The following is an 88,480-nucleotide window of genomic DNA, read 5'->3' as shown; positions in this document are numbered from 1 at the left end:
TGGTTATCTGGACAATTTCCATTTTACCAAACATGAAGGGTGTTTTTCTGTCAAGCTTGCTAATTTTTCAAAAGATTTTCAGTAGCAGCAGTATCTAAGCGTGTTTTTCAAGGTGCGAAACTTGAGTTCATAAGAAGCTGGTCGAACAGAGGGATAAAGGGAAGGCGGTGCTTCTCTATTCGCTCGAATTGGATGAAATCATGAATTTATCCGACCGGATCGTGGTGATGTATGAAGGAACGATCGTCGGGATCGTCGATCCCCGAACGACGGATGAACAGCAAATCGGGCTTATGATGTCCGGAAGCGCAGTGCGGCAAGGAGAGAAAAGCACATGAGCAAGCTTATTCACTGGTTGTTTAAAGAGTCCTCGTTAGTATCGCTGATCGCCATCGGCATCGGCTTGCTGCTTGGATCGCTGATTATGCTAGCGGGCGGATATAATCCGCTGCTGGCCTACGGCTCCTTGTTCGGTAAAGCATTCGGGGACGTATACAATACCGGGGAGACGATCCGCCAGATTACTCCGTTTATTTTTACCGGGTTATCCGTAGCCTTCGCTTTCCGGACGGGCTTGTTCAATATCGGGGCCGAAGGGCAGTTCATTATGGGGGCGCTGGCGGCCGATTTCGTCGGGATTTCCCTGCATATGCCGTGGTATATCCACGTTCCGCTGGCTGTCGTTGCAGGTGGTTTGCTCGGAGGATTGTGGGGCTCGATAGCGGGCTATTTGAAGGCGGTTCGCGGCGTCCACGAAGTCATTACGACAATCATGCTGAATTGGATCGCGTTGTACTTGTCCAACTACTTGATCAAGGCTTGGCTGCTCGAACCCGGCCAAATGAGGTCCAAGGTCGTCGATAAGAGCGCCTGGCTGTCCTCCGCGGGATTGTCTGAGCTGTTCGGAGGCTCGCGGATTCATTACGGGATCGTTCTGGCCCTGGCGCTGGCCGCCGTCTTCTACGTGGTGCTGTGGAAAACGAAGCAAGGGTTCGAGCTGCGCGCCGTCGGGCTCAATCCCGACGCTTCGGAATATGCCGGCATCCAGGTGAACCGCAACGTAATCAAGGCGATGTTCATCAGCGGCGTCTTCGCAGGCGTCGGAGGCGTGTGCGAGGTGCTCGGCGTGTTTCATTACCAGGCGGTCAATACCGCTTTTCCGGGATACGGCCTGATGGGGATTGCGGTTGCCCTGATCGGCAGAAACAGTCCTGTCGGAGCGATCCTCGGAGCCGTGCTGATCGGCGTCTTAACCTACGGCGCTTCGGGCATGAAATTCGGAGCGGGTGTTCCCGAGGAGCTTGTCAGCATTATGATCGCCTTAATTATTTTCTTCGTAGCGGCCAATCAGATCGTGAAGCAGCTGCTGAAGCTGACGGCCAAGAACAAGAAGGAGGTGCTGTAGAATGCAATTCCTCCAAATGACCGGCGAGCTGATGCATACGACGATCGTATTTGCGACCGCGCTCGTGTTCGCTTCGCTCGGAGCGTTGTATTCGGAGCGCGCGGGCGTGGCGAACATCGCCCTGGAAGGATTAATGACGGTAGGAGCCTTCACAGCGGCCATCGTCACGTATTTCGTGGAAACGCAGCTCGGCGGCGGCGCGGTTTCTCCGTGGATCGGCTTTGCGGCGGCCGTCGCGGCAGGGACGATCTTCGCCGTGCCGCATGCGGTGGCATCGGTAACCTATAAGGCGGATCAGATCGTAAGCGGTGTGGCGCTTAATTTCCTGGCGATAGGAATCACGATTTATTTGTGCAAGGTCATCCTTCACGGAGCGGCGCAGACGCCTACGCTGAAGGCGGTGTTCACCAAGTGGGATATTCCGTTCCTATCCGAAATACCGTTTCTGGGTCATGCCGTGTTCAGCGCCTATCCGACCAGCTATCTGGCGTTTATTCTGGTCGCCGTCTCGGTGTTCGTGCTGTATAAAACGCCGTTCGGCCTTCGCCTGCGCGCCGTCGGCGAGCATCCGAAAGCGGCCGATTCGATGGCGATCAGCGTCTCGAAGATGCGCTATATGGCCGTGATGATCAGCGGGGCGCTGGCGGCAATGGGCGGAGCGACGGTGACGCTGACGACGACAAGCAACTTCTCGCACAGCACGATCTCGGGCCAAGGATATATCGCTCTGGCGGCGTTAATTTTCGGCAAATGGAGGCCGGTTGCGGGGATGTGCGCCGCCTTGTTCTTCGGGATTGCTTCGGCGTTGAAGTCGGTCTTTCAGGTGCACGGCATTACCGATTATATCCCCGTCGATTTTATTTACATTTTCCCGTACGCGTTAACGATTCTCGTACTGGCCGGATTCGTCGGACGTGCGGTGGCGCCGGCGGCTTTGGGCAAGCCCTATGAAAAAGGACAAAGGTAAGCGAAGGAGAGAAGCGGCATGGACGAAATAGCCAAAAAAATCGATCATACGTTATTGAAAGCGGAATGCACGAGAGAGGACATTATCAGGCTGTGCGCCGAAGCGAAGGAATATGGTTTGGCTTCCGTGTGCGTGAACCCGTATTGGGTGCGGCTGGCAGCCAAGCTGCTTGAAGGCAGCGGGGTGAAGGTGTCCACCGTTGTCGGCTTTCCTCTGGGAGCGACCAGCACGTTCGTCAAAATCGCCGAGGCCAAGGACGCCATCGCCGGCGGAGCTGCGGAAATCGACATGGTGCTGAATATCGGGGCGCTGAAATCGGGCGACTTCGAGACGGTGAAGAAGGACATCGAGGGCGTTGTCATTGCCTGCGAAGGGCAGGCTGCGGTCAAGGTCATTCTGGAGACGGGTCTGCTCTCCTACGAGGAGAAGATTATCGCCTGCTCGATTTGCAAGATGGAGGGCGCCGACTTCGTCAAAACGTCCACCGGCTTCGGGCCGGGCGGGGCGACGACGGACGACATCGCGCTGATGCGCAAGACGATCGGGCCGAACATGGGCGTCATGGCCTCCGGGGGAATCCGGGATCTGGTCACCGCCAGGCAGATGATCGGCGCCGGCGCGACGCGGATCGGCACCAGCGCCGGCGTCGAAGTCGTCATCGGGGGCAAAGGCGAGTTCAACCGGAAGGACGGCGAATGACGAAACTTGAAGGAGCGGGAGGGAGAAGCTTGAGAACAGCGTATATCCACGGTCATTTTTTTACGATGGATTCCGAATACCGGACTATGGATCGGGGAATGATGGTGGTCGAGAGAGGGGCGATCGTTTATATCGGCGATCATGCGGAAGAGCTGCTGGCCGGAGCGGACGAGATCGTCGATCTGGCTGGCAAATGGGTGCTGCCCGGGCTTGTTAATACTCATTCCCATATCGTGATGACGATTCTCCGGGGCGTCGGTGACGATATGCTGCTGAAGCCTTGGCTGGAGACGCGAATTTGGCCGATGGAGTCCAGATTTACGACGGAGATCGCTGCTGCCAGCGCCAGGCTGGGCATTCTGGAAATGCTGAAGTCCGGAACGACGACATTCTCCGATATGTTTAATCCTGCAGGCATCGACGCCGATGCGGTGATGCAAGCCGTCGCCGAGACGGGAATCCGCGGTGCCTTCTCGTATACGATATTCAGTATGGGCACGCTGCGGGAGCAGCAGGCGAATCTTGCCGGAGCGGAGCGGTTTGCCCGGCGTTACAAGACGGCCGCGGACGGCCGGCTGACGACGATGGTCGCCCCCCACAGCCCGTATGCCTGCACTCCGCATGCGTTAGTCGAAAGCGTGCGGATAGCGCATGAGAACGATCTGATGCTGCACATTCACGTCTCCGAGACGGAGACCGAGGTAAGCGACATCGAGCGGCGCTACGGCGTGCGGCCGGTCGAGCATCTGCGCCGTCTGGGCCTCTTCGGCCGGCCGGCGGTGATGGCGCACGGCGTCGTGCTGAATGACGAAGAGCGGCAGATCATGAAGCGGCACGACGTGAGGGTCGCCCATAATCCGATCAGCAATCTGAAGCTGGGTTCGGGCATCGCAGACGTCGGCCGGCTTCTGGACGCCGGGATTAAGGTCGGCATTGCGACCGACGGCGTCGCTTCTAACAATAATTTCGATATGTTCGAAGAGATGCGGACCGCTGCGCTGCTGCAGAAGGGAACGGCCAAAGACGCCGGACGGCTGCCTGCCCCTACCGTATACGCTATGGCTACGCGGATGGGAGCCGAAGCGATCGGCATGAGCCATACGGGCTCTCTCGAGCGCGGGAAACGGGCCGATTTTATTACCATCGATCCGTATGACAAGCCGCATTTGCAGCCGGTGAGCAGGGCGTCTTCGCATCTGCTGTACTCCGTCTGCGGCCGGGATGTTTGCGATGTGTATATCGACGGAAACGTCGTCGTGAAGAACGGACAATGCTTGACGATGGACGAAGAGAAAGTAATGGCCGAGGCGAATCGGCTGCTGAGCCGTATCGGCGAACCCCGGCACGGGGCGCCAGCGGCCGGCCGGTGAACCGGCGGTCGGCCTTACGGCCGACGACTGGACGACAGCGTACCGTGAATCTTACTTGCAGATGGGTGTGACATCATGAATTTGATATTTCTACTGACAGGTTTATTGTTTGTGCTCGGGATCGCCTATCTTTTCAGCAACGGCCGGAAGAAGATCCGGATCAGACCTGCCGCTACGATGATTGCCATTCAGCTCATTCTGGCCTTCGTGCTGCTGAATACGGAAGCGGGGATCGGGATCGTAAGTTATTTGTCTCTGATGTTCAATAAGCTGCTGGAGATGGCGGATACGGGAATCGACTTCGTGTTCGGCGGTCTGGAGAACGAAGGCGCGTTTACGTTTTATTTGCATGTGCTGCTTCCGATTATTTTTATTTCCATTCTGATCGGAATTTTTAATTATTTCAAAATTCTTCCTTTTGTCATTAAACATGTGGGAAGAGCGTTGAGCAAAATCAACGGCATGGGCAGGCTCGAAAATTATATTGCGGTTTCGACCGCGGTATTAGGCCAGCCGGAAGTTTATTTAACGGTTAAAAAGCAGCTGAGACTCGTATCGGAGAAACGTCTGTATACGTTCTGTACATCCGGTATGAGCGCTGTAAGCATGGCGATCGTCGGTTCTTATATGAAAATGCTCGAGCCCAAGTATGTCGTCATCGGCGTCGTTCTGAACATTTTGTCGGCTCTGATCGTTGCCAGCATCATCAACCCTTACGAAGTCAAAGACGAAGAGGATCTTCTGCTGCTGGAGGACGGGGAGGCCAAGCCTGCCTTCTTCGAAATGGTCGGCGACAGCATTATGGACGGCTTCAAGATCGCCTGCGTCGTCGCCGCCATGCTGGTCGGTTATGTCGCATTAATGAGCTTGCTTAACTATGCTTTCACCGGAGCTTTCCATATCTCATTCCAGACGGCTCTCGGCTACGTGTTCGCTCCCATCGCCTTTCTTATGGGGGTGCCGATGCACGAAACCGTACATGCGGGGAGTATTATGGCGACCAAAATCGTGACCAATGAATTTGTCGCGATGCAGGGATTTCAATCGCTGGCGGCCAGTCTGTCTCCGAAGACGATCGGCATCTTATCCGTCTACCTGGTGAGCTTCGCCAATTTCGGCACGATCGGCACGCTTATCGGCGGCATTAAAGCTTTGGATGAGAAGCAGGGGAATCAGGCGGCGCGTTTCGGGCTCAAGCTGCTTCTGGGCTCGACGCTGGCTTCGGTCATCTCGGCTACGGTTGCCGGAACTTTCTTATAACAACAAGATTCATTTCATAGAAGTTATGCATGCAAAGCATAATGGGGCGGGTTAGGGGTTGAAATGGGGGAAGAATGATGATTCAACGTTTTAACCGGCATTTTGCGCTCGAAGCGCATGGAACGACATGGAGAAGGGAGCTCATGGCCGGGCTCACTTCCTTTTTTACTTGCGCCTATATCGTATTGGTCAATCCATTGATTTTGCAGGATTCGGGAATACCGTTAAGCGCCGGCGTCATGGCCACGCTGGTCGCTTCGATCGTCGGCTGCCTGTTGATGGCTCTTTGGGCGAATGCGCCCATTATTGTCATTCCGGGCATGGGGCTGAACGCTTTTTTCAGTTATACGATCGTTCAGTCGCTGGGGCTTTCCTGGCAGCAGGGGCTGGCGGCCGTTACGGTCAGCGGCATTCTCTTTCTAATCGTGAGCGTCACTTCGTTCGGGGGCCGAATCGTCGGCGCCGTCCCGCCTTCCTTGAAGCACGGCATTACGGCGGGCATCGGCCTGCTGCTGACCTTTATCGGATTGCAAAAAGGAGAAATCATCAGGTCCGGCTCGGCGACGCTGGTTACTGTGGGCAGCTTCCACAATCCGGTGATGCTGTCGACGCTGGCGGGTTTGGCCGTTACGTTTATGCTGTTCGTACGAAACGTGAAGGGCAGCTTGCTCATCGGGATTTTCGTCACCAGCCTTATTACTTTTGCCGGTACCGGAAAAGCGAACATGACGACGGAGGCGCTGGATGTCCGGGCTTACGGGCGGATCATGACTTCCATTGATTTTCATCTATGGCAGGTCCCGTTCTGGATCGCCGTCTTCTCCATGACCATGATCGTGCTGTTCGAAAATATGGGACTGCTGAGCGGGATGCTCCCGGATGCGCGAAAGTTCCCCAAGGCTTATCAGACGGTAGCCTTCTCCGCCGTGCTCTCCGGCCTGCTCGGTACAAGTCCGACCATCGCTTCCGCGGAAAGCGCGTCGGGGATATCGGAGGGAGGAAGGACGGGCATCCCCGCCTTGATCACCGCTGTCCTGCTCGGGGTATCGGCTCTGGCGCTGCCGTTCATCGGAATGATTCCCGGCAATGCGGTCGCTCCGGTACTGATCGTCATCGGGGCGCTGATGATGAAGAGCGTGCAGGAAATTCCTTTTCACGATCTGTCGGAGGTGTTTCCGGCCTTCCTGATCATCGTCTGTATCCCTTTAACTTCAAGCATCGCCGACGGGCTTGCTTTCGGCTTCATCGCTTACCCGCTGATGAAGCTGGCGACCGGTCAATTCAAGCAGGTGCCTGCGATGCTCTACGTCATTGCAGCGCTGTTCATGCTCAATTTCATCGCATCCTCGGTCTATGTGCATTAGAGCGGGAGCGGCGGCCCGCCTCGGTAGGAAGCGCTTATGCAGCTTCCGTTCGTAAGAGCGAACCGTAAATTCACCGGCCCGCGACTGCCGTGACAGCACGACATGGCAGACACGCGGGCTGCTTCTGTGCGTACGGGGCGATCCCATGAAAATAATTTCATAACATAAAGCTATTGCATTATGAATCAATCCAATGTAGTATTTAATTAAGCGCTTACAAACCATATTCAACCAACATCCCCTGATTAAACCGGTTTAATCATGGCGCGACAGATCATCGTACCGACACCCGCATCTCTGCATACCACACACCGCACGATTTCATAACCCATGCCTACAACATCCCATGTCCTGCTGTATAGATTGGAATTGGAGCCCGCCGTTAACTGCTGCCATGAACCGCTGAATGCAGTCATTCATCCCGATACGGCGCTTTTTGCTGCGGACGCTCCCCCTTCGTAAGGATTTGATAAAGGTTTATCCGACTCTGTTATTAAACCGGTTTAATTCTCCTTTAAACCGATTTAATGATTCAAGGAGGTGAGAACGCACCAAGGGCAGCGCCGCATCCCGACATTTGGCCGGCCGCATGCCGCGCATCGGCGTAAGTACGCCGCAGTACAGGTTGATTCCTCAGGTAGTCGTTGTCAGATATGATCATGGAGGGGATTATGTTGAGAAGCAGATGGTATCTTGTTTGTATGATTTTCCTTATGGTCTTCGCTTTGGCGGCATGCGAAAGCGATCCGGGCTCACCGGCCACAGCACAGGTTACTCCGGCGCCGCCTCCTGTCGCTCCGGAGAAAATAGACGCCTTCAAAGAAGCGCCTATGCTCAACAAGCTGGTCGGGGCAGGAACCTTGAAGCCCGTCGCCGAACGGATGCCGGCGAAAGAAGACACTATGGTGGAGAAGGTCGTCGAGGAGACGGGAACCTACGGAGGCGATTGGAAGCTGCCGTGGGGCGGACCGAACGACCGCTGGACGGTTGGCCAGCCGACGGAAGAAGCGCTCTTTCGCTTCAACAAGGACGGAAGCACGGTAGAGCCTAATGTCGCCAAAGGCTACGACGTCAATAAAGACTCCACCGAATTTACCATTTATTTGCGAAAAGGCATGAAGTGGTCGGACGGCGAGCCGTTTACGGCCGACGACGTTCTCTTTTATTGGGAGCATATGCTGACCAAAGAAACCTTCGGCAAAAAAATATACGACGCTTACTATTCGGTCGATCCGGTCACCGGCGACAAAGCGTTGGCCCAGGTCGTGAAAGTGGACGACTATACGTTCAAGGTCATACATAAATATCCGAGCGTGCAGTTTCTGGAGCGCGTTGCGATCGACAACAAATGGTTTTTTGCGCCGGCCCATTTCCAGAAGACGATTTTGCCCGAGTTTATCGGCGACGACAAGGCGCTGGAGACGGCCAAGAAGTGGGGCTTCGAGGATGTCAAGTCGTTCCTTGTAGCGACCGGCTATTACTATTGGATTTACCCGCAAATCCCGACGCTGAGGGCATGGGTGGCGAAGAACGATCCGAACAGCGATCAGTTCATTATGGAACGCAATCCGTATTATTGGAAAGTGGACGCGGCAGGCAATCAGCTGCCTTATATGGACCGGATCGTAGCGACGAAGGTGCAGGACCCTGCGCAGCGCGTGCTCGGCACGCTGGCGGGTGATTATAACCTGCTCGAATTCGATTTCAAGGATTTCACGGTGCTGAAGGAAAACGAGAAGAAAGCGAACTTCCGGGTCATTCCATGGAACACGCCGTCCTGGTCCAGCGCAGGTATTCAGCTGAATCAGACGATCGACGATCCTAATTTGCGCAAGCTGTTCCAGGACAGCAAGTTCAGGGAAGCGCTGTCCGTCGCCGTAGACCGCAAGGAGATTTCGGAGATTGTAACGAACGGACTCGGAGCCCCGCAGCAGGCTTCGGTGCCGGAAGGGCTGGTCGGTTACCAGAAGGGCTGGGCCGATCAGTGGAGCGCATACGATCCGAAGCGGGCCGACCAGCTGCTCGACGAGCTCGGACTCACGAAGCGCGACAAAAATAATTTCCGTCTCAACGCGGACGGCTCGGATTTAACGATTACGATCATTGAACCGAGCACGAGCACGGCTTCGTTCCTGGAGCTGGTCAAGAAGTATTACGAAGCGGTCGGCATCAAGGTCGATTTGAAGGTCGTCGATCAGGGGACGCATCAGGAGCTGAAATATTCGAATAAAATTCCGGCGACCGCCGAAAATATTTCGGTCGTCAACGTATCGTTCAGACCGGATACGCTCGTTCCGCTAAGGGTGCTGACTCCATGGTACGGACATTACGGCTTATATACTTCTTCCAACGGCAAAGAAGGGGTGAAGCCGGAAGGCGACGTAGCTCTAATTATGGATTACTGGAATAAGGTGAAGGCTTCGACGACGAAGGAGGAGATTACCAAGTGGAGCAATGAGATCATTAAGCTTCATCAGAAGAACCAGTGGATTATCGGCTATGCGGGCCCGACGCCCAAGCTGATCGTCGCCTCCAATAAAATGCATAACGTGCCGAAGGATCTCATTCACTGCGACGAATTCCGCAGTCTCGGTCACGGCCATCCGGCGCAGTTTTTCATCAAATAACTACCGAAACCGGCGGGTAAGAGTCTGTCCGACGGAGTTACGTTTGTGCATATTGAACGAATAATGACTGTATATTTCTCCGCTGACGCTGCTTAATTACTGTCATTTTGCCTATATACCTTCTACGTCGTTCATCGGACAGACTCGTAACGGAAGGGAATCGTTATTCCCCTCCGTTACCCCGTCGTCTCAGCCGTATCGGAGCTTAAGGAGAGAGAGGATAGGATCAGATGCTCCCTTATATCGCAAGAAGAATCGTTATGGTCATCCCCGTCGTTATCGTCATTTCGATTATCGTGTTTTATATTATCCAGCTGCCTCCCGGCGACTACGTCTCCAGCTATGCGGCCAAAATGTCCGTAGCCGGCGACGTGATGTCGCAGCAGGACATGGATGAGATGAGGGCGAGCCTGAAGCTCGACAAGCCGTGGTTCGTCCAATATTTGCTGTGGATGAAGAACATTATACTTCACTTTGACTTCGGGTATTCCTTTAACTACAACAAGCCGGTGATGGCGGTGATCGAGCAGTATATGGCGCTCACGCTGATCGTGTCGCTCGTCACGATGGCCTTCACGTATTTGGTCGCCGTGCCCATCGGCATTTACTGTGCGGTGCGGCAGTATTCGGCGGGAGACTATATTTTCTCCGCCATCGGTTTTCTCGGGATGGCGACGCCGCATTTTTTGCTGGCGATCATCTTAATGTATCTTTCGTATGAATATTTCGGCGACCCGCTGCTCGGACTATTTTCCAGCGATTACGTGAATGCGGCCTGGTCGGTGGGCAAGGTGCTCGATTTGCTGAAGCATATGATCATTCCCGTCATCGTCATCGGATTGGCCAATACGGCGGAGCTGATCCGCGTCATGCGGGGGCAAATGCTGGACGAACTGAACAAGCCGAACGTCATCACCGCAAGAGCCAAAGGCTTGTCGGAGACGAAAATTTTGCTGAAATATCCGACGCGCGCCGCCTTGAATCCGATCGTCAGCACGCTGGGCTGGTCGTTAACTTCGATTTTTACGGGATCGACGATTACGGCGATCGTGCTCAATCTGCCGATTCAGGGGCCTGTTATGTATAACGCCCTGCTAGGCCAGGATATGTATCTGGCGGGCACGTGGCTCTTGTTTATGGCCGTATTGACGGTCATCGGGACGTTAATCTCGGACATATTGCTGGCATGGCTCGACCCCAAAATTCGCACAGAGTTCAGGGGGATGTAATCGATGAAAACGATAACGATATTCCGCAAGCCGGATATAGTCGGCAGGAAGCCCGCCAAGCAGGAAGACGCCTATTACAGCTCGCAATGGCGCCTGATGTACCAACGGCTGAAGAAGCATAAGCTGGCCCGCATCAGTCTGGTCATCTTGTCGCTGTTCTACGCGGCCGCTTTGTTCGCCCAGTTCCTCGCGCCTTACGGCCTGCAAAGCTATGACAGCAAATATGTCAACGCGCCGCCGATGGGCCTGCATTTTGTCAATGCGGACGGCAAGTTTCACCTCCGCCCCTTTGTCTATGAACTGAAGTCCGGCCGTGATCCGGTCACCTTCCGCAAAATATTCGTCGATGACGAGACGATTCAGTATTCGCTCCGCTTCTTTGTCGAAGGGGAGAGCTACAAATTTCTCGGTCTGATCCCGACGAGCACGCATCTGTTCGGGGTCGAGCAGCCGGGCAGGCTGTTTCTGTTCGGCACGGACGGCATGGGGCGGGACCTGTTCTCGAGAATTGTGCTGGGCAGCCAAATCTCGCTGAGCATTCCTTTGATCGGCGTCGCGATCAGCTTCGTTCTCGGCCTAATGATCGGGGGCGTCTCCGGCTATTTCGGCGGCTGGATCGACTCGGTCATTCAACGGCTGATCGAGATCATCCGCTCCTTCCCGACGCTTCCGCTGTGGATGGCGCTCTCGGCGGCCATTCCGCCCCGGATTCCGGTCGTCACGATGTATATTTATATCGTCATTATTTTCGCTTTTATCGGCTGGACCGATCTGGCTCGCGTGGCTCGGGGGAAATTCATTTCGCTGAAAAACGAGGAATATGTCATGGCGGCGAAAATAGCCGGCGTCAGCGATGCGAAAATTATCGTCAAGCATCTGCTTCCCGGCTTCATCAGTTATCTGGTGGTAGCGACGACGCTGGCTATCCCCGGGATGATTCTCGGCGAGACGGCGATGAGCTTCCTCGGCCTCGGCATTCGTTCGCCCGCGACCAGCTGGGGCGTGCTGCTGCAGGAAGCGCAGCAGATCGACAACGTGGCGCTCTATCCTTGGAAGTTAATTCCTCTGGGATTCGTTATTATCGCCGTGCTGACCTTTAACTTTTTGGGCGACGGCCTGCGCGACGCCGCCGATCCGTACAAGAGATAGCGGCGAGCTGTCGGTCCGGCAAGACGGACTTTATTTAACCTACAAAGCGAGGGGATCGTATTGGCTTCTCAAGCTTCGGCAACGGAAATTGCGGCAAGGACGGAAGAAGATCCGCTTTTGTCCGTGCAAAATTTGAAAATCCGCATCCAAATGGACAACGGGGAAATGAAAGCGGTAGACGGGGTCGATTTCGAAATCAAGCGAGGGAAGACGCTGGGCCTCGTCGGCGAGTCGGGCTGCGGCAAGAGCTTGACCAGCCGGGCTATTATCGGGATTAATCCGAAGGAATGCGAGACGACCGGCCGCATTATGTATCATTCGGCGGAGGAGAAGGCGCTGCAGCAGCTCGACCTGCTGTCGCTGGGACCGCGCAGCAAACAAATCCGTTCGATTCGCGGCCGCAAAATCGCGATGATCTTCCAGGAGCCGATGACCGCCTTCTCGCCGATGTATACGATCGGCAATCAGATTATGGAGGCGATTCGGATACACCGCACGAAGGATAAGCGGGAAGCGAAGCGAATTGCGCTGGAGATGCTCGGCAAGGTCGGCATCTCCGACCAGGAGAAGCGGTTCGATCAATATCCGCATGAATTTTCCGGCGGCATGCGTCAGCGGGCGATGATCTCGATGGCTCTGTCGTGCAACCCCGAGCTCCTGATTGCCGACGAGCCGACGACCGCGCTTGACGTTACGATCCAGGCGCAGGTGCTGGAGCTGATGAAGCAGCTGCAGCAGGAATTCGGCATGGCGATCCTGCTCGTCACGCATGATCTGGGCATCATTGCCGAAATGTGCGACGAGGTGGCCGTCATGTATTTGGGGAGGATCGTGGAGCAGTCGACGGTCGACGACATTTTCTACAACCCGAAGCATCCGTATACGAAGGGCCTGCTCCGCTCGATGCCGAAGCTCGGGGCCGACAAGCAGAAGCGGCTCGATTCCATCGAGGGCACCGTGCCGATGCCGATCAATATGCCGCCGATGTGCGGCTTCTACGACCGCTGCAAGGAGCGGATCGAGGGCGTATGCAATACGCAGGCTCCTCCGGCGACCCGGATATCCGGCAATCATACGGTGCGGTGTTTCTTGTACAAGGATGGAGGCGAAGGCAACTAATATGGCTAAGCAGCTACTGAACGTCGTAAACTTAAATAAGGATTTTCAGGTCAAGTCGGATAAAACGTGGTTTCGCAAGCCGACCTCGGTCCGCGTGCTGAGCGGCGTATCCTTCGAGCTGTTCGAAGGCGAAACGCTCAGCATCGTCGGCGAGTCGGGCTGCGGGAAGACGACGCTGGGGCGCTGTATCGTGCGGGGGATGAACGCGACGTCGGGCCAGGTGCTGTACCAAACCGAGGCCGGGGAAGAGGTCGATTTTTTAACCTTAAAGGGCAAGGAATTCAAACGGCTGCGAAAAGACGTTCAGATGATTTTCCAGGACCCGTACTCGTCCTTAAGTCCGAGAATGAGCGTCTATGACATTATCTCCGAGCCGCTGCTCGCCAATTTCAAGCTGTCCAAGGAGGAAGTGGACGAGAAGGTAACCGACATTGCGCAGAAGACCGGCCTTAATGTCAGCTACCTGAAGCGGTATCCGCACGCCTTCTCCGGTGGACAGAGACAGCGCATTGCGATCGCCCGGTCCTTGATCTCGCGCCCCCGCCTGATCGTCTGCGACGAAGCGGTATCGGCGCTGGACGTTTCGATTAAGGCGCAGATCATTAATTTGCTGAAGGATTTGCAGCAGCAGCTGCAAATTACGTATATTTTTATTTCCCACGATTTATCGATCGTGCAAAATATTTCGGACCGGGTGGCGGTCATGCACCTGGGCAAAATCGTGGAGCTGGCTCCGGCCGAGCCGCTGTTCTCGCTGCCTAAGCACCCGTATACGGAAGCGCTTCTGTCGGCCGTGCCCGAGCCGGACCCTCGCCTCCGGAAGGAGCGGATCATTCTGGAGGGAGAGGTTCCGAATCCGGCGAATCCGCCGAGCGGCTGCCACTTCCATCCGCGATGCGCTTACAAGACGGATTTATGTACCCGGCAGGAGCCGCAGCTGCAGCAGATCGGCGAGCAGCATTACGCAGCCTGCCATTACGCCGGCGAATTGAATCTGAAAGGGGTTGCCCGTTTATGAACACGAAGGATGAAGCTCAACCGAGCGCGAAGAAGCTGATTATTTTTCTCGACTGCGGGGATACGATTATCGATGAAGGTACGGAAATCCGCGACGAGCACGATATCGTCGTGCAGGCCGACGTCATTCCCGGGGCGGACCGGATGGTGAAGACACTGGCCGAGCGGGGATACCGGCTTGCGCTGGTGGCCGACGGCTACGCCCAATCGTTCAAAAATATACTTACGCAAAACGGACTGTACGATGATTTTGAAACGATGGTGTATTCCGAAACGGTGAAGGCATTCAAGCCGAGCCCGCGCATGTTTAAGGCGGCTGTCGGGGCGATGGATTTAAGCGAGCGGGATCTCCCTCGCATTGTGATGGTGGGGAACAATTTGGGCCGGGATATTAAAGGGGCCAATCAAATGGGGATCACCAGCATATTCCTGAGCTGGACGCCGAGGTACCCGAAGCAGCCAACCGACGAGAGCGAAATTCCCGATTATACGATCAAGGAGCCGATGGATTTGGTCGATTTGGCGGAACGGCTGAATGAACGGCTTGAAGAAGCGGACTTAGGGAGGATGTCGGGGTAGTCATGGCCAAAATCGACGACGTAGCAAGGCTGGCCAAGGTGTCCAAGGGCACGGTATCCAATGTGTTCAGCCAGAAGCGGCGAACGAGTAAGGAAGTGACGGAGAGGGTGCTGAGCGTATCGAGGCAGCTGAATTATGTGCCCAACCATATTGCCCGCAGCCTGGTAACGAAGAAGACGATGGCGATCGGCCTGACGATCCCGCACGGCAATTTCTTTTTCAGCGCCTTCCATAATCAGTTCATTAACGGGGTTGTGCTGGAAGCTTCCTATCACGGATACCGGGTGCTGCTGGATATGATTCCGACCCAGCAGGTGAAGACGCCGTTTCTGTCGAGCTACCCGATCGACGGCGCCGTCGTGATGAGCCCGACGACCGACGACGAACGCATTCGGCTGCTGCATGTGGACGACATTCCGTTCGTCACGGTCGGGAGAGTAATGAACGCCGATATCGAGAACGCCCCCAGCGTAGATAACGACAACGAGCGGATGATGCATAAGATCGTGCGGTATTTGGCGGACAAAGGCCACCGCAGCATGATGTTTCTGAATGCCAACGAGCTGATGACCGTGTCGATCGACCGCAACGAGGGCTTTATCCGGGCGATGGAAGAGCGCCGGCTTCCGGTGGAAGCGTATATGATTCATCATAAGCCGGCAATATTGTCCAACGAGTATATGGATTACGGCTATGCGGAGACGCTGGAGGTTCTTAACGGGCAAGGCCGAGGCGTGACGGCGATCATCGCGGATGACGACAGAACGGCGTTCAGCTCCCTGAACGCGCTTAAGGAGCTGGGGCTGCGGGTGCCGGAGGACGTGGCGCTGTTTGTCATCTGCGGCGATTTGTCGATGATGGTGCAGTCGAATCCGTCCTTAACCAGCATGGATCTCAGGCCTTCCGAGCTGGGGGCCCAATCCGTACGGCTGTTGATGCATAAGCTCGGCGTGCTGACCGATCATTTCCCGGAAAATATTGTCGTGGAGAGCACCGTCGTGGAAAGAAATTCCTGCTAAAAGCTTACCCGAAGGTTACTAAATTTACCTGAGCTTCCTATCTCACCTATTATTGCGTACTGGAATAAATAGACAAGTGGAGGTATGATGAGAATGTCTGTACCGTAGCATGTTCAAAATAAGGAGGTATTTGTGATGGAGTACACTTATTTAGGTCGTTCCGGGTTAAAGGTCAGCAGGCTTTGTTTGGGAACTATGAACTTCGGCGTCGATACGGATGAAAAGGAAGCATACCGGATTATGGATGCGGCAGTCGATGCGGGAGTCAACTTCTTCGATACGGCCAACGTGTACGGCGGAGTAGGCGCGCGCGGCAAAACCGAGGAAATTATCGGCCGCTGGTTCGCTCAAGGCGGAGGCCGGCGCGAGAAGGTGGTCCTTGCCACCAAAGTATTTGGAGATATGGAAGACCCGAATGACGGGCCTAATGCGGCTCGGGGATTATCCTCTTATAAAATCAGGCGTCATTTGGAGGCGTCGCTGCAGCGGTTGCAAACCGATCATATCGAGCTGTACCAAATGCATCACGTGGACCGCGACGTCTCTTGGGACGAGCTGTGGGAAGCGTTTCGCGTACATATTTATCAAGGAAAGATCGGTTACGTCGGGTCGAGCAACTTTGCCGGGCGCGATCTGGTGAAGGCGCAGTACGAAGCGCGCAGCCGCCATTTCTTAGGGCTTGTGTCGGAGCAGCATAAATACAGCCTGCTGTGCCGGTTGCCCGAGCTGGAAGTGCTCCCGGCGGCCGAGGAATTCGGCATCGGCGTCATCGCCTGGAGCCCGCTGGACGGCGGTCTGCTCGGCGGCAACGCTTTGAACCCTGCGCAAGGATCGCGCAGCGTCCGCAACCAGGCGCGCGCCGAACAGCGCCGCGGGCAGCTGGAAGCCTTCGGCAAGCTGTGCAGGGAGCTCGGGGAGAGCGAGGCCAATGTAGCGCTGGCCTGGACGCTGGTGCATCCGGCGATGACCGCGCCGATTATCGGTCCGCGCACCTTGGAGCAGTTCCAGAGCACGCTGCGCGTCGTAGACATTCAGCTCAGCGAGGACGTGCTGCGGCGGCTGGACGAGATATTCCCCGGCCCCGGAGGCGACGCGCCGAAAGCTTACGCATGGTAAATGGTCGAAAAGCCCCTGGAAAACGGCCTGATGGGCCGATTCCGGGGGCTTTCCCGCGCGGTGGAAGCAACTGAGGTCAACCGGCTTCCTTGCGGTGCTTTTCAATCGGCAGCAGCACCTTGAAGCGGATGACAGCCGCCTCGGATTGCGCGTCGCAATGAATATGACCTTTGTATTTTTTGACGAGCTCGCGGATGATGGCAAGACCTAGGCCGGAATGCCCGGTCTTTTGCTTCGTGCTGTGGCCTTCCTTGAAGAGCAGCGGAACTTCGTGCTCTGCAATAGATTGGCTTAAAGGGTTTGCGACTTCGATGCTCATCATGCCGTTATCGATCAGATTGCCGATAATTTTGACGATATCGACCGATTTGACGCCGAGCGCAAGCTCCTGCATGCCTTCGATTTCATATTGGAAGTGAATATGAAGCGGCATCGATTTGGCGATTTTTGACTGGATCAAAGCGCCGATCGCCGGGTTGCCGATATTGATAATATCGTTGATCTCAATTATTTCTCCCAAATATTCCTCGGAGTACGTTTTGATCTCGTTATATTTTTTCATTTGAACCAGGGCATGCAGTGTGGACAGATGATTCAAGAAATCATGGCGCTGCCCTTTAATCGTAATGAACATCGAATTGATCTGGTCGATGAACGATTCCTGCGCCGACCGGGTCGCATCGTCTTTGGCCTTATGAATCCAGCGCGCCACTAAGTAGACGAGAGCCAGAATAATCAGCGTCGTAACCAATAGCACGTACAGCAGGTTTACCAATTGCTTGTTCAACTGCTGATGAATCGAATCGTAGTCGCTGACAATCGAGACGACATACGGAATTTTGGCGTCCTTCATAGGAACGAACGTTTTCAAAACATGCTTCCCGTTAATTTGGGCCGTCGTGCTGACCGGCGTATCGGATTGCGCTGATCCGACGACATTGGCGAAATCGTGATCGGAATCGATGTAGCTATAATCTCCGTACATAATTTGGCGGTCGACCAGCTTGACCCATTGCTCGTTATTGGCGTTAAGCCCGCGGGCGACTTCCCTGCCGACCTTGTCCGGGTTGAAAATTGTAATCTCCAGCACCTGCTTGTTGCTTTCCATCGTATGCTTGAGCAAGGCGGAAGGCCCGGTAATGTTCTCGTATTCCTGGATCGAGCTGTTCTGCAGCCACGGATCGATCAGGTAATTGGTGCTTCCGTCGTAATAATAGCCCCAGGCGCCGATTCGCGTCGGATCGCTGGTCGCGATTTCAAGCGGGCCTGACCAATAATTTGGCAGCTTGATGCCGTCGTATTTATCGCCGGTTACCTTTTTTTCATCGAACAGCTGATTGAACGCCTTAAACCATGAACCCCAAGAGCGGGTACTGATGCCGCGTTCCTTAGGGTCGGTAGAGCGGGCTCCGACGATATCTCCGTCCGGTTTGCGTTCGAACAGCGTAATGCCGGAGATAAGGCCGATCTCGTCCCGCAGCTGCAGCAGCTGTTCATCCGTGACATCGGCAATGTCGGGACTGAGCCGATCCTTGATGACCAGTGCCGCGGTGCGCAGCTGGGAGGTCATCGTATCCATCAAATATTGACTGCCGGATTGCGCCTGCTCGATCGACATGCTGATTTGCTTGGCGATGGCTTCGTTTTGCAGCATTTGGTTTTCGGTCAGCAGCTTCTTGGTAGAGAAATAATAGGTAACGTGGTTCAATAATAAAATCAGGATTACCGATAAAATAAATATCGATAGAAACCTTTTTTTGGTTAACATCAAGTGGAACCTACTTTCGGTATGTTATCATGTACAGAATTGTATATGCTGCGGAAGCGTTTTTCGTCAAAAGGATTCAATATGTATCATGCCGAGAACAGCTTATGGAGCCGAACCCGATGGAGGGAATCAGATCCCATTATACCACAGTATGAAAGAGAAGCGTTCACCTTTTCATAGAAAACGTTTATGGGAGAAGAGCCGGCCGAAGCCGGCTTTTTCGTTGTTTAGGAAATGATGCGCAGCCATTTCCTGTGGATATCCGGGGGCTCCCCCGAAAGTAATGTCTAACCATAGAACGATCCCGGCGGATTGGTTAGACGCCGATCCAGCCGAAGCTGGATGCGGACGGAATAAGCTTCAGAGCATCACGTCACCTTTGGGGGAGTGGTTCCCTATTCCGCAGCCGTATGCAATGTTCACATAATGTTCACTTATGAGGGGGTTTCCCCTATCGCTATAATAACAGGGATAAAAAGAAAGGATGATGAACGTTGCCTAAAACGAAGAAGGAAGAAGTTTATTTCGGGTTGATGATGTGCTCGGGGATGGTCGTATTCATGACGCTGTACAATTTGTTTACGCATGGTTTGATCGGCAAGCTGTCTTTGGGGGAAGTGCTTATTCAACTGCTTGCCGCGTTTATCGTTGCGTTCTTAGTGGAGCTGTTCATTGTGGGGCCCGCAGCCAAAAAAATTGCATTTTCGCTGCCTTACGATAAATCGAAAAAGGTTACGGTCATTCTTGTACTGGCCTTTTGTATGGTGAGCGGAATGGTTCTCTGCATGTCCCTGTACGGCTTATTGAACAGTTACTTCTCCGGTGCTCCGATCGGCGAGTCGTGGCTTGAGAGCTATGTTACATTAGTGGGTCAAAACTTCATCTTCGCTCTTCCGCTCCAGCTCGTCGTTGTGGGGCCGCTGGCTCGGTACGTATTCGCTAAGCTCCAATACGTTCAGGGAAGCTGACGCCGCCTTTGGGGTCCGGCCGAAGCAGCCGGCTCCGCCTGACGGGAGAAGGGAGGGGCGGAGCCCGTTCCCTCCTTGTACGCTAACGTATGCGTTACGCCAAGCCCAAGTCCCACCCGGGGCGTTCGTTCTATTCCGTTACGGTACGCCGCTATTGATCGATTCGGGCAACTGCTCCTGCGGGTATCCGAAATACCGGGCGTATGATTTGCAGAGCGTAACGCATAACGTCGTGCCGTTTAACGTACAAGCGCAATCCGCCGAGGATTTGGCCCGCGGCGCCAAAGAGCCCGGCCCAGTATACCGGTCGATCACGCCGGACTGCGCTATGTTTATGCGGATGCGGCAGGCCCGATGTCGCGGTGTTCTCGCGCAACTTCCGCAGAGAGTGCCGTTGTATCCGGCGGTGAATGCGGTGCGGATATTTATGCCGGAAGGAGCGCGCGGTTTGCAGCGAGTGTGAAGGAGGCGAGCACCTTAGGAACCGCGGGAGCGTGGACTAGGGATGAAGCCTTCGGCATCACTCGTTTTTTTGTTATCGCGCCCATCCGGCGTTACCGCAAAGTACTGTTATTTTTGCACAAAGAAGCGTTACATGAGCGAACGAAATCTTGCTATGCTAGAAACCGGAGGATGCGGGGACAAACGCGCTCATCGCCGATGTTGCTCCGCGGACGTTTATGACGGCAGGACGTATCGATAGAGAGGGGAACATATAATATGCAAAAAAACGACGGAATGAACTACGCGCCGCAGGGAAGCTTCCAGGCGGTTTGCCAACCCGGAGAATTTATTTTTGCGGCCGCGGCCTTGGATCACGGACATATTTACGGCATGTGCAACGGGCTGAGGGAAGCGGGCGGCCAATTAAAGTGGGTATATGACCCGGACCCCGCGAAAGTGGAGAAATTCGTGCAGACGTACCCGGAAGTGCGGGCGGCCAGCTCGCTGGAGCAAATTTTGCAAGACGACGAGATCAAGCTGGTAGCGGCGGCGGCCATTCCTTCGGACCGCGGGCCTCTGGGGCTTCGCGTCATGGATCACGGCAAAGATTACTTCACGGATAAAGCGCCGTTCACGACATTGGAGCAGCTGGAGGCGGCCCGGCGGAAAACGGCCGAGACGGGGCGTAAATATGCTGTGTATTACAGCGAACGCCTGCATGTGGAAAGCGCGATTTATGCCGGGCAGCTTATCGAACAGGGAGCGATCGGGCGCGTCGTTCAAGTCATCGGAATGGGACCGCACCGGATCAACGCGGGCAGCAGGCCGGGCTGGTTTTTCGAGAAGGAGAAATTCGGCGGCATTCTGTGCGATATCGGGAGCCATCAGATCGAGCAGTTCCTTTATTTCACCGGCGCGAAGGATGCCAAGGTGGTCCACAGCAAAGTCGCCAATTATAACTATCCCGAGCATCCGGGCTTCGAGGATTTCGGCGATGCGACGCTGATCGGAGATAACGGGGCAACCGGCTATTTCCGCGTAGACTGGATGACGCCCGACGGATTAAGCACTTGGGGAGACGGTCGCTTGACGATACTCGGTACGGACGGGTATATCGAGCTTCGCAAATATGTGGACATCGCCCGCGACCGGACGAGCGGCCATGTGTATCTGGTCAATCATGAGGGAGAGCATCACTTCGCCGTGAACGGGAAAGTCGGCTTCCCTTACTTCGGGCAGCTGATTCTCGATTGCCTGAACCGGACGGAGACGGCGATGACGCAGGAGCATGCTTTCAAAGCGGCCGAGCTGTGCCTTATCGCTCAGCGCGACGCCCTCCAAATCAAAAGTCGGGAGTAGTGGTGAAGCCCGATTGAGTCTGCCACTGCTTCCGGTATTGATGAGGCGTAACGCCCATTTTTTTCTTAAAGGTTTTGCAAAAAAAAGAGCAGTTGGGCATCCCGACGGCTTCTCCGATATACGCAACGGATTGATCCGTGGAGATCAGCAGCTTGACGGCTTGCTGCATCCGCCTGGCGATCACATAGTCGGAAATGCTGGAGCCTGTACACTCTTTGAACAAATGGGACAAATGATGCGGTGACAGATGCAGCTCGCCCGCCATTCGCTCCAATCGCAGCGCTTCGGTATAATGCCCCTCCAGCCAGGCGAGAATTCGCTCGGCCTGGTGGGGCTTGCGCGTTATGCTGATGCCGCTCTGACCCATGCTTTTTTGCTCCCATACCGATTTGAAATCGCGGAAGAAAGCGATCAGAAACAAGGAGTATTCTTCGAGCGCGTCCTTTTGATTGAGCGCGGGTATTCTATGATCCATGCTTTGCAGCAGCGAATGAAACTGCATCGGCGGCTTCAGGTCATAGAGGCAAGGACTGGACAGCTTGCTTGTATGAATATGTCGTAGCAGAGCCAGCAGGCTCGGCCATTTCTCGAAATAAGATTCGTAAAGCGAAGGCTCGAACTGTATGATCGAACGGACGAAAGGAGTCTCTCGGCTGAGGTCCATCTGGATATGGTGCAGCTGATACGGCTGGAAGATGCAGAGCATCCCCGAGGTCACTTCGTAGCTTTTTTGATCGACGATCAGCGTGCCTTTCCCTTCGTGGACAATCAATATTTCGATGCCTTGATGAGCGTGAAATGTGCCTTGAAACTGCTCGATCTCCGTGCTTTTTCTTTGGTATGCAAAATAGAGCTTCAGTTCGTTTAAATCGAGATGCGCGATATAAGACATGACTTCACTTCCTTTATCATCAGCTTACCCAATTAGGTTCCGGCAGGCAAGACGATTTTCGGGGAGCTGCAGGAGCCGATCGCTGACGGCGGCTTGCGGCCTCGGCCTCGGAGGGAGATTGGTTCCCCCTGCGGAAGCTGTGTTCGATACATCGGACGGATGGCGCTAGCTGCGGCGGCTTGTAATAGCAACGGACGCCACAGCCGTTAATGGGACGAAATCAGCGGTTTTTATATTGTAACGGACAGCACGGCTCTTACTGGGCTCTCATCCGCTCCCAAACGAGATGTTTTCGGTAAATAGGTGCGGCTATGTCCGTTACACTTTTTAACTCCTCCGTGCTTGATGAAGTACCTCTTATCGAACAACTAAGTAACCTATGAGGACTATAATATGGTAAAATGATTGTGAATTAGGGACTTGAACCAAAAAAAGGGAGGTGCTTTGGGAACAAAGCTTTCAAATATTCACGTTAAAACAAGCGATATGGAGCAATTGCTCCTATACTCAAAGAAATAGCACAAACAAGAATGAAGAGCAATCATGATTGGAATGTGCTTTTTGGTGCAGAAATCGCCCCCGAATCACTTCTTATGGCTGCGAAAAGATCGAATCACGATTACTATATAGGCCGGCTAAGAGACGGTTGGATTAGTGTTATGAGTGTACCGACAAAGATCCTGGAAACCCTTGATCTAATGGATTGTGGTGAGGCTCTGAGCACATTTGAATCTATCCTGAATATTCCTTTACAAATAAAAGCCGATTGGTTTATGTACGATCATATGATCGAGGCCCAGATATGACTCTGTCTGAGTTATTCCATCCTGACGAAGCCAGAAACGAGCCTGCGGCTTTCCCAAAAAACAAATACTAAGGAGCTTGATAAGGATGGTCAATTGGCCAATCGTAATTTTATTCCTGCTCTTTCCAATTTACATCGTCCTCAGACTGGAAACCATAGCAAGGAAATTGGCGAAGATCGAACAGAGGCAGATTGATAGAGAGAGGGAAAATATAAAGATACATAATGCTAGGATAGCCGGTCAACAGGGGCATGTCGACGAGGAGAACGGATAAAATGGATTACACTGATCTCGTTCCACAACATAAATTTGATTTTGAACGGATCGCGCTTTTGAAGACGCAGAGCTTGGATGCAATCCGATCGTTAATTCCCGAGCTGCTGAAGTGGCTCCAAGACGGTAATTGGCCTATTTTTACAGAGATTCAATCCGTATTATTGCCTTTCGACAGAGAGCTTGTCCCTCATCTTAGAACGATATTGAAGTTAAATGATGGGGACTGGAAATACTTCCTTCTGATGGGACTGGTAAGAAGATTGTCTGAAGAGGCATTGCTGGACCTCAAGCAAGATATAATGGATATAGCACATACTCCCACAACCTCCGATCGGGATAGCGGAGCGGACGAAATTGCCAAAGAACTGCTGGATGCCATTTACTGTATGGAGGGGAAACGGGAAACTTAACTCATCAAAGTGCGGATGATGCAGAGTTATCCTTTTTTATGGTAAAATGGAAAATATTCATTCATGAAAAGGAGGACAATAACTTATGAAAACGGTGCTCGATACTTTATAACGTGATCTCCGTCGAAGCTGGGCTAGGTTCATTCGAATCCGCGGGCCGCCTTCCTTGATCGGCATAACGACCAACAAAATAAGGGAGGGCTTACCCACGATGAGAAGCGAACAAGAAATGATGGATATGATTTTGAACTACGCCAGAAATGACGAGCGGGTCCGAGCGGTCGGGATGGAAGGGTCACGAACGAACCGGAATGTGCCGCGGGATCTGTTTCAGGATTTCGATATTGTGTTTATTGTAACGGAGATGAATTCTTTTATCGCGGACCCGCATTGGGTAGACCGCTTTGGAAGCCGGATCATCATGCAAACGCCGGAAGACATGGATTTGTTCCCGCCCGATCTGGACGGCAATTTCTCGTATCTGATGTTGTTTGCCGACGGCAACCGGATTGATCTTACCCTTTGTCCGATTGAAAAAAAGGAGAACTGGAATAACGGCGACAAGCTGTCCGTCGTGCTGCTCGACAAAGATCATGCTCTGCCGAAGCTTCCAGCGCCGACCGACCGGGATTATTGGGTGAGGCGTCCGTCGGCCGCATTTTACGCGGATTGCTGCAACGAGTTCTGGTGGGTGTCCACCTATGTGGCCAAAGGCTTATGGCGGCAAGAAATGACTTATGCCATGGACCATTTGAACAACAATGTAAGGCCGATGCTGATCAAGATGCTGGAGTGGAAGGTCGGCGTCGATACCGATTTTTCTCTCAGTGTGGGGAAGAACGGCAAGTTTCTGGAAAAGCATCTGCCGAAGCTGACCTGGCAGGCCCTGATGTCCACGTACCCGCAGGGTACTTACGACGATGTATGGCGGGCTTTGTTCGCCGCAGCGGATTTATTCCGCAGTACGGCGGCGGAGGTTGCGGACCGTCTGCAATTCGATTATCCGCTTGACGATGACCGCAATGTCACTGCGTACTTGATGCGGGTGAAGCATTTGAGCCCCGATGCGAAAGAGATGTAATCGTTCTCATGATGTAACGGGCAAAACCAGTCAAACCTTTTGTTGCGTTTGGCTGGTTTTTTTTAGAGGGTGGTGAAAAGAGCAGCTCTTTATCGGCTATCCGTCCACTTATTCACCACGTTTTTATCTGAAGGGGGCTAATTATGATACCGCAAGTAGTTGAAAAAGCTATGAGTATGCTATGTAACTATTTGGACATAAAGCATTCGAATATCGATTCTATGTATTTATACGGTTCGGTTGCATTGGGAGATTATATTGAAGGCTCCAGCGATATCGATTTCATTGCGACTCTTCGAAATCCGCCCGCTATGTCCGATATAGAGACAATCTCGGCAGCCCATAAAAAGCTTGAAGACGAGTTTCCCCAGATTGATATTATGGGGGCTTATCTGCTCGCCAGCGATATTGGAAAACCGCAGGATGAAATCAGTTCGTTAATAACCTACTATAATAAACAAGTGCATACCGACGGTTTTGGTTCCGATATCAACCCAATCACATGGTGGATTCTCAAAAATCACGGCATTAAAGTATACGGCTCTACTCAATCTTTACATTATGAGACAGGAATTAAACCATTGGCCAAATACGTCATTGAAAATTTAAATACCTACTGGGTTAGCTGGATCAATAGATTAGATAAGCATTTGACTGTAAATAACTTATCCGACCAAGAGGTTACCAGACAGTCGGATGAAGCCGTCGAATGGTGTGCGCTTGGCATGCTGCGGCAGCTATACACATTAAAAGAGCATGATATCAAGAGCAAGGTTGAAGCCGGTTATTATGGGATTACAATTATTCCGCAGCAGTGGCATGAACTCATCTATGAAGCTATTAATATAAAACGACGTCTTCCTGAGCGATACTATCTTTCAAATGAAAAGCGTTTGACTGATCTTGTGGCATTGCTTCGTTATATTCACTTGGAGGCTAATCGTGCTTTTGACGAATCGATTGCGGGTTGGGAAAAGTGATATTGGGCGTGTGGACTTTTTCCCCAATTACTCGATCTGTGATGACGTCCTGCCGTACACGCTTTGTTTAACCGTTTCCGTCAGTTCCGCTTTTAGCGCCTCGTATTGATCCTGCCGCAAACTTCCGCCGGCCAGGCGAGCGTCCAGCTGAGCCGTCAGTTCAGTCACCTGAAGATGAATAATGCGGTTAACGTCGGTTTGGCGGCTGCCGGCAATGTCGGCGAGCGATTGGCCTTCCAGCAGCGCGTCGTACACTTCTTCATTCGTGGCAGCGCCGAGCGCCTGCAAAAAACGGTCTTCCCGCGCAGCGGATGCGTCCTGATGATCTGCCGTCGCGAGCGGAATCGAACGGCCGTTTGCCGCGGCTGCCTTGTCCCACGTTCCGATCCCGACCGTGATGGTAAGCACCATCGTACCGACGATCAGAATGCGTTTTGGACTAATAATAATATACATTGAAATAACCTCGTTTCCTTATTCCCTTATGACGATGATAGGAGACCCTCGTCAACAGTGTATCATGAACCTTCTTGATCGGGCGTTAGACCGCCGTACCGTTTATGTCCCCGACTTAAGTCCAGTATTATATGCGCGTGCCGGAGCATATATGTCTTTACATTCAAGTCAGGCACGGATGGAGACGTATCGCAATAACCGCGATGCCGCTCTCTGCCTCATTCAAGTCAGCTTCCGCAAACATTATCTCATGCACCGGAGCTTACATTCATGGTAAAATCCGGGTATAATAAGATTCTACATCGATGGAGAGCCATCCATACATTTGGCAAGGAGGACGACGACTTGAATTTAACTCCAGAGCAACGATTGATATTAATGGCCCTAACGGCTGAATGGCAGGCTCCGGTACAGATTGCGAAGAGGCTTCCGCAGACATCAGGGAATGTAGACGTACAACAAGTGCTCAAGGACCTTTTGCGCGAAGGATGGGTGCAGATGAATCCGGCGGTTCCCGGCTTGTATCGATTAACTTCACAAGGTATAACCGTGAAAACGGCGGAATTGGAGTAGGCAAGGAAAAGGAAGAGCGGACTCGCCGACGCTGTCCTTAATAGGAAACCGCATAGCAGCAGACTTCTGGATTATTATTCCGGCAAAAAAACATATGCCAATAAGCTGCGTCAATATGCCAGATGGTACCCGGGAGCCGGCTACGGTGAACAGTTTGAAGAGTGGGCGAGGAAGCCTAAGGCCGGACCGTATCGAAGCTACGGCAACGGGTCGGCCATGAGAGTCGAACAATAAGTCCAAAGCGGATATTAAGGATTTTATTGAGCGTACGTTTGGAAGCCCGGTGAAAAAGCAGATGGAGCAAGCGAAAGCAATCTGTAGAAGCGAAGCGTTCGCCTTTGTTTAAGGATTTCATCCGTTTCACGGGCTTAACCATTCAAGAAATCCGGGGACAACAGCGATCGGAAGATGCTTTCGCATGCGCAGTCAGCGTTTTTCACCTTATACTAGATGAAATAAGACTCACTATACTTTTGATCAGAGCTGCCAGGGATCGGTACCGCAAGCGATTATTGCTTTTCTTGAGTCGACCGATTTCGAAGACGCCCTCAGCCGCATTTAACAAAAAATACAATATACGTTATTAAATGTTAATAAACAGATGGCCGGAGCTGTCTGTTTTTTTGTATCCAAATGAAGAAAGCAATTGTTGTAAAAAGGATTACGGGAAACTGCAGGGAATTTATGTGTTAGCGACTTTGGGGGTATTGGTAAAAAACGTTGATGGAGGCGATCCAATCTGAAATTTCTAATTATCCAACCTAAGCTGGAGAAGGGCGTTGCTCAGCTCGAAAATGAACTCCGAAATCATCCGTCCGCGGACGCTGTCATTTTTCCGGAAGGGTATTTGAACGAGAATGTGGCGCAAGCATGCCGCTTGGCCAAGACCTATAACAAGATCCTCATCGGAGGATACAGAAGGCTAAGCGAGAGCCCTAAGGACCGGGCGATCATCATTAGCCGTACCGGCGAGATCGTTCTGGATCGGGTTAAGTACAACGATACGGCTTTTGTAACGGTAGAGAATTTCAAGATAGGGCATATCCTCTGCGACGAATTGGTCCGGCAAGGGATGAGGAGCGCCGATACTAGCGGTATGGATCTGATTGTCCATCCGATAGGGGTAGGAATGTTCAGCGACGAGCAGTTTGAAGAATGGATTCATGCAGCCCGAGAGATCGCTATAACCTATCAAACCAAGGTCATCGGCACAAGTCACGCGGACGGCTCGTTCAGAGGCGGCAGCGTGTCCATTCCTATCGCCTACGGCATCGATGAACATGGCGACAGTCTGTTCATTTCCAAGAACGATGTGCGAACGAGGATATTGGAGTTAGAGAAACAGGAGGAGTTCAATACGAAATGACGCTGTTTTATTTGGTGCGGCACGGTGAGCCGCAGTGGGAGCTTAACGAACGGTATAAGCTAAAAGGGCATGGCCGCGATCTGGTGCCGCTGACGGCAAATGGAGTCAATCAAGTTTATATGACGGCCAAGGATAAGCGGCTGCAGGAAGCGGAGCTGATTGTTTCCTCTCCGTACCCGAGAGCTTTGCAGACGGCGGCTATTTTATCTAAGGAGCTGCAGTTGGAAGTGATCGTCGAGTTTGATTTGAGAGAATGGCAGCCGGACTTGACGTTTGAATATGATTCGCTGGATCGGTTAAAAGAACTTGGCGATGATTTTGACCAAAATAACGGCATATATCCTCCCGGCGAGACTAGACTCTGGGAGTCGAAGGAATCGCTAAAGCATCGAGTAGGTCAAGTTATAGGAAAATATTCAAATTATTCGAAGGTGATCATTACCGGACACGGCATGGCTTTCCGCACGCTGATAGGTGAAATCGGAGAGATTCCCCATGCTTCCGTTATCGAGTTTCGGAGCCGGTAAAATGATATAACTATGCGCCGATATGTTTGTATTTGTGCAAGAGTATGCATAAAACAAGCATAGATGAGCGTATTTTTTTATCCGTTTGTCTGGAATACGCAGAATGAACTAAGAAAAATGTTTAATAATGTTTTGAAATATGAAAAATCCGTATTTTTGTATTGACAAATGGCGCTCATATCCATTAATCTAAATGTACATTATCAAGCAATAACGAGCAGTAATGAACAAAACGATGCTTGATTGCAGGAACACCGTGAGGAGTGGGCGCATTTGTTAGCTGCGGAGAGAAAGTTGAGAATTATCGAATACGTCAGACAGCACCAGGCGGCCTCCGTCGGGGCGCTCGCCCAGGAGTTCGGCGTTCATGAGGCGACCATCCGCAGAGACTTGGCGGAGGTAGAGCAGGAGGGCTTGCTCAAGCGCACGCACGGAGGCGTCATCGTGGAGAGGACGACGAATAACGAGCCTTCCTTCAATGAGCGCACGAACGTCCAGCTGGAACAGAAGATGCGCATCGGGAAAATGGCGGCCAGCCTGGTTGAAGATGGAGATCATATCATTATCGATTCCGGTACGACGACGCTGCATATCGCCAGAAATTTGGTGCATCATTCGAATATTACCGTCGTGACGAACGATATGAACGTCGCTTCGGAGCTGCGCGACGCGCCCGGGGTGAAGGTGACGGTAACCGGAGGCGAGCTGTATCCGTCCAGTTATATGCTGAACGGGATGTTTACCGATCATGTGCTGCGCTCGCTGCATGTAACCAAAGCCTTCCTCGGCATTCCGGCGATCCATCCCAAGCACGGGCTTATGCATCCCGAAGCTCAGCTGGTGCTGGCCAAGCAAGGGATGATTGCGGCTGCCCAGGAGGTCATCGTCGTCGCCGACGACACGAAGGTGGGCAAGGTTTCGCTGTACTCCGTCGCTCCCAACAGCTCCATCCATACGCTGATCACGGGCAAGGAAGTGCCCGAGTACGATCTTCAGCCATTCCGCGATTCGGGTATTCATGTGATCACGGTATAAGCTGCGGTTCATACAACCAAACGCATAAACTCAGGTGAAGCTTTTCGCGCTCTTTTCGAAGGGCCGAAAATTCATAATACATTCTAGCTTTTATACGTTCATGGAGGTGTTACATTCAGGTGGCAGCAGCATCAGTGAGTTCACGCACATTACGATTGACCGAGCCTCATATCGTCCAGGAATTGTTCGTCGAACGGGGGTTAAGAGAAGGCATGGTGATCGTCGAGCCGACGATTGCCAGCATCTGTCACGCGGATTTGCGCTATTTCGGAGGGCTTAGGAAGCCGGAAATATTGGCCAGAAAGCTGCCGATGGCGCTGCTCCACGAAGGAATAGGCCGGGTGGTCGGCGGAAGCTCCGAGTTGCTGCGCATAGGGCAGCGGGTCGTGATCGTTCCTTATGTGCCCGGCTATCTTTTGCACGGCATTCGGCCCGAGGAGTGCTGCCCGGCATGCCGGGGAGAAATCGAGGATAACTATTGCTCGCGAGGCGTATTTCTCGGCAGCGGGACCGACGGGATCGCCCAGAGCCGATTGGTGCTCCCCGAGCCCTGCGTCATTCCGGTTCCCGATGCGGTTTCCGACGAAATCGCCGTATTGGCGGAGCTGTGCAGCGTATCGTACCGCGCGCTGCGAGGCGTGAAGCCATTGCTGGACAGAGCCAAGGTTGCCGTGTTCGGAGACGGTCCGGTCGGTTACTTGACCGCAGCCATGCTGCATCATGCTTTTCATGTAGGCACAGACCGGCTGACGGTATTCGGAGCCATCCGGGAGAAGCTGGACGAGTTCGATTTCGCCAAGACCGAAATGGTGCAAACGTATCCTTTTTCCGCCGGTGACAAGGTGGATATTGTGGTCGAATGCACGGGAGGGCGTTTCAGTGAAAGCGCCATCAATCAGGGGATCGACTTATTAAAGCCCGGCGGCCATCTGATCGCGATGGGGGTCAGCGAAGATCTTGTTCCTATCAATACGCGGGATATATTGGAGAAGGGCATTACGATGCACGGAAGCAGCCGAAGCTCGGATAAGGATTTTCGCGAGGTGCTGAAGGTGATGGAGCGGGAGGATTGTCAGGCGACGCTGCGCAAGCTGGTGCCGAATCAATTCACCGTAGTGAGCAAAGCAGACGACCTAGCTGGCGCAATGGAATCTGCCTTGGCTCACCGCGATTGGAAAAAAACGTATCTTGACTTTCACTGGTGACACAGTGAAAGTCACAAGCCAAATTATACTACAGAAGCGTATCGAAGTAAACGAGAGGACTGCTGGAAGCGCGATGGATTGTAAGCGCAAACATTCGGTTCACCAAGCGAAAGGAGGGTAATATGAGCAGAAGAAAAGTTTGGGAGGCTGCGCGTCCTTACGTCATGATCGGCCCGGCGATGATCGGTATTTTCTTATTTGTGATCTATCCGGTGCTGTATTTGGTGAAGCTGAGCTTCTACAAGTACAATTTGCTGAACAAAGACAAAAGCAAGTTCGTCGGGCTGGGCAATTTCAAGGAAATATTTTCCCGGGACGATTTCTATCATTCCTTGTTGACTACCGTGGCGTATACGGTCGGCGTCGTCTTCTTCACCTTGGCGCTGTCGCTGCTGATCGCCGTATGGCTGAAAAACAAGACGCGGTTTAACGCCATCATTCAAGCCGGCATCTTTACGCCCCACATTATTTCCATCGTATCCGTATCGCTTGTCTGGATGTGGATCATGGAGCCGAATCACGGCATCCTCAATTTTATATTTCATGCCGTAGGCCTGCCGAGCCTGCCTTGGCTGCAAAGCTCCAGCACCTCGCTGCTTTCCGTAATTATCGTATCCGTGTGGCAAAATATCGGCTATTACACGCTCATTATCGTGGCGGCGCTGCACGGAGTGAACCCGCAAATATACGAGGCGGCCGAAATCGACAGCGCGAACAAGGTCCAAATGTTTTTCCGCATTACGCTGCCGCTCATTTCACCGCAATTGTTTTTCATTCTGATCATTATGACGATCGGTTCGTTCAAGGTGTTCGATACCGTCAAAATTATGACGGGCGGCGGGCCGAACGGCTCGACGACGACGCTGGTGTACTACATTTACGAGTTCAGAACGAACAGCATCGGATACGCGTCGGCGACCGGCGTCGTATTAATGGCGATCATTGCCGTGCTCACCTTTATTTACTTCCGGGTGCTGGCGAAGAGGGTTCATTATCAATAAGAGATGCGTATGACTTGAGTTTAAGGAGGTGCTTATCCGGTGATTGCACAACAAGAAACCGTTGCCGGCGTGGAGCGGACGGCCAGCGGCGCGGCGAGCAGGACGATCCGGCGAAGTCTGGGTTTTGTGTTCAAAGCGGCCGTTCTGATGATCTTCGTCATTCCGTTTCTGTGGATGATATCGACTGCCCTGCAGACGCTGGAGGAAACGCTGGCTTTTCCGCCGACGTGGGTTCCTTCGGTTCCCCAATGGAGCAACTTTGTCAGTGCGATGAGCGCAGGGCCGTTTTTGACGTATACCCGCAACTCGATTGCGATCACGCTGTCGATCATCGTCCTGCAGTCGCTGGTCATGATTCCTGCGGCTTATGCTTTCGCCAAATACCGGTTTAAAGGAAACGCGCTGTTCTTCGGTCTGGTGCTGCTCGCCTTCATGATTCCGGGTCAGGTCACCTTTATTCCGGTGTACTTGATGCTCGCCGACGCAGGCCTGATCAAGTCGCTCTGGCCGCAAATCATTCCGTTTATGTCCAATGCGTTCGGGATCTTTTTGCTGCGGCAATATTTTATGCAAATTACGCATGAGCTGATCGAAGCGGCCCGGCTGGATAACGCCAGCGAGCTGAGAATTATGACGCATATTATGGTGCCGATGTCGATGCCGGCGCTGGCTACGATCGCGCTGTTCAGCTTCGTCAGCCATTGGAACGACTACTTCTGGCCGCTGGTGATGACGGATTCGGCCGCTGTACGTCCCTTGACCATGGGAATCGCAATGCTGAGGGAGACGGAGGGGATCAGCAATTGGCACATCATTATGGCCGGCAACGTCGTCTTGGTCGTACCTATTCTCATTGTTTATTTGCTGGCATCCAAGCAAATTGTGAAAGCGTTTGTACATTCAGGTATCAAATAGAGCGCAGACCGCTCGCGGCGATCCATTTCTCGTAACGACCATTTTCTCATAAAAAAGGGGAGATTTCGGTGAAAACAAAAATGAGCATGAATAAGAAAGTACCGAGCATCGTATTGGCGGCGGCGGTGACCGCAGGATTGGTCGCAGGCTGCTCGGGAGGGCAGAGCGAACCGGCGGCCGACGCGCCTCCCGCTGCGTCCCAAACAGGCAAGACGACCGTTCAGTTCTGGCATTCCCTCGGTGGGAAGAACGGCGATTACTTGAATGAAATGATCAAGCGGTTCAACGATTCTCAGGATAAGGTGGAAGTCGTGGGCACGTTCCAAGGCTCCTATGACGAGACCGTGACGAAGCTGCAGCAGGCGATCGCCGCCAAGACGGGGCCGGATATTTCGATGCTGGAGCGCGCGTATGTGCAGATGTTTGCGGATTCCGACGTGCTGGAGGATATGACGCCTTACATGAAAAAATCCAATCTCTCTGCGGACGATTTCCCGCAAGGGCTGATGGGACATTCCGTCTTCGATAAAAAGCTGGTTTCTCTACCGTTCAACCGCTCGACGCCGATTTTGCATATTAACAAGACGATGCTCGACGAGAAAGGGCTGGCCGTCCCGAAAACATGGGAGGAATTGAAGCAGGTAGCCAATGCGCTTGTGATCAAGGAGAACGGGGAATATACGCGGTACGGCTTCAGTATGCCTTACGATACGTGGTATCCTATTGCGATGATTTATCAGGCGAAGGGCAAGTTTTTTAACGATAACGGCACTTCGGTCGGCTTCTCGAATGAAGGCGTCAAAGCTTTTCAATTTTTGAAGGATCTGCAAAGCACCGGAGCCTTGTACTATCCGCCTGCGCAAGATTCGGGCAATATCGTCAATCAGATGTTTACAAGCGGCAAAATCGGCATGATGTACCAATCGACCGGGGTTATCGGCAGCTTGAAGGACAATGCCAAGTTCGAATATGTGACGGCCTATCTGCCGATGGACCAAGTGTATGCTACGCCGACCGGCGGAGCGAATATCTCCATGCTGTCCGATTCCAAGAACAAGGAAGCGGCCTGGCAGTTTATCAACTGGGCGATGACCGATCCGAAAGGCGGCTTGCAGTTTATTCTCGATTCCGGCTACCTGCCGTTTACGAAAAAAATGGCCGAATCCCAGCCGATGAAAGATTTGTGGGCCAAGGAGCCGAACCGCAAAGTAGCTTACGATCAGCTGCAGTATGCGATGGACTCGAACAAACATGTAGCCTGGACGCAGGTGAATCAGGAGTTTCTGAAGGCGATCCAAGCCATCATGTACGACAACAAGGATGTGGCGGGCACGCTGGACACGTTCAAGAAGGAAACGGAACGGATTATGAAGCAGTAGGAAGAAGGCAACCGGCCGACCCGAAATAAATCAATCGGAGAAAGGGAAGAGGCGCATGATAACTCGGCTTGAGCATCAAAAGGAAATCATCGTAGCGGGGCATAGGGGCTGGAAGTCCGCTTACCCGGAAAATACGCTGCTCTCGTTCCGGCGGGCGCTGGAGATCGGGGTCGATATGCTCGAATTCGATCTGCGATTGTCCAAAGACAAAGCCGTCGTGATCATTCACGACGAAACGGTGGACCGCACTACCGACGGTACGGGCAAGGTGAGCGATTATACGCTGGCCGAGCTGAAGCGGCTCGATGCGGGAGGATGGTTCGGCAAGCCCTTCGAAGGGCTTAAGATTCCGACGCTGGAGGAGCTGTGCGAGCTGTTGTCGTCCTACCCGGACGTGCTGCTGAATGTGGAGGTGAAGCCGAGTCCGGATGCAACGGACGTTGTCGATGCGGCGGTGGCGGCGCTGGATCGCTGCGGCTTCCTGCCGAGATGCTCGTTCACCTGCTTCGACGCTGCGGTTCTGGCTTATATGTACGACAAGCACGGACTGAAGACGCAGGGGTTCCCGGGGGAGCTGATGTCCAATTATATCGAGGGCGAGGAGGGCACCTTGTCCAAAATGTGGGCGGTCGGCATCAGCATGAAGCTGCTGACCCCGCAGCGGGTTCGGGAATACGAGGAGCGCGGCATACTGCCGTGGTGCTACTGCCCGGATACGGAGCGGCAGGTGCATTATGCTTTAGGCTGCGGCTCCCTGCTGATGACGGTCAACGACCCGCTGCCTGCGCTGCAGCTGCGGGAGCGGCTCGGACCGCAGGAATAGCACGTATTGTATAAAGCGTCGGCAGTCCCATTCCGTTGTAATAACGGCGTGGGGCTGCCGGTGTTATAGGGCAATCCGAAAAACATTGGAAAAAACGTAACGAGTATGATTACTTCCGGTTAGATCCTGAGCGAGGGCGGCGAATATTACGCTGCTTTCGCTTTTTTTTGCGCCGAAACACACAACTAGGCACTCCACACCCTTCCGCTATGCAAGATTCGATTCTCAAACGACTCGGAATATGTTAATATACATAAAGTTATAAAAAGTTTGCAAATTGAATCGGGAGCGGGTTCGCTTCTGAAAGGATGGTTGGATTGCAAGTGAAACAAACGAATACGAGAGTCGTAACGCTGGCTCTTTTGGTCGGCACGTTTCTGACGGCGATCGAAGGGACGGTCGTCAGCACGGCGATGCCCAAAATTGTCAGCGAGCTGCAGGGCATCGAGCTGATGAACTGGGTGTTTGCCGTCTATTTGCTGCTTTCGGCCGTAACGGTGCCGGTATTCGGCAAGCTGTCCGATTTGTTCGGGCGCAAGGGCGTGTTCATGTTCGGTACAGTCGTTTTTCTGGTAGGCTCCTCGCTATGCGGCATGGCGCATACGATGGGGCAGCTGATCTTATTCCGGGCGATTCAAGGGATCGGCGCCGGAGCGATTATGCCGGTTACTTCTACGATCATGGCCGATATTTATCCTGTCGAGAAGAGAGCCAAAATGATCGGCCTCGTCAGCACGATGTGGGCGATTGCCGGTGTGGCGGGACCGCTCGTCGGCGGATTTTTCGTTGATCAAATGACCTGGAACTGGATATTTTTCATGAATATTCCTTTCGGTATTATTTCGATGGTCATGATCGGGCTCGGGCTGCATGAGAGGGTTGAGAAGAAAAAGCACAGCATCGACTACGCGGGAGCGGTGACCTTCATCTGCGGGATGCTCGGCCTGCTGTTCGCCCTGCAAAAAGGCGGGGAGGACGGAGCGTGGACGTCGCCGCTTGTGGTATCTTTGTTCGTCATATCGGCTGTGCTCATAGCCGTCTTCATTTGGATCGAAACGAAGGCGAAGGAGCCGATGATCCCGCTTAAGCTGTTTAAGACGGAAGGGATACTTGCGGCCAATACGGTCAGTCTGCTGATCAGCGCGTTATTAATCGGCGTTATGGTCTATATCCCGATGTGGGTGCAGGGAGTGCTCGGCTTCGGGGCCACCGTATCCGGCTTTATTATTACGCCGATGTCGATTACATGGATGATCGGCTCGTTCATCTGCGGCCGGCTGATGATGAAGGCGGGCGTGCGGATGGCGACTTTTCTCGGGATGATCTTGCTGGTGCTCAGCATGCTGTGGCTGTTGTTTTTGGGGCAAGCATCGTCTACGCTGCATTTTTACGCGGTGACGGCGCTGCTCGGTATCGGCTTCGGCGTCGCTTTTACTATTTGTACGGTCACTGTACAGTCCGCTGTAGGCTGGGAGCTGCGCGGAGCGGCTACCGCCTCGAATATGTTTTTCCGTACGCTCGGTCAAACGGTCGGCGTAGCCTTGTTCGGCACCTGGTTTAACGCCAAGCTGTCGAGTGTGCTGACCGGCGGCGAAGGGGCCTCGCTCGGACTTACCCTCGATCAGATGAACGAGCTGATCAACCCGGCTACGGCCGACCGGTTATCGGATCAGGTGCAAAGCGTGCTGCGAGGGACGCTTGTCGCCGGGCTGCATCATCTGTTTATTTTGCTGTTCGCGATCTCGCTAGTCGGATTTATCTTGACCTGGCTTCTGCCGCGGGCTGCCTTGGAAGGTTCGGGTTCAAACCCCAACAAAAAAGCCCAGGCGGGCTAAGCGGCGCACAATCATAACAATCATAGACAACAAGAACAACAAAAGCCTGTGAACGGCGATATGCCGATTCATAGGCTTTGTTTGTGTTCACGGCTTCTGTTATATGTGCAGTTCAAGGCGGGTGGTCAGGCGGTGCACGGATGAGGCTTTCCGCAGCATGAATGATGAGGCTTGCATATGCCTACCGGGTATAGATTCGAATGGATGTAACGAAAGCCCGACTTGAAAATAAGTTCTTGTTTTTCATAATGAAGCCTATGAAGTTTTTCGCAATGCAGGCAGAAATACAACGCATCCACACCTTTCGACAAATAATGACATTGTTATTATAGGGTATTTGATGTGTGTTTGGTGTGAAGAAATGCAGACAACAATAATAGTCACATAATGACAACAGTTTTCGAGCGCATTTTTACTAGCAAGTTGGTAATCTATTGAAAAGAAGAACTCATAGGAGGATCAATCCATATGGCGCAACAATTCGGGTTATACATGCTGGTGGCTGTTTTCATATGTCTTATGCTGGTATTGTTGGTCGATGTCGTAAGAAAAAGCAAGCATATAGTCGGCGGCGAACAAGGCGGTCAAGCCAAGGAATCAGCCGTACGGGATGAGCAGCCGCCGGTTTATCCTCTGTACGTCGACTGCAGCCGCGATTTTTTGCAGCCATCGGCCGCGGCCGGCGCAGAGGAGCTGCACCGCCCGGCGCCGTGGAGCGAAAGCGCCGCTGCGAGCCGGACGTAGACGCCCGAGCGGCGAGGCAAATCCGAGACTATATTATGTAAAGGTGAGTGACTATGCAGATTAAGAAGAAAAGCGATATCGAGACGTTGCTGAATCATTTTAGTTCCTTCGCCCAATGGGATGTGGCGGGAAAGAAGCATTATTTCGTGTTTTCCGACCGGAAACGCGGGGGGCAATGGACCTTAATGGGTTACCCGAACGATCGTTTCAGCGTTCATGGGCGCGGGGAAGATTATTTGGATGAACAGGAATCGTTTTTCGAGGAGCGGGAAAGTATTATTTCTTTTTTGTGGGAGCACCGGTCCGCATTTAACTCCGCCGTCAAGCAAACTCAGCTTCAAGCTGTAAGATGACGTTCCGAAGAAAGGGGAAAATCGTATAACAAGCCTTGAACAGGCCCTCGCAACAACCAAAAAGAGCAGCTGCCGCGGCAGACTGCTCTTTTTCTTACGCTTCCGTTCGGACAGACGCAAGGGTCACCCGCCCATCGCGGAAAGGGCTCCGGATAGGAGCTTTTCTCAAGGTCCGTTTATTGGCTGTCTCTTGTCATCGGATGCGGCAGGTCCATATGGCCCATTAACGATTCCTCCGCTTTGCCGTCAACCAGAATATCGATAGATTCCACTTCAGGGAATTGAAACAGCGTCTTCTTAATGGCATCCAACAGCATAAGCTCGCCCGGAGCGCCGAGCCGACCTTCGCTGGAGACGGTTAAGTCGACCGTCAGTTTCTTGTCCTTCAGCACGGCGGACTTAAAGCCGAGCGCTGCGGCCAGAGGAACGAGGCTGCTGTTCTGAGGCGCCTTCTTCAGCGTCCACAGCGCGGCCGTATACTTGTCCTTATCCTCTTGATAGTTAATGGAGACCTGCTGCTCCACCACCTTTGTTTGCTGTTCGTCGCCATAGTAAGCCTTGATCGTGCTATGAATGGCTTCCTTCGCCTTGCCGGTCTGATCGGCGGTTTGGCTATTCGTTTGATTGTTCGTCTGAAGCGGAGGCGGAGTCGTCTGGCTGCTGCCGGTTGCCGGAGTCTCGGCGCCTTGCGCGGGTCCGCCGGCCATCGGTTTTTGTCCGCATCCGCTTAACGCAAGCGCGAGAGCGCTTGCGATCAATATACCGCGTACGTTATGTTGTTGCATCGAATCCACCACCTTTATTCTCGCCTTACGAAATGTGAAGCTGCTCTTTGATGCCGGCTACGATCGCCGCAGCTACCTTGTCCTGGAACGCTTCGTCAAACATCAGCGCCGTATCCGCGGGATTGGACAGGAAGCCCACTTCGAGCAGCACGGCCGGCATATTCGTTATTTTCACTACGCGGAACGCTTCCTGTTGGACGCCGCGGTCCGTCAAGCCCGTAGCGGCAATCAGATGCTTGTGCATAATATTAGCGAAATCTACGCTGTCCGATTTATAATAATACGTTTCGGTTCCGGTGGAAGTGGCAAGATAGCTGTTGCCGTGGATCGATACGAATAAATCCGCTCCCAGATCATTTGCGAACTTCCCGCGGCCGTCCAACGGTACGAACGTATCGTCATTCCGCGTCAAGTACGGCTGAATCTGTTCTTCCTGCTGGAGCAGCTTGTACACCTTAAGCCCCATCGTCAGATTGAATTCCTTCTCCGTTCTGCCGTTAACCGCTTTGGCTCCGGGATCTTGATCGCCGTGTCCGGGGTCGATCACGACTTTGAACTTGCCGCTGTTTTTCTGGAACAGCCCGGTCAGCGCTGCGGTGTTCAGCCCGGATTCCCAGCTCATATCGACCGGTTGTTTCATATCGAGCACCACGCGTACGGAGTAAGGATTCACATTATACTGCGAGTAGCGCACATTCGCTACATATACGTTATTGGAAACGGTGCTGCCGCTCTTGGAAGCGGCTTCCTTGTACAAGGACGGATCGAGAACGGCATCCGGAATGTCGATGACAAGCCGCTCCGGATCGTGCAGCGGGAACACCGTAGGATTCAATTGTCCCGAACTCGCTTTCAGGTAGAGGCGGGTGGCGTCCGTATCGATGCCGGTAATGACCGGCAGGACGTTGCCTTTGCCGTCCGTAGCAGGCTTGCCCGTCGTATCCGGCTGCTCCGCCGGAGGCAGAACGGTCTCGTCCGCGGGCTTCTCCGTCAAATAAACGGCACGCGTCACGTCGCTCCAGTCGACGTCGATGCCCATGTGCTCGGCAACGAAGCGAACCGGCAGCAGCGTGTTTCCGGCAATCAGCACGGGAGCTACGTCGAGCGAAGTTTTGACTCCGTCTACGGTGGCGGCCGGCTGATCGATGATCATTTCAATTTTTGTTTTCGCTTTGGATATCGTCACCTTTTGGGCGGCCTGGTTCCATTCCACCTTAGAGCCCAATTCCTCGGCAATGATTCGGACGGGAACCATGGCGACATCCTTAATAATTCGCGGAGCAACCTCCGGCTTCAATTGTTTCCCGTTAAAAAACAAAGGCACTCCAACGTCCGAGCCCTGGGGATTCGCGAACGCCAAGGCTGGGAGCAGAAGGGCGATCAGCAGCAATGATAATAATGTCGTAACAAGCCTCAACTTCATCTTTCACCTCGAAAAAAATAATCGTCAGAACCGCCAAGGATTCTCTGAATCGCAGTCTATCGATGGCCACATTCAACAGCACGCCGTATCGCTATTTTCTCTCTATATGTACCGTAGTAGAAATGAAATTTTGACAGCATGACCCCCTTTTCGACAGTGTACAAACCATTAGACTCCGCAACCCGGCAAATGTTGCATTTTTCCAAGGTACTTTTTACAAATTGGGACTTATGGCGCAGGCAGACGCAAATTGTTCAAATTCGGCTTCAAGTGATAAAACCCGCGCATTGTGGGCTATACTTGAATAGGAGCGGACAAATTGTTCAAATGCCATTCATTGTTTTTTGTCGTATTCTTAGGTATGATGGATACCACTGGGCAAAAGGCGTATTACGGGCCCTCGTTTGAAGAGATCAGGAGGATTATTTCGTGCTTAAGGATATGATTGCATTAACGAAACCGGGGCTTCTTAGATTAAATGTGTTCGCCGCGCTGGTCGGCTTCTGGGTGGCGTCGAAGTGGAGCATCGACTGGCTTCATTTAATATGGATGCTGATAGGCTCTACGCTGACGATAGCGTCGGCCTGTGTTATTAATAATTATTGGGACCGCGAGCTGGACCGGAGAATGGAGCGCACGAAGAACCGTCCGCTTCCGACAGGGCGTCTGCAGCCGGGCTTTGTGCTTGGATACGGGATCGCGCTGGGCGTGATCGGAGTGGGGCTGCTGTTTTGGCTGGTCAATGCCCTTACGGGCTGGCTTGCTCTGCTCGGATGGTTCGTGTATATCGTGATTTATACGATCTGGCTTAAACGCAGCTCGACATGGAGCACTTCGGTAGGAGGAATCTCCGGAGCGATGCCGCCTGTGATCGGATATTGCGCGGTAACGGGCCGGGTCGATGCGGGAGCCTGGCTGCTTTTCGCGCTGCTGTTTCTGTGGCAGCCCCCGCATTTCTGGTCGCTTGGCATCCGCCGGGTGGAGGAATACCGCGCGGCAGGCTTTCCGCTGCTGCCCGTCGTCAAAGGCATCAAGCGGACCAAGCTGCAGATGATTCCGTACGTCGTGCTGCTGATTCCTTCGGTTATTTTATTGTTTACTTACCATTATGTCGGGTACGTCTTTTTGGCGGTATCGCTGCTCGGGGGCGTCATATGGCTGGTTCATACGCTGCTCGGTCTGTCCGCTAAGGACGACGAGAAGTGGGCCAAGACGAATTTTCTTATTTCCGTCAATTACTTAATGCTTGTCTTCATTGTTATGTTCCTCAATACGCCGTGGGCGTAAGCGGGCTTGCGTTCCGCGCAGCGGCGCTTTATCATGCGGATCGGCTAGTTCCGCCGGAGACTCGGCTTCTTTTAGGAGGCGGAGTCTCTTTTTTTCGCCGGAGAAGCAACGGCTCTGTAAAATATGGAAATGGCCCTGCCATTTGTTCTATAATTTGTGTGAGGGCTTTACAAACTGGTGATAGGAGAATGGCTATGGAACCTAATACAATTCGGCATCAGGTTTTATTTTGTCTTCAAGAGCATGCAACCGATCAAGACAAGGAGAAGTTTCTGCAAGAAAGCGAATCCGTGTTATCGGCGATTCCTTACGTGAACAAGTTTGAGGTGCTGCGCCAAGTCAGCCGCAAAAACGATTACGATTATGCATTTTCCATGGAGTTTGCCGATCAGACGGCGTATGACGCTTATAATGTTCATCCCGAACATGTACGCTACGTCGAGCAAGTATGGAACATACAGGTGTTACGATTTCTCGAAATAGATCTCATATCTTTATAAGACATGCCGTCATAAGATCATGGACTTTAGCTGCCGGTAAGGCAAGCGGGGCCATGGTCTTTTTTTTGTTGCTTAGGAAATGATGCGCAGCCATATCCTGTGGAAATCCGGGTTCTCCCCCGAAAGGAATGTCTACCCATAGAACGATCCCATAGGAAGGGTTAGACGCCGATCCAGCTTAGGCTGGATGCGGACGGAATAAGCTTCAGAGCATCACGTCACTTTTGGGGGATTGGTTCTTGATGGCACACGGGGAGAGATATTTAGCGAAGTTTTGGGTTTTGATAGATTTATAGGAATTAATAGCTGAAAAGTTTAGTTTGTTTATCTGAAATAATAGTTGTTGATTCGATTTGGAGAAGATATTATGCCTTTTATGGCTATATTTAGTTAGTTTTATATAAAAACTACTAAATTAAATGGTTGACGACTAAATTTTTCGGTGATACATTTAAATGGAAATGAGCGGTTTAAGTAAAAAGGTTAAAAGTGTTTAGTTGTTTTGAGAAGTTGCATATAAATGAAACGGAGGCATGATAGACGAATGAACAAGTTGAAACTGGGGTATGCGCCGACCCGGCGTTTTGTGTTCAGCGCGGAGGACGCTTTTAAGTACAAGGTGATGATCCGCAATAAAATCGAGAGCTTCGGCCTCGACCTCGACATTGTCGATTTGGAAGGCATCAACTCGGAGGGCTTGCTGTATGACGACAACATCAATGCCGATTTGATCATCGAACGCTTCAAGCAGGAGAAGGTGGATGCCGTCTTTTTTCCGCACTGTAATTTCGGTACGGAGGATACGGTAGCCCGGGTAGGCAAGGCGCTCGGCAAGCCGGTTCTGCTATGGGGGCCGCGCGATGAAGCGCCGCTGGAAGACGGCATGAGGCTGCGCGATACGCAGTGCGGGCTGTTCGCTACCGGCAAGGTGCTCCGCCGCTTCAACGTGCCGTTCACGTACATTACAAACACCCGGGTGGATGATCCGGTATTCGAGAGAGGCTTCGTCAATTTTGCCGCCGCGGCCAATGTCGTCCGTCAATTCCGGAGCTTGCGCATTTTGCAGATCGGTCCGCGTCCGGCCTCGTTCTGGACTATGATGTGCAACGAAGGAGAACTGCTGGAGCGGTTCGGCATCGAGATTCATCCGATTACCCTCGTCGATATTCAATTGGCCTCGAAGAAGCTGGAGAAGAGCGGCGGGACGGAGGTGGAAGAGGCGATCCACTATATTAAGGAGAAGCTCGATTATTCCGAAGTGACCGAGGACGACGTCAGACGCATCGCCGCGCTTAAGGTCGCGATGAAGCAGTACGCCCGGCAGACCGGAAGCACGGCTATCGCCATTCAATGCTGGTCTTCGCTGCAGGACGCGATGGGGATTATGCCTTGTCTGGCCAATGCGATTTTGACCGACGAGCAAATTCCCGTTACTTGTGAAACCGACATTCACGGTGCGATTACTTCCGTTATGGTGCAGGCGGCCGCGATGAACCAGGCTCCGACGTTTTTTGCCGATTTGACGGTGCGCCATCCGGACAATCCGAACGGCGAGCTGCTCTTCCACTGCGGCAACTTCCCGGTATCGCTGACGGTCGAGCAGAAGCCGAAGCTGCGCAAGCATTTTCTGTTCGACGATCACTCGCCGGGCACGCACGAAGGCGAAATTCGCGGCGGCGAGATGACGCTGGCGCGGTTCGACGGGGATCATGGAGAGTATCAGCTGCTTCTCGGCAAAGCCAAAGGCATTCAAGGACCGTATACGCGAGGCTCCTATGTGTGGGTCGAGGTCAACGACTGGCCGTTATGGGAAGAGAAGCTGGTTAAAGGGCCGTACGTTCATCATTCCGTAGGCATCCACGCCAATGCCATCCCTGCGTTGTATGAAGCCTGTACATATATTCCGGGACTGACGCCCGATCCTGTCGATCCTACGGAGAAGGAAATTCAGGCTTGGCTGCGCGGCTCGGATTTATAGGTGCTATGAACCCCTGGATGATAGGAAGACATATTTCCGGCCGCAAGCCGGGGCACAAGGAGGACATATGGACATAAGCGCATTGAAGGCCAAAGCCGCGGAAATCCGCACGCAGCTGCTGACGATGATTCATGCGGCCAAGACGGGGCATACCGGCGGCTCGCTCAGCAATACCGATATTTTAACGGCATTATATTATCATGTGATGAAAGTAGACCCGCAGCGGCCGAAATGGGAGGAGCGCGACCGCTTCGTCGCCAGCAAGGGGCATTCCGTGGAATCGCTCTGGTGCATATTGGCCGATCTCGGATTTTTTCCGAAGGAGGAGCTGGCCACGTTCAGCGGCTTCGGCACCCGGCTGATCGGACACCCCAACAATAAAGTGCCCGGCATCGAAATGAATACCGGAGCGCTCGGCCACGGTCTTGCGGTTTCCGTCGGGATGGCGCTGGCGGCGAAGCGGGACGGCAGTCCGTACCGCGTGTTTTGCCTGATGGGCGACGGCGAGCAGGCCGAAGGCTCCGTATGGGAAGCGGCGATGGCCGGGGCGCATTACAAGCTGGATCAATTGGTCGGAATTATCGACCGCAATCGGCTGCAGATCAGCGGTTCGACGGAAGAAGTGATGGGTCTGGAGCCGTTGGAAGAGAAATGGAGAGCTTTCGGGTGGCATGTCGTCTCGATCGACGGCAACGATATGGAAGCGCTTGTAAGAACGTTCGAGGCGGCGCCGGAGCAGAGCGGCAAGCCGACGCTGGTGATGGCCAACACGGTCAAAGGCAAAGGCGTTTCTTTCGCCGAAAATGTGCCGCATTGGCATCATCATGTGCCGAATGACGATGAGCTGGCTCTGGCGCTGAAGGAGCTGGAGGCAGAGCGGGAATGCCGGATACGGGAAGGGCAGGTGCTTTGAGATGATAAAATCGGCCAAAGCGGCAAATACGATTCCGAACCGCCAAGTCATTTGCGAAACGCTGATGGAGCTGGCGCAGACGGACAAGGACATTATGGTGCTTGCCAGCGATTCGCGCGGCTCGGCGGCGATGGCACCGTTCGCCAAACAATTTCCCGGGCAATTTGTCGAGGTCGGCATCGCCGAGCAAAATATCGTGGGGATATCGGCAGGGCTCGCCCACAGCGGCAAGAAGCCGTTCGTCGCTTCGCCGGCTTGCTTCCTCAGCATGAGGAGCATCGAGCAGATTAAGGTCGACGTAGCTTATTCGGGCATGAACGTCAAGCTCGTAGGCATTAGCGGCGGAGTCAGCTACGAGGCGCTCGGCATGTCGCATCATTCGGTGCAAGATATAGCGGTTGCCCGGGCGATTCCCGGTCTCGCCGTCATCCTTCCCGCCGACCGCCATGAGACGAAAAAGATGACGGAGGCGCTTGTCGGCTACGAAGGCGGCGTCTATGTCCGCATCGGGCGCAATCCGGTGGAGGATGTGTACGATTCCGACGGATACGAGTTTGTCATCGGCAAGGCGGTAACGATGCGCGAAGGAAAGGACCTGACGATCATCGCCGCCGGAGAGACGGTGCGGATCGCTATGGATGCGCAGGAGCTGCTTCAGGAGGCCGGCGTATCCTGCCGCGTCGTCAATATGCATACGATCAAGCCGCTCGACGAAGAGGCGATTGTTAGGGCGGCCGAGGAGACCGGCCATATTATGACGGTTGAAGAGCACAGCATTCACGGAGGGCTCGGCGCCGCCGTAGCGGAGGTCGTCGTCCAGCATCGGCCGGTGCCGATGCGGATTATCGGCATACCGGATGAGCCCGCCATCGCCGGCAAGTCGGCCGAAGTGTTCCGGCACTACGGAATCAGCGCGGACAATCTGAAGCGGGTGGCGCTGGAACTGATCGGCCGCAAGGAGAAGCTGGGATGAGCAAGGACTTTCTCCTCGCCGTCGATCAAAGCACGTCAGGGACCAAGGCGCTCGTCGTCAACCGATCGGGACAAATTGCGGCCAGGAGCGCCGTCGGCCATACGACGGCCTATCCTCAGCCGGGCTGGGTCGAGCAGGACCCGGAGCAAATCTATGCCAACGTCAAAGCTGCGATCAAGCAGGCGCTCGCCGATGCGGGAATCACTCCGCAGCAGCTCGCCGCGCTGACGATCACGAACCAGCGGGAGACGGCCGTTCTGTGGGACCGCACGACCGGGCGGCCGGTCTATCCGGCTATCGTCTGGCAGTGCCAGCGGACGGCGGATGCCTGCGGGGCCTACAAGGCGGCCGGGCACGAAGCGAAGGTGCGGGCGGCTACCGGCCTGCAGCTCGACCCGTATTTTTCCGCCGCCAAATGGCGCTGGATGCTCGATCATGCGGCAGGCGCGGCCGCCAAGCTGGCGGAAGGAAAGCTGCTGGCGGGCACCGTCGACAGCTGGCTGCTGTGGAAGCTGACGGGCGGCCGGGTGCATGCGACCGACTATACGAATGCGAGCCGCACTTCATTGTTTAACATCCGCACGCTGCGATGGGATGAGGAGATGTGCAGCCTGTTCGGCGTTCCCGCGGAGCTGCTTCCCGAGGCGAAGCCGTCCGACGCCGTCTTCGGATATACCGAAGATCCGGATTTGTTCCCGGAGCGTATTCCGATCTCCGGCATCATCGGCGATTCGCAGGCGGCGCTGTACGGGAACCGCTGCTGGCTGCCGGGCATGGCCAAGGCGACCTACGGCACCGGCACCTCGGTGCTGATGAATGTGGGAGGGCAGCTGGCTGACGCCGGAGAAGGACTCGTCAGCGCCGTCGCCTGGGGCGCGGGCGGCAAGGTGGCGTATGCGCTGGAGGCGGTAATCCGCACTTCCGGCGACAGCATCAAGTGGGTGCGGGATAATCTGGGCCTGTTCTCCAGCTTCTCCGAGATGGAGGAGCTGCTGGCCGGCGCCCCGGACAACGAGGGCGTCTATCTCGTGCCGGCCTTCGTCGGCCTCGGCGCCCCTTATTGGGACGCTTACGCCAGAGCGTCGATTACCGGGATGAACCGCGGCACGGGCAAGGCGCACATCGTGCGGGCTGCGCTGGAGAGCATCGCTTATCAAGTATGCGACGCGGTGAAGCTGCTGGAGTCGGCCTCCGGCCTGCGCTTGGCGGAGCTGCGCGCCGACGGCGGCGCATCGGATAACGCCGCGCTGATGCAGTTCCAGGCGGATATGCTGGGACAGCCGGTTGCGAAGCCGGAAGTGGCGGAGCTGTCGGCGATCGGCTCCGTATACTTGGGCGGCCTCGGGGTCGGCTTCTGGCGCTCGCAGGACGAGATCGCCGCGCTTCCGGCCGTATACCGCGAGTATCGGCCCGCCATGGACGCAGTCCGGCGGGAAAGCTATTACGCCGGGTGGCGGCAGGCGGTCGCTACGGTGCTGACCGGCCGCTGATCCGCGCGGCGAATACTATATAATGAAAAGGCCGCTCTTGTTCAAGGAGCGGCCTTTTCGTTGTTTAGGAAATGATGCGCAGCCATATCCTGTGGAAATCCGTGGGCTCCCCCGAAAGGAATGTCTACCCATAGAACGATCCCGGCGGATTGGTTAGACGCCGATCCAGCTTAGGCTGGATGCGGACGGAATAAGCTTCAGAGCATCACGTCACTTTTGGGGGATTTGTTCCGTTTGCCCGTGAAGCTTGCGAAGTGGAAACTCCATACCCAATCTTGAACAGGGCGGCGCTGGACGGAGCCATGGAGCCGCTCGATCCGCCGATCGACGAGTACGCGCCTCATATCAAGCAGTTTTTGCAGGATAATACGTACGCCAAAGCAGGATCTGTCGCAAGGGGCGGCAAATTGTATTATATCCCCTATATAATGGAAGCAGAGGCTTCGGAAGGGAGGGATATTCGCCGGGATTGGCTCGATAAGCTCGGGCTGCACCGGTGCCGAAGACGGCGGAGGAATATTGCCGGACATCTGAAGGCGTTCCGGGCACAAGACCCGACCGGCAGCGGCAAGAAGGATGAAGGCCGGTCGAGCCGATTTACGATAAATACGTGAAGCGTCCGGAAAGAAATGGGGATGGACGCAGTCATTAAAATTTTATGAGGACGCCTATGACCGGTATCGAAAAAAACAGTTAATACGGCGGGGACGACCCGAATACGTCAGAATGAAACGGTTCGAGGGAGAAGGGGCTGGGCTGGGCGCTCCGCGACGAGGCGGCATTATCTATTCATTGATTTTAACTTGCGGGAGGATGAAGGTTATATGAAACTATCTTTTACCACGCTAGGCTGTCCGGATTGGGAGCTTGACCGTATTATTCACAGTGCCGCCGAGTACGGCTTCGACGCCGTCGATTTTCGCGGACTCGCCGGGGAGATGAATCTGTACAAGCTGCCGGCGTTCTCAGGAGGCGTCTCCCGGACGAGGGAGCAAATTCGCGGCGCAGGGCTCGCCGTATCGTGCTTCTCCAGCTCCGTTCATATCGTTTCGAAGGACAACTTCGAGCGCAATCTCGCCGAGATTCGCGAATACGCCAAGCTGTGCTCCTTCTTCGACACGCGCTATATCCGCGTCTTCGGCGGCTCGATCGGCGATTTGAGCCGGGACGAAGCGGTGCGGACGGCAGTCCGTCATCTGGAAGAGATGGCGGCGGTCGCCAAGGAATACGGCGTCAAGCTGCTGCTGGAAACCCATGACGATTGGACCGCTTGCGCCGATGTCTTGACGGTAATGAAGCAGGTCGACCCCGAGGCGGTCGGCGTGCTGTGGGATCTGCATCATCCGTACCGGATGCTGGGCGAGCGGCCGGAGGAAACGTGGGCGGCGCTCGGCCCGTGGATTCACTATACGCATGTGAAGGATTCCTATAAGAAGCCGGAAGGCGGGTTCCAATACTGTCTGCTGGGCGAAGGGGACGTGCCGCTGAAATCGATGCATACGCTGCTGCAGGAGCGGGGCTATGACGGTTACTACACGCTGGAATGGGAGAAGAAATGGCATCCCGAACTGGCGGAACCCGATATCGCCTTCCCTCAGTACGTTCAGTTTATGCGAAGCTTGAACTGACATTCGCCGTACCGGAACGGCTATAAACGCGAACAGGCGGTAAGCGGCGTCTGCCGCAGAAGTTTTTTATATCATTGTCAGTCGACGAGGACGACAAGTCATGAGCGGCTGCGGGCCGCGATTATCGGTCTAGGACGAAGCGGCCAAGCGATTCAACGAGATACGCTGAACCGGTTGAAGGACGGATTCGAGATTGCGGCGGGCGCCAATCCGCCTCTACCGCTTTGCGCTGCGGGACTACGCGGTGCTGGCGTCGTCGGTATTTCTGCTGGCGCTGATAGTTTGGCTGTAAGCTGTATTCAGGCTGCTTTTTTAAGCGGGTAATCGCCCGCTTGAGAAGCAGCTTTTTGTCGTGGACTCAGAAGCCCGGTGAGTAACGAGCGGAGGGGCTGCCAGCTTTTCAGGTTAGCCGGTATGAAAATATGGGTAAGTAGTCATAATTTGGGCAAAGTAAAGGGTGAAGCTTGGGGGCCCGGAACGCGCCGCTGCGATGTTATTCATAAATGGTTATCGAAGGGTAAGGGTACCGACATGCGCAACGAGTTCGGCGGCCATGAGGGGATTACCTCATGAAGGGGTGCAGATCAGGCTTAAGGAGGGTGAAATCATGAGCGGCAACTTTGTAATCGGCGTGGACATCGGAACGACGAGCACCAAGTCCGTATTGTTTCATACGTCGGGCAAGCTCGTCGCCAGCTGCGGCATGGAATACCCGCTGTTCTCGCCGAAGCCGGGGGTCGCCGAGCAGGACCCGGAACAGATCTTCGCCGCCGTCGTCGGCACGATCAAGCAGGTTGTCTCAGATAGCGGCATCGATCCGAGCGATGTGGTGTGCGTGTCGTTCAGCTCGGCGATGCATAGTCTGATTGCGGTCGACGCGCAAGGACAGCCGCTGACGGCTTGCATGACATGGGCCGACAACCGCAGCGCCCGCTGGACGGAACGAATTCGCGAGGAGATGAACGGCCACCGGCTGTACTTGCGTACGGGCACGCCGCTGCACCCGATGTCGCCGCTCAGCAAGCTGACTTGGCTGCGCCACGAGGAGCAGGAGCTGTTCGCCAAGGCGCATAAGTTCATTTCGATCAAGGAGTACGTCTTCTATAAGCTGTTCAAGCGGTATGTGATCGATTATTCCATCGCCTCGGCCACCGGCCTGTTCCATCTGGAGCGGCTGACCTGGGACGAGGAGGCGCTGCAAGTAGCCGGCGTCACCGCGGACAAACTATCCGAGCCTGTGCCGACCACGCGCGCGATGACCGGCTTGGACCCGGCATGGGCCAAGCAGATGAACCTGCCGGAGTCGGTTCCCTTCGTCGTAGGTGCAAGCGACGGCGTACTGTCCAATCTCGGCGTCAACGCGATCGATCCGGGAACGGTAGCCGTCACCATCGGGACGAGCGGAGCGATCCGCACAGTAACGGACCGCCCGGTGACCGATCCCAAGGGGCGCATCTTCTGCTACGCGCTGACGGAGCGGCATTGGGTGATCGGCGGACCCGTCAATAACGGCGGGATGATTTTCCGCTGGGTGCGGGATCAGCTGTGCGCCGCGGAGATGGAGACGGCGGTCCGCCTGGGGCGGGACCCGTACGATATTTTGACCGAGATCGCCTCCCGGGTAAAGCCCGGAGCAGGCGGCCTGATCTTTCATCCTTACTTGACCGGCGAGAGGGCTCCGCTATGGGATGCCAATGCCCGCGGCTCGTTTTTCGGACTCGGCCTGCATCATAAGAAGGAGCATATGATCCGCGCCGTGCTCGAAGGGGTTATTTTCAACCTGTATACCGTGTTCATGGCTTTGCAGGAGCTGATCGGCCAGCCGGGCAAAATTCAAGCGACAGGCGGCTTCGCTCGCTCGGAGCTGTGGCGCCAGATGATGGCGGACATATTCGACCGGGAGGTCTACGTTCCCGAGAGCGTGGAGAGCTCTTGTCTCGGCGCCGCGATCCTCGGCTTGTACGCGCTCGGCGAAGTCGATTCGCTGCATGTCGTCTCCCGGATGGTCGGGGCGTCGCATCATCATGCTCCGAATCAGGACTATGTCCCGATCTATCGCGATTTGAGCCGCATCTACGTGCGAATTTCCCGGCTGATGAAAGAGGAGTACGGGGAAATCGCCGCTTTCCAGCGGAAGTATCTATAATTTGTTTTGGCCCCCGGCTGCTGCGGCCGAAGAAACGAAACCTTCGATTCTTCGCTGCTGCGGCTTTTTTTGCCATAAAAAAGAATGGCGGCAGGTGCGCTTCCTAGTGTAGGATGGTAGAATATAAATATCGATTACAGCACATAGAAGAAGGAAGCCGAATGAGAAAATTTAAAAAGTTTTATGTTGAAATTACGAGTGTGTGCAATTTGGCCTGCACCTTCTGCCCGCCGACCAAGCGTCAGGCGAATTTTATCAAGATCGACGCGTTTACGCATATTCTCGATCAGGTGAAGCCGTTCACCGATTACATTTATTTCCATGTGAAGGGCGAGCCGCTGCTTCATCCCAAAATCGACGAGCTGCTCGACTTAAGCCATGAGCGGGGGTTCAAAGTGAACCTGACGACGAACGGAACGCTGCTGCCGAAGGTGCGGCACAAAATTATGATGAAGCCGGCGCTGCGTCAGGTCAACATCTCGCTGCACAGCTTCGACGGCCATGTCGGTTCAAAGGACCGGGAAGGTTATGTCGCCAACGTGCTGTCTTTTGCCAAAGAGGCTTCGGAAAAAAATAATGTGACCATCTCGCTGCGGCTGTGGAATCTCGATCCGGATAATACGACGAATGCGGAAAGACAGCGGAACAGGGAAATGCTATCGATGATCGAACGGGAATTCGGCCTTGATTACCGGATCGAAGAGAAAGTCGTGCGGGGCAGCGGCACCAAAATTGCCGATCGTATTTACATTAACCAGGATCATGAGTTTCAATGGCCCGATCTGAAGGAAGAGGAAGATGAGGGCAAGGGCTTTTGCCACGGCCTGCGCAACCAGGCGGCGATTTTATCGAACGGTACGGTCGTGCCGTGCTGTCTGGACGGAGAGGGCGTCATTAATTTGGGCAACGTTCACGACAAGCCGTTCGCGGAAATTATTGCGGGCGAGCGGGCGACCAAGCTGTATGACGGGTTTTCCCGAAGAGAAGTTGTCGAAGAGCTGTGCAGAAAATGCGGTTACCGCAGAAGATTCGGTTAAGAGGCGCGGTGGATGAGTGGAGAACATGTCAACTGAGAAGATACAGCCGATAACCGCCGCCAAGAAGCGGTTTTACTTGGGGCTATGGACGAGGAATAGTTGGAGAAGGAAACGGCCGTCTTGCGCGCTTTATACGGCGGGGACGGACGTTTCCTCGTTTTCTGCATCTTATAGTGAATGCGCTTCCATTGAGCGGCGAGACCCGAGCTCGGATTGTTCGGTCGAGACGAACGAACCTTCCGGCGGGTTGTGCACGCCTCTGTGGGCTACCAGACAATCCATATGACGACCAATACGGCCAAGGCGACAGAGGATAGGACCGATACGGCCAAGAAGAGAATTCGGAACAAGTTCTCGTTGTTGTTGGAGCTGTCATTGCGACGGGCATCACGATTCATTCAAACTAATCTCCAGTATTAGAAGTTCTGTACACGACCAGAATCGTGCTGCGTTGGTATTCGCTTTTATCGGGCTTGCTTTTGATTAACGTGCCGTAGCTGATGCTGACGAACTGCTCTTCCTTTAAGGTAGCCAGAAAATCGTTGGCTTTTCTTTCGGCATAGCTGCTGTCCGAATCGATAAATTCCTTGACTTGAATCATACTATCACCCTTCTCGATCATATTTTGCTGCACAGGAAGGATTAACCAATTAATGTAAAATGTCCCTGTATGCAGTAAGGCATTCCACCCTTGCATAAGGGGGAATGCCTATTAGTAGTAACATAACATAATGCCCGTCAAGAGTCAAACGAGATTTGTTCGAACCGGCGGTTCCGTTTTGTAAATAAGCCGCTTTCGAAAAAAGAGGAGAAAGTTGTAAAAATCATTGACAAAACGATGGACTGCTCATAAAATAAATACAACTAATCACATAGGAATTATCGGTATCCACCGGAACGACTGGAGATACATAGGCCTCGATAGAGAAGGGGTAGATGTGTCTTTTTTGTTTTGCCAAAAAAAGATCAGGTCATAGAAAACGATAGGGGGCCCGCAGCAATGAATCTGGATCATATCGAGGCTTTCGTGTATGTCATTCATTTTAACAGCTTCAATAAGGCGGCCGACGCGTTATTCCTGTCCCAGCCTTCCGTATCGGCGCGAATTCAGGCGCTGGAGAGGGAACTGGACGCGAAGCTGTTCGAACGGGAAGGAAGACATTTTACGCTGACGGAAAAAGGCAAGCAGTTTCTCCCTTATGCCCAGCAAATACTGCAGGCGATGAAGAAGGGAAAGCAGCAACTGCAGCAGATGAGAGCGGAGCTGCATGAGCTGAGAATAGGCTGCATGGTGTCCGTATCCAATTATATCGTACCGGAAATATTGCCGCTGCTGAAACTCCGGTATCCGAATGTTCAGATCAAGCTGATTACCGCTTCCAGCGAGGCGATCATGGAGAAGCTGGTCAATAAAGAGATCGAGCTGGGGCTTGTGCGAAATCTCACGCATCCCCACGCGGACTCGGTCAAATTCTATGAAGATCCGATCCGGCTGTTTGTTCATGAGGGGCATCCGTTTATCGGCATGAAGGAGGTGACGATGGAGGATGTCGGCAGCCAGCCGTTAGTGTTTTTTGAATGCGGCTCGCTCGATTGGATGAAGATTCACCGCCTGTTCGACGCGCTAGACCAGCCGCCGAATATCGAATTCCATGTCGATAATCTGGAAACCGCGAAGAAGCTGGTTCTGAAACAAGTCGGCATCAGCTTCCTGCCGTCGCTCTCCGTCGCCAAGGAACGGGAGGAAGGGCGGCTGGTTCCGATCGACGCTCCGTCTCTGGCCAGCCTTTCTTTGCGGACGAATCTGATTGCGCTAAAAGGGGAATGCACGGAGTTCTATTCAGCCGTTCTAGATATCGGAAGGACGATTCAGGCGGAGTCGGCGCTTCGATAAAATGTTTCGATTTAACAATAGAAAAGCCTTATTATCCGGGCCGTTGACGCTCTATAAGGACGATGCTAAGCTTTAGGCATGACATTAAAACTGATAAAACCAATAGGATATATGGTTATTTATTCTTAAGGAGGTGCAAGCCGTGGGACTTAAGCTAAGCATCCTGGATCAGAGCCCGATCGGCGAACGGGAAACGGCGGAAGAGGCGTTCCGCCATACGGTGGAGCTGGCGAAGAAAGCCGAACAGCTCGGCTATTACCGGTTTTGGGTTTCGGAGCATCACGATTCCGAAGCGTTGGCAGGCTCGTCTCCGGAAGTGCTGATAGCCTACCTGCTGGCCCATACCGAGCGCATTCGCATCGGCTCCGGCGGGGTGATGCTGCAGCATTACAGCCCTTATAAAGTGGCTGAAAATTTCAACGTGCTATCGTCCCTGGCCCCGGGACGCGTCGATCTGGGCATCGGGCGTGCGCCCGGAGGGCTTCCGCGCTCGACCAAAGCGCTGCAGCAGGGAAGCGGGCAGTACGCCCAGCCGCTGGAGGCGAAGCTGGCGGAGCTGGAGCAGTACTTGCATCACCGGCTGCCTGAAGAACATCCGCTGCACGGGGTTAAGGCCGCACCGCTGCCGCAAAAGCCGCCCGAGCTGTACTTGCTCGGCACGAGCATCTCCAGCGCGCAGCTGGCGGCAAGATCGGGCGTTCCTTATGTGTTCGCCCGATTCATTAACGGCGACGAGCACATCGCAGAGCAGGCGCTGCTCGAATACCGCTCGCAGTTTACGTCCCGCGGAAGCGAACAGCCGCAGGCGCTTATGGCGGTGTCCGCGATCGTGACCGAGTCGGATGCGGAAGCCGAGGCGCTGGCGGCCGGTTCGAAGCATGTCAAGATCCACCTGGAGAGCGGCCGAACGATCAATGTCAAAAGCCTGGAGGCCGCCGAAGAATACGGACGGCAAACCGATGAGAAATTCACGGTCGAGGTGAAGGACGCCCCGATCATTTACGGCTCCAAGCATACCGTCCGCCGCCAGTTGCAGGAATTGCAGCAGCGGCACGGCATTGATGAGCTGATCGTGGTTGTCTCGATGAAAGGCTTTGCCGCACGGCTTCGCGCTTACGAGCTGCTGCAGGAGGCGTTCGCCGAACAGCCTGTATAAAAGTATAGGGCCGAGAGCCTAACCAAGAAAGATCCGTTCAGACGAACCGGCGAACCGTTCAAAACCACATTTTACGAGGAGGCATTACGATGACAGCACAAAGAAAGATCAAATTCGGAGCGATTATTCACGGGGTAGGCGGCAATATGGGAGCTTGGAGACATCCCGATGCGATTGCCGACGCCAGCGTCAACTTTGACTTCTATAAACAGCAGGCGCAAAAAGCGGAAGCCGGCAAGTTCGATCTCGTCTTTATCGCCGACGGCTTATATATTAACGAGAAATCGCTCCCGCATTTTTTGAACCGGTTCGAGCCGATCACGATCTTGTCGGCGCTCGCCGCCGTGACGTCCCGGATCGGGCTGGTCGGCACCTTGTCGACTTCGTACAGCGAGCCGTTCACCGTGGCCAGACAGTTCGCGTCGCTGGATCATATCAGTCACGGGCGCGCGGGCTGGAACGTGGTGACTTCCCCGCTCGAAGGCTCGGCGCTGAACTTCAGCAAGACGATCGAGCAGCATCCGAACCATCCGACACGGTACCGGATTGCCTCGGAATATTTGCAAGTGACCAAGGGGCTGTGGGATTCCTGGGAGGACGATGCATTTATCCGGGATAAAGAGTCCGGCGTATTTTTCGATCCGAACAAACTGCACCGGCTTGACCATCAAGGCGAGTTTTTCTCCGTGCAGGGTCCGTTGAACATCGCCAGATCGAAGCAAGGCCAGCCGGTCGTCTTCCAGGCGGGCTCGTCGGAGGACGGGAAAAATTTGGCGGCGCGGGAAGCCGATGCGATCTTCACCGGGCATCCTGCGCTTGCCGACGCGCAGCGGTTTTATCAGGATGTGAAGGGCCGGGCCGCTGCGCTGGGGCGGAACCCGGACGACATCGTCATTTTGCCCGGCATCAGTCCGATCATCGGGCAAACCGCGGAGGAAGCCGAGCGCAAATATGAGGAAATCGCTAACCTGGTAACGATTGAGAAGGCGCTGGATTACTTGGGCCGTTATTACGATCATCACGATTTTACGCAGTATCCGCTCGACGAGCCGTTCCCGGAACTGGGCGAGCTCGGCCAAAACAGCTTCCGCAGCACGACCGACCGCATCAAAAGACAGGCCAAGGAGCAGGGCTTGACGCTTCGTCAGGTGGCGATCCGGGAGGCGACGCCGAAGACGCAGTTCATCGGTACTCCCGAGCAGGTCGCCGATCTCGTGCAGGAATGGTTCGAAGGACGGGGAGCGGACGGGTTTATCGTCGGGTCGAGCGTGCCGAACGGCTTGAATGATTTCGTCGATTACGTCGTGCCGATTTTGCAGGAACGCGGCATTTACCGTACGGAATACGAAGCGGATACGCTGCGCGGGAATTTGGGGCTGCCTTTCCCGGTGAACCGCTATGCGAAGGAAGCCGTCGCCAAATAAGCAGCGGGTCCTTCTTGGGCCGGAAACGGGTTGAAACGAGCATATGTTATGGATGATAAAGGAGGAAGCGTATATGGCAGGCGGAAGAAAGCTGAAATTCGGCGCGGGGCTGAGAGGGCCCGGAGGCAATATGGCGGGATGGAGACATCCCGATGCGGTGGCCGACGCAAGCACCAATTTTGCATACTACACGAAACTGATCCAAAAAGCCGAGGAGGGCAAGCTGGACTTCGCCTTTATCCCCGACGGACTGTACATTAACGAGAAGTCGATTCCGTTCTTCTTGAACCGGTTTGAGCCGGTGACGATTTTATCGGCGCTGGCCGCCGTCACGTCGCGGATCGGGCTGGTCGCTACGCTGTCCACCTCGTACAGCCAGCCGTTCACCGTCGCCAGGCAGTTCGCCTCGCTCGATCAGATCAGCGGGGGCCGGGCCGGCTGGAACGTGGTGACTTCTCCGCTGGAAGGCTCGGCGGCGAACTACAGCAAAGCGGAGCATCCGGCGCATGAGAAGCGGTACCGGATCGCTTCCGAGTTCATTCAAGTCGCCAAAGGGCTGTGGGATTCCTGGGAAGACGACGCTTTTGTCCGGGACAAAGAGACGGGGGTGTTCTTTGATCCGGATAAAATGCACCGGCTTGATCATCAGGGCGAGTTTTTCTCCGTGCAAGGCCCGCTTAATATCGGCCGGTCCAGGCAAGGACGCCCGATCGTGTTCCAGGCCGGTTCGTCGGACGACGGGCGCGATCTGGCGGCGCAGGAAGCGGACGCCGTGTACACGAATCCCGAGTCGCTGGAAGCGGCGCAAGCTTTTTACCGCGACGTGAAAAACAGGGCGGCCGCCTACGGCAAAGCGCCGGAGGACATCGTCATTCTGCCCGGTCTGAACCCGATCATCGGGGAGACGGAAGAGGACGCCGAGCGCAAATACCGGGAGGTCGCAGGCCTCGTCACAGTACCGGATGCGCTCAACTTCCTGGGCCGCTTCTTCGACCATCACGATTTTGCGCAGTATCCGCTCGACGAGCCGTTCCCGGATTTAGGCGGGCTGGGCGACAATCAATTCCGGGCGACGACGGAGCAGATCAAGCGGCTGGCCAGAGAGAACGGTCTGACGCTTCGCGAAACGGCGCTGAGGGTGACGACGAAGAAGAGCGAGTTCAGCGGCACGGCCGAGCAGGTGGCGGACCGGATTCAAGCCTGGTTCGAAGCGGAGGCCGCCGACGGATTTATTCTCGGAGAAGCCTATCCGGGGGCGCTGCATGAATTTGTCGATCAAGTCATTCCTATTTTGCAAGAGCGGGGCTTGTTCCGAACCGAGTACGAGGCGGATACGCTGCGCGGGAATTTAGGGCTTAAATACCCAGTGAGTCGATATGTAAAAGGGGTATTACAATGACAGAGCGGAGTGGACTTATCATGAAAACAATCCATTGGTTGAAATACGTCGCTTTAGCGTCCGTCCTTATGATGGTGCTATCCGGCTGCGCGGGCGGGGCGAACCCGAACCCGTCGGCAAACTCGGCGGGCGCTGCGCAGGGAAGCGGCGCGGCGGCTGCTCCGGGAGGCGAGCTCAGCTTCGCGCTGGCGACTTCGCCGGATACGCTGGACCCTCACCGAAGCGGTCTGGCCGTAGCGGTGCGGGTAATCCGGACGATCTACGACAGCTTGGTCGTCCAGCTGCCGGACGGCACGATCAAGCCGTGGCTTGCCACCGAATGGACGGTCTCGCCGGACGGCAAGAGCTACACGTTCAAGCTGCGCCAAGACGTGAAATTCCACGACGGCACGCCGTTTAACGCCGAGGCGGTGAAGTTCAATTACGACCGCATTATCGATCCGCAGACGAAGGCGAGCAACGCCTTGGCGCTGATCAGACCGTACCAATCCTCGGAGGTTATCGACGAATATACGATCAAGCTGAATCTGGAGACGCCGTCCGCCGCCTTTCTCGGCAATCTGAGCCAGGCGCTGCTCGGCATCGTGTCGCCGACGGCGGCGAAGAAGTACGGCGACGAATTCGGCAAGCATCCGGTCGGAAGCGGCCCGTTCACGTTCGTGAAATGGAACGAGAATGCCGACATTCAAGTGGCGAAGAACCCCGAGTACCGTTGGGCGCCAGAAATCGTCGAGAATAAAGGGCAGGCGTCTTTGGATGCCATTGCGTTCAAGATCGTGCCGGAGGAAGCGACGAGAATCGGCAGCGTGCAGAGCGGGCAGGTGCTGGCCGCCGAGACGGTTCCGCCGCAAAACGTGCTTGCGTTGAAGAGCGATCCGAAAACCCAGCTCATCCAGGTAAATACGGTGGGATTGCCGTACACGCTCTTCTTTAACCAGAGACGGGCTCCGTGGAATGAAGTGAAGGCAAGGCAGGCCGTTCAGTACGCCGTCGACGTCGATGCGATTGTCAAAACGTTGTACCTCGGCACGTACCCCCGCGCCTGGTCCGCGTTGACGCCGGGAATATTCGGCTATGACGCTTCGCTGGAAAATACGCTGAAGCCGGATTTGGCCAAGGCCAATAAGCTGCTCGACGAGCTGGGCTGGGCGAAGGGGGCGGACGGCATCCGCGAGAAGGACGGCAAGAAGCTGACGCTGCATTACGTGGACGGATCGCCGAACCGGGAGAAGCGCAACGATATCGCGGTGATGATCCAGCAGCAATTGAAGCAGGTCGGCATCGCCGTTGAGGTGGAGATTACGAAGGATACCGCGACCGTCGTCTACAAGAACGGCGCTCACGATCTGTACGGCAACAGTCAGGTGAACTCCGATCCCGACGCGCTTCGCAACTTTTACCATACGCAGGACCCGAAAGCGACCAAATTGACGATTGCCGGCGTATCCGATCCGCAGCTGGACGAATGGCTGGAGCAGGGCACCGTAGAGCTGGATGCGAGCAAGCGGAAGGATATTTACAAGAAGGTTCAGCATTACCTGATCGATAACGCGGTCATCCTGCCGATCTATGTGTTTCCGTATACGGTCGCCGCGTCCAAAAACGTCAAAGGCTTAAAGTTCGATTCGCTCGGATATCCGCTGTTTAACGACGTTACCGTAGTGAAATAACGAATAGAAGGAGTCCGTGGATATGGCCAAGACGATGATAGAACGGTTCATTACCTCTTTGCTGGTCGTAGCGGGATCGATGGTGCTCGTATTTTGCATCATCTACGTGCTCCCGGGCGATCCGGTTCTTTCGATGCTTGATCCGGCTTCGGCGACTCCGGAAATGATCGCGAATCTGCGCCATCAGCTTGGTCTGGATCAGCCCTTCTACGTGCAGTTCGGCCGTTATTTCGCCGGGGTGCTTCACGGCGATTTCGGCAGGTCGATGATCAACAGCGATCCCGTGCTGCCGAAAATTGTGACTCATTTCCCGGCTACGCTCGGGCTAACGCTGGCGAGCACGCTCATCTCCGTCGTGCTCGGCGTGCTGCTCGGCGTGTTGTCGGCCATCCACCGCAACAAGTGGATCGATATCGTCGCCCGCTTGGTGGGACTGTTCGGCATCTCGATGCCGACATTCTGGTCCGGCATTCTGCTGATTCTGATCTTCTCCGTTTCACTCGGCTGGTTTCCTGCCATGGGCTCGGAGGGGCTGGCGACGCTGGTCCTCCCGTCCCTGACTTTGGGCATTGTCGGTGCGGGCTTTATCGTGCGCATGGTGCGCAACAGCATGCTCGAGGTGATCGGCGAGCCGTTCATCGTGACGCTCCGTTCCAAGGGCTTGCCGGAGCGGGCGGTGATGTACCGTCATGCGCTGCGCAACGCGCTCATTCCGGCCATTACGATCATCGGCATTCATATCGGCGATTTGATGGCGGGCACCGTTGTCGTAGAGACGGTATTTTCGAGACAGGGGATCGGCAGAATCATCGCGGACGCCATTATGGCCAAAGATTTGCCGGTCGTGCAGGGGGTCGTCTTTTTCTCGGCGCTGGTGTATGTAGCGGTCAATTTTCTGGTCGATCTCTCGTATTCGCTTATCGATCCGCGGGTGCGGCGTTCGCATTAATGCAGCGTTCCCCTTGGAGCACCGTTTGCATTAGAAAATCGTTCGCATTAGAACACCGTTCGTATTAGAAAACCGTTCAACGGAAGGCGATACTTTACCACCAAGCTTGTTTAGGAGGGACACGGTTATGAAGGAAGTGATATCCGCCAAGACCGTATGGAAGGAGAAGAGGCTGCGGACCTCCTTATCCAGGCCTGCAAGGAAGGCTGCTGCCTCCGAGCTGTTCGTATACGGCGCGGGCCTCGTCATCTTGTTTATTCTCGCCTGCGCCCTGTTCCCGAAAGGGATCGCGCCTTATGCGCCGACGCAGATGTTTGCCGATAGCATCCTGCAGCCGCCGAGCCGGACGCATCTGCTCGGAACGGATTATTTCGGAAGAGACGTATTCAGTCTCGTCGTGTACGGCAGCCGGGATTCGCTGTTCATCGGCGTCGCCTCGGTGCTGGTCGGCGGTCTGCTCGGAGGAACGATAGGAGCCGTATCCGGTTATATCGGCGGCGTCCTAGATATGATCCTGATGCGGTTTATCGAGGTGCTGATGACGATTCCCGGCATTTTGCTCGCGCTGGCTATAGCCGCCGCTTTGGGCCCGCACCTGTTCAACATCGTCTTCGCGGTCGCCGTCTCGGCGGTGCCTGGCTATGCCAGGGTGATGCGCGGGCAAATCCTCAGTATGAAGCATCGCCCGTTCGTGACGGCCTCGCGCTCTATCGGAGCTTCCCCGCTGCGCATGTTCTGGTGGCATGTGCTGCCGAACGCCTGGTCCCCGCTGCTCGTCATGGCGACGATCGGACTCGGCTCGGCGATTCTCGTCGGCTCCGGGCTGAGCTTCCTCGGGCTCGGCGTGCTGAAGGAAATTCCCGATTGGGGAGCGCTTCTCTCCCAGGGCAGAGGATATTTGACCGTCGCCTGGTGGATCGCCACCTTTCCCGGTCTGGCGATTACGTTATTCGTGCTATCCGTCAATCTCATCGGCGACAGGCTGAGGGACGCCTTGGACCCGAAGAAAAGCAGAGCATAATACAGGAGGTGGCTCACCATGAATCAACTGCTCGACATTCAGCATTTGTCCGTCGACTTTAGGACGCCCAAGGGCGTGCTCACCGCCATAACGGATGTGACTTTGCACATGCAGCCCGGCGAAACGGTATGCCTTGTCGGGGAGTCGGGAAGCGGCAAGACGATCACCTCCAAATCGGTGATGCGGCTGGTGGACTTCGAGAACGGAAGCATCGGCGGCGGCAGCATCCTGCTGGACGGCGTCGATCTGACCGCGCTGCCGGAGCGGGAGCTTAGAGCCTTAAGGGGCAAAAAGATGGCGATGGTGTTTCAGGAGCCGATGGCCGCGTTCGATCCGGTGTTCACGATCGGCAGCCAGATCGTCGAATCGATTCTCGAGCATGAGCAGGTCGGCAAAGCGGAGGCATGGCGGCGCGCCGTTTATCTGCTCGGCAGAGTCGGCATACCGGAGCCGGAGCTGCGCATGAAGCAGTACCCGAATGAACTGTCGGGAGGCATGCTGCAGCGGGCGATGATCGCCATGGCGCTGGCCTGCGGGCCGGAGCTATTGATCGCCGACGAGCCGACGACGGCGCTCGATGTGACGATTCAGGCGCAAATTTTGCACTTGCTGCAGGAGCTGAAGCAGGAATTTCGCATGTCGATCCTGCTGATCACGCATGATATGGGCATCGCCGCCGAAATGGCGGACCGCATCATCGTGATGTACGCCGGAACGGTCGTCGAGCAGGCGACCGTCTACCAGCTGTTCGAGCAGCCGCATCATCCGTATACGCGGGGGCTGCTGCAATCGATTACGACGATGGACAGCGACCGCAGCGGCAAGCTGTTCTCGATTGAGGGCTCGATTCCGAATTTGGCGGAGATGCCGACAGGCTGCCGGTTTCATCCGCGCTGCCCTTATGCGACGGACCGGTGCGCCAAGGACAGCCCGCCGTTATTCCATGTGAACGGGCGGCAATCCGCCTGCTGGTATGCCGAGGAGCTTGTCCGGTCCGAAGCTTGGCAAGCCTCGGGCGCTGCGGCCGGAGCTGCAGGGTCTGCACGGGAAGACGGGACGGCGGCAGGCCGCTCTTTGCAAGAGACCGCTTGGCTTGATGGCGCGCCCGAGACCGCAGCATCGTCCCGATCCGGGGCTGTGCCCGATCCGGACGCCGAAAAGATAAATCTAATTTTTACCAATCGATCAAAACTCGCGCCGCCGTTATCCGCCGCCGAAGCTTTTACATCCGACGGGGCAGCGAAGGAGCGCGGCAATCTTTTCGAAGTGCAGGGACTGCATAAATATTATCCGCTGAAAAAAAGTTTGCTGAGTCGTCCGGCCGCATACATCCGCGCCGTCGACGACGTTTCCTTCACGATCCGCAAAGGCGAAACCTTCGGCCTCGTCGGCGAATCCGGCAGCGGCAAATCGACGCTGGGACGCCTCCTGCTGCAGCTGGAGAAGGCGACCCAAGGAAGCGTGCTGTTTCAGGGAACGGATTTGTCGGCGCTGCGTGCCGCAGGCTTGCAGGAAGCCCGCAGAAACATGCAGATGATCTTTCAGGACCCGTACGGCTCAGTCAATCCGCGCTGGAAGGTCGGAGACATTATCACGGAGCCGTTCAGGGTGCACGAGGCGTCCTTAAGCGGCGCCGAGAAGCGCCGCAGGGCGGAGGAGCTGCTGCAGGCGGTGGGGCTCAATCCGGCCTGGCATGACCGCTACCCGCATGAGTTCTCCGGCGGACAGCGGCAGCGGATCGGGATCGCCCGGGCGATTGCGCTCCGGCCGCAATTTATTCTCGCCGACGAGGCGGTTTCGGCGCTCGACGTGTCGGTGCAAGCGCAGATCGTCAATCTGATGCAGGACTTGCAGAGACGGCTCGATCTGACCTATTTGTTCATCGCGCACGGACTCAATATCGTCAGGCATATTTCCGACCGGATCGGCGTGATGTATTTGGGCAAGCTGGTCGAGATCGGGCCGAGCGAGGAGCTGTTCCGGCATCCGGCCCATCACTACACCCGGGGGCTGATTTCTTCCATTCCTGCGGCCGATCCGACCCGCAAGCGCGAATGGATTTCGATACAAGGGGAGATTCCGTCCCCTGCGAGTCCTCCTGCCGGCTGCCGCTTCCACACGAGATGCCCGGCGGCAACGGCCGGCTGCCGGGAGGCGCAGCCGGAGCTGACCCAAGTGGCGCCGGACCATTGGGCGGCCTGCCATTATCCGGTCTGAGCGCCGGCAGCTAACGATACCGAATTACGGGAGGAATTTACGATGAGTTACAATCAACAAGTCATTGATTTGGCAGCTTATACCGATACGTACCGCCAGTTGAAGGAAGCGATCGCAGGACTGAGCGAGGAGCAGCTGAAATATAAACCGGCTCCCGACAAGTGGAGCGTGACCGAGGTGCTGTCGCATTTGGCCGATCACAGCATCGTGTTTTCGTTTCGCGTCCGCAAGATCATTTCCGAAGACAACGCGCAGCTGGCGGCGTTTCAGCAGGACCCTTGGGTCAGCCGGTCCAGGGCGAACGAGGGCTCCGCTTCCGATATTCTGGACGCGTTCGGGGCGCTGCTTGCCTATAACAAGCTGCTGTTCCAGCGATTGTCCGCCGAAGATTGGGCCAGATCGGGCGTGAATTTCAAGGGAGAGACGGTTACGCTGGAAAGCTCATTGCTCGCCTTTATCCGCCATGTGCAGACCCATCTGGGGCAGATCGAGCGCATTAAGAGCGCGCTGGCATGAGCGGCGAAGCGATCTTAGCGTATGCCGACACGCTGGAGGAGGAGCTCGTCGCCATTCGGCGGGATTTGCACCGGCATCCGGAGCTGCTCTACGATGTGCATCGGACCGCGGCCAAGGTCGCCGGTCTGCTCGAGGAATGGGGGCTGGAGGTCCGGCGCGGTGTCGGACGGCATTTCGGCATGGGCGTCGTCGGCATTCTTCGCGGGCGGGCGGAAGGACGAACCGTCCTGCTGCGGGCAGATATGGACGCGCTGCCCATTCAGGAGGAGAATGACGCGGCGTACAAGTCCCGCCATGAAGGGGTCATGCATGCGTGCGGCCATGACGCTCATACGGCGATGCTGCTCGGGGCCGCCAAGGCGCTCAGCCGGTTTCGGGAGGAGCTGCGCGGCACCGTGAAGTTCGTGTTCCAGCCTGCGGAGGAAGGGGCCAGACCGGTTCCCGAGGACGGACGGCTGCTCAGCGGAGGCCGGGATATGATCGAGGACGGCATCCTCGAAGGCGTGGACGCAGGCTACGCGTTCCACGTTTGGCCGGAGCTGCCTATAGGCACCGTCGGCGTTCACCGCCAATACGCGATGGCGGCTTCCTATCATTTCACCGTCCAATTCCACGGCGTCACCGGCCATCACAGCACCCCGCACCAAGCGGTGGACGCCATCGTCATGGCGGCCCAATTCATCGGCGAGATCAAGGTGGCGATGTCCACCGAGCTGGACCCGATGGAGCCGGCCGTGCTGTCCTACGGCACGCTGCGCGCCGGCAGCGCGCATAATGCGATAGCGGATCACGCCGTGCTCACCGGCACGTTCCGCGCCTTCGACAAGGAGACGATCCTCCGGATTGTGCATGCGCTGGAGCATCGCGCCGGGGCGGTCGCCGCCTCGTTCGGCGGCCGCAGCGATGTCCGCCTGCGGGAGGGGACGCCGCTGCGCAACGATCCGCGGGCGGTCCGGCAGGTGCAGGCCGCCGGCGCGAAGGTGTTCGGCGAAGCGAACACGCTGCTGCTCGATGCGCCGAGCCTGGCCGGCGAAGATTTCGCCTGGTATTTGGAGCGCATACCGGGGGCCTTCGTCTTTATCGGCGCCGGGAACGCGGAGCGGGGAATCGTTCATCCCGTTCATCATCCGCGGTTCGACGTAGATGAACGGGTGCTGGCGTACGGAGCCAAGCTGCATATTCAGCTGGCGAGACAAGCCCTGGAGGAAGATTGGACGAATTGAAAGGACGCCCGAAAATTAGAAGGAGGAAGCCCCGGCAGCGGGACTTCCTCCTTCTTTGCATTGCTATTTGCTCGGGCGGGTTGGCCATCCGCAGCTTGTCCGGCGGCGACGGTCAGACCAGCGTCCAGCCGATCTCGCCCGAGGCGCTTTAGGACCGCTCGTACCACTGGCCGGACGTCCAGCCGCTCGCTTTCCAGCGCAGCACGTCCGGGTTGGCGAGATGCATGATTTGCTTGAAAAACTCCAGCCGTTCCGTATCGCCGAAAGGCGTGAAGCTTCTGGCTGCGGCCAAATTCCGCTCAAGCTGCTCCATCGATTCCATTCCGACGATAGTCGTCGATACGGGCAGCGACAGCGTATAGCGCAGCGCCTGCTCGTACCAGGGAGCCAGCTTGCCGAGCGCGAACACTTTCATCCCGATGACCGCCACCCCGCGTTCGACCGCCTTGGGCACAAACTCATGAGCGAAGCTGTAAATGAAGTGATCGGCGGCGGAGAGAGCGACCAAGGCGCTGTCGAATGGGAAGCGGTCGATTGCCTCCAGCTGCACCTGCGGGTTCGTATGCCCGCTGATGCTTATTTTACGGACGATGCCTTGTTCCTTGGCCTCGAGCAGCGCTTCCATCGCTCCGCCTTTGGCAAAGCATTGATCGAGCTCTTCCCGCGTCATAATATTGTGCAGCCGCCATTCGTCGACATGGTCGGTCTGCAGCCGGTTCAGGCTCGCTTCGAGCAGCCTCCGCGACCCGTCCCGGGTCCGGTCATGCGTTTTCGTCGCAATCCATACCTCATGCCGCCGGGAGCGGAGCGCCTTGCCCAGCCGTTCCTCCGACTGCCCGTTCGAATAACTAGGAGCCGTGTCAAAGTAAGTTATTCCTTCATCCACGGCCCGGTTTACGATCCGGATCGCTTCCTCTTCAGTGCAATGATGCTCGTCCACAATTCTTTGCGCGCCGAAGCTGAGCAGCGGGAAGGACCGGCCGGTTGCGCCGAAAGGTCTTATTTCCAAAACGTATCACTCCTTGATAATCGGGGATGGTAGTTCGTTCTTATTCCTCTTCGTCCCATTTGCGCGAGTAAGCTTTTTTCGTTACCCAGAACGTTAATCCGCATACGATGGCGATAACTATGACGCCTAATACTATCGTCGAGCCAATTCCCATGAGCTTGAGCTCCTCCGTTCGCCGGCCTGCTTGCCTTAAGATTTGAATTTCACATGATTTGAATATATGGGTATTATAAAGCATACGCCTGCAATACTCAATGAAGCCGAAGGCGCTGCCGCCCGCGAGGATTCTTCTTCAGTTGAACGGCGATCATTTTATGATATGATATTATTTATACTTGGAATGGATGAGGAGAATCAATCCGTATGAATTATGAACTGCAGCAATTTAAGGCCGATTTTTTCAAGGCGTTGGCCCATCCGATGCGCATCCGTATTCTGGAGCTGCTGTCCGAAGGAGACAAAAGCGTGAATGAAATTCAAGCGCTGATCGGCAGCGAAGGCTCGGCCGTCTCCCAGCAGCTAGCCATCTTAAGAAGCAAAAATGTCGTCTACGGAAGCAAAGAAGGGACGACCGTCATATACAGCTTGCGCGATCCCCTGGTCAAGGATTTGCTGCAGGTGGCCAAGCGTATTTTCGACAATCATCTGGTCGGGGCGATCTCTCTGCTTGAGAGTATGCGCACTTCGGACCCTACATAATACGTAAAACGGATCTTATCGCTAAGAATCAATGTCAATCAGGCATTGTTTTTTTTTGCTCATAATCCTATTATATTCATATATTCAAATAATCAAATATAATAAAAGAAGGGCTGTTATGAAGTGGTCGGGAAGATTCGAGGGATATCGTCTGCACATGCTGCGCAAAGATTTGGTGTCGGGGCTTATTGTCGGTATCGTGGCCATTCCGCTCGGAATGGCCTTCGCCATTGCATCCGGTGTGAAGCCGCAGTTCGGGATTTATACGACGATCGTTGCCGGAATACTGATTTCTTTGCTTGGCGGATCGAAGTTTCAAATCGGGGGACCGACGGGGGCGTTTATTCCGATTCTGTTCGCCATCGTGCTTCAATACGGTTATGAGAAGCTGCTGATCGCCGGCTTTATGGCCGGGATATTTCTTGTGCTGATGGGGCTGCTTAGGCTCGGGGCGCTCATCCGCTATATACCGCGGCCGGTTACCGTAGGCTTTACTTCCGGGATCGCGGTCATTATTTTCTCCGGCCAGATCGGCAGCTTTCTAGGGTTAACCGGCATGGAACGGCATGAGGATTTCGCTTCGAACATGAAGGAAATCGCCACTCACCTGCACACAATCAATCCGTGGAGCGTCTTGACGGCGCTGCTCAGCCTGGCGGTGCTGCTGATCGTGCCCCGAATCCATTCGAAAATTCCCGGCTCTCTAGTGGGATTGATCCTTTCGGGCATTGTCGCGGCCGTCTTCTTCAGCGGCAAGGTGGCGACCATCAGCTCGGCGTATGGGGACATTCCGAGCGTTCTTCCCGCGCTGCAGCTTCCGCAGCTGACCTGGGGTACGGTCAAGGAGCTGATCGCTCCGGCCTTGGTCATCGCGCTGCTCGGCGGCATCGAATCGCTGCTTTCGGCGGTCGTTGCCGACGGGATGACGGGAAGCCGGCATAACAGCAACCGCGAGCTGATAGGGCAGGGGATCGCCAATATGGTGACGCCGCTGTTCGGGGGCATTCCGGCGACCGGAGCGATAGCCCGTACCGCCACGAATATTAAGAACGGAGCGGCATCTCCGCTGTCCGGGGTCATTCACGGCGTCGTCGTGCTGTGCATACTGCTTGCCTTCGCCCCTTACGCCTCGCTCATTCCGCTGGCCAGCATGGCACCCATCCTGATGGTCGTCGCCTGGAATATGAGCGAGCGCAAAGAATTCATTCATGTGCTGAAGACGAAAACCGGCGATTCATTGGTGCTGCTGGTGACATTTCTGCTTACGGTATTTACGGAGCTGACGACGGCGGTGGAGGCGGGGCTGGTGCTGGCCGTCATTTTGTTCGTCAAACGGATGAGCGACGTCCACAAGGTCGCCAAGGTGCTTCCCGATCCGGCGATGAAGCATGAGAAAATGCGGGATTATATGGTGAGCGACAAGCACGATTGCCCGCAAATCAGCATTTATACGATTGAAGGGCCGCTGTTTTTCGGGGCCGCCGCTATATTCGAGAAGACGATGACGGATGCGGTTCCCGAGCATACCAAGCTGCTGGTGCTGCGGCTGGGCAAGGTGCCGTTCCTCGACTCGACGGGAGAATATAACCTGAGCAGGCTGGTGAAACGGTTCGCGGATTTGGGAGGGACCGTGCTGCTCACGGGCGTTCAGCCCCAGCCGCGGGCGTATTTGCGCAGAACCGGCCTGGAGGCGGTTGTCGGGGCCGATCATTTCTTCGAGCATACCGGCGAGGCGATCGATTATGCGCTCGGGAAGCTTGATCGCGATCGCTGCCTGGGCTGCCCGTATCGGGCATTTCGCGAGTGCGAGGCCTTGTCCGCTGTGCCGCCGGTCCAAGCACGGGAAGAAATAGCGGCTTCGGGACGCAGCCTGAAGCGGGCGGCGGGCAAGCTGCCGGACGGTCCGGGAGTTACTTACTGAGCGGCCGGGAGCGAAGCCATGCCCAAATGCAATAGGGATGCGGAGGACGCAGCCCGAGCGATTCTGCCGGGGCGTCCTTTTTCTCATTTGTAACAGGCTCCACGAAAGATTGGGATTTGCATACTGCGGAGTTATAAAAAGAGCAGGATTACAAATTTGAGCGATGGCTGGAGCTTGCTGTTTATCAGTTGGATTTGCAGGGTCCGGCGCAACGTTCAAAATAAACCGGCAGCACAATTTTCCAAATCTGTATAGCAAAATGGCATCGGATGAATTAAGATGAGTACAGAAGAGCCGAGAAAGGAAGAGCTGAGATGAGCATAAAAGTTGAAAGAGCATCCGTATCGGATGCAGAGGAAATCCTGCCGCTGCAAAAGCTGGCTTACAGAAGCGAAGCGGAAATTTACAACGATTTTACTATTGAGCCGCTTGCTCAGACCTTGGAAGAGCTGCGCCAACAGTTTGATAATCACGTTATACTTAAAGCTTCGATGGATGGGACCATCATCGGCTCCGTACGAGCCTACGATCAAGACGGAACATGCTATATAGGCAAGCTGATGGTTCATCCGAATCACCAAAATAAAGGAATAGGCAAATTGTTAATGAACGCTATTGAAGAACTTTTTCCGGCATCCCGTTATGAATTGTTCACCGGAAGCAAAAGCGAGAGGAACATTGCCTTGTACGAAAAGTTAGGATATGGGGTCTTTAAAGAACGCTTGATCACCTCTGATTTTAGCTTGGTCTATTTTGAAAAGAAAAGCTCTTGAGATATACTGTTCAACTAAGAGAAACGATAGCATGGAGTTGCCCTTGCGGCAGCTCCTGTTTGGTATTCCTTGAAGCAGCTGGCAGTTTAATTCAATATTGAACGTATTGCCGTATATAAGCAATGATAAGCAATGGTAAGGTGTCGTGTTTTTACAATACAGGTTTTCGAGATTTTGTTAGGATAACACGGGTCAAGAATTACGTTCGTTTGAATGATTAGGAGGCGATTCATGTGGTAAAAAAATCGAGCTTGCCGATTATTTCTTTTGCCGATCCGTTATCTTTTGAGAGCTGGCTCGACGATCATTGCGATACCTCACCCGGCATCCGATTACAGATTGCGAAGAAGAATTCCGGCGTCGTAACGATTTCCTATAACGAAGCGCTCGAGGTTGCCTTATGCTACGGATGGGTCGACAGTCAGAAAGAAGCATACGATGAGAAAACATGGCTGCAGCGGTTTACTCCGCGCGGCGCCAAGAGCATCTGGTCGAAAGTCAATAAGGACAAGGCGGAACAGCTGATCGCAAACGGGCGAATGAAGACTTCCGGATATAAGGCAATTGAAGAAGCCCGGAAGAACGGGAACTGGGATAAGGCCTACGAATCGCAAAGCATCGCCTCGCTGCCTGAGGACTTCGCAATCGAGTTGGAGCGCAATGCAGAGGCTAAGGCGTTCTACGATACGCTCGACAGACAAAATAAATACGCGATCCTGTTTCGAATTCACAATGCCAAAAAACAAGAAACTCGAGATAAGCGAATCCGGCAGTTCATCCAAATGCTGGAGAAGGGCCAAAAAATTCATCCTTCATCCGGGACACGATAGCAGCATATCTCCGATAAAACTTCGCCCCTTTCCGGCAGACGAGTTGCTTTTAGGCCGGTTTTCAGTATATGCTACCTGAGGAATCGATCTTGCCGTCGCGGCAAGGAGATAGGGGGAGGAACCGTACTATGAAAGCATTGCAGGATAAAATCAGACAGGAAGGCACGGTGCTCAGCGACAGGGTGCTGAAAGTGGACTCGTTCTTGAATCATCAGGTCGATCCCGAGCTGATGGCGGCGATCGGTCAAGAGTTCGCGGCGCGGTATGCGGAAGCCGGCGTCGGCAAGGTGCTTACGCTCGAATCGTCGGGCATCGCTCCGGCCGTAATGACCGCGCTGGCGCTGAAGGTGCCGATGATTTTTGCGCGCAAGCAAAAATCGCTCACCTTGAACGAAGACCTGATCGTCAAGACCGTCTATTCGTTTACCAAGGAGCAGAAGAACGAAGTGGCGGTATCGAAGAAATTCCTGTCTCCGGGCGAGAAAGTGCTGATTATCGACGATTTCCTCGCTTACGGGGAAGCGGCCCTCGGCATGGCGCAAATCGTGGAAGCGAGCGGCGCGGTCGTCGCCGGCATCGGCATTGTCATCGAGAAGTCGTTCCAGAACGGAGCGGACAAGCTGAGAGAAGCGGGGTACCGCGTCGATTCGCTGGCCCGTATCGCTTCGTTGGCGGACAAGCAAGTGACGTTTCTGGAAGAGTAGGCGGCATCCGTCGATCATGGGATAGCCGAAGCGCCGGCCAGGGAGCTGCGCACGGGCTTTCGCATGGTTAGTAAAATATAGGCAGCAGGTCGGATGGAACGAATCCGGCCTGCTGTTTTTTTGTACAATCACAGGGAAAAAGTCATGCTCAAGGGTATGGACGAAGAGGTTTGCGGCGTTTGGCCGAAGCGTCATGATTTTGCTAAAAATGTTCAAAATCTGCCTCGGACTTTGTGATATTAATCACATGTAAGGCGGCCGCTTCCATCTATACTAACAACGTAGAGAAGGGAGGAATTCAATTTGGATACGTTGGATTTAAGCAGGTGGCAGTTCGGCATAACGACGGTTTATCATTTCTTGCTCGTACCTTTGTCGATCGGGCTGGCCTATCTCATCGCGGTAATGCAGACGATGTATGTAGTGAAGAAAGATGAATCGTACAAAATAATGGCGCAATTTTGGGGGAAATTGTTTTTACTGAACTTCGCCGTAGGCGTCGTTACGGGGATTATGCAGGAATTTCAGTTCGGCATGAACTGGTCGGATTATTCCCGGTTTGTCGGTGCCGTATTCGGAGGGCCGCTCGCTATCGAAGCGCTGGTGTCCTTTTTCCTCGAATCGACGTTTCTCGGTATCTGGATTTTCGGCTGGGACCGTCTGCCGAAGAAGGTGCATCTGGCCTCGATTTGGCTCGTGGCGATCGGTACGACGCTGTCGGCCTTATGGATTTTGAGCGCGAACTCCTTTATGCAGGAGCCGGTCGGCTATGCGATTCGCGGCGGCCGCGCCGAGATGACGAGCATCTTCGCCATCCTGGGAAACAAGCAGCTGTGGGTGGAATTCCCGCATGTCGTCTACGGAGCGCTGTCGACGGGCGCCTTGTTCGTAACGGGGATCAGCGCTTATAAAATACTTCGCAAGCAGCAGCCGCAGCTGTTCAAAGCTTCCTTCGCGATCGGCGTTACGATTGCGCTGGCGGCGAGTTTTATGACGGCCGTCGCCGGCCATGAGCAGGCCCAGCACTTGATGAAGTCGCAGCCGATGAAAATGGCGGCTTCCGAAGCGCTGTGGGACACGACGGGAGATAGCGCTCCGTGGACGGTGTTCGCCCTGATTGACGTGGAGAAGAAGCAAAACCGGGGACAGGTCGAAATCCCTTACGCATTAAGCATTTTATCCTATAACAAGCTGCACGGCAGCGTGCCGGGAATGAATGAACTGCAAGCGGAGTACGAGGCGAAGTACGGTCCGGGCAACTATATTCCTCCGGTCAAAACGACGTTCTGGAGCTTCCGCATCATGGTGCTCGCCGGGGTGCTGATGATTTTGCTGAGTCTGTTCGGCACTTACGCGGTCTGGCGCAATCGGCTGGAGCAGTTTCCGCGTTATTTGAAATGGATGATCCCTGCGATCAGTCTGCCCTACATAGCCAATTCGGCGGGCTGGATTATGACGGAGGTCGGCCGCCAGCCTTGGCTCGTTTTCGGCTTGCAGAAGACGGAAGCGGGCGTATCGCCTACGGTGACGCCGGCGATGGTGGCGACGTCGCTGATCGGCTTTACCGTCATTTACGGACTGCTGGCCGCCGTGTTAGTTTATCTCATCGTCGTCTTCGTGAAAAAAGGGGCAACCGACGATGATCATCATAAGCAGGACGATCACGGGATCGAATCGAGCGCGGCGACTCCTCTGTGAGGCCCGCCGGGGCAATGAAATAGAAAGCGAGGCGAAGGAATATGCTCGAAACCTTATGGTTTATTCTTATTACGGTGCTGTTCGTCGGATTTTTCTTCCTGGAAGGCTTCGACTTCGGCGTCGGCATGCTGACTCCGTTTCTCGGACGGACGGATACGGAGCGCCGCGTGCTTATCAATACGATAGGGCCCGTCTGGGACGGCAACGAGGTTTGGCTGATTACGGCGGGCGGCGCGATGTTCGCGGCGTTTCCGGAATGGTACGCGACCTTGTTCAGCGGCTTCTACATGGCGCTTTTCCTCATGCTACTGGCTCTTATCGGCCGCGGCGTGGCTTTCGAATTTCGCAGCAAGCTGCCGAATCCCCGGTGGCGCAAGCTGTGGGACGGCGTCATCTTCGGAGGCAGCCTGCTGCCGCCGCTCTTGTGGGGCGTGGCGCTGGCGAATCTGATGAGAGGCGTGCCGATCGACGCCAACAAAAATTATGCGGGCTCGTTCTGGGATTTGATCTCCGTCTATTCGGTGACGGCGGGTGTCAGCATCGTGCTGCTGTTCGTGCTCCACGGGGCGCTCTATCTCTCGCTGAAAACCGAAGGGGAGCTGCGGGAGCGGGCGAGACGGGCGGCGAACCGCTTCGGCGCGTGGGCCAGCATCGTGCTGCTGCTGTTCGTCTTCCTCAGCTATTTCGAGACGGATATGTTTACCCGCGACGGCATTATCCCGGGCATGGTTCCGCTCACGGCGGGCTTTGCGCTGCTCTCCGTCCATTTCTTCCTGAAAGCCGGGCGCGACGGCTGGGCGTTCATTATGACCGGGCTTACGATCGTGCTCTCTACGATTACGGTGTTTATGTCCCTGTTCCCGCGGTTGATGATCTCCTCGCTGAACCCGGACTGGACGCTGACGATCTACAATACGGCTTCGAACGAATATACGCTGAAGGTTATGACCGTGATCGCTCTTACTACGGTGCCCGTCGTCGTCGCTTACCAGGCGTGGACGTATTGGGTGTTCCGCAAACGGGTGAGCGTCAAGGATCATTTGGACTACTGATATGATGAAAAAACTGCTTGACCGCGTGCAAGGAACCCGGAAGCTGCTGCTGGCCGGCATCGGGTTCAGCGTCATCGGCGGGGTGCTGATGATCCTTGAATCCGTCAGCTTGGCCCGTCTCGTTCACGGAGCCTTTCTGAATGGGCTCGGCCTCTCGGCCTTGGCGCCGGTCTTCGCTGTGCTGCTCGGGTGGATACTGCTGAGAGCGCTCGTCCAGACGGCGAGCGAGTACGTCTCCTCCCAGATGGCGATGCGCATCAAGAGCGATCTGCGCCGCCAATTGCTCGCCAAGCTGGTCGAGCTGGGGCCGGGTTACGCCAAAGGCGAGCGCAGCGGGGAGCTGCTCGGAACCGTCTACGAGGGAGTGGAGCAGCTGGAGGCTTATTTGGCGCGCTATGTGCCGCAGATGGCTCTGTCCATGCTGATTCCGGCCGCGATCTTCTGCGCCGTCGCCGGATTGGACTGGATTTCGTCCGTCGTGCTGGCGGTGACGCTGCCGCTGCTCGTCGTGTTCATGATTTTGGTGGGACTCGCCGCCAAATCCAAAGCGCAGCGGCAGTTCGAGCGGTTAGGACAGCTCGGCGGGCATTTCATGGACGTGCTGCGGGGACTGCCGACCTTGAAGATGTTCGGCCGCAGCCGGGCGCAGATTGAGATCATCTCGCGCATCAGCGAGGAGTACCGGAAGACGACGATGGGCACGCTGCGGCTCGCGTTTTTATCATCCTTCGTCATGGAGCTGTTCGCAACGCTGAGCACCGCGATCGTAGCGGTGTTTCTCGGGCTGCGGCTGATTAACGGAGAGATCGGCTTCGAGCATGCGTTTCTCGTGCTGCTGCTGACTCCGGAGTTCTACGCTCCGGTCAGAGCGCTCGGCACGCAGTTTCACGCCAGCACGAACGGGATGGCCGCGGCGTCCCGGATCATCGGCATTCTGGAGGCGGAGACATCCGTCGGCTCCAAGCGGGAACAGCCGCTGCCCGCCGGCAAGCCGAGCGGCTGCCGCATCGAGTTTCGGGATGTCAGCTTGACGTATCCCGGCAGCTCGGTGCCGGCGCTGTCGAACGTGTCCTTCACGCTGGAGCCGGGAGAGCGCATTGCCGTTATCGGCCCGACCGGTTCGGGGAAGAGTTCCCTGCTCGACGTGCTGCAAGGCTTCGCGGTTCCGACCGGCGGCAGCGTGCGGATGGACGGCGCCGACTTGGCGGAGCTGCCGCTGGACGCATGGCGGAGCCGGCTGTCGAGCGTGAACCAGAATCCGAAGCTGTATTACGGCACGCTGCGGGATAACTTGACGCTCGGCTGCGACGGTCCCGTCGACGAGGAGCGGCTGGCTCGCGCGCTGGAAGCGGCGGGCGTCGATTTCATCGGGCAGCTCCCGGACGGGCTGGACACGCTGCTGGGCGAAGCCGCTTCCTTGTCGGGCGGGCAGATTCAGCGCGTCGCCATTGCCCGGGCGCTGCTGAAGGACGCGCCGCTGCTGCTGCTCGACGAGCCGACCTCCGGCCTGGATCTGCGGCATGAGGCGATCGTCCGGCAAGGCTTGGAACGGCATCTGCGGACCCGCATGTCCGTGACGGTAGCGCACCGGCTGGAGACGGTGCGGGATGCGGACCGCATCATCGTCATGAACCGCGGACGTATCGCCGAAATCGGCTCGCCGGCCGAGCTATTGGCCGCGGGAGGCATGTACGCGCGTATGATGCGGACGCTGGAGCGGGAGACGAGCGGCCGCAAAGCTGCGCCGCCGCAGATGGAAGCGGGAAGCGATATGCGCGAGGGGCCGGACCTGAAGCGGGAAGGCGGGCGGACCGATGTCGGCGAAGAGCGGCAGGCCCCTTGGCGGGACCGGCAGGACGCTTGGCGCGGCGCGCTTTCTTTCCTGCGCCCGTACCGGGGCAGGCTGCTGACGGCGGTGCTGCTCGGCTGCCTGACGATAGCGGCGAGCATCGGTCTTATGGGCACGTCAGGCTACCTGATCGCCAGAGCCGCCTTGCGGCCGGAGTCGGTGCTGCTGCTGTGGGTGCCCATCGTGGGCGTGCGGTTTTTCGGCTTGTCCCGGGGCGCCTTCCGCTATCTGGAACGGCTGGTGTCGCATGATCTGACCTTCCGCGTCCTGCACCGGGTACGCGTCTGGCTGTACGAGAGCTTGGAGCCTGCGGGAGTCAGGCTGCTGGAGCGGCGGCGCAGCGGCGAGCTGCTGCAAACGCTCGTCGGCGACGTGGAGCAGCTGCAGCATATGTATTTGCGCGTTCTGGCTCCGCCGCTCGTCGCGCTCATAACCGGCGCGCTGGGCTGTTTCCTGCTCGCCGCGCAAGAGTGGCGGCTCGGGCTCGTTCTGCTGGCGATGCTGGCGCTCTCCGGCATCGGCCTGCCATGGCTCAGCGCCAGGCTGGGCAGAGAGCCGGGACGGGCGATCGCCGGCCGCCAAGCGATGATGTACGCTCAGACGAGCGATCTGCTCCTCGGCATGAAGGATCTGCTCGTGTTCGGGCGCGCTCAGGAGCGGCTGGAGGACATTATGCGGCTGCAGTCGCAGGTGAACGGGCAGCAGATGCGCTTGAACCGGGCCGGCGCAGCTGTGAACGGAGCGATGCTCGGCGCGGCGCATGTAAGCATGTGGCTCGTGCTGACGGCTTCCGTCTATTTCACCGGGATGGGACGGCTGGAGCCGGTGTACATCCCGGCGCTGATATTGATGACGCTGGCCTGCTTCGAAGCCGTTGTACCGCTTCCAGCGGCATTTCAGCAATTGGGCCATACGCTGTCCGCGGCTTCGCGGCTGTTCCGCGTCGTGGAGGAGAACCGGGCTTTTGCGGCGGCGAACCCTCCGGAGCGGCAGGCGCCGGCCGCCGCTGCCGCTTCCGTCGCTTCTGCTGCGCCCGACATGCGCGGAGACCAAGGCGAGTGGGAGGTCGAGATGCGCGGCGTATCGTTCCGGTACGAACTGGGGCGGGATTATGCGGTCCGCGATGTTACCTTGAGCTTGAAGCCGGGGAGACGGATCGCCGTCGTCGGGGAGAGCGGAGCGGGCAAGAGCACGCTGCTGCAGCTGCTGCTCGGCTTGCGGGAGTATGCCGAAGGCTCGATTCGCATGAACGGGCGAGAGCTTCGCGAGCTGCCGGAAGCGTTCATTCGTTCCCAATATGCGGTCGTTTCCCAGGAGGTACAGCTGTTCAAGGCGTCGGTTGCGGCCAATTTGCGGCTCGGGCGACCGGAAGCGACGGATGACGAGCTGCGGGAGGCGGCGCGGCTTGCGCTGATCGACGATACGATCATGAGCTTGCCCCAAGGCTACGATACGCTGATAGGAGAGCGCGGCGGCCTGCTGTCCGGAGGCGAACGCCAGCGTTTGGGTCTGGCCCGGGCTCTGCTGCGCCGGACCCCGGCGCTGCTCTTGGATGAGCCGGCGACGGGACTGGATGTGCTGACCGAGGAAGCGTTCATGAACAACTTGCAGTCGGTCTGGAAGCGGCAAGCCGTCGTCTGGATTACGCATAAGCTGTCAGGGCTCGAACGGATGGATGAAATTATCGTGATGCATCAGGGAGAAGTCAAGGAACGCGGGACGCATGAGCAGCTGCTGCGGCTTGAAGGCTATTATTACCGTTTGTGGCGGCTGGAGAGAGAGAAGGAATGCCTGCTTGCAAGCTTTCAGGAAGCCGGAACGCCCGTGCCGCTGGAGCCATAGCGAGAATCGGGACGCAGCGGGGAATGAAGTTGCCTAAATCAGGAAACCTTATGAATGGAGCGGCAACCATTTCCTGAAGCGAGGTGATCGATCCCATGGGAGAGCGGCAGCCGTCATCCGGCGCGAAGCTCGTCAGCCTGATCAGCGCAGTGTTTATCGTCCTCGCCGTCGCGGGGTATATTTATTTGCTGCGCATCGGAGAAGCCCAGCGGCTGCTCGGGAGCATCAGGCATATGGGGGCGCTGGGCATCGCTATCGGAGTGGGCGTCCAGATTATCGTCAATATTTTGCCGGTGCCCGGAGAGTTTACTTCCATCGTGCTTATGGAAATTTACGGACCGGTCTGGGGCGGAGTGTATTCCTGGACCGGAGGCGTGCTAGGCGCAGTCGGAGCGATGTTTTTGACCAAATGGGTGACGAAGCCTTTTTTCGGTCCGATGGCCCGTCCTTTTCTCGACAAGGTGCAGCGGATGATCCGGCGGCGCGAGTCGTTCGGCCTGCTTCTGCTCCGCTTCGTACCTTTGGTGCCTTATCATGTCGTCAATTACACCGCTGGCTTGTTGAGCGTCAGACTTTGGGCGTTTATTTGGACGACGGCCGTAGGCATTTTGCCGTATACGATCGCCGTGAGCGGCATTTACGCCGGAGTGCGGAAGGGCTCGCTGCGCTAGGGAATCGCCGGCGCTGCCGTGTTCGTGCTCCTTTTCGGCATCGGTCTGTATGCGAAAAAAAGAAGCCGCTCCACGCCGTAATGAGTCGGGGCATGCCTGCCGCTTTATACGGAAGGCGCGAGCGGCCTTGGCGAAGACCCAAGCGTCAAACGTCCGGGAATGCCGCGGAATGCGTCCGCGGCTATCTCGTCGGCCGGTACACCCTTTCTGGCCGGCCGACGACGCCGTAAGAGAGATCGGCGTACACATCGCCCAGATGAACCAGATGCTCCAGATAACGCCGCCCGGTCGAGCGGCTGACTCCGATCATTTTGGCGATTTGCTCCGCCGTTAATCCGTCGGGCGCTTGAGAGATCGTCTGCGTCACCTTGACGAGCGTCAGCTTGTCGATGCCTTTGGGCAGAAAGCCGGCATCTGATCCCGCTTCCTTCTTCATGCTGCCGGAGAGCAGCCGGTCGACATCGCTCTGGCTAATGCTGCCGGTCTCGTTCAGCCGATTCAGCTCGCGGTGAAATTCCCGGTAACGCAGCAGCGTCTCCTGCAGGCGGCCGAAAATAAGCGGTTTCATAATATAGTCGAACGCGCCGCCGCGCACGGCTTCCCGAATCGCGTCGACCTCCTTGGCCGCGGTGATCATCACCACATCGGTGTCCCGGAAATGCTGGCGGATATACTGCAGCAAGTCGAGGCCGCTTGTTCCCGGCAAATAAATATCCAGCAGCACCAGGGAAGGGCGCAGAATGTCCAATTGCTCCTTCGCCTGAGCCTCGTCGGGCGCAATGCCGACCACAGTAAAGCCCTCGACCTTCTCGATAAATCTGCGGTTGATTTCGGCGATTCGCAGATCATCCTCGATAACCAGCACTTCCACGGCCGTTATGTTCGCTGGAGCCGTCATCGTTACATCCCCCCTGCCGAAGGCTGATGTCGCTTCGGAATGGCAACGGTAAACAGCGTGCCTCCCGAAGGATTTCTATGGAACGTAATATATCCGTTCAGCTTGCCGACCGCGTGCGAAACAAGCGCCAGACCGATGCCGCGGTGCTCTCCCCGTTTGGTGGAAAATCCTTTATCGTAGATGGAGCCGGCAGCCTCTTCGGGAATGCCTGCGCCGTTATCCTCGCATTCGATAATGAGATCGTCGCCGAGATCGGTCAAAAACAATTTGACCTGCTTATCCGGCTTGCCCTCGCAGGCCAGTACGGCCTCCATGGCGTTGTCGATCAGATTTCCGATAATCGTGACCAGCAAGTTGCGGTCCGCCTGCTCGGGAATATCGCGGAAGGAGCTCTCGCGATCGATTTCAAAGCTCAGCTTCAGCTCCTGCGCATGGTTGTACTTGCCGATCAATAGCCCGCCGATCATCGGATCGGGTATTTCCCGCATAATGAACTGCACGAAATTTTGATGCACATCGACCTCGCGAGAGATAAGCTCGACCGCTTCCTGGTACGACTCCAGCTGAATCAGTCCGGAGATCACGTACAATTTATTGGAAAACTCATGGGTTTGCGCCCTTAACGACTCGGCGAACCGCTTCACTTGAGACAGCTCCTCGGCCAGCCGGTACAGCTCGGACTTGCTGCGGAAGCTGGATACGGCGCCGGTCACCTGGCCGCTGCGGTCGACGATGGGCACGCGGTTGACGACAACTTCGCGGTCGCCGATCAGCATCTCTCTGTCCGTTTCGGATTGCCCCGTACGAACGACCTCAAGCAGCCGGGTGTTCGGGATCACTTCTTCAATATGCCTGCCGGATATCGTCTCGTGCTCAGGCAGCTGCAGGAGCTGCAGCGCGTACCGGTTGGCAAGGGTGACGACGCCTTTGCCGTTGACGGCAATGATGCCTTCGCGGATCGATTCCAGAATCGCCTGCTTCTCGGTGTACAGCGCGCCGATTTCTTCCGGCTCCAGACCGTGAATGGAGCGCCGCACGCTGCGCGCGATCAGAATCGAGCCGGCGATGCCGACGGCGAGCAGGAGGAGCGTAATCCATTCGACCCGTTCCTGGTAAATGTCGTCGATGCGGTCGATATTTTCGGTCAGAAAGCCGACCGAGATGATGCCGATGACGCCGCCGTTATCGTCGAAGACGGGAGCCTTGCCCCGCAGAGCGGGTCCCAAGGAGCCGATAGCCTCGGAAATAATCGAATGCCCCGCAAGCACCGGCCCGTTATCCCCGCCGACCATTTCTTTACCGATCCGATCGGCTACGGGATGCGCATAGCGAATGCCTTCCCGGTTGCCGACGACGATATATTCGGCGCCGATTTTCTCGCGGATGCTTTCCGCGATCGGCTGGATGATCTCCGAAGGATTCGGTTCGCCGAACGCTTTGCGGATTTCCGGCATAAGCGCTATCGTCTCCGCCACCTGGAGCGCCCTGGTGCCGATCTGGTCCTCGAATACCGAGGTCGTTATATAGTAGAAAATACCGCCGAGGCTTACGATCACCAGAGAAAGCAGAGAACAGATGATGAGAATAAGCTTGGTTTGCAACCGCATGGAATCGAATCCTCCCGCATGATATTTCAGGATGTGTAACGGGCAATTGCAGATGATGACCTGGCAGCGAAGTCTATTGTAACATAAAGCGCTGTCATTTTGACGAAATGAAGCCTGGAAACGCCGTGAACAATATGAACAAAATCGACACAATGGAGTTATTATCATTAATTTCGTTAAACTGTTCGAACGAAGAACCCGGTGGTATTCTGAAAGCGTTATCTCAAAAGAAAGCGCATTCAAAAATTAAAAATTATCGGAGGGGTTCATTTCATGAAAAACGTTTGGGCAGCTTCCCTGAAAGTTACCGCCGTCAGCCTGCTTGCCGTCAGTCTTGCCGCCTGTGGCGGAGGAGCCAAGCCGGCCGCCTCGGGCGCGGAGAACGGCAAGAGTACGGCGCAGCCTGCCGCATCCAAATACCCGGAGAAGGCCGTCAGTCTGATCGCGCCTTCCGGCGCGGGCGGCGGCTGGGATATGACCGCCCGCACGATCGCCAAGGTGCTGGCGGAAACCAAAGCGCTGGATAAGCCGGTCACCGTAGAGAACAAGCCGGGAGGAGGCGGCACCGTATTCATGGCGGAGTACGCAACCAAGGACGTCAAAGACAACTATAAGCTGTTCGTCAGCTCGCCGCCGATTTTGATCAACAATTTGAAGAAGGAGGGCAACACGCCGTTCGGGTACAAGGATACGACGCCGCTCGCTCAGTTGACCAAAGATTACGGAGCGATCGCCGTCGCCGCCGGTTCCAAGTACAACGATCTGAAGTCGCTGCTCGACGACATGAAAGCGGACCCGTCCAAGCTGACCGTCGCCGGAGGCTCCGCTCCGGGTTCGATGGATCATCTCGTCTCCATTCTCCCGGCGTTCAAGTACGGCATCGATCCGAAGAAGGTGAAGTACGTATCCTACGACGGCGGAGGAGAAGCCATCACCGCGCTGCTCGGCGGCAATGCCGATGTCCTCGGCACAGACGCTTCCTCGCTCGATCAATATTTGAAGGCGGGCAAAATCAAGGTGCTGGCCGTAGCGGCGCCGCAGCGTCTCGGGGGCGGCATGAAGGACGTGCCTACGATGAAGGAGCAGGGCGTCGACGCCGAATTTCTGATCTGGCGCGGCATCTTCGGACCGAAAGAAATGAGCGCGGACGCCAGGAAGTTTTGGGACGAGGCGATTAACAAGATGGTCGAGTCCGAGCAGTGGAAGAAAGAAATGCAGGCGAACAACTGGGAGACCGAATATAAGAAGGCGGACGACTTCAAGACTTATTTAACGGCGCAAGAGGCGCAGGTCAAAGATATTTTGACCGCTTTGGGCATGCAAAAGTAAGGAGTGGATGGGAATGAACCATACGTTCGACCGTTATGCGGGCATCGTCTTTCTCGCTGTCGGCGCCGTCTTCGCGATCGGAAGCCGCAGCATATCGACGAGCGCCTACGGCAGCAATGTCGGAGCGAACATTTTTCCAATGGTGCTCGGGATTGCTTTATCGCTGCTGAGCCTGCGGCTGATCTACGAAAGCTTCCGCAAGCAGCGGGCGCAGAAGAAGCGGGACAATCTGGACTACAAGCGGTTCGCCGTTATTTTCGCGGCGGCCGTGCTGTACGCCTGCTTCCTCGAAGACATCGGCTTCGTCATCTCGACGTTCCTGTTTTTGCTGATCGGGTTTCAAACGATGCAAAGAGGACGAATCTGGGTTTCGCTGCTGATTGCGGCGGCGTTCTCCTACGGGGTGTACTTTTTGTACGTCAATGTGCTGGACGGTTCGCTTCCCGGGTTTCCGGCATGGCTCGGCTTATCGTAATCGCATGCAAAAGGATGAAGCGTATGCTTGAAGCATAGGCTGGCAGGAGGGAGAAACATGAGCACGATCGAGTATTTGCTGCACGGTCTCGGCACGGCGATGCAGTGGCATAATCTGGTATTTGTTTTCATAGGAGTATTGATCGGGACGGTCGTCGGCGTGCTGCCGGGGATCGGCCCGATGAGCGGGGTCGCGCTGCTGATTCCGATTACGGCGACGATAACGAGCGGCTTGGCGCCGGAGGAAGCGGCCACAAGCTCGATCATTTTGCTGGCGGGGGTTTATTACGGAGCGATGTACGGAGGCTCGACGACGTCCATACTGCTGAATACCCCGGGCGAGTCCTCGTCGGTCGTCACGACGCTCGACGGCTACCAGATGGCCAAGCAGGGCCGGGCGGGCGCGGCGCTCGCCATCTCGGCGATCGGTTCCTTTGCGGCCGGCATCATCTCGCTGATCGGGCTGATCTTCCTGGCCCGCCCGCTGTCGGCGGCAGCCGTCAAGTTCGGGCCGGCGGAATATTTCTCGCTGATGGTGCTGGGGCTGCTCGCGATCAGCGGATTGGCGGGCAAATCGATGGTCAAAGCGCTGATAATGACGGCGTTCGGTCTCTTGCTGGCTACGATCGGCATCGACAGCGTCTCGGGAGTGGAGCGATTTACGTTTAATATCCCCGAACTGTATCAAGGGCTGGAATTTCTGACGATCGCGGTCGGCACGTTTGCCGTCGGCGAAGTGTTCAAAACGATCTTGGAGCGCGAAGCCGGCGACGGGGAGCTTGCCAGAATCAACCGGATTTTGCCGACAAGGAAAGATCTGAAAGACAGCGCGGCGCCGATCGCCCGAGGCTCGATTCTGGGCTTCTTTATCGGACTGCTGCCCGGCGCCGGCGCCATTCTCGCTTCCTTCTTCGCCTATATCGTGGAAAAGAAAATCAGCAAGCACCCGGAGAAGTTCGGCAAAGGCGCCATCGAGGGAGTCGCTTCCCCCGAATCGGCGAACAACGCCGCATCGGGCGGCGCGATGATCCCGCTGCTTAGCCTAGGGATTCCGTCGTCCGGCACGACGGCGATTCTGATGGGCGCTTTCATCATGTATAACGTACAGCCGGGCCCGCTGCTGTTCCAGGATCATCCGCAGCTGGCTTGGGGCGTCATCGCGAGCATGTTCGTCGGCAATTTGATGCTGCTCGTGCTCAATATGCCGCTGGTCAAAGTATTCGCCAAAGTCATCGAGACGCCGGCCCGGTATTTGCTTCCGCTTATCATTGTGTTCTCGGTGTTCGGCGTGTATGCCGTGCAGTATTCGACGTTCGATTTGCTGCTCATTATGGGGTGCGGCCTTGCCGGTTACTTCTTGTCCAAGAACGACTACCCGCTGGCGCCGTTAGTGCTGGGGCTGATTCTCGGTCCGATGATGGAAAACAATATGCGCCGGGCGCTGACGATCTCGAACGGCGACTTTATGATTTTTCTGCAAAAGCCGGTTTCGCTCGTCTTTTTATTGATCGGACTGCTCTGGATCGCGATTCCGCTTGTTCTCAAGCTGCGCGGCCGGAACGTGCTCGTTAACGAGGAAGGATAGCCGGACATCGTTATCGGACGGTTTTCTCTTGAAAGGGTATTCTTTTTTACCGGGAAAATCCATATGAATATAATATTTTCGGCGCACGGATAAGCCGGTAACCGAATCGGCGAAAGATGAAATAGGAAAGGATATGCTGCCGTTATGGATGTAGGGTGGATGCTGCTTGGTCTGGCGCAAATTATGTTGATCAACATCGTCTTGAGCGGCGATAACGCGGTCGTAATCGCGCTCGCTTGCAGAAACTTGCCGGCGGAGCAGCAGAGGAAGGCTATATTTCTTGGAAGCGGAGGGGCGATCGCGCTCCGGGTCGTACTCACTTTCGCAGCCGCATGGCTGCTGCAAATTCCGTATGTCCAACCGGCCGGAGGATTGCTGCTGCTCTGGATTGCGTTCAAGCTGTTGATGAACGACGAGCGCGAAGAGCAAACGGCGTCCAGCCGCCATCTGGGCGCGGCGGTCAGAACGATCATCACGGCCGACTTGGTCATGAGTCTGGACAATGTACTTGCCGTTGCCGGAGCCGCATCCGGCAATTTGCTGCTGATCGGACTCGGGCTTGCCTCCAGCATCCCGCTTGTTATTTGGGGCAGCCAGTTTCTGATGAAGCTGATGAACCGCTTCCCGGTCATTGTGCTGCTTGGAGTAGGGCTGCTTGGGTACACGGCGGGGAAGATGATTCTAAGCGACGATACGGTCGCGCAATGGGTCCATTCGCTAAGCCCGGCGGTTCATACGGCCATTCCGCTGCTGCTGGGGGCTTCGGTGGTTGCCGCAGGCAGGGCGCTGGAGAGGCGCCGCCGGCATAAGCGGCGGCAGATGCAGGCGGACTGTTCTTGACGTTATGCGCAGCGTCATTCATTTGATCATGCCCTTGCGTTGAATATTGGTCTTAACATGAACCTCAACCCGTTGATCCGGAAAGAGGCTGCTCAGCCATTCTTTTTTATCCAGCTTGCCTCCGTGAGCTACCCGGTATACTTCGCCGAAACCGGCGGGATCGGAGCGCATGTCCTGCAGCTTCGCGACGAGCGAGGACAGCTCTTTCTCAACCTGGCGGCTGAGCTTGCTCTCAATCTCTAACAGCTCGGCCTTGGAATCGATGGACAGCCGGGCGGTTTGATCCAAATCGAGCTTGAGCAGCAGCTCGACGTTCATCCGGTCCCGCTTCCATTGGACCTGGCTCTTATAGTTCAGCAGCGTAAACGAAAGCTTTTCTTTCTCCAGCGTGAAGGTGGTGGAAGCGAGCTTTCTTTTTTGCAGCAGAGACACGTATTTCACATCGTTCGACGGAATATAGCCGACGAGCCGGTCGCTGCCGAACAGAGCCATTTCCGAGGTTTGCAGCGCGGTTTCTTCTCCCGAACGGCTTAATACCATGGAATACGGCGAGGAACCCGGATTGAGAGTCCCGCTGTAAAATTGATACAAATAGATCGGCAGCACCTCGAAAGTGTCCGATCCGGCTCCGGAGAACACATCGACCATCCAGTCGCCCACAGATTCCGGGACGGAAGCTTTGGCGCGGATAATATGTTCCGGGCTTCCTTTGGTAATCGCCACCCAGGCGATCTTTTGGATTTCGTCGCGGCGCATCAGGAAGTCGAGCTGCTCGGACAATCCTTTTTTGGCCAGCTCGCCGGAGAAAAGGATCACTTTGGTGTGGCCGTATTGAATGTCGCGGGCCGATTTGCGTTTAAGCTGATACAGCGCGTCGGAGATCGTATATCCTTCCGCCGTCATGATGAAATTGGGAGACCCTTTGCCCGTCAATGTTCCTCCGGAAGGGGCCAGGGAGGCATAGCGGCTCGGTATGGCCGACAGGGCGTGCACGCGCACGCCTTTTTCCGCGGATTCGATGCCAAGCACGGTAACGAAGGTGATGCGATTAATTTGTTTGACATCCCCGCAGCCGCCGGTGACAACTACAGCGAGAAGGAGCAGCAGAAGCAGCGACCGGCGCTTCATCCCCGTTTCCCCCTCATCGCCATCCATACGTACAAGCACAGCGGAAACAGCACGATGATCCCAAAAGCATAGCACCCGAGCCAATACGAATATTTGAAAAAGAAAAACGGCATATTGGCTTTCATCAGCAGCAAGGGGAGCGCTGCGGCGACGGCAATAATGAAATAGGGCGATAGCCGGAGGCCGAGCATTTGAGCGAAGCAGAAGGCCGTCGAGCGAACAAAGAATACGGCCCCGAGCACAATTAAACCTGAATTTCGAAAGCGCATAAGAATGCGGCGGAAAATTTCGATGAGCGGTTCACTGAAAGTAAAAAAATGGAGATAGTGCCAGCGGGATTTGAACGACTTAGCCACATGAGGATAAGTGCCCCCTCCCCAGTGAAGAGGCACTTTCGTTTTCCATGTGAAATGTTGGGAAGTGTCATTCTAATTGAACCACTTTAGCTTCGATACGCTTCCAAGCGTGTTGGTTGCCAAAATCCTTGATCAGCTTGAGCACAACTGATCGACTGTGCCGAACGAGCGTTGCTGCGCAATGAAAAAACTCCAAGCGGAATCTGGCAATCGTATAGCGCTGATGTACCGGTTCGCAGCAATCGCTTTTGAAGCGTTCGAACAAGTTGTAGGACAGCAGCTTAATCAGGAGGTCGAGCGTGTTGGCTTCAAATTCGCTGGTGGCGATGCGGTCCATGGAAAAGCCGTTCTTCGCTTCCTTAATGTAGTTTTCCATACAGCAGCGCTGGTTGTAGAAGCGCCACAAATCAATCGGTGCCCATTCCAGATTGGTTACAAGGGCTTCATACTGCCAGTCCTCATCGAACACAATGCGCCCTTGGCCGTGTTCGAACACCTGGGTTTTGCGAATAATCGCTATACACCGAGACTTTGTCCAAGACGTCGCTTTGTAGATTAGGGTAATGCCTTCGATGATCCACTCTTCGTCGACATAGCGAGTCCAATAGCGGCAGGCCCGAACTTCTTTAGCCAGACGCTTTGTCCACTTGAGTTTGCCGACATAGCCAATGTTGTTGCTTTCCCAAAGTCGGTAGAAGTCTTCGCCGCCGAAGCCCTTGTCAAATCGGGCATACTTCACTTTGCGTTCGCCGAGCAGATCGAAAGTTTGTTTTAGAAAGTCAGCGGCGTTCGTAGAAGAGTGCGTGTTACCTGGCCGCAGGACGGCATTCAGATTCAAGCGGGATTTTCCTTCAAAGGCCAGCAGTGGATGGTAACTTTTTCGTCCGGGCTTGTGCGGATTCGTGCCCTTGGCCGCGCCGGCTTGATCGCCGTAGACCGTTTCCACCGTGGAATCCAGATCGAGAATAAGGCCATGGGGCAAGCAAGGTGCGATGATCCCCTGATTCAGCTTCCGCAGTTCATCCGGCAGTGACGGACACGACCGGCCAAGTCTCCCAAGCTCCTTATACAGCAAGCTATGATGCGGTAGGCGACCGCCAAGAAAGCGACACATCGTGCTGTAACTTGCGGAAATGAAAAATACGCCCGCAGCCCAGCATCCAGCCAACCATTAGATAGAGCAGGATGCGATGAACAGGAAAAATGGCGTTGTGCGCTTTGCCGCCGGAAAGGCGCTGCATGGCCTCGGCGAGCTTGATTTTTTCGAGATAGGCCAAAAAGATTTTGACGCCGCCGAAACTCGTGGCGTTCTGCAGCGAAAATTCGCTCTTGATTTTGCTGACCGGTGTGGTAGACTTCACCTAAAAGGTGCTCCTCTCTTTGGGTGATGTTGTCCTGGACAAACACCATTCTACCAAAGATTTGGAGCCCTTTTTATGTTTTTAATGCGCAGTACTTTCGAAATTCAGG

The 88,480-nt window shown here is 55.3% G+C and carries 76 protein-coding genes and 2 pseudogenes; 65 read left to right on the top strand and 13 right to left on the bottom strand.

Annotated elements, in window-relative coordinates:
• Positions 1-125: 125 nt before the first annotated feature.
• The 15 genes and pseudogenes from N0M98_RS21595 to N0M98_RS21525 all read left to right on the top strand — a co-directional run.
• Positions 126-338 (top strand): annotated as a pseudogene (locus N0M98_RS21595) (heme ABC transporter ATP-binding protein); the annotation flags it as partial.
• On the top strand, positions 335-1,405 hold the full coding sequence (locus tag N0M98_RS21590; RefSeq protein WP_259619104.1) for an ABC transporter permease: 1,071 nt from the start codon (positions 335-337) through the stop codon (positions 1,403-1,405). The pseudogene N0M98_RS21595 and the gene N0M98_RS21590, both read left to right, overlap by 4 nt.
• A 1-nt stretch (position 1,406) precedes the next feature.
• Positions 1,407-2,372: an ABC transporter permease gene (locus tag N0M98_RS21585; protein WP_259619103.1), complete on the top strand. Its 966-nt coding sequence runs from the start codon at positions 1,407-1,409 to the stop codon at positions 2,370-2,372.
• An 18-nt stretch (positions 2,373-2,390) separates the two neighbouring features.
• Positions 2,391-3,071 (top strand): deoxyribose-phosphate aldolase, encoded by a 681-nt coding sequence (gene deoC, locus N0M98_RS21580; RefSeq protein ID WP_259619102.1) that lies wholly within the window; start codon positions 2,391-2,393, stop codon positions 3,069-3,071.
• 65 nt (positions 3,072-3,136) lie between these two features.
• Positions 3,137-4,441 (top strand): amidohydrolase family protein, encoded by a 1,305-nt coding sequence (locus tag N0M98_RS21575; protein ID WP_249866218.1) that lies wholly within the window; start codon positions 3,137-3,139, stop codon positions 4,439-4,441.
• A gap of 75 nt (positions 4,442-4,516) precedes the next feature.
• Positions 4,517-5,701, top strand: a complete 1,185-nt coding sequence (locus N0M98_RS21570) for a NupC/NupG family nucleoside CNT transporter (protein WP_249864511.1) — start codon at positions 4,517-4,519, stop codon at positions 5,699-5,701.
• Positions 5,702-5,778: 77 nt separating this feature from the next.
• Positions 5,779-7,065: an NCS2 family permease gene (locus N0M98_RS21565; RefSeq protein ID WP_259619107.1), complete on the top strand. Its 1,287-nt coding sequence runs from the start codon at positions 5,779-5,781 to the stop codon at positions 7,063-7,065.
• A gap of 671 nt (positions 7,066-7,736) precedes the next feature.
• The gene (locus N0M98_RS21560; RefSeq protein WP_259619101.1) at positions 7,737-9,692 is read left to right on the top strand and encodes an ABC transporter substrate-binding protein; all 1,956 of its coding nucleotides are present in this window, start codon (positions 7,737-7,739) and stop codon (positions 9,690-9,692) included.
• Positions 9,693-9,922: 230 nt separating this feature from the next.
• Complete coding sequence (locus N0M98_RS21555) at positions 9,923-10,921, top strand: ABC transporter permease (RefSeq protein WP_259619100.1); 999 nt, start codon at positions 9,923-9,925, stop codon at positions 10,919-10,921.
• Between the two features lie 3 nt (positions 10,922-10,924).
• Positions 10,925-12,070, top strand: coding sequence for an ABC transporter permease (locus N0M98_RS21550; protein ID WP_259619099.1), 1,146 nt, complete (start codon positions 10,925-10,927; stop codon positions 12,068-12,070).
• A 60-nt stretch (positions 12,071-12,130) separates the two neighbouring features.
• On the top strand, positions 12,131-13,189 hold the full coding sequence (locus N0M98_RS21545; RefSeq protein WP_310944170.1) for an ABC transporter ATP-binding protein: 1,059 nt from the start codon (positions 12,131-12,133) through the stop codon (positions 13,187-13,189).
• Position 13,190: 1 nt separating this feature from the next.
• A complete protein-coding gene (locus tag N0M98_RS21540; RefSeq protein ID WP_249864507.1) occupies positions 13,191-14,207 on the top strand; it encodes an ABC transporter ATP-binding protein in 1,017 nt (338 codons plus the stop codon).
• Positions 14,204-14,785: an HAD family hydrolase gene (locus N0M98_RS21535; RefSeq protein WP_249864506.1), complete on the top strand. Its 582-nt coding sequence runs from the start codon at positions 14,204-14,206 to the stop codon at positions 14,783-14,785. Before N0M98_RS21540 ends, N0M98_RS21535 begins: the two co-directional genes overlap by 4 nt.
• A 2-nt stretch (positions 14,786-14,787) precedes the next feature.
• Positions 14,788-15,804: a LacI family DNA-binding transcriptional regulator gene (locus N0M98_RS21530; RefSeq protein ID WP_259619098.1), complete on the top strand. Its 1,017-nt coding sequence runs from the start codon at positions 14,788-14,790 to the stop codon at positions 15,802-15,804.
• A 135-nt stretch (positions 15,805-15,939) separates the two neighbouring features.
• Positions 15,940-16,920 (top strand): aldo/keto reductase, encoded by a 981-nt coding sequence (locus N0M98_RS21525; protein ID WP_249864504.1) that lies wholly within the window; start codon positions 15,940-15,942, stop codon positions 16,918-16,920.
• A gap of 76 nt (positions 16,921-16,996) precedes the next feature.
• Here the strand turns inward: N0M98_RS21525 and N0M98_RS21520 are convergent, their stop codons facing one another.
• On the bottom strand, positions 16,997-18,688 hold the full coding sequence (locus N0M98_RS21520; protein WP_249864503.1) for a sensor histidine kinase: 1,692 nt from the start codon (positions 18,686-18,688) through the stop codon (positions 16,997-16,999).
• Positions 18,689-19,182: 494 nt separating this feature from the next.
• Between N0M98_RS21520 and N0M98_RS21515 the strand changes: the two genes are divergently transcribed.
• Positions 19,183-19,656: a DUF2798 domain-containing protein gene (locus N0M98_RS21515; RefSeq protein WP_249864502.1), complete on the top strand. Its 474-nt coding sequence runs from the start codon at positions 19,183-19,185 to the stop codon at positions 19,654-19,656.
• A gap of 720 nt (positions 19,657-20,376) precedes the next feature.
• Positions 20,377-21,459: a Gfo/Idh/MocA family protein gene (locus tag N0M98_RS21510; protein WP_249864500.1), complete on the top strand. Its 1,083-nt coding sequence runs from the start codon at positions 20,377-20,379 to the stop codon at positions 21,457-21,459.
• Here the strand turns inward: N0M98_RS21510 and N0M98_RS21505 are convergent.
• Positions 21,443-22,351, bottom strand: coding sequence for an AraC family transcriptional regulator (locus tag N0M98_RS21505; RefSeq protein WP_259619097.1), 909 nt, complete (start codon positions 22,349-22,351; stop codon positions 21,443-21,445). The two genes, N0M98_RS21510 and N0M98_RS21505, sit on opposite strands and share 17 nt — an antisense overlap.
• Positions 22,352-23,432: 1,081 nt before the next feature.
• Here N0M98_RS21505 and N0M98_RS21500 point away from each other — a divergent pair.
• From N0M98_RS21500 to N0M98_RS21490, 3 genes are all read left to right on the top strand, one after another.
• The gene (locus N0M98_RS21500; protein WP_249864497.1) at positions 23,433-23,843 is read left to right on the top strand and encodes a DUF5071 domain-containing protein; all 411 of its coding nucleotides are present in this window, start codon (positions 23,433-23,435) and stop codon (positions 23,841-23,843) included.
• Between the two features lie 211 nt (positions 23,844-24,054).
• Positions 24,055-24,924, top strand: coding sequence for an aminoglycoside 6-adenylyltransferase (locus tag N0M98_RS21495; protein ID WP_259619096.1), 870 nt, complete (start codon positions 24,055-24,057; stop codon positions 24,922-24,924).
• A 143-nt stretch (positions 24,925-25,067) separates the two neighbouring features.
• Complete coding sequence (locus N0M98_RS21490) at positions 25,068-25,904, top strand: nucleotidyltransferase domain-containing protein (RefSeq protein ID WP_259619095.1); 837 nt, start codon at positions 25,068-25,070, stop codon at positions 25,902-25,904.
• 27 nt (positions 25,905-25,931) lie between these two features.
• Here the strand turns inward: N0M98_RS21490 and N0M98_RS21485 are convergent, their stop codons facing one another.
• The gene (locus N0M98_RS21485; protein WP_259619094.1) at positions 25,932-26,360 is read right to left on the bottom strand and encodes a hypothetical protein; all 429 of its coding nucleotides are present in this window, start codon (positions 26,358-26,360) and stop codon (positions 25,932-25,934) included.
• A gap of 345 nt (positions 26,361-26,705) precedes the next feature.
• Here N0M98_RS21485 and N0M98_RS21480 point away from each other — a divergent pair, with 345 nt between their 5' ends.
• From N0M98_RS21480 to N0M98_RS21425, 12 genes are all read left to right on the top strand, one after another.
• On the top strand, positions 26,706-26,933 hold the full coding sequence (locus N0M98_RS21480) for a hypothetical protein (RefSeq protein ID WP_249864493.1): 228 nt from the start codon (positions 26,706-26,708) through the stop codon (positions 26,931-26,933).
• Between the two features lie 847 nt (positions 26,934-27,780).
• Positions 27,781-28,299 carry a hypothetical protein gene (locus tag N0M98_RS21475; RefSeq protein ID WP_259619093.1) on the top strand — a complete coding sequence of 173 codons (519 nt, stop codon included), beginning with the start codon at positions 27,781-27,783 and terminating at the stop codon, positions 28,297-28,299.
• Entirely contained in the window at positions 28,296-28,826 is a 531-nt protein-coding gene (locus N0M98_RS21470; protein WP_259619092.1) for a histidine phosphatase family protein, read from the top strand. Before N0M98_RS21475 ends, N0M98_RS21470 begins: the two co-directional genes overlap by 4 nt.
• Positions 28,827-29,099: 273 nt before the next feature.
• The gene (locus N0M98_RS21465) at positions 29,100-29,861 is read left to right on the top strand and encodes a DeoR/GlpR family DNA-binding transcription regulator (protein ID WP_249864490.1); all 762 of its coding nucleotides are present in this window, start codon (positions 29,100-29,102) and stop codon (positions 29,859-29,861) included.
• Between the two features lie 134 nt (positions 29,862-29,995).
• A complete protein-coding gene (locus N0M98_RS21460; protein ID WP_249864489.1) occupies positions 29,996-31,066 on the top strand; it encodes a zinc-binding dehydrogenase in 1,071 nt (356 codons plus the stop codon).
• A 122-nt stretch (positions 31,067-31,188) separates the two neighbouring features.
• A complete protein-coding gene (locus N0M98_RS21455; protein WP_249864488.1) occupies positions 31,189-32,067 on the top strand; it encodes a carbohydrate ABC transporter permease in 879 nt (292 codons plus the stop codon).
• A 147-nt stretch (positions 32,068-32,214) separates the two neighbouring features.
• Positions 32,215-32,982 carry a carbohydrate ABC transporter permease gene (locus N0M98_RS21450; protein ID WP_249866214.1) on the top strand — a complete coding sequence of 256 codons (768 nt, stop codon included), beginning with the start codon at positions 32,215-32,217 and terminating at the stop codon, positions 32,980-32,982.
• A 68-nt stretch (positions 32,983-33,050) separates the two neighbouring features.
• The gene (locus N0M98_RS21445) at positions 33,051-34,361 is read left to right on the top strand and encodes an ABC transporter substrate-binding protein (RefSeq protein ID WP_259619091.1); all 1,311 of its coding nucleotides are present in this window, start codon (positions 33,051-33,053) and stop codon (positions 34,359-34,361) included.
• 55 nt (positions 34,362-34,416) lie between these two features.
• Positions 34,417-35,184 carry a glycerophosphodiester phosphodiesterase family protein gene (locus tag N0M98_RS21440; RefSeq protein ID WP_259619090.1) on the top strand — a complete coding sequence of 256 codons (768 nt, stop codon included), beginning with the start codon at positions 34,417-34,419 and terminating at the stop codon, positions 35,182-35,184.
• Between the two features lie 323 nt (positions 35,185-35,507).
• Positions 35,508-37,019 (top strand): MDR family MFS transporter, encoded by a 1,512-nt coding sequence (locus N0M98_RS21435; protein WP_249864484.1) that lies wholly within the window; start codon positions 35,508-35,510, stop codon positions 37,017-37,019.
• Between the two features lie 468 nt (positions 37,020-37,487).
• Entirely contained in the window at positions 37,488-37,763 is a 276-nt protein-coding gene (locus N0M98_RS21430; protein ID WP_249864483.1) for a hypothetical protein, read from the top strand.
• A 53-nt stretch (positions 37,764-37,816) separates the two neighbouring features.
• A complete protein-coding gene (locus N0M98_RS21425) occupies positions 37,817-38,116 on the top strand; it encodes a hypothetical protein (RefSeq protein ID WP_249864482.1) in 300 nt (99 codons plus the stop codon).
• Positions 38,117-38,292: 176 nt separating this feature from the next.
• On the opposite strand, the gene N0M98_RS21420 is transcribed toward N0M98_RS21425, so the two are convergent.
• Both N0M98_RS21420 and N0M98_RS21415 read right to left on the bottom strand, forming a co-directional pair.
• Positions 38,293-38,901: a GerMN domain-containing protein gene (locus N0M98_RS21420; RefSeq protein ID WP_249864481.1), complete on the bottom strand. Its 609-nt coding sequence runs from the start codon at positions 38,899-38,901 to the stop codon at positions 38,293-38,295.
• A 25-nt stretch (positions 38,902-38,926) separates the two neighbouring features.
• Positions 38,927-40,324, bottom strand: coding sequence for an N-acetylmuramoyl-L-alanine amidase family protein (locus tag N0M98_RS21415; protein WP_249864480.1), 1,398 nt, complete (start codon positions 40,322-40,324; stop codon positions 38,927-38,929).
• A 429-nt stretch (positions 40,325-40,753) separates the two neighbouring features.
• On the opposite strand from N0M98_RS21415, the gene cyoE reads away from it, so the two are divergent.
• The 10 genes from cyoE to N0M98_RS21365 all read left to right on the top strand — a co-directional run bounded on the left by cyoE (position 40,754) and on the right by N0M98_RS21365 (position 52,276).
• Positions 40,754-41,611, top strand: a complete 858-nt coding sequence (cyoE, locus tag N0M98_RS21410) for a heme o synthase (protein WP_259619089.1) — start codon at positions 40,754-40,756, stop codon at positions 41,609-41,611.
• A 194-nt stretch (positions 41,612-41,805) separates the two neighbouring features.
• Positions 41,806-42,111 (top strand): Dabb family protein, encoded by a 306-nt coding sequence (locus N0M98_RS21405; RefSeq protein ID WP_259619088.1) that lies wholly within the window; start codon positions 41,806-41,808, stop codon positions 42,109-42,111.
• Positions 42,112-42,655: 544 nt separating this feature from the next.
• Complete coding sequence (locus N0M98_RS21400) at positions 42,656-44,089, top strand: L-fucose/L-arabinose isomerase family protein (RefSeq protein WP_249864477.1); 1,434 nt, start codon at positions 42,656-42,658, stop codon at positions 44,087-44,089.
• A gap of 67 nt (positions 44,090-44,156) precedes the next feature.
• Complete coding sequence (locus N0M98_RS21395) at positions 44,157-45,002, top strand: transketolase (RefSeq protein WP_259619087.1); 846 nt, start codon at positions 44,157-44,159, stop codon at positions 45,000-45,002.
• Position 45,003: 1 nt separating this feature from the next.
• On the top strand, positions 45,004-45,975 hold the full coding sequence (locus N0M98_RS21390) for a transketolase family protein (RefSeq protein WP_259619086.1): 972 nt from the start codon (positions 45,004-45,006) through the stop codon (positions 45,973-45,975).
• Positions 45,972-47,465 (top strand): glycerol kinase GlpK, encoded by a 1,494-nt coding sequence (glpK, locus tag N0M98_RS21385; RefSeq protein ID WP_259619085.1) that lies wholly within the window; start codon positions 45,972-45,974, stop codon positions 47,463-47,465. The genes N0M98_RS21390 and glpK overlap by 4 nt, the downstream gene beginning before the upstream one ends.
• 254 nt (positions 47,466-47,719) lie before the next feature.
• A complete protein-coding gene (locus N0M98_RS21380; protein WP_259619084.1) occupies positions 47,720-48,079 on the top strand; it encodes a type 2 periplasmic-binding domain-containing protein in 360 nt (119 codons plus the stop codon).
• 210 nt (positions 48,080-48,289) lie between these two features.
• Entirely contained in the window at positions 48,290-49,093 is an 804-nt protein-coding gene (locus N0M98_RS21375; RefSeq protein WP_259619083.1) for a sugar phosphate isomerase/epimerase family protein, read from the top strand.
• 607 nt (positions 49,094-49,700) lie between these two features.
• Positions 49,701-51,239 carry a gluconokinase gene (gene gntK / locus N0M98_RS21370; RefSeq protein WP_375295524.1) on the top strand — a complete coding sequence of 513 codons (1,539 nt, stop codon included), beginning with the start codon at positions 49,701-49,703 and terminating at the stop codon, positions 51,237-51,239.
• 161 nt (positions 51,240-51,400) lie between these two features.
• The gene (locus N0M98_RS21365) at positions 51,401-52,276 is read left to right on the top strand and encodes a radical SAM/SPASM domain-containing protein (RefSeq protein WP_259619082.1); all 876 of its coding nucleotides are present in this window, start codon (positions 51,401-51,403) and stop codon (positions 52,274-52,276) included.
• Positions 52,277-52,542: 266 nt separating this feature from the next.
• Here N0M98_RS21365 and N0M98_RS21360 read toward each other — a convergent pair whose 3' ends face one another.
• A complete protein-coding gene (locus tag N0M98_RS21360) occupies positions 52,543-52,674 on the bottom strand; it encodes a hypothetical protein (RefSeq protein WP_259619081.1) in 132 nt (43 codons plus the stop codon).
• 5 nt (positions 52,675-52,679) lie between these two features.
• A complete protein-coding gene (locus tag N0M98_RS21355) occupies positions 52,680-52,877 on the bottom strand; it encodes a sporulation protein Cse60 (protein ID WP_249864460.1) in 198 nt (65 codons plus the stop codon).
• A gap of 399 nt (positions 52,878-53,276) precedes the next feature.
• Between N0M98_RS21355 and N0M98_RS21350 the strand changes: the two genes are divergently transcribed.
• From N0M98_RS21350 to N0M98_RS21305, 10 genes are all read left to right on the top strand, one after another.
• Positions 53,277-54,170 (top strand): LysR family transcriptional regulator, encoded by an 894-nt coding sequence (locus N0M98_RS21350; protein WP_259619080.1) that lies wholly within the window; start codon positions 53,277-53,279, stop codon positions 54,168-54,170.
• 142 nt (positions 54,171-54,312) lie between these two features.
• Complete coding sequence (locus N0M98_RS21345; RefSeq protein ID WP_259619079.1) at positions 54,313-55,326, top strand: LLM class flavin-dependent oxidoreductase; 1,014 nt, start codon at positions 54,313-54,315, stop codon at positions 55,324-55,326.
• Positions 55,327-55,415: 89 nt separating this feature from the next.
• Positions 55,416-56,750, top strand: coding sequence for an LLM class flavin-dependent oxidoreductase (locus tag N0M98_RS21340; protein ID WP_259619078.1), 1,335 nt, complete (start codon positions 55,416-55,418; stop codon positions 56,748-56,750).
• A 73-nt stretch (positions 56,751-56,823) separates the two neighbouring features.
• Positions 56,824-58,149, top strand: coding sequence for an LLM class flavin-dependent oxidoreductase (locus N0M98_RS21335; protein ID WP_259619077.1), 1,326 nt, complete (start codon positions 56,824-56,826; stop codon positions 58,147-58,149).
• A gap of 20 nt (positions 58,150-58,169) precedes the next feature.
• Positions 58,170-59,819, top strand: a complete 1,650-nt coding sequence (locus N0M98_RS21330) for an ABC transporter substrate-binding protein (RefSeq protein ID WP_259619076.1) — start codon at positions 58,170-58,172, stop codon at positions 59,817-59,819.
• Between the two features lie 22 nt (positions 59,820-59,841).
• Positions 59,842-60,768, top strand: coding sequence for an ABC transporter permease (locus N0M98_RS21325; protein WP_249864454.1), 927 nt, complete (start codon positions 59,842-59,844; stop codon positions 60,766-60,768).
• A gap of 127 nt (positions 60,769-60,895) precedes the next feature.
• Positions 60,896-61,789 (top strand): ABC transporter permease, encoded by an 894-nt coding sequence (locus N0M98_RS21320; RefSeq protein ID WP_259619075.1) that lies wholly within the window; start codon positions 60,896-60,898, stop codon positions 61,787-61,789.
• 18 nt (positions 61,790-61,807) lie between these two features.
• Positions 61,808-64,006 carry an ABC transporter ATP-binding protein gene (locus tag N0M98_RS21315; RefSeq protein WP_259619074.1) on the top strand — a complete coding sequence of 733 codons (2,199 nt, stop codon included), beginning with the start codon at positions 61,808-61,810 and terminating at the stop codon, positions 64,004-64,006.
• Between the two features lie 42 nt (positions 64,007-64,048).
• Positions 64,049-64,522 carry a DinB family protein gene (locus N0M98_RS21310; protein ID WP_259619073.1) on the top strand — a complete coding sequence of 158 codons (474 nt, stop codon included), beginning with the start codon at positions 64,049-64,051 and terminating at the stop codon, positions 64,520-64,522.
• A complete protein-coding gene (locus N0M98_RS21305; RefSeq protein ID WP_259619072.1) occupies positions 64,519-65,745 on the top strand; it encodes a M20 metallopeptidase family protein in 1,227 nt (408 codons plus the stop codon). The genes N0M98_RS21310 and N0M98_RS21305 overlap by 4 nt, the downstream gene beginning before the upstream one ends.
• Positions 65,746-65,893: 148 nt before the next feature.
• On the opposite strand, the gene N0M98_RS21300 is transcribed toward N0M98_RS21305, so the two are convergent.
• Positions 65,894-66,754 (bottom strand): aldo/keto reductase, encoded by an 861-nt coding sequence (locus tag N0M98_RS21300; RefSeq protein ID WP_249864449.1) that lies wholly within the window; start codon positions 66,752-66,754, stop codon positions 65,894-65,896.
• A 363-nt stretch (positions 66,755-67,117) separates the two neighbouring features.
• Between N0M98_RS21300 and N0M98_RS21295 the strand changes: the two genes are divergently transcribed.
• The 9 genes from N0M98_RS21295 (at position 67,118) to N0M98_RS21255 (ending at position 78,793) form a co-directional block, all read left to right on the top strand.
• The gene (locus N0M98_RS21295) at positions 67,118-67,453 is read left to right on the top strand and encodes an ArsR/SmtB family transcription factor (protein ID WP_249864448.1); all 336 of its coding nucleotides are present in this window, start codon (positions 67,118-67,120) and stop codon (positions 67,451-67,453) included.
• Positions 67,454-67,571: 118 nt separating this feature from the next.
• Positions 67,572-69,374, top strand: a complete 1,803-nt coding sequence (locus N0M98_RS21290; RefSeq protein ID WP_259619071.1) for a SulP family inorganic anion transporter — start codon at positions 67,572-67,574, stop codon at positions 69,372-69,374.
• Positions 69,375-69,688: 314 nt separating this feature from the next.
• Complete coding sequence (locus N0M98_RS21285; protein ID WP_259619070.1) at positions 69,689-70,147, top strand: GNAT family N-acetyltransferase; 459 nt, start codon at positions 69,689-69,691, stop codon at positions 70,145-70,147.
• Between the two features lie 233 nt (positions 70,148-70,380).
• Positions 70,381-70,977 carry a YdeI/OmpD-associated family protein gene (locus N0M98_RS21280; protein WP_259619069.1) on the top strand — a complete coding sequence of 199 codons (597 nt, stop codon included), beginning with the start codon at positions 70,381-70,383 and terminating at the stop codon, positions 70,975-70,977.
• Positions 70,978-71,105: 128 nt separating this feature from the next.
• Complete coding sequence (locus N0M98_RS21275; protein ID WP_249864444.1) at positions 71,106-71,681, top strand: xanthine phosphoribosyltransferase; 576 nt, start codon at positions 71,106-71,108, stop codon at positions 71,679-71,681.
• A gap of 303 nt (positions 71,682-71,984) precedes the next feature.
• A complete protein-coding gene (locus N0M98_RS21270; RefSeq protein ID WP_249864443.1) occupies positions 71,985-73,379 on the top strand; it encodes a cytochrome ubiquinol oxidase subunit I in 1,395 nt (464 codons plus the stop codon).
• Between the two features lie 41 nt (positions 73,380-73,420).
• Entirely contained in the window at positions 73,421-74,431 is a 1,011-nt protein-coding gene (gene cydB, locus N0M98_RS21265; RefSeq protein ID WP_259619068.1) for a cytochrome d ubiquinol oxidase subunit II, read from the top strand.
• Position 74,432: 1 nt separating this feature from the next.
• Positions 74,433-78,122: a thiol reductant ABC exporter subunit CydD gene (gene cydD / locus N0M98_RS21260; protein WP_259619067.1), complete on the top strand. Its 3,690-nt coding sequence runs from the start codon at positions 74,433-74,435 to the stop codon at positions 78,120-78,122.
• A 95-nt stretch (positions 78,123-78,217) separates the two neighbouring features.
• Positions 78,218-78,793, top strand: a complete 576-nt coding sequence (locus N0M98_RS21255) for a TVP38/TMEM64 family protein (RefSeq protein ID WP_259619066.1) — start codon at positions 78,218-78,220, stop codon at positions 78,791-78,793.
• Positions 78,794-78,974: 181 nt separating this feature from the next.
• Here the strand turns inward: N0M98_RS21255 and N0M98_RS21250 are convergent, their stop codons facing one another.
• Entirely contained in the window at positions 78,975-79,691 is a 717-nt protein-coding gene (locus tag N0M98_RS21250; protein WP_249864439.1) for a response regulator, read from the bottom strand.
• 2 nt (positions 79,692-79,693) lie between these two features.
• Positions 79,694-81,298: an ATP-binding protein gene (locus tag N0M98_RS21245; RefSeq protein ID WP_249864438.1), complete on the bottom strand. Its 1,605-nt coding sequence runs from the start codon at positions 81,296-81,298 to the stop codon at positions 79,694-79,696.
• Between the two features lie 273 nt (positions 81,299-81,571).
• On the opposite strand from N0M98_RS21245, the gene N0M98_RS21240 reads away from it, so the two are divergent.
• The 4 genes from N0M98_RS21240 (at position 81,572) to N0M98_RS21225 (ending at position 85,526) form a co-directional block, all read left to right on the top strand.
• Positions 81,572-82,627, top strand: coding sequence for a Bug family tripartite tricarboxylate transporter substrate binding protein (locus N0M98_RS21240; RefSeq protein ID WP_249864437.1), 1,056 nt, complete (start codon positions 81,572-81,574; stop codon positions 82,625-82,627).
• A gap of 13 nt (positions 82,628-82,640) precedes the next feature.
• Positions 82,641-83,102, top strand: a complete 462-nt coding sequence (locus tag N0M98_RS21235; protein WP_249864436.1) for a tripartite tricarboxylate transporter TctB family protein — start codon at positions 82,641-82,643, stop codon at positions 83,100-83,102.
• A gap of 57 nt (positions 83,103-83,159) precedes the next feature.
• Positions 83,160-84,686 carry a tripartite tricarboxylate transporter permease gene (locus tag N0M98_RS21230; protein WP_249864435.1) on the top strand — a complete coding sequence of 509 codons (1,527 nt, stop codon included), beginning with the start codon at positions 83,160-83,162 and terminating at the stop codon, positions 84,684-84,686.
• Between the two features lie 144 nt (positions 84,687-84,830).
• Positions 84,831-85,526 carry a TerC family protein gene (locus N0M98_RS21225; RefSeq protein WP_249864434.1) on the top strand — a complete coding sequence of 232 codons (696 nt, stop codon included), beginning with the start codon at positions 84,831-84,833 and terminating at the stop codon, positions 85,524-85,526.
• A gap of 18 nt (positions 85,527-85,544) precedes the next feature.
• On the opposite strand, the gene N0M98_RS21220 is transcribed toward N0M98_RS21225, so the two are convergent.
• From N0M98_RS21220 to N0M98_RS21210, 3 genes and pseudogenes are all read right to left on the bottom strand, one after another.
• Positions 85,545-86,654, bottom strand: a complete 1,110-nt coding sequence (locus N0M98_RS21220) for a Ger(x)C family spore germination protein (RefSeq protein WP_259619065.1) — start codon at positions 86,652-86,654, stop codon at positions 85,545-85,547.
• On the bottom strand, positions 86,651-87,010 hold the full coding sequence (locus N0M98_RS21215; RefSeq protein WP_259619064.1) for a hypothetical protein: 360 nt from the start codon (positions 87,008-87,010) through the stop codon (positions 86,651-86,653). The genes N0M98_RS21220 and N0M98_RS21215 overlap by 4 nt, the downstream gene beginning before the upstream one ends.
• A 67-nt stretch (positions 87,011-87,077) precedes the next feature.
• Positions 87,078-88,371, bottom strand: a pseudogene (locus tag N0M98_RS21210) (IS1380 family transposase).
• Between the last annotated feature and the right edge of the window lie 109 nt (positions 88,372-88,480).

Origin of the sequence: Paenibacillus doosanensis, from assembly GCF_025060755.1 — a bacterium.
GTDB classification, from domain to species: domain Bacteria; phylum Bacillota; class Bacilli; order Paenibacillales; family NBRC-103111; genus Paenibacillus_S; species Paenibacillus_S doosanensis.
This window is presented reverse-complemented; position numbering and strand designations above follow the sequence as displayed.

What these genes read in the sequence shown, in the direction of transcription:
- N0M98_RS21590 (WP_259619104.1), top strand. Translation starts at nt 335, where the DNA reads ATGAGCAAGCTTATTCACTGGTTGTTTAAAGAGTCCTCGTTAGTATCG.
- N0M98_RS21585 (WP_259619103.1), top strand. Translation starts at nt 1,407, where the DNA reads ATGCAATTCCTCCAAATGACCGGCGAGCTGATGCATACGACGATCGTA.
- deoC (WP_259619102.1), top strand. Translation starts at nt 2,391, where the DNA reads ATGGACGAAATAGCCAAAAAAATCGATCATACGTTATTGAAAGCGGAA.
- N0M98_RS21575 (WP_249866218.1), top strand. Translation starts at nt 3,137, where the DNA reads ATGGATTCCGAATACCGGACTATGGATCGGGGAATGATGGTGGTCGAG.
- N0M98_RS21570 (WP_249864511.1), top strand. Translation starts at nt 4,517, where the DNA reads ATGAATTTGATATTTCTACTGACAGGTTTATTGTTTGTGCTCGGGATC.
- N0M98_RS21565 (WP_259619107.1), top strand. Translation starts at nt 5,779, where the DNA reads ATGATTCAACGTTTTAACCGGCATTTTGCGCTCGAAGCGCATGGAACG.
- N0M98_RS21560 (WP_259619101.1), top strand. Translation starts at nt 7,737, where the DNA reads ATGTTGAGAAGCAGATGGTATCTTGTTTGTATGATTTTCCTTATGGTC.
- N0M98_RS21555 (WP_259619100.1), top strand. Translation starts at nt 9,923, where the DNA reads ATGCTCCCTTATATCGCAAGAAGAATCGTTATGGTCATCCCCGTCGTT.
- N0M98_RS21550 (WP_259619099.1), top strand. Translation starts at nt 10,925, where the DNA reads ATGAAAACGATAACGATATTCCGCAAGCCGGATATAGTCGGCAGGAAG.
- N0M98_RS21540 (WP_249864507.1), top strand. Translation starts at nt 13,191, where the DNA reads ATGGCTAAGCAGCTACTGAACGTCGTAAACTTAAATAAGGATTTTCAG.
- N0M98_RS21535 (WP_249864506.1), top strand. Translation starts at nt 14,204, where the DNA reads ATGAACACGAAGGATGAAGCTCAACCGAGCGCGAAGAAGCTGATTATT.
- N0M98_RS21530 (WP_259619098.1), top strand. Translation starts at nt 14,788, where the DNA reads ATGGCCAAAATCGACGACGTAGCAAGGCTGGCCAAGGTGTCCAAGGGC.
- N0M98_RS21525 (WP_249864504.1), top strand. Translation starts at nt 15,940, where the DNA reads ATGGAGTACACTTATTTAGGTCGTTCCGGGTTAAAGGTCAGCAGGCTT.
- N0M98_RS21520 (WP_249864503.1), bottom strand. Translation starts at nt 18,688, where the DNA reads ATGTTAACCAAAAAAAGGTTTCTATCGATATTTATTTTATCGGTAATC.
- N0M98_RS21510 (WP_249864500.1), top strand. Translation starts at nt 20,377, where the DNA reads ATGCAAAAAAACGACGGAATGAACTACGCGCCGCAGGGAAGCTTCCAG.
- N0M98_RS21505 (WP_259619097.1), bottom strand. Translation starts at nt 22,351, where the DNA reads ATGTCTTATATCGCGCATCTCGATTTAAACGAACTGAAGCTCTATTTT.
- N0M98_RS21500 (WP_249864497.1), top strand. Translation starts at nt 23,433, where the DNA reads ATGGATTACACTGATCTCGTTCCACAACATAAATTTGATTTTGAACGG.
- N0M98_RS21495 (WP_259619096.1), top strand. Translation starts at nt 24,055, where the DNA reads ATGAGAAGCGAACAAGAAATGATGGATATGATTTTGAACTACGCCAGA.
- N0M98_RS21490 (WP_259619095.1), top strand. Translation starts at nt 25,068, where the DNA reads ATGATACCGCAAGTAGTTGAAAAAGCTATGAGTATGCTATGTAACTAT.
- N0M98_RS21485 (WP_259619094.1), bottom strand. Translation starts at nt 26,360, where the DNA reads ATGTATATTATTATTAGTCCAAAACGCATTCTGATCGTCGGTACGATG.
- N0M98_RS21470 (WP_259619092.1), top strand. Translation starts at nt 28,296, where the DNA reads ATGACGCTGTTTTATTTGGTGCGGCACGGTGAGCCGCAGTGGGAGCTT.
- N0M98_RS21455 (WP_249864488.1), top strand. Translation starts at nt 31,189, where the DNA reads ATGAGCAGAAGAAAAGTTTGGGAGGCTGCGCGTCCTTACGTCATGATC.
- N0M98_RS21450 (WP_249866214.1), top strand. Translation starts at nt 32,215, where the DNA reads ATGATCTTCGTCATTCCGTTTCTGTGGATGATATCGACTGCCCTGCAG.
- N0M98_RS21440 (WP_259619090.1), top strand. Translation starts at nt 34,417, where the DNA reads ATGATAACTCGGCTTGAGCATCAAAAGGAAATCATCGTAGCGGGGCAT.
- N0M98_RS21430 (WP_249864483.1), top strand. Translation starts at nt 37,488, where the DNA reads ATGGCGCAACAATTCGGGTTATACATGCTGGTGGCTGTTTTCATATGT.
- N0M98_RS21425 (WP_249864482.1), top strand. Translation starts at nt 37,817, where the DNA reads ATGCAGATTAAGAAGAAAAGCGATATCGAGACGTTGCTGAATCATTTT.
- N0M98_RS21420 (WP_249864481.1), bottom strand. Translation starts at nt 38,901, where the DNA reads ATGCAACAACATAACGTACGCGGTATATTGATCGCAAGCGCTCTCGCG.
- N0M98_RS21415 (WP_249864480.1), bottom strand. Translation starts at nt 40,324, where the DNA reads ATGAAGTTGAGGCTTGTTACGACATTATTATCATTGCTGCTGATCGCC.
- N0M98_RS21405 (WP_259619088.1), top strand. Translation starts at nt 41,806, where the DNA reads ATGGAACCTAATACAATTCGGCATCAGGTTTTATTTTGTCTTCAAGAG.
- N0M98_RS21400 (WP_249864477.1), top strand. Translation starts at nt 42,656, where the DNA reads ATGAACAAGTTGAAACTGGGGTATGCGCCGACCCGGCGTTTTGTGTTC.
- N0M98_RS21395 (WP_259619087.1), top strand. Translation starts at nt 44,157, where the DNA reads ATGGACATAAGCGCATTGAAGGCCAAAGCCGCGGAAATCCGCACGCAG.
- N0M98_RS21390 (WP_259619086.1), top strand. Translation starts at nt 45,004, where the DNA reads ATGATAAAATCGGCCAAAGCGGCAAATACGATTCCGAACCGCCAAGTC.
- glpK (WP_259619085.1), top strand. Translation starts at nt 45,972, where the DNA reads ATGAGCAAGGACTTTCTCCTCGCCGTCGATCAAAGCACGTCAGGGACC.
- N0M98_RS21375 (WP_259619083.1), top strand. Translation starts at nt 48,290, where the DNA reads ATGAAACTATCTTTTACCACGCTAGGCTGTCCGGATTGGGAGCTTGAC.
- gntK (WP_375295524.1), top strand. Translation starts at nt 49,701, where the DNA reads ATGAGCGGCAACTTTGTAATCGGCGTGGACATCGGAACGACGAGCACC.
- N0M98_RS21365 (WP_259619082.1), top strand. Translation starts at nt 51,401, where the DNA reads ATGAGAAAATTTAAAAAGTTTTATGTTGAAATTACGAGTGTGTGCAAT.
- N0M98_RS21360 (WP_259619081.1), bottom strand. Translation starts at nt 52,674, where the DNA reads ATGAATCGTGATGCCCGTCGCAATGACAGCTCCAACAACAACGAGAAC.
- N0M98_RS21355 (WP_249864460.1), bottom strand. Translation starts at nt 52,877, where the DNA reads ATGATTCAAGTCAAGGAATTTATCGATTCGGACAGCAGCTATGCCGAA.
- N0M98_RS21350 (WP_259619080.1), top strand. Translation starts at nt 53,277, where the DNA reads ATGAATCTGGATCATATCGAGGCTTTCGTGTATGTCATTCATTTTAAC.
- N0M98_RS21340 (WP_259619078.1), top strand. Translation starts at nt 55,416, where the DNA reads ATGACAGCACAAAGAAAGATCAAATTCGGAGCGATTATTCACGGGGTA.
- N0M98_RS21335 (WP_259619077.1), top strand. Translation starts at nt 56,824, where the DNA reads ATGGCAGGCGGAAGAAAGCTGAAATTCGGCGCGGGGCTGAGAGGGCCC.
- N0M98_RS21330 (WP_259619076.1), top strand. Translation starts at nt 58,170, where the DNA reads ATGAAAACAATCCATTGGTTGAAATACGTCGCTTTAGCGTCCGTCCTT.
- N0M98_RS21325 (WP_249864454.1), top strand. Translation starts at nt 59,842, where the DNA reads ATGGCCAAGACGATGATAGAACGGTTCATTACCTCTTTGCTGGTCGTA.
- N0M98_RS21320 (WP_259619075.1), top strand. Translation starts at nt 60,896, where the DNA reads ATGAAGGAAGTGATATCCGCCAAGACCGTATGGAAGGAGAAGAGGCTG.
- N0M98_RS21315 (WP_259619074.1), top strand. Translation starts at nt 61,808, where the DNA reads ATGAATCAACTGCTCGACATTCAGCATTTGTCCGTCGACTTTAGGACG.
- N0M98_RS21310 (WP_259619073.1), top strand. Translation starts at nt 64,049, where the DNA reads ATGAGTTACAATCAACAAGTCATTGATTTGGCAGCTTATACCGATACG.
- N0M98_RS21305 (WP_259619072.1), top strand. Translation starts at nt 64,519, where the DNA reads ATGAGCGGCGAAGCGATCTTAGCGTATGCCGACACGCTGGAGGAGGAG.
- N0M98_RS21295 (WP_249864448.1), top strand. Translation starts at nt 67,118, where the DNA reads ATGAATTATGAACTGCAGCAATTTAAGGCCGATTTTTTCAAGGCGTTG.
- N0M98_RS21290 (WP_259619071.1), top strand. Translation starts at nt 67,572, where the DNA reads ATGAAGTGGTCGGGAAGATTCGAGGGATATCGTCTGCACATGCTGCGC.
- N0M98_RS21285 (WP_259619070.1), top strand. Translation starts at nt 69,689, where the DNA reads ATGAGCATAAAAGTTGAAAGAGCATCCGTATCGGATGCAGAGGAAATC.
- N0M98_RS21275 (WP_249864444.1), top strand. Translation starts at nt 71,106, where the DNA reads ATGAAAGCATTGCAGGATAAAATCAGACAGGAAGGCACGGTGCTCAGC.
- cydB (WP_259619068.1), top strand. Translation starts at nt 73,421, where the DNA reads ATGCTCGAAACCTTATGGTTTATTCTTATTACGGTGCTGTTCGTCGGA.
- cydD (WP_259619067.1), top strand. Translation starts at nt 74,433, where the DNA reads ATGATGAAAAAACTGCTTGACCGCGTGCAAGGAACCCGGAAGCTGCTG.
- N0M98_RS21255 (WP_259619066.1), top strand. Translation starts at nt 78,218, where the DNA reads ATGGGAGAGCGGCAGCCGTCATCCGGCGCGAAGCTCGTCAGCCTGATC.
- N0M98_RS21250 (WP_249864439.1), bottom strand. Translation starts at nt 79,691, where the DNA reads ATGACGGCTCCAGCGAACATAACGGCCGTGGAAGTGCTGGTTATCGAG.
- N0M98_RS21245 (WP_249864438.1), bottom strand. Translation starts at nt 81,298, where the DNA reads ATGCGGTTGCAAACCAAGCTTATTCTCATCATCTGTTCTCTGCTTTCT.
- N0M98_RS21240 (WP_249864437.1), top strand. Translation starts at nt 81,572, where the DNA reads ATGAAAAACGTTTGGGCAGCTTCCCTGAAAGTTACCGCCGTCAGCCTG.
- N0M98_RS21235 (WP_249864436.1), top strand. Translation starts at nt 82,641, where the DNA reads ATGAACCATACGTTCGACCGTTATGCGGGCATCGTCTTTCTCGCTGTC.
- N0M98_RS21230 (WP_249864435.1), top strand. Translation starts at nt 83,160, where the DNA reads ATGAGCACGATCGAGTATTTGCTGCACGGTCTCGGCACGGCGATGCAG.
- N0M98_RS21225 (WP_249864434.1), top strand. Translation starts at nt 84,831, where the DNA reads ATGGATGTAGGGTGGATGCTGCTTGGTCTGGCGCAAATTATGTTGATC.
- N0M98_RS21220 (WP_259619065.1), bottom strand. Translation starts at nt 86,654, where the DNA reads ATGAAGCGCCGGTCGCTGCTTCTGCTGCTCCTTCTCGCTGTAGTTGTC.